This is a genomic window from Rufibacter roseus (genome assembly GCF_001647285.1).
In the GTDB taxonomy this organism is placed as follows: domain Bacteria; phylum Bacteroidota; class Bacteroidia; order Cytophagales; family Hymenobacteraceae; genus Nibribacter; species Nibribacter roseus.
Map to the genome: position 1 here is coordinate 1 of NZ_LRML01000013.1, position 115,343 is coordinate 115,343.

The 115,343-nt window shown below is 48.0% G+C and carries 93 protein-coding genes (1 of these 93 running past the window's edge); 56 read left to right on the plus strand and 37 right to left on the minus strand.

The genetic code is table 11. The features are described from left to right. Positions 1–80 precede the first annotated feature (80 nt). The 3 genes from A8O23_RS16670 to A8O23_RS16680 all read right to left on the minus strand — a co-directional run bounded on the left by A8O23_RS16670 (position 81) and on the right by A8O23_RS16680 (position 3,121). Positions 81–422 (minus strand): hypothetical protein, encoded by a 342-nt coding sequence (locus A8O23_RS16670; protein ID WP_066623642.1) that lies wholly within the window; start codon positions 420–422, stop codon positions 81–83. A gap of 110 nt (positions 423–532) precedes the next feature. Beyond that, positions 533–1,759 carry a Glu/Leu/Phe/Val dehydrogenase dimerization domain-containing protein gene (locus A8O23_RS16675; protein WP_066623643.1) on the minus strand — a complete coding sequence of 409 codons (1,227 nt, stop codon included), beginning with the start codon at positions 1,757–1,759 and terminating at the stop codon, positions 533–535. Between the two features lie 288 nt (positions 1,760–2,047). Continuing rightward, on the minus strand, positions 2,048–3,121 hold the full coding sequence (locus A8O23_RS16680; RefSeq protein ID WP_066623646.1) for an anhydro-N-acetylmuramic acid kinase: 1,074 nt from the start codon (positions 3,119–3,121) through the stop codon (positions 2,048–2,050). A gap of 106 nt (positions 3,122–3,227) precedes the next feature. Between A8O23_RS16680 and A8O23_RS16685 the strand changes: the two genes are divergently transcribed. Next, positions 3,228–3,536 carry an ArsR/SmtB family transcription factor gene (locus A8O23_RS16685; RefSeq protein WP_048921996.1) on the plus strand — a complete coding sequence of 103 codons (309 nt, stop codon included), beginning with the start codon at positions 3,228–3,230 and terminating at the stop codon, positions 3,534–3,536. A gap of 99 nt (positions 3,537–3,635) precedes the next feature. Here the strand turns inward: A8O23_RS16685 and A8O23_RS16690 are convergent, their stop codons facing one another. The 3 genes from A8O23_RS16690 to hemA form a co-directional block, all read right to left on the minus strand. After that, the gene (locus A8O23_RS16690; protein ID WP_066623649.1) at positions 3,636–4,589 is read right to left on the minus strand and encodes a phosphodiester glycosidase family protein; all 954 of its coding nucleotides are present in this window, start codon (positions 4,587–4,589) and stop codon (positions 3,636–3,638) included. A gap of 69 nt (positions 4,590–4,658) precedes the next feature. Beyond that, positions 4,659–4,976, minus strand: a complete 318-nt coding sequence (locus A8O23_RS16695; RefSeq protein WP_066623653.1) for a hypothetical protein — start codon at positions 4,974–4,976, stop codon at positions 4,659–4,661. Positions 4,977–5,338: 362 nt separating this feature from the next. Next, positions 5,339–6,613 (minus strand): glutamyl-tRNA reductase, encoded by a 1,275-nt coding sequence (hemA, locus tag A8O23_RS16700; protein WP_066623654.1) that lies wholly within the window; start codon positions 6,611–6,613, stop codon positions 5,339–5,341. A gap of 185 nt (positions 6,614–6,798) precedes the next feature. On the opposite strand from hemA, the gene A8O23_RS16705 reads away from it, so the two are divergent. After that, positions 6,799–7,986: a sensor histidine kinase gene (locus A8O23_RS16705; RefSeq protein WP_066623655.1), complete on the plus strand. Its 1,188-nt coding sequence runs from the start codon at positions 6,799–6,801 to the stop codon at positions 7,984–7,986. Positions 7,987–8,754: 768 nt separating this feature from the next. On the opposite strand, the gene A8O23_RS16710 is transcribed toward A8O23_RS16705, so the two are convergent. Both A8O23_RS16710 and A8O23_RS16715 read right to left on the minus strand, forming a co-directional pair. Then, on the minus strand, positions 8,755–9,498 hold the full coding sequence (locus tag A8O23_RS16710) for a carboxypeptidase-like regulatory domain-containing protein (protein ID WP_066623658.1): 744 nt from the start codon (positions 9,496–9,498) through the stop codon (positions 8,755–8,757). Positions 9,499–9,516: 18 nt separating this feature from the next. Next, positions 9,517–10,290: a carboxypeptidase-like regulatory domain-containing protein gene (locus tag A8O23_RS16715; RefSeq protein WP_066623659.1), complete on the minus strand. Its 774-nt coding sequence runs from the start codon at positions 10,288–10,290 to the stop codon at positions 9,517–9,519. A gap of 93 nt (positions 10,291–10,383) precedes the next feature. Between A8O23_RS16715 and A8O23_RS16720 the strand changes: the two genes are divergently transcribed. Next, positions 10,384–12,123, plus strand: coding sequence for an amino acid permease (locus tag A8O23_RS16720; RefSeq protein ID WP_066623660.1), 1,740 nt, complete (start codon positions 10,384–10,386; stop codon positions 12,121–12,123). 145 nt (positions 12,124–12,268) lie between these two features. Then, positions 12,269–12,706, plus strand: a complete 438-nt coding sequence (locus A8O23_RS16725) for a hypothetical protein (protein WP_066623674.1) — start codon at positions 12,269–12,271, stop codon at positions 12,704–12,706. Positions 12,707–12,717: 11 nt separating this feature from the next. Here A8O23_RS16725 and A8O23_RS16730 read toward each other — a convergent pair whose 3' ends face one another. Together A8O23_RS16730 and dusB are read right to left on the minus strand one after the other, a co-directional pair. After that, positions 12,718–13,635 carry a DMT family transporter gene (locus tag A8O23_RS16730; RefSeq protein WP_239693429.1) on the minus strand — a complete coding sequence of 306 codons (918 nt, stop codon included), beginning with the start codon at positions 13,633–13,635 and terminating at the stop codon, positions 12,718–12,720. A gap of 136 nt (positions 13,636–13,771) precedes the next feature. Continuing rightward, on the minus strand, positions 13,772–14,770 hold the full coding sequence (gene dusB / locus A8O23_RS16735; protein ID WP_066623677.1) for a tRNA dihydrouridine synthase DusB: 999 nt from the start codon (positions 14,768–14,770) through the stop codon (positions 13,772–13,774). Between the two features lie 56 nt (positions 14,771–14,826). On the opposite strand from dusB, the gene A8O23_RS16740 reads away from it, so the two are divergent. The 4 genes from A8O23_RS16740 to A8O23_RS16755 all read left to right on the plus strand — a co-directional run bounded on the left by A8O23_RS16740 (position 14,827) and on the right by A8O23_RS16755 (position 18,904). Then, positions 14,827–15,798, plus strand: a complete 972-nt coding sequence (locus A8O23_RS16740) for a CPBP family intramembrane glutamic endopeptidase (protein WP_066623679.1) — start codon at positions 14,827–14,829, stop codon at positions 15,796–15,798. Between the two features lie 101 nt (positions 15,799–15,899). Next, positions 15,900–16,733, plus strand: a complete 834-nt coding sequence (locus A8O23_RS16745) for a phosphatidate cytidylyltransferase (RefSeq protein WP_066623681.1) — start codon at positions 15,900–15,902, stop codon at positions 16,731–16,733. 114 nt (positions 16,734–16,847) lie between these two features. Continuing rightward, a complete protein-coding gene (locus tag A8O23_RS16750; protein ID WP_066623843.1) occupies positions 16,848–18,122 on the plus strand; it encodes a Glu/Leu/Phe/Val family dehydrogenase in 1,275 nt (424 codons plus the stop codon). 95 nt (positions 18,123–18,217) lie between these two features. Continuing rightward, on the plus strand, positions 18,218–18,904 hold the full coding sequence (locus A8O23_RS16755; protein WP_066623683.1) for a phosphatidylserine decarboxylase family protein: 687 nt from the start codon (positions 18,218–18,220) through the stop codon (positions 18,902–18,904). Positions 18,905–19,081: 177 nt separating this feature from the next. On the opposite strand, the gene A8O23_RS16760 is transcribed toward A8O23_RS16755, so the two are convergent. Both A8O23_RS16760 and ribD read right to left on the minus strand, forming a co-directional pair. Continuing rightward, positions 19,082–19,564, minus strand: coding sequence for a GAF domain-containing protein (locus tag A8O23_RS16760; RefSeq protein ID WP_066623846.1), 483 nt, complete (start codon positions 19,562–19,564; stop codon positions 19,082–19,084). Positions 19,565–19,803: 239 nt separating this feature from the next. After that, complete coding sequence (ribD, locus tag A8O23_RS16765; protein ID WP_066623685.1) at positions 19,804–20,838, minus strand: bifunctional diaminohydroxyphosphoribosylaminopyrimidine deaminase/5-amino-6-(5-phosphoribosylamino)uracil reductase RibD; 1,035 nt, start codon at positions 20,836–20,838, stop codon at positions 19,804–19,806. 74 nt (positions 20,839–20,912) lie between these two features. Between ribD and prmC the strand changes: the two genes are divergently transcribed. The 7 genes from prmC to rfbA all read left to right on the plus strand — a co-directional run bounded on the left by prmC (position 20,913) and on the right by rfbA (position 27,854). Further along, positions 20,913–21,773 (plus strand): peptide chain release factor N(5)-glutamine methyltransferase, encoded by an 861-nt coding sequence (gene prmC / locus A8O23_RS16770; RefSeq protein ID WP_066623849.1) that lies wholly within the window; start codon positions 20,913–20,915, stop codon positions 21,771–21,773. Positions 21,774–21,911: 138 nt separating this feature from the next. Further along, the gene (locus A8O23_RS16775; protein ID WP_066623687.1) at positions 21,912–22,502 is read left to right on the plus strand and encodes an acyltransferase; all 591 of its coding nucleotides are present in this window, start codon (positions 21,912–21,914) and stop codon (positions 22,500–22,502) included. A gap of 12 nt (positions 22,503–22,514) precedes the next feature. Beyond that, positions 22,515–23,804 (plus strand): nucleotide sugar dehydrogenase, encoded by a 1,290-nt coding sequence (locus A8O23_RS16780; RefSeq protein WP_066623690.1) that lies wholly within the window; start codon positions 22,515–22,517, stop codon positions 23,802–23,804. Positions 23,805–23,818: 14 nt separating this feature from the next. Continuing rightward, positions 23,819–24,841: a UDP-glucose 4-epimerase GalE gene (galE, locus tag A8O23_RS16785; protein ID WP_066623693.1), complete on the plus strand. Its 1,023-nt coding sequence runs from the start codon at positions 23,819–23,821 to the stop codon at positions 24,839–24,841. 6 nt (positions 24,842–24,847) lie between these two features. Beyond that, a complete protein-coding gene (rfbB, locus tag A8O23_RS16790) occupies positions 24,848–25,894 on the plus strand; it encodes a dTDP-glucose 4,6-dehydratase (RefSeq protein WP_066623696.1) in 1,047 nt (348 codons plus the stop codon). Positions 25,895–25,979: 85 nt separating this feature from the next. Next, a complete protein-coding gene (locus A8O23_RS16795; protein ID WP_066623698.1) occupies positions 25,980–26,987 on the plus strand; it encodes an SDR family oxidoreductase in 1,008 nt (335 codons plus the stop codon). 6 nt (positions 26,988–26,993) lie between these two features. Next, complete coding sequence (gene rfbA / locus A8O23_RS16800; protein ID WP_066623699.1) at positions 26,994–27,854, plus strand: glucose-1-phosphate thymidylyltransferase RfbA; 861 nt, start codon at positions 26,994–26,996, stop codon at positions 27,852–27,854. Positions 27,855–27,942: 88 nt separating this feature from the next. On the opposite strand, the gene chrA is transcribed toward rfbA, so the two are convergent. Further along, complete coding sequence (chrA, locus tag A8O23_RS16805) at positions 27,943–29,118, minus strand: chromate efflux transporter (RefSeq protein ID WP_066623701.1); 1,176 nt, start codon at positions 29,116–29,118, stop codon at positions 27,943–27,945. A 262-nt stretch (positions 29,119–29,380) separates the two neighbouring features. After that, positions 29,381–30,352 (minus strand): isopenicillin N synthase family dioxygenase, encoded by a 972-nt coding sequence (locus A8O23_RS16810; RefSeq protein WP_066623703.1) that lies wholly within the window; start codon positions 30,350–30,352, stop codon positions 29,381–29,383. A 103-nt stretch (positions 30,353–30,455) separates the two neighbouring features. Between A8O23_RS16810 and A8O23_RS16815 the strand changes: the two genes are divergently transcribed. The 9 genes from A8O23_RS16815 (at position 30,456) to A8O23_RS16855 (ending at position 39,808) form a co-directional block, all read left to right on the plus strand. Further along, on the plus strand, positions 30,456–31,322 hold the full coding sequence (locus tag A8O23_RS16815) for a hypothetical protein (RefSeq protein ID WP_066623705.1): 867 nt from the start codon (positions 30,456–30,458) through the stop codon (positions 31,320–31,322). Positions 31,323–31,597: 275 nt separating this feature from the next. Next, entirely contained in the window at positions 31,598–32,083 is a 486-nt protein-coding gene (locus tag A8O23_RS16820; RefSeq protein WP_066623707.1) for a hypothetical protein, read from the plus strand. A 138-nt stretch (positions 32,084–32,221) separates the two neighbouring features. Further along, complete coding sequence (locus A8O23_RS16825; protein WP_066623709.1) at positions 32,222–32,941, plus strand: ABC transporter ATP-binding protein; 720 nt, start codon at positions 32,222–32,224, stop codon at positions 32,939–32,941. A gap of 12 nt (positions 32,942–32,953) precedes the next feature. Further along, a complete protein-coding gene (locus tag A8O23_RS16830; RefSeq protein ID WP_066623711.1) occupies positions 32,954–34,198 on the plus strand; it encodes an ABC transporter permease in 1,245 nt (414 codons plus the stop codon). Positions 34,199–34,581: 383 nt separating this feature from the next. Further along, positions 34,582–35,832, plus strand: coding sequence for an ABC transporter permease (locus A8O23_RS16835; RefSeq protein ID WP_066623713.1), 1,251 nt, complete (start codon positions 34,582–34,584; stop codon positions 35,830–35,832). A gap of 33 nt (positions 35,833–35,865) precedes the next feature. Continuing rightward, on the plus strand, positions 35,866–36,972 hold the full coding sequence (locus A8O23_RS16840) for an efflux RND transporter periplasmic adaptor subunit (protein WP_066623714.1): 1,107 nt from the start codon (positions 35,866–35,868) through the stop codon (positions 36,970–36,972). A 130-nt stretch (positions 36,973–37,102) separates the two neighbouring features. Next, the gene (locus A8O23_RS16845) at positions 37,103–38,218 is read left to right on the plus strand and encodes a DUF3616 domain-containing protein (protein WP_066623851.1); all 1,116 of its coding nucleotides are present in this window, start codon (positions 37,103–37,105) and stop codon (positions 38,216–38,218) included. 95 nt (positions 38,219–38,313) lie between these two features. Further along, positions 38,314–38,832: a L,D-transpeptidase family protein gene (locus A8O23_RS16850; protein WP_066623716.1), complete on the plus strand. Its 519-nt coding sequence runs from the start codon at positions 38,314–38,316 to the stop codon at positions 38,830–38,832. 82 nt (positions 38,833–38,914) lie between these two features. Continuing rightward, entirely contained in the window at positions 38,915–39,808 is an 894-nt protein-coding gene (locus tag A8O23_RS16855) for a carboxypeptidase-like regulatory domain-containing protein (protein ID WP_066623719.1), read from the plus strand. Between the two features lie 276 nt (positions 39,809–40,084). Here A8O23_RS16855 and A8O23_RS16860 read toward each other — a convergent pair whose 3' ends face one another. Continuing rightward, the gene (locus A8O23_RS16860; RefSeq protein WP_066623721.1) at positions 40,085–43,144 is read right to left on the minus strand and encodes a glycoside hydrolase family 3 N-terminal domain-containing protein; all 3,060 of its coding nucleotides are present in this window, start codon (positions 43,142–43,144) and stop codon (positions 40,085–40,087) included. 155 nt (positions 43,145–43,299) lie between these two features. Next, positions 43,300–44,352, minus strand: coding sequence for a S66 peptidase family protein (locus A8O23_RS16865; RefSeq protein ID WP_066623723.1), 1,053 nt, complete (start codon positions 44,350–44,352; stop codon positions 43,300–43,302). A 210-nt stretch (positions 44,353–44,562) separates the two neighbouring features. On the opposite strand from A8O23_RS16865, the gene A8O23_RS16870 reads away from it, so the two are divergent. Further along, a complete protein-coding gene (locus A8O23_RS16870) occupies positions 44,563–45,930 on the plus strand; it encodes a D-alanyl-D-alanine carboxypeptidase (protein ID WP_074988421.1) in 1,368 nt (455 codons plus the stop codon). Positions 45,931–46,304: 374 nt separating this feature from the next. On the opposite strand, the gene A8O23_RS16875 is transcribed toward A8O23_RS16870, so the two are convergent. Beyond that, positions 46,305–47,798, minus strand: a complete 1,494-nt coding sequence (locus A8O23_RS16875) for a glycosyl hydrolase family 18 protein (RefSeq protein ID WP_066623725.1) — start codon at positions 47,796–47,798, stop codon at positions 46,305–46,307. A gap of 81 nt (positions 47,799–47,879) precedes the next feature. Next, positions 47,880–49,070: a C40 family peptidase gene (locus A8O23_RS16880; RefSeq protein ID WP_066623727.1), complete on the minus strand. Its 1,191-nt coding sequence runs from the start codon at positions 49,068–49,070 to the stop codon at positions 47,880–47,882. 95 nt (positions 49,071–49,165) lie between these two features. Between A8O23_RS16880 and A8O23_RS16885 the strand changes: the two genes are divergently transcribed. The 3 genes from A8O23_RS16885 to A8O23_RS16895 all read left to right on the plus strand — a co-directional run bounded on the left by A8O23_RS16885 (position 49,166) and on the right by A8O23_RS16895 (position 53,007). Further along, a complete protein-coding gene (locus A8O23_RS16885; RefSeq protein ID WP_066623729.1) occupies positions 49,166–50,017 on the plus strand; it encodes a hypothetical protein in 852 nt (283 codons plus the stop codon). Positions 50,018–50,104: 87 nt separating this feature from the next. Then, positions 50,105–50,587 (plus strand): GNAT family N-acetyltransferase, encoded by a 483-nt coding sequence (locus tag A8O23_RS16890; protein ID WP_066623731.1) that lies wholly within the window; start codon positions 50,105–50,107, stop codon positions 50,585–50,587. Continuing rightward, positions 50,587–53,007: a TonB-dependent receptor gene (locus A8O23_RS16895; protein WP_082883126.1), complete on the plus strand. Its 2,421-nt coding sequence runs from the start codon at positions 50,587–50,589 to the stop codon at positions 53,005–53,007. The genes A8O23_RS16890 and A8O23_RS16895 overlap by 1 nt, the downstream gene beginning before the upstream one ends. Before the next feature lie 99 nt (positions 53,008–53,106). Here the strand turns inward: A8O23_RS16895 and A8O23_RS16900 are convergent, their stop codons facing one another. Beyond that, a complete protein-coding gene (locus A8O23_RS16900; protein ID WP_066623734.1) occupies positions 53,107–54,654 on the minus strand; it encodes a tetratricopeptide repeat protein in 1,548 nt (515 codons plus the stop codon). A 259-nt stretch (positions 54,655–54,913) separates the two neighbouring features. After that, complete coding sequence (locus A8O23_RS16905; protein ID WP_066623859.1) at positions 54,914–56,206, minus strand: M20/M25/M40 family metallo-hydrolase; 1,293 nt, start codon at positions 56,204–56,206, stop codon at positions 54,914–54,916. 464 nt (positions 56,207–56,670) lie between these two features. Between A8O23_RS16905 and A8O23_RS16910 the strand changes: the two genes are divergently transcribed. Next, positions 56,671–57,033, plus strand: coding sequence for a hypothetical protein (locus A8O23_RS16910; protein ID WP_066623736.1), 363 nt, complete (start codon positions 56,671–56,673; stop codon positions 57,031–57,033). Between the two features lie 74 nt (positions 57,034–57,107). Here A8O23_RS16910 and A8O23_RS16915 read toward each other — a convergent pair whose 3' ends face one another. Beyond that, positions 57,108–58,448, minus strand: coding sequence for a DEAD/DEAH box helicase (locus A8O23_RS16915; RefSeq protein ID WP_066623738.1), 1,341 nt, complete (start codon positions 58,446–58,448; stop codon positions 57,108–57,110). 256 nt (positions 58,449–58,704) lie between these two features. On the opposite strand from A8O23_RS16915, the gene A8O23_RS16920 reads away from it, so the two are divergent. Together A8O23_RS16920 and A8O23_RS16925 are read left to right on the plus strand one after the other, a co-directional pair. Beyond that, positions 58,705–59,214, plus strand: coding sequence for a hypothetical protein (locus A8O23_RS16920; protein WP_066623740.1), 510 nt, complete (start codon positions 58,705–58,707; stop codon positions 59,212–59,214). 2 nt (positions 59,215–59,216) lie between these two features. Continuing rightward, positions 59,217–59,417, plus strand: coding sequence for a hypothetical protein (locus A8O23_RS16925; RefSeq protein WP_066623742.1), 201 nt, complete (start codon positions 59,217–59,219; stop codon positions 59,415–59,417). 85 nt (positions 59,418–59,502) lie between these two features. Here the strand turns inward: A8O23_RS16925 and A8O23_RS16930 are convergent, their stop codons facing one another. Further along, the gene (locus A8O23_RS16930; RefSeq protein WP_153042258.1) at positions 59,503–59,721 is read right to left on the minus strand and encodes a hypothetical protein; all 219 of its coding nucleotides are present in this window, start codon (positions 59,719–59,721) and stop codon (positions 59,503–59,505) included. Positions 59,722–59,891: 170 nt separating this feature from the next. On the opposite strand from A8O23_RS16930, the gene A8O23_RS16935 reads away from it, so the two are divergent. The 3 genes from A8O23_RS16935 to A8O23_RS16940 all read left to right on the plus strand — a co-directional run bounded on the left by A8O23_RS16935 (position 59,892) and on the right by A8O23_RS16940 (position 61,866). After that, complete coding sequence (locus A8O23_RS16935; protein WP_066623745.1) at positions 59,892–60,293, plus strand: thiol-disulfide oxidoreductase DCC family protein; 402 nt, start codon at positions 59,892–59,894, stop codon at positions 60,291–60,293. Between the two features lie 197 nt (positions 60,294–60,490). Further along, positions 60,491–60,964, plus strand: a complete 474-nt coding sequence (locus tag A8O23_RS22070; RefSeq protein ID WP_317039553.1) for an alanine:cation symporter family protein — start codon at positions 60,491–60,493, stop codon at positions 60,962–60,964. Then, positions 60,925–61,866, plus strand: a complete 942-nt coding sequence (locus tag A8O23_RS16940) for an alanine/glycine:cation symporter family protein (RefSeq protein ID WP_317039554.1) — start codon at positions 60,925–60,927, stop codon at positions 61,864–61,866. Before A8O23_RS22070 ends, A8O23_RS16940 begins: the two co-directional genes overlap by 40 nt. Positions 61,867–62,093: 227 nt before the next feature. Here the strand turns inward: A8O23_RS16940 and carB are convergent, their stop codons facing one another. After that, entirely contained in the window at positions 62,094–64,907 is a 2,814-nt protein-coding gene (gene carB / locus A8O23_RS16945) for a carbamoyl-phosphate synthase large subunit (protein ID WP_066623748.1), read from the minus strand. A 372-nt stretch (positions 64,908–65,279) separates the two neighbouring features. On the opposite strand from carB, the gene A8O23_RS16950 reads away from it, so the two are divergent. Further along, positions 65,280–67,229: a PAS domain-containing sensor histidine kinase gene (locus A8O23_RS16950; RefSeq protein WP_074988423.1), complete on the plus strand. Its 1,950-nt coding sequence runs from the start codon at positions 65,280–65,282 to the stop codon at positions 67,227–67,229. Between the two features lie 127 nt (positions 67,230–67,356). Here the strand turns inward: A8O23_RS16950 and A8O23_RS16955 are convergent, their stop codons facing one another. From A8O23_RS16955 to A8O23_RS16965, 3 genes are all read right to left on the minus strand, one after another. Continuing rightward, the gene (locus A8O23_RS16955) at positions 67,357–68,475 is read right to left on the minus strand and encodes an alkene reductase (protein WP_066623870.1); all 1,119 of its coding nucleotides are present in this window, start codon (positions 68,473–68,475) and stop codon (positions 67,357–67,359) included. A 52-nt stretch (positions 68,476–68,527) separates the two neighbouring features. Then, the gene (locus A8O23_RS16960; RefSeq protein WP_066623751.1) at positions 68,528–68,986 is read right to left on the minus strand and encodes a MarR family winged helix-turn-helix transcriptional regulator; all 459 of its coding nucleotides are present in this window, start codon (positions 68,984–68,986) and stop codon (positions 68,528–68,530) included. 307 nt (positions 68,987–69,293) lie between these two features. Next, positions 69,294–71,246, minus strand: a complete 1,953-nt coding sequence (locus A8O23_RS16965) for an LTA synthase family protein (RefSeq protein ID WP_066623755.1) — start codon at positions 71,244–71,246, stop codon at positions 69,294–69,296. Positions 71,247–71,479: 233 nt separating this feature from the next. Between A8O23_RS16965 and A8O23_RS16970 the strand changes: the two genes are divergently transcribed. Next, positions 71,480–72,412 carry a hypothetical protein gene (locus tag A8O23_RS16970; protein WP_066623763.1) on the plus strand — a complete coding sequence of 311 codons (933 nt, stop codon included), beginning with the start codon at positions 71,480–71,482 and terminating at the stop codon, positions 72,410–72,412. 88 nt (positions 72,413–72,500) lie between these two features. Here A8O23_RS16970 and A8O23_RS16975 read toward each other — a convergent pair whose 3' ends face one another. The 5 genes from A8O23_RS16975 to A8O23_RS16995 all read right to left on the minus strand — a co-directional run bounded on the left by A8O23_RS16975 (position 72,501) and on the right by A8O23_RS16995 (position 77,501). Continuing rightward, positions 72,501–73,262, minus strand: coding sequence for a hypothetical protein (locus tag A8O23_RS16975; protein WP_066623765.1), 762 nt, complete (start codon positions 73,260–73,262; stop codon positions 72,501–72,503). 109 nt (positions 73,263–73,371) lie between these two features. Continuing rightward, on the minus strand, positions 73,372–74,604 hold the full coding sequence (locus A8O23_RS16980; RefSeq protein ID WP_239693430.1) for a serine hydrolase domain-containing protein: 1,233 nt from the start codon (positions 74,602–74,604) through the stop codon (positions 73,372–73,374). Between the two features lie 76 nt (positions 74,605–74,680). Beyond that, positions 74,681–76,261 carry an alpha/beta hydrolase family protein gene (locus tag A8O23_RS16985; RefSeq protein WP_153042259.1) on the minus strand — a complete coding sequence of 527 codons (1,581 nt, stop codon included), beginning with the start codon at positions 76,259–76,261 and terminating at the stop codon, positions 74,681–74,683. Then, positions 76,254–77,180: a restriction endonuclease gene (locus A8O23_RS16990; protein WP_066623769.1), complete on the minus strand. Its 927-nt coding sequence runs from the start codon at positions 77,178–77,180 to the stop codon at positions 76,254–76,256. The genes A8O23_RS16985 and A8O23_RS16990 overlap by 8 nt, the downstream gene beginning before the upstream one ends. Positions 77,181–77,195: 15 nt before the next feature. Next, the gene (locus tag A8O23_RS16995; protein WP_066623771.1) at positions 77,196–77,501 is read right to left on the minus strand and encodes a hypothetical protein; all 306 of its coding nucleotides are present in this window, start codon (positions 77,499–77,501) and stop codon (positions 77,196–77,198) included. A 186-nt stretch (positions 77,502–77,687) separates the two neighbouring features. Between A8O23_RS16995 and A8O23_RS17000 the strand changes: the two genes are divergently transcribed. From A8O23_RS17000 to A8O23_RS17020, 5 genes are all read left to right on the plus strand, one after another. Continuing rightward, positions 77,688–78,440, plus strand: coding sequence for an FkbM family methyltransferase (locus A8O23_RS17000; protein ID WP_066623780.1), 753 nt, complete (start codon positions 77,688–77,690; stop codon positions 78,438–78,440). Continuing rightward, positions 78,440–78,733, plus strand: coding sequence for a DUF4834 family protein (locus A8O23_RS17005; protein WP_066623783.1), 294 nt, complete (start codon positions 78,440–78,442; stop codon positions 78,731–78,733). Before A8O23_RS17000 ends, A8O23_RS17005 begins: the two co-directional genes overlap by 1 nt. A 61-nt stretch (positions 78,734–78,794) precedes the next feature. Next, a complete protein-coding gene (locus A8O23_RS17010; protein WP_066623786.1) occupies positions 78,795–81,218 on the plus strand; it encodes a YfhO family protein in 2,424 nt (807 codons plus the stop codon). Positions 81,219–81,303: 85 nt separating this feature from the next. Then, positions 81,304–82,212 (plus strand): 1-aminocyclopropane-1-carboxylate deaminase/D-cysteine desulfhydrase, encoded by a 909-nt coding sequence (locus A8O23_RS17015; RefSeq protein WP_066623789.1) that lies wholly within the window; start codon positions 81,304–81,306, stop codon positions 82,210–82,212. A gap of 106 nt (positions 82,213–82,318) precedes the next feature. After that, positions 82,319–82,957 (plus strand): DUF4230 domain-containing protein, encoded by a 639-nt coding sequence (locus A8O23_RS17020; protein ID WP_066623791.1) that lies wholly within the window; start codon positions 82,319–82,321, stop codon positions 82,955–82,957. Between the two features lie 324 nt (positions 82,958–83,281). On the opposite strand, the gene A8O23_RS17025 is transcribed toward A8O23_RS17020, so the two are convergent. Next, positions 83,282–83,788 carry a regulatory protein RecX gene (locus tag A8O23_RS17025; protein WP_239693431.1) on the minus strand — a complete coding sequence of 169 codons (507 nt, stop codon included), beginning with the start codon at positions 83,786–83,788 and terminating at the stop codon, positions 83,282–83,284. A gap of 245 nt (positions 83,789–84,033) precedes the next feature. Here A8O23_RS17025 and A8O23_RS17030 point away from each other — a divergent pair, with 245 nt between their 5' ends. The 3 genes from A8O23_RS17030 to gloA2 all read left to right on the plus strand — a co-directional run bounded on the left by A8O23_RS17030 (position 84,034) and on the right by gloA2 (position 88,176). Further along, entirely contained in the window at positions 84,034–84,927 is an 894-nt protein-coding gene (locus A8O23_RS17030; protein WP_262506463.1) for a DMT family transporter, read from the plus strand. A 206-nt stretch (positions 84,928–85,133) separates the two neighbouring features. Continuing rightward, the gene (locus A8O23_RS17035) at positions 85,134–87,728 is read left to right on the plus strand and encodes a DUF5686 and carboxypeptidase regulatory-like domain-containing protein (protein WP_161486760.1); all 2,595 of its coding nucleotides are present in this window, start codon (positions 85,134–85,136) and stop codon (positions 87,726–87,728) included. 58 nt (positions 87,729–87,786) lie between these two features. After that, positions 87,787–88,176 (plus strand): SMU1112c/YaeR family gloxylase I-like metalloprotein, encoded by a 390-nt coding sequence (gene gloA2, locus A8O23_RS17040; RefSeq protein ID WP_066623793.1) that lies wholly within the window; start codon positions 87,787–87,789, stop codon positions 88,174–88,176. 364 nt (positions 88,177–88,540) lie between these two features. On the opposite strand, the gene A8O23_RS17045 is transcribed toward gloA2, so the two are convergent. Both A8O23_RS17045 and A8O23_RS17050 read right to left on the minus strand, forming a co-directional pair. Beyond that, the gene (locus tag A8O23_RS17045; protein ID WP_066623795.1) at positions 88,541–89,002 is read right to left on the minus strand and encodes a hypothetical protein; all 462 of its coding nucleotides are present in this window, start codon (positions 89,000–89,002) and stop codon (positions 88,541–88,543) included. 95 nt (positions 89,003–89,097) lie between these two features. After that, on the minus strand, positions 89,098–90,000 hold the full coding sequence (locus A8O23_RS17050) for an EamA family transporter (protein WP_066623796.1): 903 nt from the start codon (positions 89,998–90,000) through the stop codon (positions 89,098–89,100). Positions 90,001–90,122: 122 nt separating this feature from the next. On the opposite strand from A8O23_RS17050, the gene A8O23_RS17055 reads away from it, so the two are divergent. Beyond that, a complete protein-coding gene (locus A8O23_RS17055) occupies positions 90,123–92,591 on the plus strand; it encodes a bifunctional UDP-N-acetylmuramoyl-tripeptide:D-alanyl-D-alanine ligase/alanine racemase (RefSeq protein ID WP_066623798.1) in 2,469 nt (822 codons plus the stop codon). A 97-nt stretch (positions 92,592–92,688) separates the two neighbouring features. Here the strand turns inward: A8O23_RS17055 and A8O23_RS17060 are convergent, their stop codons facing one another. Then, positions 92,689–93,438 (minus strand): Bax inhibitor-1/YccA family protein, encoded by a 750-nt coding sequence (locus tag A8O23_RS17060; protein WP_066623800.1) that lies wholly within the window; start codon positions 93,436–93,438, stop codon positions 92,689–92,691. An 810-nt stretch (positions 93,439–94,248) separates the two neighbouring features. Here A8O23_RS17060 and A8O23_RS17065 point away from each other — a divergent pair. From A8O23_RS17065 to A8O23_RS17085, 5 genes are all read left to right on the plus strand, one after another. After that, positions 94,249–97,308, plus strand: coding sequence for a SusC/RagA family TonB-linked outer membrane protein (locus A8O23_RS17065; protein ID WP_204377712.1), 3,060 nt, complete (start codon positions 94,249–94,251; stop codon positions 97,306–97,308). An 8-nt stretch (positions 97,309–97,316) separates the two neighbouring features. After that, a complete protein-coding gene (locus A8O23_RS17070) occupies positions 97,317–98,969 on the plus strand; it encodes a RagB/SusD family nutrient uptake outer membrane protein (RefSeq protein ID WP_066623806.1) in 1,653 nt (550 codons plus the stop codon). 117 nt (positions 98,970–99,086) lie between these two features. Beyond that, a complete protein-coding gene (locus tag A8O23_RS17075; RefSeq protein ID WP_066623809.1) occupies positions 99,087–99,929 on the plus strand; it encodes an endonuclease/exonuclease/phosphatase family protein in 843 nt (280 codons plus the stop codon). A gap of 49 nt (positions 99,930–99,978) precedes the next feature. Then, positions 99,979–101,460 (plus strand): outer membrane protein assembly factor BamB family protein, encoded by a 1,482-nt coding sequence (locus A8O23_RS17080; protein WP_161486761.1) that lies wholly within the window; start codon positions 99,979–99,981, stop codon positions 101,458–101,460. A gap of 54 nt (positions 101,461–101,514) precedes the next feature. Further along, complete coding sequence (locus A8O23_RS17085; RefSeq protein ID WP_066623815.1) at positions 101,515–102,369, plus strand: endonuclease/exonuclease/phosphatase family protein; 855 nt, start codon at positions 101,515–101,517, stop codon at positions 102,367–102,369. 251 nt (positions 102,370–102,620) lie between these two features. Here the strand turns inward: A8O23_RS17085 and A8O23_RS17090 are convergent, their stop codons facing one another. After that, positions 102,621–103,979, minus strand: a complete 1,359-nt coding sequence (locus A8O23_RS17090; RefSeq protein ID WP_204377713.1) for a GntP family permease — start codon at positions 103,977–103,979, stop codon at positions 102,621–102,623. 14 nt (positions 103,980–103,993) lie between these two features. Beyond that, a complete protein-coding gene (locus tag A8O23_RS17095; RefSeq protein ID WP_066623818.1) occupies positions 103,994–105,130 on the minus strand; it encodes a glycerate kinase in 1,137 nt (378 codons plus the stop codon). Positions 105,131–105,474: 344 nt separating this feature from the next. Here A8O23_RS17095 and A8O23_RS17100 point away from each other — a divergent pair, with 344 nt between their 5' ends. From A8O23_RS17100 to A8O23_RS17125, 6 genes are all read left to right on the plus strand, one after another. Further along, the gene (locus tag A8O23_RS17100; protein ID WP_066623821.1) at positions 105,475–106,302 is read left to right on the plus strand and encodes an endonuclease/exonuclease/phosphatase family protein; all 828 of its coding nucleotides are present in this window, start codon (positions 105,475–105,477) and stop codon (positions 106,300–106,302) included. Between the two features lie 5 nt (positions 106,303–106,307). Then, positions 106,308–108,182, plus strand: a complete 1,875-nt coding sequence (locus A8O23_RS17105; RefSeq protein WP_066623823.1) for an outer membrane protein assembly factor BamB family protein — start codon at positions 106,308–106,310, stop codon at positions 108,180–108,182. A 155-nt stretch (positions 108,183–108,337) separates the two neighbouring features. Further along, positions 108,338–109,612, plus strand: coding sequence for an ROK family transcriptional regulator (locus A8O23_RS17110; RefSeq protein ID WP_066623826.1), 1,275 nt, complete (start codon positions 108,338–108,340; stop codon positions 109,610–109,612). Between the two features lie 169 nt (positions 109,613–109,781). Next, positions 109,782–111,968, plus strand: a complete 2,187-nt coding sequence (locus tag A8O23_RS17115) for an alpha-N-acetylglucosaminidase (RefSeq protein ID WP_066623828.1) — start codon at positions 109,782–109,784, stop codon at positions 111,966–111,968. Positions 111,969–112,268: 300 nt separating this feature from the next. After that, a complete protein-coding gene (locus tag A8O23_RS17120) occupies positions 112,269–114,548 on the plus strand; it encodes an alpha-N-acetylglucosaminidase (protein ID WP_082883131.1) in 2,280 nt (759 codons plus the stop codon). Positions 114,549–114,608: 60 nt separating this feature from the next. Then, a protein-coding gene (locus A8O23_RS17125) for a Gfo/Idh/MocA family protein (protein ID WP_082883132.1) crosses the window boundary here: on the plus strand, positions 114,609–115,343 show its 5' portion. Its footprint extends 669 nt past the window's final position; the window shows 735 of its 1,404 coding nt (coding positions 1–735); it begins with the start codon at positions 114,609–114,611; its stop codon lies off the right edge, out of view.

Below are 115,343 nucleotides of genomic sequence, written 5' to 3' on the forward strand. Positions count from 1 at the left end.
CGGTTTTAAAACCGCCGCCCTATCTGTATAGCTGAAAAGTATCCAACACCTACAAACCTACCTTTTATTATAGCCTTGTATTAGTTACTGTTTCTTTCTGTATATAACCATCCAGCAAACCCAATCACATACATCCAAGCTGTAATAAGAACAACTATGAAAGTCTTTTCGCCAAATATTTGTGTAGAATCTGCAGTCAAAAGCAAGGGATAAATTAGAAAAGCGACTAACACCAATGTTTTCTGAATTTTATGTCTCGATTGATAGCTAATTATAAATACACTGCTTAAAGCAAGTAAGTGTATCAAGCTAAAAAATGATTTTAGAATTTCTAGTGGGTTTATATCATATAAACTTGAGAGTAGTAATGGGGTGATAATCCAAGCTATTATGCCTGTTAACAAAGTTGCCTTTTTACCCATATTGTAGCTAACAAAAATATAATAGTTTATTCTCAGCTCTTAATCTAAAAGACTTGTTTTGGGCTTGTTTTCGTAAAACAGCCCCAGAACAAGATTTTTAGTTACTGCCTCTACAACAACTGGCTCAGCGCAATTTCAAAGGAAGTCTTGGCAATCTCTGTTTTCTGCGGATTGCGCTCATAAGCTTTCTCCAAGGCTTGGCGGATGGTGCGGGAAATGTCAGAGAAAATGGCTTCGTCGGTTATTTCCACGTCTTGCTCCATAAGGTAGGCAAACACGCGGGCCATGCCACAGTTGGCCACAAAGTCCGGAATCACAGACACGTGCCGGTCAGCAAATTCACCGGTAGGGCCGAAGAATATCTCAGGGTCTTTAAAGGGTACGTTGGCCCCGCAGGAAATAACTTCCAGGCCGCTGGCTTTCATGCGCTCTACCTGTTCTGTAGTTACTAATCTGGAAGCGGCGGCCGGTATAAAAATCTCAGCCTCTATACCCCAAATCTGGGTGTTCACTTCCTCAAACGAAAGCAAATTTTCAGCGGTGAGGGTGTTGCCGTGGCGGTTCAGGAACAGGTCTGTGATTTGGTCAAATGAGAACCCGTTGGTGTGGATAAGGCCACCGGCACGGTCAATGATGCCTACAATTTTCACTTCCTCGGCTGCCAGATAATAGGCTGCCGCCGCCCCCACATTTCCCCAGCCTTGAATAATGGCGCGCTTGCCTTTGAGCTGACCGCCCCAAATATCATAGTAGTGGCATACCGCTTTGGCCACGCCGTAACCGGTAATCATGTCGGCTACGGTGTATTTGCGGGCCAAGGAAGGCGAGTAGTTAATATCTTCCAGCACTTTGCTCACACCTTGGCGAAGCTGCCCCAGCTTGTTGATTTTCTGCGGCTCGGTGGCGTTGTAGTGGCCGTTCACAATGCCTTCCTGCGGGTGCCAGAGGCCGTATTCCTCGGTGATAGGAATTACTTCGTGAATCTCGTCTACGTTGAGGTCGCCGCCGGTACCGTAATAGTTTTTGAGCAGCGGGTACACCACGCGGTACCAACGTTCCAGCACGCCCTGTTTTCTGGGGTCAGAAGGGTCAAAGTTGATGCCTGACTTGGCTCCGCCGATGACTGGGCCAGAGACGGTAAACTTCACCTCCATGGTTTTGGCCAGAGATTCCACCTCGTTCTTGTCTAACCCAGCGCGCATGCGGGTTCCGCCGCCGGCTGCCCCGCCCCGCAATGAATTAATTACTACCCAACCTTCAGCCTCGGTTTCAGAATCTTTCCACTCAAAAACAATTTCTGGTCGCTTGTTCTCAAACTTGGTGAGTAGGTCTTTCATAGAGTTGGTCACGTTTTATTGGCTTATACGGCAAAGGTATAAAGAACTAGCGTTTGTTGAGGGTGTTCTCTTTTTCCGTAGAGACTAGGCACTGCCTTGTCTCCCACGCATTTTGGAAGAGAAGCAGAGGCAACTGTTTTTGGCGCCGACACTAGCAGGTCTGGGAGACAATGCTAAGTCTTTTGAGCAAGCATTTTACGGGGAAGCTAAGTGAAACTTCCTCTTCTGAAAGGTAGCAATTCTATTTTCGGCCTCCTTTTTGAAAAACGGGTCGAAAACAGCCATAGTTTACATCCAGTAAATGGCGCCGCCGCAATTATCATGCTTGGCACCGGTAACGCTTTTGAGACAGTTAGGTTCTTGCCGCCAGCGCAGCACACCCAGAAATGCGAAGATGAGGGCTTCTTTGAAATTTACCAGCTCCGGCTCAGGTACTACTACCTCATATTCGGGGCCTAAGTAGTGTCTTATTTGCTCCACCAAAAAAGAATTAAACGCCCCACCACCCGTGAGCAAAAGCTTCCCGTTTTTTATGTTGGAGTGCTGCCGTACTGACTGCGCAATTTGGTAACCGATGTGGTGGCAGGAGGTGTGCAGTTTGTCTTGTACTGAGGCGGAAAATTCTTGGAGCGTGGTTAAACTGTAGGCATCTGCCCACTCTTTTCCAATAGATTTTGGAAACGGAGCCGAGAAATAAGAAGGCTTGTTGAGCCGGTCGAACAGGTTTTGGTCAAATTTGCCTGACCGCGCCGCCTCGCCGTTTTTGTCATAGGGCATACCTAATTCTTCGGCCAGCGGGTTCAGCAGCATGTTGCAGCAGCTAATGTCAAAAGCGATTCTGGTATTGGGCCCTTCTTGCGAAATGTTGGAAATGCCGCCCAAGTTCAGGCAGAAATCGTATTCAGCGAACAGCAGCCGGTCGCCAATTGGGACCAACGGAGCGCCTTGACCGCCCAGGGCAATGTCAAGGGTGCGAAAGTCTGAGACAGTGGGTACGCCGGCCGCGGCCGCCAAATAAGCCCCGCTGCCTACCTGAAACGTAATGTGCAGCTGGGGCTGGTGAAAGATGGTATGCCCGTGAGAAGCCACAAAATCAACCTGCAGTTGGTGACGGTCAATGAAATTTTTTGTGAGTTCCCCTAAAAAGTGGCCATAGGCCCTGTCAGTGGCAATAATTTCAACAGCGCTTACTTCTGTCAGGCCCTGTAGGCGCTGCATCCATACATCTGAATATGGAACTGTTTCTGTATTAAGTATTTTATATATCCAATTGTGATTAATATACGTAAATCTGCAATAAGCCAAGTCAACTCCGTCTAACGAAGTGCCGGACATGATACCGATAACATGGTAAGTCGCCATGCGTTAAAGTAACATAATGTTCAGGTAGTAAGCAAAACGGATTGCCGGGCGGGTTTGAAGGGCGCGGTTGGCGCGTCTTATTGTAGTATGATTTTAGTGTGTCCTTATGAAAAGTTTATTATCCAGAGTGGAATCAAAGAAGATAGATAAGGCTGCGTCTATGCTGAAGGTGTTGGCGCACCCAAAAAGGTTGGCCATCGTGGATCTCCTGGGTAAGGAAGATAAAATGACTGTGACGGAGATCTATAACTACTTAGATCTGCCCCAGGCCATTGCCTCACAGCATTTGATCACGCTGAAAGACAAGGGCGTTCTCTCGTCTTTCAAGGTGGGCACCAAAATCTATTATTCCCTATCTATCCCTAAGCTGATTGATGTGATCGACTGTCTGGAGGAATGTTGCGGAGATCTGTAACTATCCTGCTTGCCTGTTCCCCCATCAAGTAAGTATCCCCCGGAACCGTTTCCAGCCTGTTTTCTGAAAAGTAGGCCAGAAACGGTTTTATTTTTTGTTCTATTCTTTGTACTTGAATACCAACACCGCCGGTACAGGCCGCTGACCATTTTTGTCTGAGGGCTTGATGGTGTCTTTGCCCTTGATATAAAGCGCACTGGAGCCGCCGCCGTCTAAATTCAATGCTTCGTGGCAGCCTAATTGCACCATGAGCTGTGCCAGTTGGTCAAGGGTTGCTCCTTCTGCCACGCCTTTGTTGCGACCTTCCACCATCAAAATTATAAGTTTCTGGTCTTGTGTATACCCCATGGCAGTTCGTGGGTGCGGACCTCTGAAGTAGGAGCCGCCGCGCTGTTCTTCTTCGGCGGTAATGTGTACCTGTCCCTTTTGTACCAGTACCGGACCTCCGCCTACAGCCACCTGAGGCTTCCAGCGTTTCATGCCTTTAACCGTTCGTTTAGAGGGTTCAGGTGCTGCTTGATTGTTCTCTATGGCCGCATAAGGAGAGGCCAGTTCCATGGTTTTCTGTCTCTTACCTAAATTATAGGCCCAAGCCACATCAGCGGTGCGGTTACGGAAGAAGCCAATAGCTCCAGTAGTAGGGTAGAGGGTGAGGGTGTCGGGGCCGTTTGGGTTCTTTTGCCTTACCGATGCCTGCGTAGCCAGCACCTTGCCGTTGTTCATGACCAAGTTGAGGTTGCTGTTGTCGGCAAAAGAAAAGAAAGTGGTGTTGACAACGGCTATCACGTTTCCCGCTTCCTGTTCATAATATTCTTTGGGGGTATACCGCTTTCCGTTGCCCACACGGGCAGCTATCTCTAGTTTGGGGTCTTTAAGGTCTGCTATCAGGTAATAGGCTTTGAACGGCTTTCCATCTAGGGAGTCAGTGGTGACGTAGACTTGTACCGATGGGGGTAGCCCCTGTTGGTGCTCAGTAGCAAGCGACCATTTTACTTGGCCCAACCCAGAGAATGATACAAAAAGGCAAAGAAGGGGGGGAAGCAGTTTTTTCATGCAGCCAATATAAACAGCCACCCTTAGTTATTGGCAGAAATATTGGTAAATGTTGTTCAGGGGCAAGGTTTACCACATGCCTTTGTCTGGATTGTCGCCGTCTGGTCTGGAGGAGCGGTAAAAGCCGTCTTTGTTGCTCAAGGGGGTTCCTTTGCCTTCCAGGTGGTTCTGCAGATCTTGGTTCATTTTCAGTTGGTCCAGCTCCAGAAACTCTTTCCAGCGAAGCTGGTGATTGAGGGTGAGGCACTCTACAATTTCCTCTAAATTTAAGCTGTTGCCTTCAGCAACTCTATTTTTTAGCTGCGGGTGCGACTCCAGCAGTTCCTTTATTTTCTGTTTGAAGTAAAGGTTCAGCTCCTGGTATTTTCCGGCATCAAATTCTTGCATGGTACAGGTGTTGGTGAAGTTTTTATACGTGTTTTAGAGATTCTCGGCTAAGGTAGGATTGGAACAAATAGGGTCGTCCAAGGTTTTTAAATCAACCGGTGCCCCTGAACAGAGCATTCTGTAGGGGCGTATGGCATACGCCCAAATGCCGCCGCCAACGCATTAAAGTATCGGGTAGGCAATGGCGTATTCAATGAATTAATCATGAGCATGGGTCGCCGTTTAGGGCGTATTCCATACGCCCTAAACTACGGATCTGCAATCCGTTTTCGGCTCCTTTTCCTGAAAACAAGCTGAAAACGGAAAAGCGGAATATTCTGTAAGGAATATTCCGCTTTTTATATGTCAGAATCAAAAAAAATCTAGTGTTGTGCCTCGGCAGACTGCTTCTCTAAATCGAATAAATCAGTGAGTACGTCTATCAATGTTTCGGCCTCACCGCGTTTGCAGGCGGCTTTCAATTGCAATACTGGCAGTTTTATGATTTTCTGCATCATAGACTTGGTTACCTCATCCATGTGCTTGGCTTCCTCGGCGCTCAGTTTTTTCATGTACCGGGCCATCTCCTCCTGACGGATGGTTTCCAGCGCATTTTTCAGTTTCTGGATGGTAGGTGACACGTTCATCTCCTTCGTCCAGTCCTCAAAACCGGCAATTGACTCGCTGATGATCTGCTTTACCTGTGGTACGGCCGCCAAGCGGCGCTCCAAGGCTTCAGAGGCTTTGTTCTGTATGGTGTCAATGTTGTACACCAGCACGCCCGGAATTTGCTCCACCTCCGGCTCTACGCTACGCGGTACGCTCAAGTCTATGAAAAACTTGTAGGTTAACACGTTCAGGCGGCTCACCATGTCGTGGGTGAAGAAAGGCTCATCGCGGGCTACGGAAGAAATGATCACATCGGCTTCCTTCATGCCTTCCACCAAATCCTCGAACGGTAAAACCTGCAGTCCGCATTCATCGGCTAAAAGCTGCGCTTTTGCTTTGGTGCGGTTAGAGATTTTTACGTTGGTATAGTCAGAATCCTGCAGGTGACGGCACACATCGGCACCAATTTCACCTAAGCCTACTACTAAAATCTTAGGGTTGGCAATATCGGCTACCAAGCTTTCTACCAGTTCAAGAGCAGCGTAAGAGGTAGAGGCGGCTCCGTCTCTAAAAGAAGTCTCTTGTACAACGCGCTTGTTCGTGAAGAAAATGGTGTGCAGCAAACGGTGCAGGAACGGGCCAGCGGCCTCAGAATCAACACTCCACTGATAGGCTTGCTTTACCTGGTTTGAGATTTGCATGTCGCCCACCACCTGTGCCTCTAAGCCCATGGCCACGTTGAACAGGTGTTGCACGGCGTCAGCGTGCTCATTAATAATGGTAAAGTAGTCAAGGTACTGGGAGATATTCTCCATCCCCTTACTAATACCCAACAGCTTTACTATCTCCTGGCTGAAGTCAGAGTCAGAGGTATAATAAACTTCCGTGCGGTTGCACGTAGAGAGTACAAGAATGTCAGTTGCCTGAATGAAATTTTTGAGCGTTTGCAGAAACTGTCGGCACGACCCCTCATCCAAGGCAATAAGCTCTCTTATGTCTAAGGGAGCTTTTCTATGTGAAAGACTGACGGCTCTAAAATTGTTAAGCATACGGCAGTGTAGAAATAGCTTGCAAAATTACTTTACTATCTGGTAAAAAGGAATAATATTTAGATGTTTATCTTATTTATACTCATTCCAAATTAAGGGGAATAGGAATGCCTATCCGTATATTGGCTCTTAAAAGCATCTTGCCCAGTATATAGTCCGTAGGTGGTTTTGCGTTGTTTACATCCATGATTCCAACTTCCATTTATTCTAAAAAGTCGCGGCTCAAGTTGCTCATCATGATCATTGCATTGGTGATTGGGGCTGCAACCGTTATTTATACCAACTTGCTGGTGGCCAAGTTATCTGAGCGTGAGCAGCAACTCATAGATCTGTATGCCAAGGGTTTGCGCTACATGGGCAACGCTGAGATTGACTCTGATAACCTGGTGTTTGTGCAAGAGGAAATCATTGATGCAAACCAAAGCGTGCCAGTAATTTTAACAGATGAACACGAAAACGCCCTCGCCTATAAAAACCTTGAAATCCCCGAAAAGATTTCAGAAAAGCGGAAAAAAGCCATGTTGCAGCGCGAAATAGCTAAGATGAAGGCGCAGCACCCACCCATTGAGGTTTCTTACCAAGATGATTTTAAGAACTATATATTCTACAAAGATTCTGAGCTGCTGACTCAGCTACGCTATTACCCCTATGTGCAACTTACAGTCATTGCCTGCCTGTTTGTGATTGCCTACTACGCCTTTAGTTACTCCCGCAAAGCCGAGCAGAACCGCGTGTGGGTAGGTTTAGCCAAAGAAACCGCTCACCAGTTGGGTACACCGCTTTCTTCTTTGATGGCATGGTTTGAGTACCTGAAAGCCAGCCCCAAGTTTGAAAACGAGCCCATTGTAGAAGAATTGGGCAAAGATGTGCGGCGGCTGGAGATCATCACCGAGCGTTTCTCCAACATCGGGTCTGTGCCAGTGCTCAAAGACGAGCCTATGCTGCGGGTGGTGGAAAATGCCATTGGCTATCTGCGTAATCGCGTATCGGCCAAAGTGGCCTTTACCATTGAAACTGACTTTGACCCCGATGCCACCGCCAAAGTAAATATTCCGCTGTTTGAGTGGGTGGTGGAGAATATCTGCAAAAATGCCGTAGACGCCATGGAAGGCAAGGGCAGTATTACCATACGTTTGTCTAAAGGCACGGCCAAAGACACCATGGCCATAGATATACAAGACACCGGTAAAGGCATACCCAAAGCTAAGCAGGAAGAGGTGTTTATGCCCGGCTACACCACTAAAAAGCGCGGTTGGGGTTTGGGTTTAGCCTTGGCCCGCAGAATTATTGAGAATTACCATGCAGGAAGGCTGTATGTGCGGTGGTCTGAGGTTGGGAAGGGTACTACGTTTAGAGTGGTGTTGAATAGATAGCCGAGTCCCCGGCCCCTCTCTAACTGAGGGGAGAGTTGTGGGTTTGTGTTTTGAATCTGTTTTTCGAAAAACAGGGCAGAAATGCTTGGTTTTGAAATAAAGCAGTTGCTCTTTGCAGATTCCCCCTTTGAAGGTGGCAAGGGGGATGTTTACACGAGTAGATCCACTCTTTCCTGATTCCTCTCATTTCCGGTCATCCTGAGCATTCTTGAGGCGAGAGCCGAAAAGAGCTAGCGTAGCTACCGAAGGATCTAACGAAGACTTTTGCCTCTACTTCCGCTTTACCCCCCGCTGTTATTGCGTGTTCTCATCAACAACCTGAATTGCTTTTGCTCCCACCACTGCTTATTACTTATTCCAGCCTGCCTCACTTTCTGCTGGGGTTTGTCACTTTTCTCCTTGATGAGAAAAGTAACCAAAAGAATCAAGAAGCCCTTAAACTCGCTGCCGCTCAAACAGTAAGGGCTTCATTAAATTTACCACCTGGCCACCGTGCGCTGTTCCATAGCTTCTGTGGCTACTACTAAATTGAACCTGCGTCTCGTGCTCCCGCTAAGCGCCTGCGTGCCCTTGGCACTGCGTTGCCCGCTCCCGCAGGATAGGCTAAGGAAGTGTGAAATTGTGAGGAATGAGGTGATAAGTAATTCTTGGTAAGGGAGACTCAAGCTCTGCGCATCACCTTTGGTTTTGAGCTAAGGTGCCGCTTTCTCTTCTATGCATGTCAATTTGCATTTTTGGCCTGTTTTTCAAAAACTAGCCTTGAAACGACTAACAGAAGAGATTCCTAAATTTAAAGAACATCCCGCGGGGAGTGTACCATTTGTATTGAACGACCATGCCGCCGATGGTACCCTGAAGAAAGGGAAATGGATCAGTTTCTTTAGTCAAAGTGAGGTGCAGGGGTTGATGTAATTGTAAGTCCGCCAACCGGTGCCGTTGAGTGACAAAGCCGGGGCTGGAAATAACTAGCCACTGAAGCTTAAGGGGTGCATTTTGGGAGATCGGTAGGCTGAAGTTTCCGAATAAATCAGGTTTTACTTCCAAGGTGTCATTGAGCCGGATGATAACCCGAGAAAGGTCTCCAGTCGGAGCGGTAATAGTTCCGCTGATGGTGCTGCTGTCTGGTGCAGGAGTGAGTGGTAGAACTTTGGCAGTTCTGGAAGGCAACAACTCTATATCTGAGCGGGTGGGTGTGGAAGCCTCTTGTGCCTCCGCTGATTTCAATCCAAGCCAGGCGGCAAACCCCAGCATTACTGTCCGGAGTGCTAATTTCTTCTTAGAACTAGTTGCGTGTTGCAGTTCCCTGTTCAGCTGGTCAGACCTGAAGTGGCCGCAGCCTTTGTGTTTGTTCTTCGCCAGCCACGTTAATACCTCTGCGTCGGTCATCGTTCTAAAATCCATCACCGTTTTCTGGCAGCTCTGGCAGAATTTTCCTTTGTCCGCTGGGGTCATGGCGTTCCAGTCTGCATGGCAGGGAGTAGGAACTGTAACGGTGAGGCGGCGGCTGAACATAAGGTTTGTGTGCTAAACTTAGTTTCCTGAAAAGAGGCCAGGCACGGTAAACCGGAAAAAATTTAATGTTTTATAGTAGAGGCCTACCGGAGAATACCATCTATAGTGGATAGCACCCATCAATACAGTCTCACCAAGAAGGGCAGTGGAATCTGATGCAAGAGAAATTTCCAAGCTTTGGTCTGAAGTTAGTTGGCTTAATTTTATCTCCTGGGTTTTATAGGCAATATAGGCTATAACAATAGTCTGTTCCTGTGCTTGTAGAGAGGCGGGGACTTCTAAAGAGAAGTTTCCTAATTCGTCAGTTGATGTCCCCAAAGCGGTTCCTTTTATAACTACTGACGCTCCAATAAGAGGAGAGTGATCTGTAGAATCTACTACCGTGCCCTTGATGATAAAAGGAGTGCCCGATGAAGGATTTTCTTCTGAAATAGTATTTGTCGTCTTTACAGCTTCAGCAGTACTTTCTTTAGACTTTGTTGATTGTGCTTCTGCTGCTGTGGTGCTTAACCATGTGGCAAAAGCCAAAGCAGCTGCCCGCCACGTCCAGTTACTTTGAGCGGGAGAAACAGCTTTTAATTCTTTCTCCAACTGGTCTCTCCTGAATCTTCCGCAGGTGCTGCCTTTTTGAACAGACATCCACTGCACTACTTCGGCATCTGTCATTCTGGTGAAATCCACCACTGTTTTAGCGCAGCTCTGGCAATGCCGTCCCTGCGCTTGGGGCGTCATCTCCTGCCATTTCTCCTGGCAGGGCTGGGGTATAGAAACGGTGATGCGGCGGCGGAACATAAGGTGGCGGTTTGTCTAAATATACGCAGTTCTCACGGGGTTCAGAATATTTTCCTTAACTTTTACCCTGAATTTTTATACCAAAGCTAACAAGTGAGTTCAAAAAGTCTTTTCCGCCGCAAGAGTTTAAGCAATGTAGTTCATACGCCACCCGCCGATGTGGCCACCCACGTGGGTACCATTGACGAGGGGCTGGAGCGCAACTTGACGGTCCGTGATTTAACCTCTCTGGGTATTGCCGCCATTATTGGGGCGGGTATTTTCAGTACCATCGGTAACGCCAGTTTTGAGGGCGGTCCGGCGGTGTCTATGCTGTTTGTTTTTACGGCTATTGCCTGTGCGTTTTCTGCCTTGTGCTATGCCCAATTTGCGGCTACTATTCCGGTTAGTGGTTCAGCTTACACATATGCTTATGCCTCATTTGGGGAATTAGCCGCCTGGATTATTGGCTGGGCACTCATTATGGAATACACAGTGGGTAACATTGTGGTGGCCATCTCTTGGAGTGACTATTTTACAGGACTAATGAGTGGCTTGGGATGGAACATTCCGGCGTGGCTTACCATGGGTACGCAGAGCGCTTATATTGGCTACAATGAAGTACTAGAGCTGCTGCAGGCTGGGCAACCGCTATCTGCGGCTAACCCGGCACAGTTGGAAGCATACAATACCTGGCTGGGAGCCCCTGATTTTATGGGAGGGAAGCTGGTGGTAGACCTGCCGGCATTCATGATTAACCTGGTTATTACGGCCTTGGTGTACGTGGGCATTAAAGAATCCAAAAATGCCTCTAACCTATTGGTGCTCCTGAAAATGTCAGTAGTGCTGGTGGTGATTGCCGTGGGTATTTTTTATGTGGACCCAGGCAACTGGAGCCCGTTTGCGCCCAATGGAGTGGGTGGGGTATTGAAAGGAGTTTCGGCGGTGTTCTTTGCGTATATAGGCTTTGATGCCATTAGCACCACTGCCGAAGAATGTAAAGACCCGCAGCGCGATTTGCCCCGCGCCATGATCTACGCCCTTATCATATGTACTATTCTGTATGTGATTATCACGCTGGTGCTCACAGGTATGGTGCCTTACACAGAGCTGGCCGTGGGTGACCCTCTGGCTTACGTGTTCACTAAAGTTGGCGTAGATTGGTTAGCCGGTGCCGTGGCCGTAAGTGCCATTTTCGCTATGGCATCGGTGCTGCTGGTGTTCCAAATTGGCCAGCCCCGTATCTGGATGGTAATGTCCCGCGACGGCCTGTTGCCGCCGGTTTTTTCTAAGGTGCATCCTCGCTTTAGAACGCCTTCTTTCTCCACTTTAGTTACAGGTTTTTTTGTGGGTGTACCCGCGTTGCTGCTGAACATGGACCTGGTGATTGACCTGACCAGTATTGGAACATTATTCGCGTTTGCGCTAGTGTGTGGTGGTATATTGATTATTGATCCACATGGCACATCAACTGCCAAGTTTAAAGTACCTTACCTGAACGGCCGGTACTGGGTGCCTGTGCTGTTGGCCTTGGGAGGTGTGTTGGTGCTTATGTACAACAGAGAGTCTGTAGATGAATTCTGGAGCGCTGTGGGCGGCAATGGTGGTTTTGAGGCTTTCCGCCATGAAATCCCTATGCTAGTTTTCCTGATTTCCTGCGTGGTTCTGGCGGTTGTTTCTTTTGTGAAAAGATTATCATTGTTACCGGTGCTGGGACTGCTGACAAATTTGTACCTAATGACGCAACTGGGAGTGAGTAATTGGCTGCTGTTTACCGTATGGCTGTTGATAGGTTTGGCTATTTACTTTGGCTACAGCTACAAAAACAGTAAGCTGGCAAAAACCGAAGATTGATTAGGTGTGAATTTATATTATTGAAAGAAAATAGAGCGCCAAAAAATAGTTTCAAATGGAAATGGCAGAAGTAGGTTTCTATACTGCTTTGTTATATCTTAGTATCACTATATAATAATGCTCCACAAGCTAACCGTCTGTTCAGGTGATCGAAAAAGCAGTTAAAGATGTAAACCTCCAGCTGACCTATCGGAAAGATATGCAGATTCTGTTTCTGCGGTGGACAGCTGGGGTAAAGGGTGATCAGCTGCGGAGAGGTTATCTGGAAGCGCTTGATTTTGCCAAAGAGCTAAATTCCAGCTTCTGGATGTTTGATCTTAGGGGCAGAGGCGGTGCATCTGCAGAAGATGAGCAGTGGATTTTGGAAGACTTCTTCCCGAAAGCTGATTTAGAGCTGGGTGGCCAAAACTCTTTTGCCTACCTGCTGTCGCCAAGTCATTACCTGTACATCAAAGACACCGTAGGCGAAGACCGCTTGGATATTTTTAGCGGTCCGTCAAAAATCAAAATATTCATGGCTGAAGCAGAGGCTGTGAAATGGCTTCTGGAGCAGAAAGAATTGATTTTGCTGCCTAAGAAATAGTCATCCTGATATTACTTAGCGCGGTTCACCAGCAACACCCCCGCCAGAATAACAGCCATGCCTACATAGTGCATCAGGTGAATCGTTTCGCCATCGGCCACGCCCCACATTAAAGCCACAATTGGCATTAAATACGTAGAGGTGCTGGCAAACAGCGTGTTGGTCATGTGGATGAGCTTATTGTAGAAAACCAGTCCAATGGCTGTGCTAAACACCGAAAGCAGAGAAATATACCCTAGCGCTTCCCACGCCTGAGGATTTGTGGCCAGCTTGTCAAAAGCTGGTGTAGTGCAGAGATAAACAAACGCAACGGGCCCTACTGTCAGCAAAGCCAGGCTTGCCATGGTCAGTGGTTTAATGCCAGAGAGGCAATGCTTGATAATGTTCAGGCTTCCGCCGTACAGCACCGTAGCCAACACCACATATAATCCATAGAAGGAGTTAGAAGAATTTTCTTGCGCACTTCCTGAGAAGATAAGAACCGCCGTTCCGCCAATTCCAATCAAAATACCGAGCACCCTTAGGGCCGTAATGCGCTGCTGAAAAAATACGGCTCCTATTATTAATGTAAAAAGCGCCGTGAGAGAGTTCAGTACTCCGGCCAGTCCACTTGCCAATTTTGTCTCAGCGTAAGCAAACAGGAACGCAGGAATTAAATTACCAATCAGTCCGCTCAACAGCAGAAACTTCCATTGGCCGGGCTTTGGGGCTTTCAATCCTTTCAAAGCAAACGGCAACAGAGCCAGCGTGGCAATGGTAATGCGCAGAGCACCCAGTTCATCAGAAGAAAAGACGGTTAATCCTTTTTTGATCAGAATAAAGGAGGTGCCCCAGATCAGCGAAAGTCCGCCTAAAATAAACCACGCCAGAGGTGGAGTAGAAGCAGGAGTAGAGGGAGCCGCTACAGCAGGAGAAATATTTGTTGACACAAAAAAGTTGTGAATAGGTGCTTTTGAATAGTGAATGTAATAGTGTGAAGTCTGTTTTCGGCCTGTTTTAAGAAAAACAAACCGAAAACAGACTATGTCAATAGTTGAAAACTAAATCCAAACCAGAGAAACTTACTTACAGCTCCGCGTACTCCATAGTGTTGGCAATTTCATCTAGAATGGCATAGATTTCAGCAGGGTCTTCGGTGGTGACCAATCGGGTGCGGTAGCTTTTTACGTTAGGCAGGCCGCGGAAGTAGTTGGCGTAGTGGCGGCGCATCTCAAAAATGCCCAAGCGCAGTCCTTTCCACTCCAAACTCTTGTCGAAGTGCATTTTGCACATGTCTATCCGTTCCTGAATGGTAGGCGGAGCCAGCAGTTCGCCAGTTTGCATGTAATGCTTAATCTCCCTGAAAATCCAAGGGTAGCCAATAGAGGCACGACCAACCATGATGCCGTCTACACCATACTTTTCTTTATAAGCCACTGCTTTCTCCGGAGTGTCAATATCACCGTTTCCGAAAATAGGGATCTGAATGCGCGGGTTTTCTTTGATCTTTCGGATGAGCGTCCAGTCTGCCTCTCCTTTGTACATCTGCACGCGGGTACGGCCGTGTACCGTCAAAGCTTTGATGCCAATATCCTGCAGTCGCTCGGCTACTTCCTCTACGTTTTTAGTAGAATCGTCCCAGCCCAAACGGGTTTTCACGGTCACCGGCAAGCCAAACGGCTCTACCGCTTTTACTATGGCCGAAGTCATGGCTACCATTTTGGGCACATCTCTCAAAAGAGCGGCACCAGCGCCTTTACAGGCCACATTTTTTACTGGGCAGCCGTAGTTGATGTCAATCAAATCAGGGCCCACTTGTGCTGAGATTACCGCTGATTCGCGCATGGCCTCTATCTCAGAGCCAAATATCTGAATGCCGATGGGGCGTTCATAGTCAAAGATATCCAACTTCTGGCGGCTCTTGGCGGCATCGCGGATGAGTCCTTCAGAAGAAATGAATTCTGTATACATTAAGTCGGCGCCGTTGGCCTTGCACACCGCTCTAAACGGAGGGTCGCTGACGTCTTCCATTGGGGCTAGCAGCAGCGGAAAGGCCGGAAGCTCCAGATTGCCGATTTTTACCACGTGTTTGTGTTTAAATATTTCGCGTAAATTTACCTCATTAAAACCACATCGCCTATATGAAAGGTTTCATGCCACAGCGTCTGCACCCACTTATGTCTATTTTACTGTTGATTGCTTTTGTGGCGATGGGGATGCTGATAGGCATGTTTGCGGCTACCGTTGCATTGAAATTGGGTTTTGGCTATAGCTTAGATCAGGTGGCGCAAATCATGCAAACGCCCACGGATTTTCCGGAGGGGCGCAACGCGTTGCTGATATACCAAGGTATTACCCACTTGTTTGGCTTTACCTTAAGCGCTTTGGTGTTAACCAAAATTACTTCAAGATTCCCTGAAAATTTTCTTTCGCCCAGGCCGTCGGTGCCACTGGGTTTACTGCTGCTGAGTGGTCTGCTGATTGTTTTGATCATGCCTGCCAACTCCTGGCTTATTGAATGGAACGCCAACTTTAAATTCCCTGATTTTTTAGAATGGTTTGAGAAGGGGGCTAAAGAAACGGAAGAGCGCCTGAAAGTGCTCACGCAATATCTTACTCAATTTGACAGCGTGGGCGCCATGCTGTTTGGGATTCTGATTATAGCGGTTCTGCCTGCCATTGGCGAAGAGCTGGTTTTTAGAGGGGTGCTGCAGCAAGAGTTAATCCGGTGGAGCAAGAACCACCATGTAGGTATATGGGTAGCCGGATTTTTGTTTGGTGCCATTCACATGCAATTCTACGGTTTCTTCCCGCGTATGGCATTGGGTGTGGTTTTAGGCTATCTCTATTTTTGGTCAGGTAACATTTGGGTACCCATTCTGGGGCACTTTATGAACAATGGATTTACAGTGCTTATGCTCTATTTGCAGCAACAAGGTGCCATTGAGATAGACGTGGAATCAACCGATGCTACCACCTGGCCTATCTCGCTGGCCTCGCTGTTGATTAGTGCGGCGGTTCTATATTTTTTAAGGAACACTTACCGGAGGCTTCCCTCCGTGCCAGAAGCAGGAAATCCTGTTTCTGATCCGTTTTTCCGAAATGAGCCCTAAAACACTTTTTTAAAGATGTTAGTAACTGGATGTTAGACATTAGGCATTTTGTTTTCCTTCCAGAATCTAATGTCTAACTAGTAACATCTAATATCCTTTTCATGGAGCAGACAAAGAAGCCGCTTAACAATTTTCAGCAACGCGTGCTGGCCGGAGTCATTGGGGGAGCCGTTTTCATTGGGGCTATTTATTTCAGCGTCTGGTCTTTCTTTCTGCTTTTTCTAGTGTTAACCATTCTGGGGCAGTTAGAGTTTTATCGCTTGCTTTCAGAAAAAGGTTATCATCCGCAGCGGTCGGTTGGGTTGCTTTTAGGAGTAGGGGCATATTTGGTGGGGTTTGCAGCGGAGTATGGCACCTTGGCGACTGAGTGGCTGTTTCTGATGCCGCCCATTGTACTGCTGGCCCTCATTGCCGAGCTCTACCGAAAGAAGGAGCTTCCTTTTGTGAATGTGGCGTTTACGTTGCTGGGCGTTTTTTATGTGGCTGCCCCTTTTGCGCTCCTGCACGTTTTGGCTTTTCAAACTGATCAATATAGCTGGCAGATTGTGCTGGGCGTCATGTTCCTGATCTGGTCTTCTGATTCAGGGGCCTACGCGGCGGGGAAAAGTTTTGGCAAGCATAAGCTGTTTCCGCGCATTTCACCGGGTAAAACCTGGGAGGGTTGGGCCGGTGGCTTGGTGCTGGCGGTGGTGGTGGCATGGGGGCTTTCCTTCTTCTTCCAAGACCTTTCTCTAGAACTTTGGCTGGGTATGGCCGTACTCATTGGAATATTTGGTGTATTGGGCGATTTAGTTGAATCTATGCTCAAACGCAGTTTGGGTGTGAAAGATTCGGGCACCTTAATTCCTGGCCATGGCGGTATATTGGACCGTTTTGATAGCTTAATTATGGTCATTCCTTTCCTGGTTGCTTTTCTGGAGTTAGTCCGTCTATAAATTATATTCAGAGCACAAACAATTGTTCGCTTTGTGTTGTGAAAATGATAATTTTGCGCCCTGTTTACACTCTGTAATTATTAATTTGTCAACATGGCAGCATATCAGAACAAAATGGCCTACAAAGAACCGGCACCTATCAAAGACAAAGAGAATCCCTTTGAGTCAATGATGTCCCGCTTTAATATTGCAGCGGAAGTACTGGGGTTAGATGAAGAGACGTATGAAGTGCTGAAATCTCCTACCCGTCAGGTTATTGTGCACTTGCCCGTGACCATGGACAATGGCAGCATTAGAGTGTTTGAAGGTTTCAGAGTAGTTCACTCCAATATACTGGGGCCGTCAAAAGGTGGAATTAGGTATGATAAAAACGTTTTTCTTGACGAGGTAAAAGCCTTGGCTGCCTGGATGACCTGGAAATGCGCCGTGGTAGATATACCCTACGGCGGTGCCAAAGGCGGTATTATCTGCGACCCGGCCAGCATGTCAGCCGGTGAGTTAGAGCGTTTAACCAGAGCCTACACCGTTTCTCTGATTGATACCTTCGGCCCTGACCAAGATATTCCGGCACCAGATATGGGTACTGGCCCTAGAGAAATGGCCTGGCTCATGGATGAATACTCTAAAACCAAGGGTATGACTGTAAACTCGGTTGTGACTGGTAAACCGCTGGTACTAGGAGGTTCTCTGGGTAGGGTAGAAGCCACTGGTCGCGGTGTAATGGTTTCGGCTATGGCCGCCATGGAAGTGCTGCACATGGACCCAACTAAATCAACGGCTGCCATTCAAGGCTTCGGGAATGTGGGCTCCTGGGCGGCCAAACTACTAGCCGAGCGGGGTGTGAAAATACTGGGCGTAAGCGATGTGAGCGGCGCCTACTGGAGTGACAACGGTATTGATATTGAGGCTGCCATTGAATATAAAAATGCGCATCAAGGTCGCTTAGAAGGTTTTGCCGGGGTAGAGCCCATCAGTAATGATGATCTGCTCACCGCCAAAGTAGATGTATTGGTGCCCGCTGCTGTAGAAGATGTGATCACGGCCCGTAACGCAGATAAAATTCAAGCTAAACTGATTGTGGAGGGAGCTAACGGGCCTACCTCTGCCAACGCTGATAAAATTATTAACGAAAAGGGTATTATGGTGGTGCCGGATATTTTGGCCAACTCCGGCGGGGTAACTGTTTCTTACTTTGAATGGGTGCAGAACAGGCTAGGCTACAAGTGGAGCCTTGACATGGTGACTGAGCGCTCTGACCGGATTATGACCGAAGCCTTTGTGAAAGTATATGCCACTTCTGTAAAATATGACGTGCCCATGCGTATTGCCGCTTACATAGTGGCCATTGATAAAGTAGCCCAAACCTACAAGTTCCGCGGCGGCTTTTAACGACCTGACTTACTTAAAATATCCGCCTTCCTTCTTTTTTTTAGAGGGAAGGCGGTTTTTTTTATATTTTTGCTTTATAAGCCGTAATAGCATAGATGAAAATTCATAAAGAAGGACGTAAGATTCTGTTTTTTACCCTGCTGGGGTTGCTGGTTGTGAACATGTTGCTGTACTACTTCAACAGTGAGCATGTCACCTTAAATCGTATTTTCTCTGCTGTATCGCTTATTGTTTTCTTGCTGATTCTGCAGTTCTTCCGGAGCCCTTACCGCAATTTGTTGCTGCACGAAGACTTGGTAGTAGCCCCCGCCGATGGAAAAGTAGTAGTGATAGAAGACGTGGAAGAGCCTGAGTACTTCAATGATACCCGCAAACAGATTTCCATCTTCATGTCACCCATTAACGTGCACATTACGCGTAACCCGGTGTCTGGCATTGTGAAGTATTTCAAATACCACCCTGGTAATTATCTGGTAGCATGGCACCCCAAAGCTAGCACCAAAAACGAGCGTACTACGGTAGTGGTAGAATCATTGGCCGGTCCGCAAGTGTTGTTTAGGCAGATTGCCGGTGCCATGGCCCGCCGTATTGTGTGGTACGTAACCGAGGGTGACGAAGTAAACCAGGGCGAGGAGTTCGGTTTCATCAAATTTGGCTCGCGTGTTGATATCTTTGTGCCCGTAGATACTGAGGTGAAAGTGCAGCTAGGCCAGAAAACCAAAGGCGGCCAAACGGTCATTGCCCAGCTGAAGACGGAGAACTCCGGTTCTTTCTTTGGGTAAACGCTGCGTGTTGTATCAAGTAGCAGGTATAAAGTAGCAATACTTTACTGAGTTGATATAAAAGAAGCTTCATCCGGTTTGGGTGAGGCTTCTTCTGTTTTAGACCTGTTTTCAGGAAAACAGGCTCAAAACGTATTCTAAAGTCATGCTACTTGATACGCACTACTTGATGCTAACTTAGAACCAGTTCTCCGCCAATTTCATCAGCTGCTCCAGGTACTTCTGGTCAACCTCGTCAAAATCATTGAGGCGGTCGCTGTCTACGTCCAGCACCATTTTCACCTCGCCATTTTTGAGAACCGGCACCACAATCTCAGACTTAGATTCGCTGCTACAGGCAATGTGGCCCGGAAAAGCCTCTACGTCCGGAACAATGATAGTTTCTTTACGGGTGTAGCAGGCACCGCAAACCCCTTTATGAAACGGAATGCGGGTACAGGCTACCGGACCCTGAAACGGCCCCAGCACTAGTTGGTCTTCTTTCACCAGATATGCCCCCACCCAAAAAAAGCCGAAGCTTTGTTTTAGAGCTGCCATCATGTTAGAAAGGTTTGCTACCAAATCGGTTTCTGGGGCTACCAATGCTTCTATTTGGGGGAGGAGGGCTCTGTATTTCTCTTCTTTGGAGAGAGTATTGTCAACAAATAAATTCTCGGCCATTTTATAAAGTGCTAATTTTTCAATGTGCTGATGTGCTAAATTGGTATGGAGTTTCAGCAAAAAAACTTTTAAGAACTACAAAGGTAAGGCTGAGAATTGGAGGGAACAATTTTAAGAAATAAGCCAAATAACTGTTCTAGTTGATTCAGGGCATACCGCTTTTAGGCATGTTTTTCTGAAAAGAGGCTCAAAACACATCTTCTTTAACTCTTTCTAAGTTAAGAGGGGTTGAGTGAGGCTCACACATTCCGGTAGAAAATGATCTCGTCATTACCTAGTGTGCCTCTGGAAATAACAGGCCTGCCGGAAAGCGTGGGAGCTTGCACACCTTCATGGAGGATAGTGGTTTTACTTTTCAGCACCCTGATCTCATCCCAAATGTTTTTCTGCAAAAAAGCCTCCAGTAACTTAGTTCCACCCTCCACCAGCACTGATTGCACATTCCGCTGGTACAAATCTTGAAGTAACTGCTCCAAAAAATCTTCCACTTGAGCTAATTTGACAAATTCAGTTTGAGCTAAGGAAGGCTTTTCCGCTAGCGTATAAATGAGCGTGGGGAGCGAGTCATCCAAAAGGTGGTGACTATCAGGGATTTGCAGCTTTTTGTCGATAGCAATTCTAAGTGGCGCTTGTCCTGGCCATTGGCGCACATTCAGTTTGGGGTTGTCAGACAGAGCGGTACGCGTGCCTATCATGATTGCTTGTTCTTCAGTGCGCCACTTATGTACCAGCTTATGGGCAGAGGGGCCGGAAATTTGGCAGGGCTGACAGTTAGGCAACGCAATAAATCCATCAGATGATTCGGCCCATTTTAAAACTAGATAAGGACGCTTCTTCTGCTGAAACGTGAAGAACCGACGGTTTAACTTTAGCCCCTCTTGTTCCAATACGCCAATATGTACTTTACATCCAGCATCGACCAGTTTTTGAATTCCTCTCCCCGCCACTAAGGGATTGGGGTCTGTATTGCAAATCACCACATCCCGCACACCCTTCTCAATGAGGAAATCAGCACAGGGAGGTGTTTTCCCGTAGTGAGAGCAAGGTTCTAGCGTAACATAAACTTTGCTGTGAGGCAGCAAATTTTGGTTCTGCACACTTGCAATGGCGTTTACTTCGGCATGGGGCTCTCCGTACCGTTTGTGCCAGCCTTCACCTATAATTTTGTTTTGGTGCACCACCACACAGCCCACCACTGGATTGGGTCGGGCAGTGCCTAGTCCTTGGCTCGCTAGATCCAGTGCCCGCCGCATAAATTTCTCATCTGTGCTCATGCCGGTTATTTACGCGCCTACAAAATTCCATGCCCGAATATCGTCTGTTTTTTCAGAAATTGCGCAAAACTGATATGAAGTACACCATTGGTAATTTATTAGAAAGTGTCTCTCTCCGGCTGGAGGCACTGTACGAGCAGCCAGAAGCCCGTACCATGGCGGAGTGGCTGCTGCAGCATGAGCTAGGAAAAGGGCGGATGGGGCTGTTTGAAGTACGTTCAAACATTGCCTCTGAAGGGCTGGTAACCAAAGTGGACACTTTTGTGGAGCGGTTACTTCAGCATGAACCATTGCAATATGTTATAGGTGAGGCCTCTTTCTACGGGCGGGACTTTATTGTTTCTCCGGCTGTGCTAATTCCCCGCCCTGAGACAGAGGAGTTAGTGCAGTTAATTATAAAGACGTATCAGAGTCAACCGGGAGTTGCTATTTTAGACATAGGAACTGGCAGTGGCTGTATACCTGTCACCTTGGCAGCTGAACTACCCCTGAGTACAGTTATAGGGCTAGATGTGTCTGCCGATGCTTTAACCATTGCCCGCCAAAATGCTAATAAATCAGGGCAAAAAGTAGAATGGCTGTGTCAGGATATATTAAAAGAGATCCCGGCTGTGGCTCCCAGTTCTTTAGACGTCATAGTGAGTAATCCACCCTATGTGCTGGAGCAGGAAAAGGAACTGATGCGGCAAAACGTATTAAATTTTGAACCGCACCTGGCTCTGTTCGTGCCTGATACTGACCCTTTGCTTTTCTACAGAAGAATAGCTGAAATAGCTCCTCAACTTTTAAAGAACGGGGGCAGACTTTTTTTTGAAATAAATGAAAGATATGCTGCCTCAACTGCTGATATTCTTCTTAGTAGGGGCTTTTGTCAAGTAGAGGTGATAAAAGATTTATACGGTAAAGAACGTATTCTGCAAGCAGTTTGGCAGTAAAACCAGCAACTAGATAAGAAGTTACAAAAGCTTTACCCTGAATTGTTATAAAATCATACCTTTGTGGTTCAATAATTTTTGTATCCTTTTTAGGAAATTGACCGTAAAGGCTCTGATTGTTTAGAAGCTGTTTTCTCAATGTCTGAATCCTCTGCCCAGTATTTTGCCCATGAATCCGCTGTAATCGACGACGGATGTAAAATAGGGGAGGGTACCAAAATCTGGCACTTCTCCCACATCATGCCTAATTGCGAGATCGGGAAGCGCTGCAATATCGGCCAAAACGTGGTTATTTCGCCTGGTGTGGTTCTAGGTGAGAATGTCAAAATTCAGAACAACGTATCTGTTTATAGCGGAGTCATTTGCGAAGATGATGTGTTTCTGGGTCCTTCCATGGTGTTTACCAATGTACTAAACCCGCGCAGCGCCATTAATCGCCGTGGCGAATATCAAAAGACTCTGGTGCAGAAAGGGGCAAGCATTGGCGCTAATGCCACTATTGTCTGTGGTCACACCATTGGGGCCTATGCCTTAATTGGTGCGGGTGCCGTGGTGACAAAAGACGTGCCTCCATACGCTTTGGTGTACGGAAACCCCTCCAAGCAGCACGGTTGGGTGAGCGAGGCAGGTCATAAATTAATTTTTGACGAAAATAATATGGCTGCCTGCCCCGAAACGGGTGAGAGGTATCGCCTGAGCAATAACTCTGTAACTAAAGCCTCCATTTAAAATAATAAAAACGTGTATCAGCAACTCTTGAACAAAGAAGCCAAACTGGCTGTGATAGGATTAGGATATGTAGGGCTCCCCATCGCATTGGAGTTCGCCAAGAAACTCAGCGTAATCGGCTTCGACATCAACGCAAAGCGGGTGGAGCAGATGAGAAACCACATTGACCCCAGCGGGGAGCTGGAGTCATCTGATTTCGAGGGTTGCGATATAACCTTCACCAATGATCTGGATGTGCTGCGGGAAGCTCGCTTTTTCGTGGTGGCGGTGCCTACCCCTATTGATAACTACGCCCTGCCGGACCTGAAGCCGCTCCTTTCCGCCTCCACTACCGTTGGCAAAGTGCTAAAGGAAGGTGACTACGTGGTGTATGAGTCAACCGTGTACCCGGGCTGTACCGAGGAGGACTGTATTCCAGTGCTGGAGCGTGAGTCAGGGCTGAAATTCCCGACTGATTTCAAAGTAGGTTACTCCCCTGAGCGCATCAATCCAGGAGATAAAGAGCACACTCTGACCAAAATCGTGAAAGTGGTGTCTGGCTGCGACGAAGAGTCCCTTGACGTAATTGCCAAAGTGTATGAAATGATCATCACTGCGGGCGTTCACAGGGCTTCCTCCATAAAGGTAGCCGAGGCCGCGAAAATTATTGAGAACACCCAGCGCGACGTGAACATTGCCCTGATGAACGAATTGTCCATCATATTTGACCGTATGAACATCAACACCTATGAGGTGCTGGAGGCATCGGGCACGAAGTGGAACTTCCTGAAGTTCTTCCCCGGTCTGGTGGGCGGCCACTGCATAGGCGTGGACCCATATTACCTCACCTACAAGGCGAAGGCTCTTGGCTACGACTCTAAAGTGATTCTGAGTGGCCGCACCATTAACGACGGTATGGGAGCTTACGTGGCCAGCAAGGCAATCAAGATGATGATCAAGGAAGGTGTGGCTATTTCCAAAGCAAAAGTGTTGGTGATGGGCGCCACCTTCAAGGAGAACGTGGAGGACATCAGAAACTCTAAAGTGGCCGATGTGATAAACGAGCTGAAGAGTTTCGGGGTGCAGGTGGACGTGGTGGACCCCTATGCCTCGTCTGAGGAGCTGGAGCACGAGTACGGCTTTGCCCTGACCGAGAACCCTACCAACGATTACGACGCTGTTGTAGTGGCAGTGAACCACAAAGACTACCTTGGCTTCAATGAGGAATACTTCAAAGGTATTTCCACCGACAGCCCAATTGTAATTGATTTGAAAGGCATTTACAGAGGCAAAATCAAATCCCTACCCTACTGGAGCCTGTAATTTGATAAATTGAAATGAGTAAAATTCTTGTAACTGGTGGCGCCGGATATATTGGCTCACATACTGTAATAGAGCTGGTGGAAGCTGGCTACACTCCTGTAATTGTAGATAACTTTTCTAACACTGATGAAAAGGTACTGCAGGGTATTTCCAGCATTCTGGGTAAAGAAGTAGCCTGCTATAGGGTTGATTGTACAGATGCTGCGGCGTTACAAGAAGTTTTTGCCAAAGAGGGAGGAATAGCTGGCGTTATTCACTTTGCCGCTTTCAAAGCCGTGGGTGAATCTGTGGCAGAGCCGTTGAAATATTATCACAATAACGTGGCCGGTCTGGTAACGCTATTGCAGGTGATGGAGAACAACAAAGTCAGCAATCTGGTTTTCTCTTCTTCCTGCACCGTATATGGTATTCCAGAGAATTTGCCAGTAACCGAGGAAACACCTACGCAGAAAGCGAACTCTCCGTACGGCAACACCAAGAAAATTGACGAGGAAATACTTAGAGACGTAGCAGATAGTGGCAACTATGGCATTAAAACCATTGCCCTACGGTACTTTAACCCAATTGGAGCACACGAATCGGCACTGATAGGCGAGCTACCTTTGGGCGTGCCAGCCAACTTAGTGCCTTTTATTACGCAAACCGCAGCTGGGATAAGAGAAAGCCTTACAGTGTATGGCACTGATTATGACACACCAGACGGCAGCTGCATCAGGGATTACGTGCATGTGGTGGATTTAGCGAAAGCGCATGTGGCGGCTATCAAACGCTTAGAGCAAGAGGAGGCAGCTGCCTATGAGGTATTCAATATTGGCACAGGTCAGGGGAGTACTGTTTTGGAGGTGATTAATGCTTTTGAATCTGCCACCGGACAAAAGTTAAATTATAAAATTGGCCCCCGCAGGGCAGGAGATGTTCCAAAGATTTATGCCGATGTCACTAAAGCTACGGAGGTACTAGGTTTTAAAACATCTTTATCTTTGGAAGAAAGTTTGGCTAGTTCTTGGGCTTGGCAAAAACAGTTAGAGACGAAATAAATAGAAATGAAAATTCTTATAACAGGAGGTGCCGGATTCATAGGCTCCCACGTGGTTCGGCTGTTTGTAACTAAATATCCAAACTATCAAATATTTAACTTGGATAAATTGACATATGCGGGCAATCTGCAGAACCTGACAGATATAGAAAATGCACCTAACTATACCTTCGTAAAAGGAGATATTACTGACCAAGCATTTATCAGCAACCTGTTTCAGGAGCAGAAGTTTGATGCGGTGATTCATTTGGCGGCGGAGTCGCATGTGGACAGATCAATCACTGACCCAATGGCATTTGTGTTTACTAACGTTATTGGAACTTGCTACCTGCTGCACGCGGCTAAAGAACTCTGGAAGTCTGACTTCAGCAATAAACTTTTTTATCACGTTTCCACCGATGAGGTATATGGTTCTTTAGGCGAGGAAGGCATGTTTACCGAGGAAACTAAGTATGACCCTCGCTCTCCATATTCTGCCTCAAAGGCCAGCTCTGACCATTTCGTGCGAGCTTACAATCACACCTACGGCATGCCGGTGAAGGTGTCTAACTGCTCGAACAACTACGGACCTAACCATTTCCCGGAGAAGCTGATTCCACTTGCGCTCAATAACATCAAGAATGAAAAGCCAGTGCCAGTGTATGGCAAAGGCGAGAATGTGCGTGACTGGCTGTACGTGATTGACCATGCGCGCGCCATTGATGACGTGTTCCACAAAGGCCAAGTGGGCGAGACCTATAATATTGGCGGCGTGAACGAGTGGCGGAATATTGACCTCATCCACCTGCTATGCGACATCATGGACCGAAAGTTAGGTCGTGAGGAAGGTGCCTCGCGCAAGCTAATCACTTTTGTGACAGACCGCGCCGGACATGATTTGCGCTACGCTATCGACTCCTCAAAAATCATGAACGAGTTGGGCTGGGAGCCGTCTGTTACCTTTGAGGAAGGATTGGAGAAAACAGTAGACTGGTACCTGCAAAACGAAGACTGGCTGCAGAACGTAACTTCTGGTAACTATCAAGAATACTACCAGAAACAATACTCTCAGTAATAACAAGAGTTAGCTGTGAATTTGGCCTGTTTTCTTAAAAACAGCAAATTCACAGCTAATAATTCCTAATTATTAATTAATCGTCGTGTATAATTCCCCTTTTCATAACAAACCGCTAGACAACACTGCATTTCTGATTACTGGCGGAGCGGGCTTCATTGGTTCCAACCTTGTGGAGTATTTGCTGAAGTACAACGCCAAGAAAGTGCGGGTGCTGGACAATTATTCCAACGGCTTTCATAAAAATTTGAAAGCTTTTCAAGATAATCCGGCTTTGGAAGTTATGGAGGGAGATATCAGAGACTTAGAAACTTGCAAGAAGGCCTGCGAGGGAATGGATATTGTGCTACACCAGGCTGCTCTCGGCTCTGTACCACGCAGCGTGAAGGACCCAGTGACTTCTAATGAGGTGAACGTAAGCGGTTTCGTGAATATGCTGATGGCAGCGAAAGAGCAGAGTGTGAAGCGCTTCGTTTACGCCGCCTCTTCCTCTACATACGGAGACAGCAAATCTTTGCCCAAGGTAGAAGATAAGATTGGCCGTCCGTTGTCACCGTACGCAGTGACTAAATATGTAAATGAGTTATATGCCGATGTATTTGGGAAGACTTACGGAATGGAAATCATTGGCTTGCGATATTTCAACATTTTCGGGCCGAGACAAGACCCAAACGGCGCGTATGCGGCGGTTATTCCTTTGTTTATTGATGCCGTGCTGAACAACCGAGGGCCTAGAATGAACGGTGACGGTGAGCATACTCGTGACTTCACCTTCGTAGAGAATTGCGTGGAGGCGAATATTCGGGCAGCATTGGTTGAAAATCCTGAGGCTATAAATCAAGTGTATAACATAGCGGTGGGAGACAGAACCTCCTTAAATGACCTGTTCAATATTCTGAAGGATGAAGCGGGTGTTGATGTGCAGGCCGAGTATGGGCCGGAGCGTCTTGGAGACATTCGGGATAGTTTGGCAGATATTTCTAAAGCTAGAAAACTATTAGGCTATAACCCGCAAATTAAAATACAGGAAGGGTTGCGTATCACCTTAGACTGGTTCCGGAACAACCAAGACTTCATCTATAACCAAAAGTAGAAGAACATGAAAGGAATTATCTTGGCAGGTGGCTCGGGCACCAGATTGCACCCCTTAACGCTGGCGGTTAGCAAACAGCTAATGCCGGTGTATGATAAACCTATGATTTATTACCCGCTTAGCACGCTTATGCTGGCTGGTATCAAAGATATTCTCATCATCTCCACGCCGCATGACCTTCCAATGTTTGAGCGACTGCTGGGCGATGGTAGCCAGATAGGCTGTTGCTTCAGCTATCAGGTGCAGGAGGTGCCGAATGGGCTGGCGCAGGCCTTCGTCTTAGGGGCGGATTTCGTGGGCAAGGACAAAGCCGCTTTGATTTTAGGCGACAACATCTTCTATGGCTCTGGCATGGGTGAACTGCTCCAAGCAAATAAAGATCCTGATGGAGGGGTGGTGTATGCATACCACGTGCAGGACCCGGAGCGCTACGGCGTGGTAGAGTTCGACGGGGACAACAAAGTTATATCCATTGAGGAGAAGCCGAAACAGCCCAAATCTAATTACGCGGTACCTGGGCTCTACTTCTACGACAATGACGTGGTTGACATCGCCAAGAATCTGAAGCCCAGCCCCAGAGGAGAGTATGAAATTACCGATGTGAATAAAGAGTATTTGAGAAGAGGCAAATTGAAAGTGGGTATTTTGAACCGCGGAACCGCTTGGTTGGACACTGGCACCATTCAGTCACTGATGCAGGCAGCCACGTTTGTGCAGGTGATTGAGGAGCGGCAGGGTCTCAAAATTGGAGCTATTGAAGAAGTAGCCTACCGAATGGGCTTCATCAATGCCGAGCAGTTGCAGAGGGTGGCTGAGCCATTGCGCAAGAGCGGGTATGGAGATTACTTGTTAAGCATCTTAAAGTAATATACTTAGCTTCTATACAAAAATAGCCTGAAAGCAGAACCAGCTTCTATTTTCGGACTATTTTTGTAAAATGAAGTCAAAAACAAGTTTACCCCGGAAACAGCAAACCTACTACTAGCCCTGTCAGAATAAGTAATGGAGCAGGAACTTTCGTCCAAAGCAATAGGGCAAAAGTAACTACCACCAAACCGAAATTGTAAGGCGTGTTTTCGATGGGGTGATACAGCATAATGGCCGCCGCGCAGACCAAACCCGAGCCCACAGCATTAATGCCTTCCAGAGAAGCTTGGATTACACGGAATTTGCGAAGTTCTCCCCAGAACCGAATCACAAAGAAAATTAAGAACGTACCCGGCAGAAAAATGGCAATGGTAGAGACAATGCCGCCAAGAATCTGACCGCCCCATCCATACTCCCGCATAGAAAGCGTTCCAATATAAGAACAGAAGGAGAACACCGGCCCCGGCAGCGCCTGCACCATGGCAAAGCCCGATAGAAATTCCTTTGAGCTGAGGTAACTTTTAAATACTACGAACTCAGTATACATGAGCGGAATCAGCACCTGACCGCCTCCAAAAATAAGGCTGCCGTTCCGGTAGAAGTTCTCAAACAACAAAACAGCTCTTAACTGTGTGTAGCGTCCCAGTAACGCCGCCGCCACCAACACTCCGGCAAAAAGAAGAAAGTTTGCCCACTCCACCCGCATTGGTTTCTTCTCTAGAATAGGTTGGCGTTTGAACCGAAAGGCAGTAAGGCTACCCCCAGCCAACAGCAGCGCCGGAAAAACCCAAGGCGACCGGAAGAAGTAGGAGAGAATGGCAGAAACCATTAAAATAAGAATTCCCAACTTAGTAGTGACCACCTTGGAGCTGATGCGGTACGCGGCAAAGGCCACAAAACCCACCGCCATAGGCTGAATAAAACGGGTAAAACCCAAAGGGGCGCCTTTATCTCCCAGAAAAGAAATCAAAAGGCCGGCGGCAATCATTATGAGGGCGGCGGGGGCAATCCAGACCAAAAGTGTGAGGTACGCCAGGTTTGGCCCACCTACTTTAAACCCGATGGCAGTAATGGTTTGGGTGGAGGTGGGGCCGGGCAGGATGTTGCAAAGGGCGTTGAGCTCCATAAGCTCCTTTTCGTTGATGAACCGCCTTTTCTCTACCAGCAGCCGCAACATCATGGCAATATGCGCCTGAGGCCCTCCAAACGCAGTAAGCGAAAGAGTGGCCACGTCTTTTAAGAAGATAATGTTCCGTGGGCGCAAGGGCTAAAAGTAAGAGGACGTTTTAGGCTAATTTTTAAAAATAAGCATAAAAACGAAAGGAGCCTCAAGAGCTTATTTAAATTTTAGGTTTGTAAGCGAAAGTAGTTAGAGTAAGGTTCTGACGAAGTGGTTTTTGAGCCTCGTAGCAGCGCTACGAAGGTGATAAAAGCACAAAGGCAGGTTCTTGCTATAACTACTTGCAGCGAAAAGCTAAAGTTTAAACAAGCTCTTAAAGAGCTCCTTTCTAAATTTCTGGAAAAACTTATTTTTTTAATCCAAGTTCCACTAGGCGCTCGTTCAAGAACTCGCCGGCGGTAATATCTGGGAACTGTTTCGGGTTTTGCTCATCAATACAACCTTCCAGGCAAGTCAAGTCCATCTCGGAGCGAGGGTGCATGAAGAACGGAATGGAGAAGCGGGAGGTATTCATCAGCTCACGCGGCGGGTTCACTACGCGGTGAATGGTAGACTTCAATTTGTTGTTGGTGTGGCGAGACAGCATGTCACCCACGTTTACAATCACCTGCTCGGGCAGGGCGGTAATCGGAATCCATTTACCGTCGCGGCGGAGAACTTGCAGGCCATCGGCAGAGGCGCCCATTAATAATGTAATTAGGTTGATATCACCGTGCTCGGCGGCACGTACGGCATCGGCGGGTACGGCATCTGGGTTTTCTATCGGGAAGTAATGGATAGGGCGAAGAATGCTGTTTCCGTTGTGCACTTTGGCATCGAAATAATCTTCAGACAAGCCTAGGTATATAGCCAAAGCTTTCAGCACCTGCTTGCCAGCAGCTTCCAGACGCTGATACGCCTCCAAGGCCACCTCTTTGAACTCAGGCACTTCTTCCGGCCAAACGTTGTCTGGGTACTCTTCTTTAATTGGGTCATTGTCGGTCACTTCCTGGCCTACGTGGTAGAACTCCTTCAGGTCGCCGGTGTTACGGCCCTTGGCGTGCTCTTTTCCTTTGCCTACGTAGCCGCGCTGGCCTGCTAAGCCCGGAATCTCATACTTCTGCTTCACCTCATCTGGCAGGGCGAAGAATTTTTTTATGGCGGCGTATAATCGCTCCGTTAGGTCATCGCTCAGGCCATGGTTTTTTATCGCCACAAACCCAATATTTTGGTGCGCATCGCCCATTGCCTTCACAAAGGCCGCTTTGCGCTCCGAGTCGCCAGACGTAAAATCAGCTAAGTCCAGCGAAGGGATTTCCTCCAATAATTTATCGTTCATAAACCTAAGTTGACGTGTTGTTTAATGCGTGTTGTAGTGGGCTGCAAGTTACGAATTTTCTATCTTTGAAACATTCTGTGCGTTCATACGAAAAACTAATACTATGAAAAACAAACACATCTCTTTACTTGCCGCTGTGGCGCTGCTGTTCTCAGCCGCCGCTTGTGACAGCAACCGTACCACCACTACCGAAGGAGAAGGAACCGACACCGCCGACCACGCGGCCATGGGCCACGATTCGGCTGGGGTGCAATACCAAGGCACCATGGGCACACCTATGGAAAAAGGTGGCCTGAAAGTTTATTCTTACAGCAACTCGGTTGATTTCCCTGATGCTAAGCTGGAGCAAACGGCTCCAGAGGAAAATGCCACGGTAGCCGCCGGTGAAGTGCCGTTTAAGTACACAGTTCAGAACTATGAACTGAGCAAGCAGACGCCAGACGCCGGCACGCATGAGCATGCCAATTCGGCCGAAGGCCAGCACATCCACAACATTGTGGACAACGAGCCTTACACCGCGCACTACACCCCAGAGTTCACCAAGAAAATGGAAAACGGCGAGCACGTGGTCCTGTCTTTCTTGTCACGGTCTTACCACGAGAGCATTAAACATCCAACTGCTTATACTTTGCGTGAAGTGAAAGTGGGCAACGGAGGCAAGACCATGGATTTCAAGAAAGACGATCAGCACTTGTTCTACAGCCGTCCTAAAGGCGAGTACAAAGGCGCCGATACCAAAAAAGTGATGTTGGATTTCTACCTAGTGAACACCACCCTCAGCCCCGACGGAAACAAAGTGCGCGCCACCATCAACGGCAATGAGTTCATTCTGGACCAGTGGCTACCGTACCTGATTGAGGGCTTGCCAATGGGTGAAAACACGTTCAAACTGGAGCTCATCAACAGCCAAGGCCAAGTAATTCCAGGGCCCTTCAATACCGTAACCCGTACCGTTACTTTGAAAGAATAGTTTATAAATTGCTGCACATAAGCAAAGAGCCGCTCTATCAGGAGCGGCTCTTTTTGTTTTTCAAATTTTATGTTTTGGAATCGTTTTCAAGAAAAGAGACCGAAAACACAAAACTACACAGGCCAATATAGGGGCAAGAGCTTTATAAATTGTCTTGGAATAAATGTAATTAATGTCAGAGGTGTGCGACTAATATTGAACATTCCTTCCTCCCTGGCACACCAGCAATTGTAGCGAAGAGTATAGCAAATATTCCTTTCAAAGAACGCCCACACATGCAGTTTGAGAAAATATTCAGAACTAAAACTGGCTATTGCCATGTGCTGCCGCAGAAAATAGCTTTCACCCGCGATGGCATTTTAGGCAACCTGACGGAGAAATCAACGGGTGCAAGGGTGGCCAACTTATTCGCCGTTTATGGCCTGATTGCCTTGTTTTTGCTGTACCAGGCCATTACCAGCTACCAAACGAACCATACGTTTCAGGCTACCTTCTTTGGGTTGCTGAGCGGGTATTTGTTTGTGGGCATCTTAAGGAGCCGGAATAATACGGCGGTGCAGAGCATTGCTCGAGAAAATATTCAGAAAGTAAAGTTCAAGAAAGCCACCAGCCTGTCGCGCGCTTATTTTGAAGTCTTTTATAAAGACGAAGAAAACCGTACCAAAAAACGACTGATTTTGCTGCCGGGCTCTGCGTCTGATGGTACCGAAGAAATAGATAGGGCCACAAAAATTTTCAAAGAGGAAAACCTGATAAAGTAGAGCCACTCTGAGGCAGAGATTTTTATTCAGAAGAATAAAAATCTCTGCCAAAGCAACCAAACCTAATTCTTCTGCATCTATCTCGGAAAGAAAGCTTTCCGAGGCACACAAATACTTTACCCGCTATCGCTCAAAACTATGATTCACCTGCAGGGCATCCACAAGTATTACACCATGGCGCAGAACAAGCTCCATGTGCTAAAAGGCATAGATTTGCACGTGCGCGAAGGTGAATTAGTGTCCATCATGGGTTCCTCGGGCTCGGGCAAATCTACGCTGCTCAACATACTGGGTATTCTGGATGATTACGACCAAGGCCAGTACACGCTGGCGGGGACTTCCATCAAAAACCTGTCGCAGACCAGGGCGGCACAGTACCGCAACCAGTTTCTGGGCTTCGTGTTTCAGAGCTTTAATTTGCTCACCTTCAAAAACGCCATGGAAAACGTGGCGCTGCCGCTGTACTACCAGAAAGTGGGCCGCAAAGAGCGCAACAAACTGGCGCTGGGGTACCTGGACCGCGTGGGGCTGAAAGATTGGGCCGAACACTCACCCAACGAAATGTCAGGTGGGCAACGGCAGCGTGTGGCCATTGCCCGGGCTCTTATCAGTCAACCGAAATTGATATTAGCCGATGAGCCCACTGGTGCCTTAGACACTAAGACTACTGAAGAGGTGATGGAGATATTCAAAGACGTGAACCGCCAGGGCATGACCGTGGTGATTGTGACGCACGAAAACGACATAGCCGCCCAAACCGACCGTGTTATCCGGCTCAAAGATGGTCTGATTCTGGACGATGGCTTGGGCAATAAATCTGAGGAATTTCTGACCAAAGTTGCTTATTCCCAAGCATAACTCCCGCAGCGTATGTTCGATATTGACAAATGGCAGGAGATTCTGGGCACCGTCCGGAAAAACAAACTAAGGACGTTTTTGACGGCTTTTGGGGTTTTCTGGGGCATTTTTATGCTGGTGCTTCTGCTGGGTGCGGGGCAAGGCCTGCAGAACGGCGTGTTCAACCGTTTCGGTGACGGAGCCAAGAACAGCATCTTCTTCTCAGGCGCTAAAACTTCCTTGGCCCACAAAGGGTTGAGCCCTGGCCGCCAAATTCAGCTATCTAATGAAGATTTGGCCACCATAGTACGCGAGGTGCCAGAAGTAAACATTGTTTCACCGCGTAACCGCTTGTGGGGCGAATACACCATCAACTACAAAACCGAAAACGGCTCTTACCAGGTTTTTGGCTCTATTCCAGAGTTTCTGGAGATGAACGGGGAACGTGTGAAATCTGGCCGGCTGCTAAACCAAAAGGATTTGGATGAGAAGCGCAAAGTAGTGGTGATTGGGGATAAAGTGCGCGAAGTGCTGTTCAAAGACAAGCCAGCCGTGGGGGAATACGTGAACATCAAGGGGATTCACTTTAAGGTAGTGGGCACCTTTACCGTGCGTGGCAACAACGGCGGCCGCCGCGAAGAACGTGCCTACATTCCGTTTAGCACGTTGCAAACTGCCTATAACCAGCCTAACCAGGTGCAGCTGATTGGTATGGTAGCCAAACCGGGAATAAAAGCCACCGTCATTGAAGAGAAAGTAAAGCATCTGCTGGCCCAGCGGCATAAATTTTCCCCCGAAGATGCCCAAGCTCTTCAAATCAACAATGGCGAGAAAGAGTACGAGCAGATGATGGGTCTTTTCAACGGCATTAACATCTTTGTGTGGATTGTGGGCATAGGTACGCTCATTGCTGGTATTGTGGGAGTGAGCAACATCATGCTCATCATCGTGAAAGAGCGCACCCGTGAAATTGGCGTACGCAAGGCTTTAGGCGCCACTCCGTTCTCAGTAGTAAGCCTGATTCTGCAGGAGTCCATTATTATTACGGCTTTATCTGGTTATTTAGGCCTGCTGGCGGGTGTTGGTCTGCTTGATTTGGTTCGCTACGCCATCGACTCATCTGGGGCGGAACTGCCTTTCTTCGCTAATCCGGGGGTACATCTGGGAGTAGCCGTCTCAGCCACAGTCTTGCTGGTGCTTGCCGGAGCTCTGGCTGGTCTAGTGCCCGCCCTGAAAGCAGCTAGAATTAAACCGATTGAAGCGTTGAGAGCAGACTGATTTTTAATTTGGAATTGAGAATTGTTTAGGAATATATATATAGTTACGCATTCCGTCCCCCTTTGAAGGGGGTAGGGGGATGACAAGATGGATAGAACAAGTAGAAGCTGTAGTTTAAAAACAGAGAGAATTGATTCTCGGGAGGATGTGCATCAGCAGAATAAAAAAATCAGCAATGTGTGGACCTGCTAGTGCAAACATCCCCCTTGGCCTCCTTCAAAGGGGGGGTATCAGAAAGGCACGGAAGTAACTTCCGCGCCATAGAATGTGATGTATAAGGAAAGAATGACTGTTTTTGACCTGATTTTCTGAAAACTGGACAAAAACAGATTAAATAAAATTCTTGACTCAGGACTCGCGACTCAAGACTCAGAACTCAAAAAATGATTGACATAGACAAATGGTCTGAGATTTACGCCACAGTGAAGAAACATAAGCTTCGGACGGCGCTGACGGCCTTTGGCGTATTCTGGGGTGTATTCATGCTGGTGCTGCTGTTGGGGGCCGGAAAGGGGCTGGAAAACGGTGTTACAAATGAATTCAACGTAGCCAAGAACGCCGTGTTCGTCTGGACGCAACGCACTAGCGTGCCGTACATGGGCCTGAAGCCGGGGCGTTTTGTAAACTTAGTGAATGAAGACGTAGAGGCCATTAAAAGCCAGCTTCCGGAGGTGGGGGTGGTGTCGCCGAGCAGCCAGCTGTGGGGCACTTTCACCGTGAGCCGTAACGATAAAAACTCATCGTTTACCGTGAATGGCGAATTTCCGGAGCTACTGTACGTAGAGCCGCTTTCCATCAGTAAAGGCAGGTTTTTGAACAAGCTTGACATTGACGAGAAACGCAAAGTCGCTATTATAGGGCCGCGGGTGCAAGTAGTTTTGTTTAAGCCCGAGGAAGACCCAATAGGCAAGTACATCAACATTAAAGGCAGCTATTTTCAGGTAGTGGGCGTGCACCAGCCGGTAGGTAAAAGCGAAGACATTGTGCAGGGGGCGCAGACCATTTTCATTCCGCACTCTACGCTGCAGCAGACTTTTAACCAGCAGAACCGCATTGGGCACCTGAAACTGATTCCGGTCCCCGGTGTGGCGGCGGTGGTAGTGGAAGACAAGGTAAAAGCCCTGTTGGCTCAGCGGCACAAAGTAGCCCCCTCAGACGTCAAGGCCTTTGGCTCAGCTAACATAGAGAAAGAGTTTCAGGAGATACAGGGATTGTTTACGGGCATTTCCAGCTTCAGCTGGTTTGTGAGTGTCATGACGCTTATTGCGGGCATCATTGGCGTGGGCAACATCATGCTCATTGTGGTGAAAGAACGCACGAAGGAAATTGGCATCCGGAAAGCAATGGGTGCCACGCCGCTTTCAGTCATTAGCCTGATTCTGCAGGAAAGCGTGGTCATTACAGCGCTGGCCGGTTACCTGGGCCTGATGGCCGGAACCGGTTTAATTGCCCTGATTGATTACCTGATGGTAAAAATGGGAGCCACAGGCGGCATGTTCGCCAATCCCGAGGTGGACCCGCAGGTAGGATTCATGGCCATCGCGCTGCTGGTGATTATGGGAGCTCTGGCCGGGCTGATTCCGGCTACCAAAGCCGCACGTGTGAATCCGGTGGAAGCACTTAAAGACGAATAAAACAGCACAGTAACATACCGTACATAAAACAAAATGAAAAAAGTATTCTTAGGTCTGTTCATCATTATCTTCTTAGCCGGAAGCGTCTGGATTGGACAGTACTTCTACAAAAAATCGACGACTGACCCGGTGGTATACAAAACCGAAAAGCCGTTTTACACCAACATTGTCAAGAAAACGGTGGCCACGGGTTCTATTGTGCCGCGCAAAGAAATCCAGATAAAGCCGCAGGTGTCAGGTATTGTGGAGGAGCTGTACGTAGAGGCGGGTCAGACGGTGAAGGCTGGGCAAATGATTGCCAAAATCAGGATTGTACCCAACATGGTGAGCGTGAACAATGCTGAGACCAGTGTGCAAACGGCTAAAATCGCTTTCAGCCAAGCCAAACAAGAGCTGGACCGCCAGAAGCAGTTATTTGAGCAAAAGGTCATAGCCGAACAGGAATACAACAAATTTCTGCTGGAATACAACCTCAAGAAAGAAGATTTAACCTCTGCCGAGAATAATTTACAGCTGGTGAAATCGGGAACCTCCAAGCGTACCGGCGGCTCTAACGTCATCTACTCCACCGTGGAGGGAATGGTGCTGGACGTGCCGGTAAAAGTGGGGGCCTCGGTGATTGAGCGCAACAACTTCAACGAAGGCACCACCATTGCCGCCGTAGCCGATATGAAAAGCCTCATTTTTGAAGGCAAGATTGATGAATCAGAGGTCGGCAAACTCCGCGAGGGCATGGATTTGAACCTGACCATTGGCGCCATCGAGAACAAAGTGTATAAGGCCCGTCTGGAGCACATCGCCCCAAAAGGCATATTGGAGGAAGGTGCCGTGAAGTTTCAGGTGAAAGCCCAAATTTTACTGGAGCCGGGTGATTTTCTGCGTGCCGGCTACAGCGCCAACGCCGACATTGTGTTGGACCAGAAAGAGAACGTGCTGGCTATAAAAGAAGGCCTGTTGCAGTTCGGGAAGAAAAGCAAAGACAGTGTGTTTGTGGAGGTGGAGACAGGGCCACAGCAGTTCCAGAAAAAGCTGGTGAAAACCGGATTATCTGACGGTATCAACATTCAGATTGTGGAAGGCCTGAAAGCCGAAGACAAAGTAAAAGTGACCGAAGCCGCCACGCCAGACAAGCAGTCATAAAGTAGGCATGAATGTAAAACAGCGTGGGCAGCCATTTTTGGCTGCCCACGCTGTTTTTTAGGCTGTTTTTCAGAAAACAGGCCAAAAACGCTTAACTTTCTGCTCTTGCACCGTATCTCTTTGCATGACTATGAAACACCTGGCAACCCTGTTAGAACTTCGCTTTAACCCTGAATTCAGTTTTGGCCCCGAGGGCAAACACGTGCGCGACGGCCTTTCCACCGTGCTGCGCACCGGTGATTATTTGTGGGTAAGCTGCGATGAACGTACCAAAGTGGAACGGCTCAAGAAGACCGGAGAGTACACCTATGCCGAGCACACCACCTTCGACCTGACCGAGTACCTGGAACTGCCCGACGGCAACAACTCAGAAATAGACATTGAAGGCATGGGCCGCGCCGGCGGCTATCTCTGGATTGTGGGCTCACACAGCCTGAAGCGCAGAAAGCCTAAAAGCAAAGATTCTATTGAAAAGCAGATCAACCGGCTGACCAAAGTAAAAAACGACCCTAACCGTTATCTGCTGGCCCGCATTCCGCTGGTAGAAAACCCAAAAACCGGAGAATTTACTCTTCAGAAATCCTGCCCTGACCCTGAAAACGGCGGCAAGACTTTGCGGGCTGCCCAGTTAGTAGGCACTTCCACCACAAACCAATTAATGGAAGCCGTGGCCAACGACCCGCACCTCAAAGATTTCCTGCCTATTCCGGGGAAAGACAACGGCTTTGACATTGAAGGACTGGCGCTGCACGAAAACCGAATATTTTTAGGCTTGCGCGGTCCGGTGCTGCGGGGCTGGGCCATGCTGTTGGAGTTGCAGGTAGAGGATGCGGAGCAGGAGGGGTATCTGCAGCTGGTGCCGGTAGAGGAAGATAAGCGGCTGTACAAAAAGCACTTCCTGCACATGAGCGGCAAAGGCGTACGCGAACTGCGCATCAAAGGCGATGATCTGTATTTCCTGGCCGGCCCCACTATGGATTTGGACGGAACTATTGCCGTATACCGCTGGCCCAACGCCATACCAAGAACTGCCAAGGGTGAGCAAGTGGTGCATAGAAAGGAGCTGGAGCATCTGTTTGACGTTCCGCACGGCAGCGGTATGACGAGCGGCCAAAACAAAGCCGAGGGTTTGGCTATTTATGATGATAACCACCTGCTCGTAGTCTTCGACAGCCCCTCTGCCTTGCGCAAACCTGAAGATGATGTGGTGTTGGCAGACTTGTACCGGATTAGCGGCGGAAAATAAGTCTCTGTTTTAGGCCTGTTTTTATAAAAATAAGCCGAAAATAGGCAGGAGTTGGAAAAGTAAATCAACGCATAGGGAATTATATTTCAAGCAAAATGAAAAAGGTGATTATGGCGCTTCTCCTGCTGATAATGGCAGTTGCTGCCACGTATGCGCTTTACCCAATATCTGCTAAACTGCCGAAGAACACTACCTTTGATCAGCTTGAGGTACTGAAGTCAGAGCGGAAACTTTTGGCATATTCCAAGGGCAAAGTCATCAGAAGCTACAACATTTCATTGGGCGCAAACCCAGAGGGGCACAAGCAGTACGAGGGCGACAACAAAACTCCCGAAGGCACCTACACCATCCACGACAAGAACCCGAACAGCGGCTACCATAAAAACCTGGGTGTTTCCTACCCCAACGTTCAGGACAAAGCGGCGGCCAAGAAGTTAGGTAAGTCGCCGGGTGGCGATATTAAAATTCATGGCCTTCGGAATGGTGTCGGCTTTATTGGAAGGCTGCACCGGTTCATGGATTGGACGCACGGCTGCCTAGCCGTCACCGATGCTGAGATAGACGAACTTTACGCCCATACACCAGTTGGCACGCCCATAGAAATTAAGCCGTAGACTAAGAACAACAGTAGGTGCGTTTTAAAGCTAGTTTCTGAAAAACAGCTCTAAAACAGCACCAGCACTCAAAGCCAATCCAATGAAAAAAGCAGCGTTTCTATTACTTCTGATGTGCTTGCTAATAGCTGAAGGCTTTGGACAAGTCAAAGGCACCGTTACCGACCAATCTACCGGCAAGCCGGTTTCCTTCGCCAATATTTGGGTGGAAGACCAAAGTATTGGCACCACTTCAAATGAGAAAGGGCAGTTTGAACTGAAAGCATCTTCGCTGGAAGGAAAAACGTTGATAGTATCTTGTTTGGGCTATGAACGGAAGTTGGTGCCTGTTACTGCCGCTCCACTTAAAATAGCCTTGAAACCCTCGGCCGTGTCATTGCGGGAGGTAACGGTAAAGCGGAACACCGCCCGCCGGAAAGCCGTCGTGAATCAGCTGGACAATGACACGCAACTGTGCTTCGGAAGCAACGGCACCCCCTGGATTATTGCGCAATACGTTCCTTACAAACCCACCTACAGTAACACTCCTTTTGTAGACGAGGTTGCCATGGTGACGTTGAGCAACCTCAGGAAAGCTCAGTTTAAAATAAGGTTATTGGAGGTGAAGGAGAACGGTGAGCCAGGCAATGATTTGCTGACCACACCTTTGCTGGTAACCGCACCCAAGGGTATTAAAACTCTGCGCGTCAACCTAAGCCAATATGATTTGCTCATGCCATCCAAAGGCTTCTTTATTGCCTTTGAATGGTTAATTATTCCAGATAACAAATATGAGCCGCGAGATGAAGAAACAGGAGAGAAGTTAAGCGAAACGTTCGTGTCTTATGAACCCAGCATCCGGACCTACAAAAAGTCGAGCCAAGTCCGCCACGGCTGGATTTACCACCAGGGCAAATGGCAAAGCACCGATAAAGTAGAAGAAGGAGATGCCATTGCCTCCGCCACTCCACATTTTCAGTTGACATTGAGTGATTGAGACTGATGCTTTTCTAATTTAATAGAATTTTCATGGCGCAAGCATCCGCTTGTGTCCGTTCGCATTGCAACGTTAGCCACCGCTGTTTCTCCAGGTACACCTGCGACCACAAGCGGACGCTTGCGCCAGTGGTTATTGCATCTTATTTAAAATTTCTCTCTGTTTTCGGCCTCCTTTTCTGAAAAGAAGCCAAAAACAGAAAGGGGCGCTCTGGAAATTTCCAGAGCCGCCCCTTTCCAATATAAAGTCTAGCGTCTAAAATCTAACGTCAAACTACTAACGTCCACTACCAATAGCAGGAGCCGCCTGAGCTTTTTCAGCTTTGGCTTTCTCCATGGCATCATACACCACTTGCATCACGTTGGTGCGGGTGTTCATGCGGCTGAGGGTGGGGTTCTCGCGGGTGGGGTTCACACGGTTAGACAAGAAGAGGTAGACAATGTCATTTACCGGGTCAACCCAAGAGTAAATGCCTGTGAAACCAGTGTGCCCGAAGCTTTCTGCCGGAGCGCTTGGCGCAGCATTGCCGTTCTGGCTGCCCGGCTTAGACGGACGGTCAAAGCCCAGGGCGCGGTAATTTTCAGGGCAGAACTGACACTTGCTGAACGTTTCCACCACGCCATCGGCAATGATGCGGCGGCCAGCGTACTCACCATCTTGCAGGTACATTTGCATGACTTTGGCCAAATCATTGGCGTTGCCGAACAAGCCTGCGTGTCCGCTCACACCACCCAGCATAGAAGCACCTTCGTCATGCACGGTGCCATGCAGCAGTTCTTTACGGAACAAAGAGTCATACTCCGTAGGGACAATGCGCGACAATGGATAGTGTTGGTAGGCGTTGAATGTGAGCGTATGGGCGCCTAGTGGTTTGTAAATGTTTTCCTTCAGGTACGTCTCAAATTCCTGGCCAGTGATATTCTCTACCACTTTAGGTGCCAGTATGAAAGACAAATCAGAATACACATAACCAGGCTTTTCGTTCAACGGTGACTTGAAGATGGCATCATACACGCAGTTTTTCAGGTCTTTGTGCATGTACAGATTCTGCGACACTTTGTAGGGGAACTTAGCCGAGGAATCTGGTGAGAACGTGTTGCGCTTAAACTTGCCATTTTTTTCGTTTACCATGTCTCTCCAGAACGGAATCCAGCTTTTCAGGCGGGCCTGGTGCGTGAGAATGTCTCTGAACTTAAGGTTCTCTTTGTTCGTGCCCTTGGCCCATGGCAGGTACTCGCCCAGCGTGCGGTCTACATCAAAACGTCCTTCGCCGTTCAACTTCATGTAAGCAGCCAGTGAGGTGGTGATTTTGGTTACGGAAGCTAAATCGTAGAGGTCTGTGTTCTGAACCGGGGTTTCATTCTCATAGGTGTGGTACCCGAACGATTTCTGGTAAATCACTTTACCATCTTTGGCTACCAACACCTGCGCGCCTGGGGTGGCTCTGGCTGCAATGGCGGCGTGAACCAGTGAATCAATGCCGGCTAAGTCTTTTGAGTTCAGACCAACAGATTCAGGTACAGAATAAGCCAAGCGTAAACCTCCTTCGGTTTTCAAACCATCGCCCATCCGGAAAGCGCTGGACACATTTACCGGAAGTTTGCCTTTGGCACCCACACCGCCAAAGATAATTTGAGCAGCTACATCCTGCGTCAACTCATTCTCTTGGTAAGTGGCCAACACACCGTGGGCTTTCTCAATATCTTCAAAGCGGGTGAGGCTGTACACGTTACCAAACACACTCACCACTGTTGGCTTAGAACGGATAAGGTCTTTCAGAAACAGGTTCATTTCAGCGGTAATACCAAACGTGCCGTTACCCGATGCCTTCAGTTGCAGTCTGTGCACGCCCACCAGCACCACGTTATAATCTTTCAGCTGGTCTTTGAGCTGCTGCAAATCAGCTATAGACGCGGTAGGAGGCAGAAAGAAGGTGTCTACCTTGGCGTACCTTGACAAGCTGCGCTGAAACTCGGTTTCGCGGCTGGTGCCTAAACTCAGAGCGGCAATCTTTAGCGTGTCAAGCGCCTTGAGGGGCAGCAAATTTCCTTTGTTGCGGAGCAGCGTGATGGAAGCCTCGGTGAGCTGACGATTAATGTAATCGGCGCGGGGGCTGTTCAGGTCTTCAATTAGGTGTTCGGTTTCGATTGGCTCCCATTTGTCAAGGCCTACCCACTGCTTAGCGGCCAATACCCGGCGTACGCGCTCGTCAATTTCGGCTTGGGTAATTTCTTTGTTGGCGATGGCTTTTTTTACTTCCTCAATGGTTGTTTTCACATCCATGGTGTTCAAAAGCACATCGTTGCCGGCTAAAAGGGCCTTCACGTCAACAATACCGGGCTTGTAGAATTTGGCTACGCCTTGCATGTTCAAGGCATCGGTAAAGACCAAACCTTTGAACTTCATCTCATCCTTCAGTAAATCATTCACAATGCTTTTGGAAAGGGTAGAGGCAAGGTTGGGTGTGTTGTCCAGCACCGGAATGTTCATGTGCGCCACCATCAAACTACCCAAACCATTTTTCATGAGTTGACGGAAAGGGTACAGCTCTGTAGAATCAAGTCTAAGTTTAGAGAAGTGTAGCACGGGCAGGCCGTAGTGCGAGTCAACGTTGGTGTCGCCGTGGCCGGGGAAGTGTTTGGCGTTGGCCAGAATGCGGTTGTCCTGCATGCCTTTCATGTAGGCGATGGACTTGCTGGTAACATTGTATTTGTCTTCCCCAAAGGAGCGGAACCCGATAACTGGGTTGTTGGCGTTGTTGTTGATGTCAATCACCGGCGCGAAGTTCACGTGAATGCCCAGGCGCTTGGCCTGTCGGGCAATCTCGGCACCCATGTCATAAATGAGGCTTTCGTCTTCAATGCCACCCAAAGCCATCTGGTACGGGAACTTTGTAGTGCTATCTAAACGCATGGCCAGACCCCACTCGGCATCAATGGTAATCATGAGCGGTACCTTGCTTTCGCGCTGGTAGCGGTTGGTCATGTGCGCCTGCCGCACCGGTCCGCCCTGAAAGAAAATCAGGCCACCCACCTTGTAGTTAGTAATGAGCCGACTGATGGAGTCAATGTGCACCTGATTCTTGTTGGAGTATACCGGAATCATAATCAACTGCGCAATCCGCTCTTCTGGCGTTAGCGAATTGAACACAGAGTCCACCCATTTAGAGGCCACTGGAGCCAAGAATGGCGGGTCGGTCTTCGGGTTGAAGGCAGCTACCGCGGCTTTCTTGGCCGGAGCTGCTTTTTTCTTGTTTCTTTTCTGCGCCTGCACCTGAAACGAGCCTATCAACAGGAGCAAAATTAAGAGGAGGGAGAGGTTACGGTATTTTTTCAAAGCAATCAGTATATATGGAAAGGGTGGTACTACTTGTTTAGGTGTTTCAGGGGTGCTTTTTGAAAAACAGCCTGAAAACGGGTGTTATTTATGTTCACGTTTCGTCCCCTTCAAAGGGGGACTTATCGGGAATGTTTGCTTTAATTCTTTTCAGCTTACACCACCGCACTGTTCAACAAACGAATAGTTCCGGCTGTGGCGTCTATTTCGGCTTCTACCCCTACTGGTGTTGTGAACTTATGAGATATGTGGCCTATCATGGCGCCGGAGTACACCGGTACTTTCAAGGGCTGCAAATGTTGTTCCAGAACCTCCTCTAGAGTAAGCGAACCGTAACCGCCACCGGGGCCGCAATCGGTGCACTTTCCAAACACCACGCCTTTCACCTGGTCTAGCACGCCTGCCAGTTTCAGTTGGGTGAGCATGCGGTCAACGCGGTACACTTTCTCGTTGGTGTCTTCCAGAAACAAGATGCTGTCTTTCCAGGTGGGCAGGTAGTCAGAACCGATTATGGCAGTAAGTACCGTTAAATTGCCACCTACCAATGTGCCACGGGCGGTGCCGGGGGTAATGGTGGTAATGCGGTCTTTGGTGATGGTTAGGTTATCGCCAATTTCCTTTGGGTTTTCAAAAGTGGCTGCTGCGGCATCAAACAACACCTGCTTAAAAGAATCTACTGAGAATTTATTCCAGGTGGCTGAACCTACTGGGCCATGAAACGTCACTAAACCCGTTTTGGCATAGATAGCATTTAAAAGCGCAGTAATGTCAGAGTAGCCAATGAGGGGTTTTGGGTTTTTCTGGATGGTTTTATAATCTAAAAGCGGCAGCAATCGGGCGCAGCCCCAACCGCCGTGTATGGCCAAAATGCCCTGCACACTTTTATCGGCGAACATAGCGTTCACGTCTGCTGCGCGGGCTTGGTCGGTACCGGCCAGAGACCCCATACGGTCAAATACATGCTTGCCCAGCTTCACTTTCAGCCCCAAAGCTTCCATGCTTTCTTTGGTGATTTGCACAGTTTCTTTGCTAAACGCCGCTCCGGCCGGGCAAATCAGACCCACTGTGTCGCCAGGTTTCAGGCGCGGAGGCAGAATTGTCTTTGGGCTCTTATTGGCGGTAGCCACAGGAGAAAAGCCCAGAAGGGGAACGGCAGCGGCTGCCAAAGAAAGCGAAGCCAGTACATCGCGACGGGAGCGAGAAATCATGTTTGCCTGTTTGTGGTAATGAGTGAGCGAAACAAAGCCTTAAATTACAGACTTTGTTTTTCAGTAACGGAAATTTTGTCAGATTTTTATTACAAAGCCGCAGGTTGTTCTTAAAAAAAATTAAATTTCAGGTATCTGGAGAATTGTGTCTGAAATCTTCAGGAATAAAAGATAAATCTTTTACTTACGCTTCCCAAACACTGCCAAACTATGCGAACCCTTATTCATCTGCGCCAGTGGTGCTTTTTACCTTTGCTGAGCCTGCTGCTGCTTACCGGTTGTACTACTTCTAAAAACACGCCTGCAGCCTCAGTTGCTACGCCTCCGCCATATGGCCCTGATGTGATAAAGCAGCGCCTGCTACAGTCAGACAGCATCAATAACCGTTTCATTGGCTTTGCGCTGTATGACCCTGAGCTAGGTAAAATGGTGGTAGAGCATAATGTTGATAAATATTTTGTGCCGGCGTCTAACACCAAACTATTCACGTTTTATGCGTGCTTGAAAATGCTGGGAGATTCTATTCCGGCGCTTAAGTACGTGGTGCGCGGCGACTCACTCATTTTCTGGGGCACCGGCGACCCTACCTTCACGCACATGGATTTGAAAAATCAGGTGGCGTATGATTTCCTGAAAAACCGCAAGGAGAAGCTGTTTTACATAGAAACGCCCATGGCTAGTACACCCTTCGCCAACAACTGGGGCTGGGACGATTACAACTATTATTACCAGCCCGAGCGGAGCCCGTTCCCGGTGCACGGCAACATTGTGAAATTTATGCGCAGAGGCGGAGCAGAACAGCCCATTTCCGTCACACCATCAATGTTCAAGAAAAATGTGGCGGTAGATTCCTCCAGCTCTCCTTTCAGAGATGGCTTTCGCCGGGCCTGGCGCACGAATGACTTCACCTACTTCCCGAAGCACGCTTCCGCTACTTTCTCAACAGAGGTGCCTTTTATCTCTTCGCCGGACCTGACCGTGCGTTTACTAGCTGATACTCTGAAAAAGAAGGTGACGCTTCTCAAACGGCCATTGCCCCAGAACGGCACTACCTTTTATGGCTTACCAAGTGACAGCGTGTACAAGCGCATGCTGCAAGTGAGTGATAACTTGTTTGCCGAGCAACTGATGGTTCTTTGTTCCGGCACCTTGTCTGACACTCTTTCGGTAGAAAAAGCTATTCGGCACGTAGTCAAAAATTATCTTTCTGATTTGCCCGATGCCCCTGTTTGGGTAGATGGCTCCGGTTTGTCTAGCATGAACATGTTTACGCCGCGCAGTATCATTGCCCTACTCCAGAAGCTGCAGCAAGAGCGGCCCAATGAGCAGCAGTTACTGCCCATGCTAGCCACTGGCGGCCGCCCCGGCACTTTCCGGAGCATCTACAAAGCCGAACCGCCTTTTGTGTTCGGGAAATCTGGAACGCTGGCGCACGTGCACAACCAAAGCGGCTTTATCCGGACTAAAAGCGGAAAGCTGCTGCTGTATAGCTTCATGAACAATAATTTCAAAGGCAGTTCTTCTGATGTAAGAAATGAAATGGTCCGCATTATGACTGAGGTGCACGAGAAATATTAGAATTTATTTTGAGCCTGTTTTTCAGAAATCAGGCCCAAAACAGAAATAACAGAGGCCGATGTTTTTGCAATGCGCAGCAAGAACATAGGCCTTTTAAATTTGGCTTAAGTAGAGGGGCAGAATAACATAAAACCTATTTGTCATCCTGAAAGGATCTTGTGGCCAGCTGTAGTTGAATTGACAAAGCAACCTTCTATTTAGTTTATAGGGCAAGCAGACGTTTGGCTACTATAAACTATGGCAGACCAGAAGTTTTAGATTGAACCTGCGGATTTCGTTGATTAGGCTTTCCCTAAAAAAAGATGTTCCTGTTTTCGGGTTGCTTTTTCAAAAACAGCCCGAAAGCAGGAACATGAGAACGGTAACTTGAAAGCTTAGTCTACCACTACTACCCGGTGGGTGTTACTTCCTTTGGAGGTGGTAACTGTTAAGAAGTATACGCCGGCAGCCAAACCATCAGTGCTGATAGTTCCGGAGGAGCTAAGAACTGGAGTGGGGAATTGGCGGCCCAGTGCATCACGTAGCGCTAAGGCCATAGGTACGCCGCTCATTTTGTTGCTGAAGGAAAGCTGCTGCCCCCGTTTCACTGGGTTAGGATAAGCTACGCTTTGGCCTTCTTCCAATTCATCTGAGGCAGATAACGGAGCTGGCGGGAATTTTTCGCGGAGCAGGTTGTTCAACTCAGGGTTCTCCGGTGTGTTATCGTAACCAAGAGCCCAGATGCCTATGCCGGCTAGATTTTTCTCATTGACCAGGTCATATTTCAGCCCTAAGCTTTCCGCATCATCATAAAACACCTGAAACCATTGGCCGCTGCTGTTTTGGTAGGTGTAATACGGCACTCCGCCTTCGTTGCTCCATTTACGGCCGTACTGAGCAGCTTCTTCTTTGGCTACATTATACAATCTGGAAGTGGAGGCGGATATGCTGTTTTGAGTAGCAGAGGGAACTGTCCCTTTTTCAGTGGCCCAGCGGCGGCCGTAGTAAGGCACGGCTAGGAAGAGCTGGTCAGGAGATACACCTTTGTTCAAATACCAGTTCACAGAGTAAGTGACATTCAATGTAGAACCCCAGTAAGTCCATGAGCTGGCTTTCAATGGGGCGACTGGTCCGGCCTTCTCTGATCCTGCATAATGATAGTCATAGCCCATAATCAGGAAATCATCTACGCTGGTCATTTGGTTTACCATAAACACTTCCGTCCACTGAATGGCAGGTAGGGCAATAGATACTCTTGAACCCGGTATCTCGGCATGAAAACGGTCACCCAACTCGTTCATGAACTTAGTGAGGCTGTCGCGCTGGGCTACGCCTACAGATTCAAAGTCAATGTTCACGCCATCGGCGTTGCGGGCTTTCACTAAAGTAATAAGCTGGTTGATCAGGTTTTTCTTGCTGCTTGGGCTGTTAAGCAGTTTGGCGTTATTGGAGTTTCCGAAGTTGGTAACCGTAAGCACTACCTTTGTGCCTGCCGCATGAGCAATGTCTACCAAATCAGTAGAAAGCCAGCTATGAATTGTGCTGTATCCGCCTGTGTTTGGGTTTACTTCATATGAGAAGTAGGCAATAGTGCTAATGTTGTTGTAGTCGTAGGTACGGTAAGCGGTTCCTAACCAATATGGGTGCCAACCAAACACTTTTTTTAAGAGAGGTTGCCCCGTTCTACGGTAAGTGCTGAAAGTAGCAGATGCTTTTTTGGTAGCTTCTGTGTCACGGCCTAATGCATGGTCATATTCTGCATCAGTCTTAAAATCTAGATGCCTGTATTGGGCTGCCTGTTCCTGGTGAACAGACTGGGCCTGCACAGAAGCGGCGGCTCCGCTTAGTAGCAGGCAAAGCAAAAATGATAAACGTAAAATTCTTTTCATGATAGTTAGGTTAGAGGCGGAGAGGTAATTATTGACAAATTATTAAAAAAAAATTACCAACTCCGCCATTAACCTTAAATTTTATTGATAAAGAGCAGCAGTGCGTAAGTCAAGTAAAGTAGCTTGCGAAGATATGCGCTTGGCTCTCAGAAAACGCTTAAGCTCAGGCTCATCAAAATTTGGAGCGGATGGATCCATGCTGCTGATACGTACCCGGCCAGCGGAATGAATGAACTCGTTGTTGCCAATCCACATACCCACGTGCACTACCCGCTCACCACGACCATCTTTGGCCGGTGAACCGAAGAACAGCAAATCGCCGGGGCGCATGTTCTGGAAACCATCTTTGGTATCAATCAGCTCACCCACGTGCACTTGCTGAGAGGCATCGCGGGGCAAGACCAGACCGTTCATGAAATAAACTGTTTTGGTAAAGCCGCTGCAGTCTACGCCTTTGAAAGAAGTACCGCCCCACAAGTAAGGCAAGCCCAGTAATTTCTTAGATGTTTCAACCAAATTCTGCTCAGTCGGCTGGCGGGTAGCAGCCCATTTTGCATATTTTTCCGCTTCTTTCTCTGAGACAAAAGCGGTACGGCCATCGGGAAACTCCACTTCAAAGAAGCCTTTCCCCTGATTTTTCACCACCATCACATCCCCATAAACTAAATCTGAAACTGTGGCGCTTTGTGTGGTAGGGGTAGCGTAAGCAAAACCGTATGGTTGGGTGTATAGCAATTTCTCACCAGCCTGCCATTTGGCAAAAGCCGCTTGATCCATAAGTTTAATGCCGCTGCCGTCTACCCAAGAAAGATAATGGTCAGGAGTCTGTACCAAGTACCAGCCGCTCTGTGCTTTCCAAACTTTCAAGGGAGTGCCCATGGTGGCTTGAGTGGCCAGTTCAGCGGGATGCTTAGGCTCTGAGCGTAAATTCGCCACCGACAATGTTACCACTGCCTGATGCTTGCCCTCCAGCTCTGCTTCCGGTAGCACCGCTATGCTGTCTTGGTAAGAAATGCCAGCGGTACGTAATCTCTCAAGCAATGCAGCCTTGGCTTGGGGCATATTGGTTTCACCGGTGAGCACGGCACCCTTGGCAGACACATTGAAAAGCGCTACTCTTTTATCGGGGGCAAACTGCTGGCGAACAGCCTCTACATGAGAGGTGGCGGCAGAAGAAGGGGCAGAAACGGCAGAAGTTGCCTCTGGGGTAGGCTTGCGTCCGGCGCAGGCCATCAGAAAGCTTAACAGTAGGAGGTAGGAGTTTTTTTTCATGGATAGTACAGGTCAGTGGGCCGAAATATATGGCTTTTGCGCTTTATTCTGAACAGGAGAATAGCAGAACTCGTTCCGCATGCTTATTTTAGGGAATGAATGAATTCAGAAAAGAAGCTGTTTTTGGCTCGTTTTTCAAAAATCAGCTTCTAAATAGTTTATTGTCTCTTGGGGTTTGCCTGGCGTTGTGGCAATGCGCTAAACCACCGCTTGCGCAGGAAAGCAAGCTGACAGGGCCGCAGGTAATAGAGGCTGTAGCACCGCTTGCGCCAGCAGACCGAGACGCTTTTGTACTGGAGCAATTGTTGAAAGAAGGGAATGGTCCAGATTTTCTGCGCCACACCAAACGCGTTCCTCTCGTTGCCCTTGGTCCGGAAGGTGACACATTGCGAGGCTACTGTTACGCTATTTTAGATTATTTGGCGGTTGGGGGTGATAATAATTTTGTGCGGATGCCTCTGCAGCCGCAATCTGCTCAGGCTGTTGCTCAGGCCTGGAGCTGTACATTGCCTACCCGTAAGGTGGTAGATGCCATTTATGCCGCCGCTGATCTAAAGCTGGAACCACGGCCACTGACCGAAAACCGTGACAGCGCCCTTACATTTCTGCAACACAACCAAATTATTCAGCAACAGCTAAAAGGAAAACATAAGGGAAAACTTATTGCAGGGCATAAAAAGGATGTTGTGCTCAGCCCGCGGTTACTAAATCCTGAAAACACTGATCGGGTGGCAATTTACGGTTGGCATAAAAAAGACGGTAAGCCTATTCAGCCGCTTTACTTGTGTCATCTGGCTTCGTACACAGACTACAGTCACGGTATAAGGCTGGTTTTAGACCGCTTTGAGGTGAATGGGCAAGTTTACACCATGCAGCAGCTTTTAGCAGACCCTATGTATAGCCGGTTAGTGTGCGACGAAGAAATTTGCGAGCCCGTGCGGTACTAATCTTCCTGTTTTTGGTCTGTTTTCAGGAAAACGGGCCGGAAATAGAAAGGCGGGTTCTTTATCTTTGTGGTTTACTTTTTCTGCTTTATGACCACTACTGCATCTGCTCCGGCTGTATCTATTATAGATTATACCCCCGCCCACGCCACCCACTTCCGTAGCCTGAACCAAGCCTGGATTGAGCGTTACTTTGAAATGGAAGAGCTGGATCACAAATCTTTGGGCGACCCAGACGGGTACATCATTAGCAAAGGAGGCCATATTTTCATGGCCGAATACAACAGTGAAGTTGTTGGCACCTGCGCTCTCATCAAAGTAAACGACATTACGTTTGAACTGGCTAAAATGGCCGTGACTGATAAAGTGCAGGGACTGAAAATAGGTAAACGTCTGGGCGAGGCGGCAATTCAAAAAGCGAAAGAGTTAGGGGCAGAGACTTTATTCCTGGTTTCTAACCGGCGGCTAGAAACAGCCCTGCATTTGTACCACAGGCTCGGGTTTGTGGAGGTGCCGGAAGACCTTCAGGAGTACAAACGCGCCGATATAAAAATGGAAATGTTTCTCAAGTAATGGCAAACTGTTCTCTGAAAGGTTGGGTGGCCGTGTTGCTGTTGGTTTTGCCATTGGGTGTATTTGGTCAGCGGATACAGATACTGGATAAAACCAATTTGCAGCCTTTAGCTGGTGTGCGGGTGGTAACCCTACCGGCGGGTGAGGGATTCTTGACCGATGCCAAGGGATTTGTTTCGGTAACAGGTTTAAATATGAACGATAGCCTCAGGTTTGATCGTTTCGATTACCAATCCAGAACGGTGGCCGTTTCACAGTTGAATACGTTGCAGAGCCGAATATTCTTAACAGAGCGCAGCTTTTCATTAGAAGAAGTGGTGGTGTCTGCGAGTAAGTTTGAGGAGAAGCGGGCCGATGTGCCGCAGCAAATTCAGGTGATCAAGGCGAAAGAACTGGCGTTCCAGAACAACCAAACCACCGCCGATGTGCTGCAGCAAACCGGACAGGTGCTGGTGCAGAAAAGCCAGGCTGGCGGCGGAAGCCCCATCATCAGGGGCTTTGAAGCAAATAAAGTGCTGATGGTAGTAGACGGCGTGCGGTTAAACAATGCCATTTACCGTGGCGGGCATTTGCAAAACGTAATCACCATTGATAATGCGGCGCTGGAGAAAGTGGAGGTGGTGTTCGGGCCTGGTTCTGTCGTGTATGGCTCCGATGCCCTTGGCGGCGTAGTGCATTTCTACACAAAGAACCCGGTACTCACTGACACCGCCGGCACGTTGGTAACCGGAAACGCCTTTACCCGCTACGCCACTGCCAACCATGAGAAAACAGGGCATGTGAATGTTTCGGTAGGCGGCCGCCGGTGGGGGAGTTTTACCAGCCTCACGTATTCTGATTTCAGTGACCTGCGGCAAGGAGCCAACCGTAATCCGTTTTACGGTGATTGGGGACTGCGGCCATTTTACGCCGAGCGGCAGAACGGGCAGGATATCATGGTGCCTAACGAGAATATCAATGTGCAGAAGCAAAGCGGCTACCGGCAGTATGATGTACTGCAGAAGGTGTTGTTCAAACCCTCGGCCACAACGTCTCACCTGCTCAACCTGCAATACTCCACCTCTTCCAATATTCCACGCTACGACCGCCTTTCTGAAATAAACGATCTAGGCCATCTCAACCATGCGCAGTGGTATTACGGGCCGCAGGAGCGCCTTTTGGCCGCCTATACATTTAATACGCAGGGCAGGGGCTGGTTAGAGAACCTGAGACTTACCGCCGCTTACCAGCACATTGAAGAATGTCGCCACAACCGTCGTTTCGGGAGAAGCTTGCTGCAGAACCGGTTTGAACAGGTAGACGTGTACACCTTCAACGTCGATGCCAGCCGCCTGCTAGGGGAGCACGAATTACGCTATGGCCTGGAAGGAACCTATAATGATGTCCGCTCCGCTGCCCACGGCACCGATCTAACTACCGGAGAGCAAGACCCCCTTGACACCCGCTATCCTGGGGGTGGCTCCTCTATGTACTCGGCGGCTGCCTATTTCACCCATACCTGGGAAATCTCTCCCCGCTGGATTTTTTCTGACGGCATCCGGTTAAGCCGCGTAGGCTTGCAGGCTGATTTCTCCAGTGACAAAACGTTCTTCCCATTTCCGTTTAGTGAGGTTGAGCAAAACAACACCGCCCTGAACGGCAACGTGGGTCTGGTCTTTCAGCCGGGGCAGGAGTGGCGCTTTACTGGCGTGCTTTCCTCGGGATTTAGAGCACCTAACATTGATGACCTCGGCAAAGTGTTTGAATCGGTGGCGGGTCAGTTGATTGTGCCTAACCCAGACCTGAAGCCGGAATACACTTACAATGCGGAACTATCGGTTGGGAAAACCATTGCGCAGCAGGTGCGGGTAGAAGGCACGGGCTTTTACACTTGGTACCGCAATGCCATCACCACACAACCTTTCGTGTTTCAGGGGCAGTCAGAAATTGAGTATAACGGCCAGCTAAGCAGAGTAACTGCCAATGTGAATGCAGGCAAAGCTTATGTCTACGGTTTCAGCGGCTCCCTCTCCGCTGATGTCACTCCCGCTTTCCGCCTCTCTTCCACGCTTACTTACACCTATGGCCGTATTCAGAGAGAGCCTGCCAATATTCCGCTAGACCATATACCACCTGTGTACGGCAAAACCAGCTTCTTCTTGACGTTACCCAAGTTTCGCTCTGAATTCTTTGTACAGTACAACGGCTGGAAGCGCCTGGAAGATTACAACCCTGTAGGCGAAGACAATCTGCAATACGCTACACCTGAAGGAGTACCGGCATGGTATACCCTCAATTTACGCACCGCCTACCAAGTGCATCCGCGGGTGCAGGTACAGGCTGCGCTGGAAAACATTTTAGACCAGTTTTACCGCGTGTACGCCTCGGGCATCAGTGCGCCCGGCCGTAATTTCATGCTTACCGTGCGAGGGAATTTTTAAAGAAGAAGAGCAGCATTTTCGGCCTGATTTTGAAAAAGTAGGTCTAAAATAGAAATTCAGCTACTACAGAGCCCTGAAGGCTAAGTAGGGAGATGTCATTTAATTGGCTGCCGTCTTTGAGGGGGCTGAAGGTACTTCAAAGCCTAGCTTCCACAGCATATTTCGGGCATCAGAGTTACCTTGCAAAGCAGCTTTTCGCCAGAGTGTAATTGCGGACATACTGCTTACCGGAATCCCTTTGCCGTAGTAGTACATATTGGCTAAATGATTTTGAGCGAAGGCGTTGTTTTGGTCGGCCGCTTTCTTGAACCACTGGGCAGCCTGCTGAAAGTCTTTTTCCACTCCTTTTCCCTCTAAGTAAAAGTAACCGAGCTGTGCTTGGGCTATGTGTTCTCCCTGGGCAGCGGCTTTCCTGAACCACTTTATGGCTGTCGGCATATCTTGCGGTACTTCAAAATCATTGTAGTAGATAAAACCTAATTGGGTTAGAGCTTTGCCTACGCCTTTGTTGCCGGCTACTTCAAACCATTTCAGGGCTTTCTTTAGGTCTTGCACATCAGGTAGGTTTGGGTCAGGGTAGAGGTAAGCGTTGTAGTGAAGATAAGCTAACCTCATGATGGCATCTGTGTTCCCTTTCTTAGCCAACTTCTGGTACCAAATGCTTGCCCATTCCTTGTCTTTTTCTACTCCTTTGCCCAGCTCAAACGCAAGCGCTAAGCTGTACTGAGATTTTTCAAGCTCGCGTTCAGCGCCCAGCATGTACATGTTAAACGCTTCTGCCTCGTTCTTTTTCACTCCCAAGCCATTTGCATACATATAGCCTAGGTTATGGATGGCTTTGGCGAAACCATCTTTGGCCGCTCTTTGAAACCAAGTGAAGGCGGCTTTCTCATCTTTTTTCACGCCCTGTCCTTTTTGGTAAGCCACGCCTACGTTGTATTCGGCGCTGGCATAGTCTTGCTGTGCGCCAATGCTGCTATAGTGAAAGGCTTTTTCATGATTTACTGGCAGGTTCATTAGTCCCTCACTATAAGCGGTGCCTAGGCGAGTGGCCCAGAAATATTGGTTGCTGTCGGCTCTGGCCTGTATGGCAGGTAGGGCTACTTGCTCCAGCGCATAGGCCTTTTTGACGTTCTTTTTAACGCCCAATCCTCCTCGGTATAATTGACCTAGCCCGTAGTTGGCTTTCACATCGCCGGCGGCCACGCCTTTGGTGTAGTTTTTAAAGGCGAGGTCATATTGTTTGGATACGTGCTCGCCATTCTGGTGCATTCTGCCTAAAAAGTAGAAGGCTTCTGGGTGGTTTTCAAGAGCAGCTTGGGTGAATTTTTCAAAGGCAATGGCAAATTGGCTGAGCCGATAAGCTTCTAAACCTTCTTCAAACGCAGTGGATTTTTTGGTTGCTGTTGCACTGGCTGCCGTAGAATCAGAGGAGAGTGTTTGTGCCTGTTGATCTGAATCAGTTTGAAAGCTTTTTAAATAGGTCTGCAGCTGTCCGGCTGTCACTGAGGAGAGCTTGCCGCTATAGAGTAAATAGCTGGCTGTGCCGGTTGCAACAAGAAGGAGACACAGGAGCAACAGCCACTTTGTGCGGCTCTTTTTCTTCTGCGTCTGAGAGGGTGGGTCTGTGTTTAGAGATGGGGCCACAGCTACTATTTTAGTTTTCCTTCTGGAGTAAGAATAAAACTACATCAACAGACTAATAACGGTAGGGCGATTGAAGGTAATATTAAATGAAGATACTATTTTAGGACGAGATACCTGAAGATTAAGTTTTTGTTTCTCTGTGTCTGACAGAAGCAGAGAAAACTGCATTGGAACAGTACTTACGAAAAATCCTGTTCTAACGCAGCTTTCCATTTATTCTACAGCAAAAGCAGCCAGAAAATGTGCAACGGATAAACTCTTATTGCACCTGTGTTTTATCTACCCTTGAAGGAGTTCTTTTGCCATCAACAAAATCTTTGGCGCCCATGGCAATGGCTTTGATCATGTTGGTCATATGGGCCAAATCAAGGCTTTCTACCTCATCGTCAACGGAGTGGTAGAGTTTGTCTTGGTCTATTTGCACCGAAGAAATGGTGTGAGCCGGTACGCCCAAGCGGGCTAAAGTGGCGTTATCTGAACGGTAGAACAGGTTTTGGCTGGGGTACGGGTCTGGGTGAAAACTGTAGGGTGTGCCTTTTACCGCCCCTTGCAGCAGCGGGCCAAAGTCTGACTTATCAAAGCCGGTGATGTAGGCGGTGTTAGGCCCGAACTTAGAGCCTTTGCCAATCATCTCAATGTTGAACATGGCTACAATTTCATCGGGGTTTAGTTGCTTAGAGAAATACTGCGATCCGTAGCCTCCAATTTCCTCGGCGGTGAAGGTTACAAAAATAAGCGTGCGCTCCGGTTTACGTTGTTTCTTGAAATGTTTAGCCAGCGTAATAACGGCAGTGGTACCAGAGGCATCGTCATCGGCACCGTTGGCAATAGAATCACCTTCCACCGGTTTTTGAATACCTATGTGATCATGATGGCCAGAGAAGACAACATATTCATTTTTGCGCTTGCCTGGTATCATGCCCGCCACGTTAGCCAAAGACATTTCTTCTACCTCGTTTTCAATCTCCACTTCAAAAGAGCGTACCTCCGTAAGCGGAGAGAGCACAAATACCATAGTAGGGCCTTTGCCTACCTCGGTTACAGGGCTTGCTTGCCTGAAGTAGTTGGCGTACCGGTTAAACATGCTTTGGTGCTTGGGGTGCACCATCACCAGAACGTCTTTCTGTTGCTGACGAGCTTTGTTGATGCCTTGTCTGAAATCATCGTTTTCGCCAATGAAGACAGGCTCTGGCGCATTTTCTTCCCACTCCACCTCACGGCTTGACGTGCTGTAGAAAAAGTTTTCCGGTGCTATTTCTTTTCCGTTGATCTCTACTTCGGCTTCCTGTGGTTTGAGCCGGAACATTTTGAACTCCTGCTTGAAATCAGAGTCACCGGGTAAGGGTTTCAGGCCTATTTTCTTGAATTCAGCAGAAATAAAATCTGCGGCTTTTTCTATGCCGGGAGTAAAGGTCTGGCGGCCCATCATGTCATCGGCGGCCAGTGTGCGGATAATACGCTCCACCTCTTTTTGCTGAATATGCTTTTGGGCAAAGCTGGGGGTAAATGGCAATACTGCCAAGCCAAGGAAAAGGGCTTTTTTCAAGATCATGGGTTTGTGTTTTAGGCTAGATGACTTGCGCGTGGCCTTTAGCTTTGCAGCAAAAGGGTTAACGTCTACTATTAGTCTCTTCAAAGTTAAAAATCTTACCATAAGTCTACGGGCTGTTTCGGTAAATTTCATGAAGGAGGGGTGGTAATGTATTTGAAAGAAAGAGTTTGCATCTGTTTTATGCCTGATTTCTGAAAAACAGGCTTAAAACAGAAGCAACATTAGTTTTCCCCTAAACATAATAAAGGCTTCTTATAGTGGTATCACCAATAATTGGAGTGGGTTTTAAGGGTTGGTATGGAGGTAGCTAAAAAATTGTAAAAAAAAATAGAAGTCTACGCAACCATTCAGGCTAATTCCCGATAGAATAGATTCCCCCTCTCTTGAGTAGTGGGCAGGATGGCGGGTTTTCAAAAGCCCGTGCCTGAAGAAACGATAATTATTAATTTTTAACTATTACAACTATGGAAAACAGAACCAATCAATCAGCTCAGGCTACTTCATACGATCAAGATTCAGCTAAAGACCAAATGACCCCTAATTCTAACGGACAAGGCGGCATGATGGACTCTATCACCGGAAAGCTGAGCAACATTCAGGTGCCAGATGCAGTGAAAAACATGCAGTTGCCGCAAGGAGTGAAAGATTTAGGAACTACAGTTTCTAGAAGCATTGGTAGCTTGACTACTACCCAAAAAGTAATTGGAGGTGCCGCTCTGGCGCTAGGTGCTACCTACTGGGCAGCAACCTCAAAAGGCTGGATGGGCATGGGAAAAGCTGCTAAAGCCAGAACTACCACAACTGGTACTAAAATCAAACGCGCATAAGCAGTTAAATTAACTGCCCTTAAAACAAAAAGAGCCAGACACAACAGTGTCGGCTCTTTTGTTTTAAGGGGGAATTATCTTCGGCCGCTTCGGTTACCGCCTGAAGACCGTCGGTCTCTGTTGCCGCCTCCGCCTTGGCTAGAGCCTTGAGCTTGGGCAGGCTGTCTGTTGCCTTGGCCGCCGCCGGTGCGGGGGCCACGTCTCTGGCTACCGCCGCTGTTGCCTCCGCCGGAGCGGACTTTGTCAGTGGCGCGGCCTCCGGCTATCGGTAATTTTTCCAGTTTGGCTTGAAACGGATGGTCCTTCTCCACCGGAATGGTTTGCTTGGTCAGGCGTTCAATATCGCGTAGGTAAGGCAGTTCGGTGTCATCACAGAAAGAAAGAGCTAATCCTTCGGCTCCGGCGCGGCCGGTACGGCCAATGCGGTGCACGTACGTTTCAGGCTCGTTGGGCAGGTCTACATTTATTACGTGGGTAAGGTCATCTACGTCAATGCCACGGGCGGCAATGTCGGTAGCCACCAACGCCTGCAGCTCATTGTTCTTGAATTGAGTAAGCGCCTTTACGCGGGTGCTCTGAGCCTTGTCGCCGTGAATAGATTGAGCCGAAATGCCTGCTCTAGATAAATCTTTGGCTATGCGGTCGGCGCCGTGTTTAGTACGGGAGAAAACTAACGCTCTTGAAATGCCTCCCTCTTTCAACAAGTGTTTTAGCAAAGCGCGTTTCTCCATTTTGTCAACGAAGTACACTTTCTGCTCAATTTTTTCAGCGGTACTTGAAACTGGCGTTACCTCTACATACACTGGGTCACGAAGTATGCTGCTAGACAGTTTCTGTATTTCCTGAGGCATGGTAGCTGAAAACAACAGGGTCTGGCGGTCTGTCGGTATCTTATCAATCACTTTGCGCACATCATGAATAAAGCCCATGTCCAGCATGCGGTCGGCCTCGTCCAAGATAAAGGTCTGAATGAATTTGAGCGAGAGCAGGCCTTGGTTCATTAAGTCCAACAAGCGTCCGGGCGTGGCTACCAAAATATCTACCCCTCGTTGTATCTTCTCTACCTGCGGCACCTGGCCCACACCTCCAAAAATGACGGTGTGCTTTAATTTGGTATGGCGGCCATAGGCTTCAATGCTTTCGCCAATTTGCAGGGCCAGTTCACGGGTTGGGGTTAAAATAAGAGCTCTGATGGCTTTGGCCGGCTGAGCCGGTCCAGCCTGGTGCAGCCGTTGAATTAGAGGCAAGCTGAAAGCGGCTGTTTTGCCGGTTCCGGTTTGGGCGCAGCCCAGCAAATCTTCGCCGTTCAATACGGGCGGAATAGCTTGTTCCTGAATAGGGGTTGGGTTGGTGTAACCTTCTTCTTGCAGTGCCTGCAGAATAGGTTCTATTAAATTAAGTTCTAAAAATGTCATTTTGATTTGTAACGGCCGACGTGTTTTTGGCCAGAAATGAAATGAGGACAATGGCGCCCTTGTCTATAAGACGCAAAGATAGGTAAAAAGATTCAGTCTGCGTTTTTAGCCTGTTTTGTTGAAACTAGCTAATAATCAGAATATAAGTACAAGCTGATCTGCTGAAAAGTAAACTTTCATCTCTAATTCCGTTTAATGAAAAGGAGCCGCTATTTAAGTAGCTGCTGTATAACTATGACAATAAGCAACCGAAACTATGGGCAAAGACAAAAAAGATAAAAAGAAAAAGAAGACCAAGAAAGTCTCAAAAAAGCGTTTGAGCAGGTGGTTGAGAGCCAGTCTTAGCGGTTTAGCTGGCGCTGTGGCGGTTACGGCCGTGCATGAAGCTGTGCGCAGGTTTTACCCCAAAGCACCCCGCATGGATATATTGGGCATGAGGGCCATCTCCAAAGGATTGCACTTGGCAGGCCAAACGCCACCTGAAAATGATAAACTACATACCTGGTCTTTAGTGGGTGATATCATCTCAAACAGCGTGTACTACAGCTTGGTGGGATCAGATAAAAAAGCCCTTTGGCGGGGCTCCTTGCTAGGTGCGGCTGCCGGCATAGGTGGTGTTTTACTGCCCGGCCCAATGGGCTTAGGCACCGCCCCCAGTAACCGCACCCGCGAAACACAGGCTTTGACCATTGGCTACTACTTTATGGCAGGCTTAGCAGCTGGAGTAGCAGCTAAGTGGCTACGTAAAGTGAAAGTGAAGAAGTAAAATTGCTCAATAATTTAAAAGCCTGTTTTAAGGTTGGTTTTAGAAAATCAGCCTTAAAACAGGCTTTTGCTTATGTTGGTGAGTTGTCAACTCTTTTTGCCAGAGCCGCTCTTGTTGCCACCACCATCTTGTTTGTTTACGGTAGCCCAAGCTCTTTTCTCGGCCTCTTCATGGCTTACGCCGCGCTTTTCAAAAAGATTTAATTAAGGTATTAGAAATAGAATGGTGCAAAAAAGGAAGAACACTTATAGCGTCCCTCCTTTTTTATAAATTAGGTGGTGTTATATTTTAGCGAGTAGAGTCAGGCGGCAAAGTTGTGTTGGTAGTATCAGTGGTAGTGCCGGTGGTGTTATCCATTGTGCCAGTTGTACCAGTAGTACCATTTTCAGTGCTCATGTCAGTGGTAGTGGTGTCAGTGGTTGACTCAGTGGATCCAGAGCATGAGGTTAAGGCTGATGCAGCAATAAAAGCAGCAGCAGCAAAAACATTGAACATTGTCTTTTTCATAGTTTTAACAGTTTTAGAAACTTTAATAAGTTTTCTTTTTAAGTTCATCTTTTACGACTAAGTTTTGAAAAGGTGCGCTACCGTTCAATAATTTCTTAAGGAATAAATACTGATTTTTAACTTGCACTTTTTCTTCTGCGTACAGCTCAAGAATTAGTTTAATACTTACTATGGCTACTGGGTCTGCCACTATACTTTTTGACGGGGTCTGTAATCTATGCAATGGCTTTGTGCAATTTGTCATAGAGCATGACCCGCATGGGTATTTTAAGTTTGCCGCGCTGCAGTCTGAGATAGGGCAGCAGACACTGCAGCAGCATAAAATGCCAACTCAGCAGTTCTCTTCCTTCCTGCTGCTGGAAAATGGCAAACTGTACACCAGATCCTCAGCGGCACTACGGGTTTTTAGACGCCTTAGCGGTGCTTGGCCATTGCTGTATGGCTTTATGATACTGCCTGCTTTTTTACGTGATGCTGTGTATGATCTGGTGGCAAGGAACCGCTACCGCTGGTTTGGTCAGCAGGAAAGCTGTATGCTGCCCACGCCTGAACTGAAAGCTCGTTTTTTGTAAAGCTTTCTTCAAGGGTACATCCTTTTCATAGGCTGGTGTGAATTAGCTTTATTCTCTACTTGCCCTATAGATATTTATAAGTACAAAATGCGCACTCTGCTGTTTTAGGGCTTGTTTTAAGAAACTGAGCCTAAAACAGGGGTTCCTTTTGCCGAAATACAGCCGTAAGTTTGTAAGTTTAACACAAACGATACTCTGTGAAGACAATAGAAAATATATTGGCTGAGGCCAGCGGCCTGGCTTGGGGAATGCCTTTGTTGATTTTGCTGATGGGGGGTGGCCTGTTCCTGATGCTGTACTGCCGGTTTGCTCCCTTCCGGCATTTAGGCCATTCCATTGAAATATTAAGTGGGAAATACCATGACCCCACTGCTCCTGGGCAAATCAGTCCGTTTCAAGCCATGGCGGGGGCGTTGGCGTCTACCATAGGCATGGGCAACATTAGCGGCGTGGCCGTGGGTATTGCCATGGGCGGACCTGGCGTGCTGTTCTGGATGTGGGTGAGCGCTCTGGTGGGTATGGCTACCAAGTTTTTCACCTGTACCCTCTCCGTCATGTACCGTGGCCGCAATGAGCGCGGCGAGGTAGAAGGTGGGCCCATGTACATGGTAACAGAAGGGCTCGGTCAGAAATGGAAACCGCTGTCTATTCTGTTGCCGCCGCCGGATTAATAGGTACTTTGCCGCTCTTCCAGTCTAACCAGCTGACCCAGATTGTGCGCGATGTTATTTTGAGACCCAGTGGCATGGTGGGCGAAGATGCCTTTGTGGCTAACTTGATCATGGGACTAGGCTTAGCATTGCCGGTGGCGGTGATCATGTTTGGTGGTCTTAAACGAATTGCCAAGGTGGCTACCAAACTGGTGCCGCTAATGGTGGTACTATACACTGGTTCAGTGCTGTACATCATCTTTTCCAATATAGGAGAGGTGCCGCACATGTTTGCTATGATCTTTGAAGATGCCTTTAGCGGAAATGCCGTGCTGGGCGGAGCCGTAATGCAGATCATCATATTAGGTGCCCGCCGGGCCTCTTTCTCTAATGAAGCCGGAATTGGTACCGCCGCCATGATGCATGGTGAATCACAGACGAATGAGCCGGTGCGCGAGGGGCTGGTAGCCATGCTGGAGCCATTTATTGACACCATAGTAGTCTGCACCATGACCGGCTTGGCCATTCTTATAACAGGCGTGTGGCAATCTGGAGATACCAATGGGGTAAGCATGACCGCCGCCGCCTTTGGTGAAGCTATGCCAGCCGTTGGTAAATACCTGCTGGTGTTGTGCGTATTTATTTTCGCGTTTACCTCATTGTTCTCTTATTGCTACTATGGCTCAAAGTGCTTTACCTACCTCTTCGGGTTCAAGTACAGCCGCGTGTATGACTATTTCTATATTTCCACCGTGGTTATTGGCGCGGTTATCACTCTGACGGCTATCATTAACCTAATAGATACCGCCTTTGCCTTAATGGCCGTGCCCACCATGGCTTGTGCTCTGTTGCTTTCACCTAAAGTTATGGCCGCCGCTCGAGATTATTTTGGCAGAATGAAAGCGGTGAACAGTAAACAGTGATCAGTAAACAGTAAACAATGATCAGTAAACAGTAAACAATGATCAGTAAACAGTAAATAGTGATCAGTAGCTAGAAAAACTACCAGTTAAACGAGTGTTTTGGATCTGATTTCTTGAAAATAGCCTTAAAACGTAAAAGGGCTGCTCCACCGGAGCAGCCCTTTATTATAACAGCACCATGCCGTCAACTAATCACTTATCACTGTTTACTAATTACTGTAAACTGACTACATGCTCAGGTACAGGTTGCGCTCGCCGTAAATCTTGGTGAAGTACTCATCCTGTAAATCATCAATGAAATAGATAGCCTCACCGGTAGACTTCATTTCTGGCCCCAGTTCTTTATTTACTTCCGGGAATTTGTTGTGTGAGAACACAGGTACTTTGATAGCGTAGCCTTCTAATTGTGGGTTAAAAGTGAAGTCAGTCACCTTTTTCTCGCCCAGCATTACCTTGGCCGCGTAGTTCACATAAGGTTCTTTGTAGGCCTTGGCAATGAACGGCACCGTGCGGCTGGCGCGTGGGTTAGCTTCAATGATGTACACAATCTCATTTTTGATAGCAAACTGAATGTTGATCAAGCCAACGGTATTCAGGGCCAGCGCAATTTTCTTCGTGTACTCCTCAATCTGCTTCATCACGTTCTCGCTCAGGTCAAACGGAGGCAATACAGCGTATGAGTCACCGGAGTGGATTCCGGCTGGTTCAATATGCTCCATAATGCCTAGAATGCGCACGTTCTCACCATCGCAAATAGCATCGGCTTCAGCCTCAATGGCGCGGTCCAGGAAATGGTCAAGAAGTACGTGGTTACCAGGGCTATCTTTCAAAATGTCCAGTACCTGCGCTTCCAATTCCTTCTCATTGATCACAATCTTCATGTTCTGGCCACCCAATACGTAGCTAGGGCGCACCAACAGCGGGAACTTCAGGTCTTTGCAAACTTCCAGCGCTTCCTCGGCAGACGTTACGCTTGCGAACGGTGGGTATGGAATGTCGTTTTCTTTCAGCAGGGTAGAGAAGGCTCCGCGGTCTTCGGCCAAATCAAGGCTCTCATAGGTAGTACCCATAATCTTGATGCCGTAGCGGGTCAGTTTTTCAGCCAGTTTCAGAGCGGTCTGTCCACCCAACTGCACAATCACGCCTTCTGGTTTCTCGTGCAGAATGATGTCATAGATGTGCTCCCAGAACACCGGCTCAAAATACAGCTTGTCAGAGATGTCAGAGTCTGTAGAAACGGTCTCAGGGTTGCAGTTGATCATGATGGTCTCGTAGCCGCACTCGCTGGCGGCCAGCACACCGTGTACACAAGAATAGTCAAACTCAATGCCCTGACCAATGCGGTTAGGGCCAGAGCCTAATACCACAACTTTTTTGCGGTCTGAGACAACGCTCTCGTTCTCGCCGTCAAAGGTGCTGTAGTAATAAGGCGTCACGGCCTCAAATTCAGCGGCGCAGGTGTCTACCATCTTAAACACACGCTTAATGCCCATGCTGGTGCGCTTTTCGTGCACTTCACTTTCTTTGCAACGCAGCAGGTAGGCAATCTGGCGGTCAGCAAAGCCTTTTACTTTGGCACTGCGCATCAGATCAGCCGGAATGCTGTCTATGGTGTGTTTCAGAATTTCGCGCTCGGTCAGTTCCAGCTCCTCAATCTGCTGCAGAAACCAAGGGTCAATTTTAGTTACTTTCTGAATAGTGCTGGTGGCAACGCCAAATTTCATGGCGTCTTTGATGGTGAACAGGCGGTCCCAGCTTGGGTTTGCCAGGCTGTACATGAGCTGGTCATAGTTGGTTTTCTCCTTGCCATCGGCGCCTAAGCCATTCCGCTTAATTTCTAAGCTTTGGCAAGCCTTCTGCAAGGCCTCCTGGAACGTACGTCCAATGCCCATCACTTCGCCCACAGATTTCATTTGCAAGCCCAGGCGCTTATTGGCTCCTTTGAACTTGTCAAAGTTCCAGCGTGGTATTTTCACAATCACGTAGTCCAGCGCGGGCTCAAAGAACGCCGAGGTGGTTTTGGTGATAGAGTTTTTCAGTTCATCTAAGTTATAGCCAATAGCCAATTTGGCGGCTACCTTGGCAATTGGGTAACCAGTCGCTTTAGAAGCCAACGCCGAAGAGCGGCTCACGCGCGGGTTAATCTCAATGGCAATGATGGTGTCATCTTCAGGGCTCACCGAGAACTGCACGTTACAGCCGCCGGCAAACTGGCCAATGCCGTTCATCATTTTAATTGCCAGGTCACGCATTTGCTGGTAAATGGTGTCTGGAAGCGTCATGGCCGGGGCAACGGTAATAGAGTCGCCGGTGTGAATACCCATTGGGTCAAAGTTCTCAATGGAGCAGATGATGATCACGTTTCCAAGATTATCACGCAGCAGCTCCAGTTCGTACTCTTTCCAGCCTAATATGCTTTGCTCTACTAATACTTCGTGCACCGGGCTGGCATGCAAACCACGGGTAAGGGCTTGGTCAAACTCTTCAGGCGTGTTCACAAAACCACCGCCGCTACCGCCCAGCGTGTATGACGGACGAATCACGAGCGGGAACCCGATTTCCTGCGCAATTTCCTTGCCTTCCAAGAATGAAGTGGCCGTGTTGCCTTTGCAGACGTTCACGCCCAGTTCAATCATTAACAGGCGGAATTTTTCACGATCTTCGGTAGTCTCAATGGCGTTGATGTCTACCCCAATGATTCTCACGCCGTATTTTTGCCAGATACCGGCTTTCTCGCAGTCAATAGCCAGGTTCAATGCAGTCTGACCGCCCATGGTAGGCAATACCGCATCAATCTGGTGCTTCTCCAAAATCTCTATGATCGACTTCTTCTCCAGCGGCTTCAGATAGACATTGTCCGCGGTGATAGAATCGGTCATGATAGTGGCGGGATTCGAGTTGATGAGGGTGACCTCAATCCCCTCCTCGCGCAAGGAGCGGGCGGCTTGAGAGCCGGAGTAGTCAAATTCACAGGCCTGCCCGATGACAATAGGACCGGAACCGATAATTAAGACTGACTTAATGGATTGATCTTTGGGCATTGCTAAAGAGGTATGTATAAATTGCCCAAAGTTAAGGCGGAAAGTTTAGAAATGTGGAAAAAAATTAAGGAAACCCTCAAATCCTTGAAAATATATTAGTTGACAACCGTTTCTTGCTAAAGTAGTTGAAGCCTTCAGGAGTAGCTTAAAAAAATGTTTAATGGCAGGAAGTGTAAAATAATTTGAACCTAACGTAGCCGTAGCCGTAGAACAAGGGTTTTAGTGTCCCCCAACGTGTAGAAGCCAATAAAACCTTGGGTGGATTCCGTTTTACAGTAATTCTTAGCTGTTACGGTTGACTAGGTTATTTGCGTAGTGTTAATGCCTGTTTCTCGTGAAAGTTACAAAAGGAGTTTCAGCTTGGGCAATCATATGAATTCAGAACTAGAAGTTGTTCACAAACAGCATACGGCATCTGGCGAGGTAGAAGACCAGTATCGATTACTTGTTGAGAGCGTATCTGACTACGCTATATTTATGCTTGACCCTACAGGCCACGTAACCACCTGGAACACCGGAGCCAAACGCATAAAGCAGTACCAGGCGGAAGAAATTATTGGCAAACACTTCTCTACATTTTATACCCCTGAGGCTAAAGCCACTGACTACCCATCTTATGAACTAAGAGAAGCACAAAGGCTGGGCAGGTTTGAAGACGAAGGCTGGCGGGTGAAGAAAGACGGTTCTGTCTTTTGGGCCAATGTGGTCATAACTCCTATTTATACAGAAGAAGGTGCTTTGTATGGCTTTTCAAAGGTGACCCGTGATCTTTCTGAGCGTAAAAAGGCCGAAGATGACTTGTTCAAAGCATATGAGAGCGTAAGGGAAAGCGAAGAGAAGTACCGGCTTTTAGTGGAAGGGGTAACCGATTACGCCATTTTTATGCTAAACCCTGCGGGGCATATAGCTACTTGGAATGCAGGTGCCAAGAAAATTAAAGGTTACAGCGCCGACGAAATCATTGGCAAGCATTTTTCTAAATTTTATAGCCGGGAATCTGTTTTGGAAGGTTTTCCGGACTATGAGCTGCGTGAGGCAAAAAGAGTAGGTAAGTTTGAAGACGAAGGCTGGCGGTACCGCAAAGACGGTTCCGCCTTCTGGGCCAACGTAGTAATCACAGCCATCTTCAATGAAAAGAAGGAACTGCTAGGGTTTACTAAAATTACCCGCGACCTTACCGATAAAAAGAAGCTGGAAGAACAGCTGTTCCGAACTAATCAGGACCTGAAAGAAAGCGAGGAAAGAAGCCGGATGCTGATTGATAGCGTGAAAGATTACGCCATCATTATGCTTAACCCCGAGGGTTTGGTAACCAGCTGGAACACAGGCGCCGAACGCATAAAAGGGTACAAAGCTTCAGACATTTTAGGCAAACACTTCTCTACGTTCTATGCCCGCGAAGCTATTGAAAGTGGCTTCCCGCAGTTTGAATTGGCAAAAGCCATAGAGAAAGGTCGCTTTGAAGACGAAGGCTGGCGCTTACGCAAAGACGGTACTGCTTTCTGGGCCAATGTAGTGCTGACGCCGGTCTACAATTCAGAAAACCGCCTGCTGGGCTTTGCCAAAATAACCCGTGACCTGACCGAGCGCCGCCGGAACGAAGAGCTTACCCAGAAAAATCAGGAACTAGTCCGGATAAACAACGACCTTGATACCTTTGTGTATACGGCGTCGCATGACTTGAAATTGCCCATCGTTAATCTGGAAGGATTGCTTTCAGCCCTTAAAGAAGACCTTGGAGAGGAGGCCGTGAAGCACCAGGAAATTCTGTCTATGATGGAAGGCTCTGCCAGTAACCTGAAAAGGGTGATTACTGATTTGGCCGATATTACCAAGCTCAAGCAAGATAGAGAGCGGGCAGAAGTAGTAGATCTGCCAGAAATGGTGGAGGAAGTAAAGAGCAGTCTCAGAGAGCTTATTTATTTAAGTAATGCCAAGGTAGAGATGGGCGACTTTTCCTTTGATAAGATGAAGTACTCCCGTAAAAACCTACGGAGTATTTTATATAATTTAATCTCAAATGCCATTAAATACGCTCACCCAGAAAGAGCGCCGCAGGTGCAGATCAGCACTTACAAAACAAAACTGGAAGAGTGCGTTTTATCTGTGGCAGACAACGGGCTGGGTATTCCTGACAACCAACGACACAAGATTTTCGGCATGTATAAAAGAGCCCACAACCACGTAGAGGGCTCGGGTATTGGTTTGTACCTGGTAAAAAGAATTCTGGAAAACTCCGGTGACAGAATATCTGTGGAGAGCGAGTTAGGAAGAGGATCTGTATTCAACGTGTATTTTACTCAGGATAGTCCGGGCGAATAGGTAAAAGAAGAGAAAGTTTCCTCAGCTGTTTTTGGCTTACTTTTAGAAAAACTGCTCCAAAACAAAAAAGGCCGCACTTACAGCGCGGCCCTTTTCTATATATAGAGTTGTGTGTTGTTCTGATTGCTTACGCGGCTGAAGTTTCAGCCAAGGTAGGGTAATCAGTATAACCCTTCTCTCCGGTGTTACTGTAGAAAGTGCTAGGGTCTGGCTGATTCAACTCGGCTCCTTTTGCATAACGTTCTACCAAGTCTGGGTTGGCAATAAACGGAACCCCGTATGCCACCAAATCAGCGTTTCCTTCTTCAATTATTTTGTTGCCACTTTCGCGGGTAAAGCCACCATTAATGATGAGCGTACCCTTGTATAAGGGGCGGAAATGCTTGGCTACTTCTTTTACCGCGAAAGGTAAATCAGCTACTTTGCTTGTGGCCTCAGTCAGGTGAAGGTAGGCCAGGTTGTAATCGTTTAGGCGCTGCACAATGAATTCAAACGTTGGCTTGGTTTCTTCGTCAACCACAATGCCGAACTGCTGGTGCATAGACGGATTCATGCGTACACCTACGCGGTTCAGGTCAATTTCCTCTTTCACGGCATCAAACACTTCAAACAGAATGCGGGCACGGTTTTCAGCTGAACCACCGTATTCATCGGTGCGCTGGTTAGAGCAAAGGCTGAAGAACTGGTGGAACAAATACCCGTTAGAGGCATGAATTTCAACTCCGTCAAAACCGGCGGCCACGGCGTTAGCGGCGGCTTTTCTGAAATCCTGTACAATGCCTTTTATTTCCTCTACTTCCAGGGCACGGGGTGTTACGGTGTCTTTGAAACCCTCTGGCGTGAAAGCTTTATCGTTGGGGTTGATGGCAGACGGCGCCACCGGCAGCTCTCCGTTATGGAAATCTGGGTGCGACATACGTCCCACGTGCCACAGCTGAGCAAAGATTTTTCCGCCTTTGGCGTGCACGGCATCGGCTACCTGCTTCCAGCCTTTTACCTGTGCGTCTGAATAAATGGCTGGTACATTGATATAGCCAATGCCCTGCGGATTTACTGGTGTTCCTTCTGAAATAATAAGGCCAGCGCTGGCGCGTTGAGCGTAATACTCTGCCACCAAAGGTGTGGCGGCATGCTCTTCGTTGGCAGCGCGGCTACGGGTCATTGGGGCCATCACCAGGCGGTTCTTCAGGTTTAACTCACCTTTCTGATATGGCTGCAACAGCGGTTGGTTTTCTATTTGGCTCATAGTTTTGTGTCTAAACATCAGTTGTATGTACAACTATATAAATAAAAAAATACTAAGCTTCTCGTTCTCTTAATTTGTCCATCAGCTCTCCAATGAGAGTAGCTTCTTCTGGGGCAATCTGCTTAAATCTGTCTTCCAGACCTTGAATGATCTTATCTGTTTCTTTCAGCAGTTCCAAGCCTTTCTCTGTGATGACAATATCTACCTGCCTGCGGTTATGCGAGCACTGGCACCGGGTAACCAAGCCTTTTTCAAGCAACTTGTCTACCAAACGGGTTGCATTGGAGTCGCGGTCCATCATGCGTTCCTGAATTAGGCCCAGTGTGGCAGGGTTGGGATATTGCCCCCTCAGAATACCTAGCACATTGTTCTGCTGCGAAGACAGCCCCAGTGGCTTCAGCTGACAGCTCAGTTCTTTCATCAACCAATTACCCGTAAACATCACGTTCACCATCATGCGGTGATAAGGGTTTTTGAAAGATTTTTGCTTTAACTCGTCTTCTAGTTTCATGGGCTATTAGCCGTTAGTGATGCAAATGTATGACTAACTATTGTATATACAAATGTTGTAGAGGTATAGTTTCACTTGCTGGTGGTTTCAGCCAAGAAACCACCAGCAAGTGAAACTATACCTCTACAACAAGTTCTGAGTCGCGAGTCCTGAGTCTTGAGTTGGAGCATGGGATTCGTTTTCTTCCGTTTTCCGCCTAATTTCTGAAAACCAGCCCTAAAACGCTCACATCATGCAGTTCTGCCGCAACAATAAAAGAACAACCCTCCCATTTCCCAGTCACTAATCACCGTTAACTAATTACTGTTTACTGCTTATTGGTAACTGTCAACTGATTCTCCAGCATACGGTTGTTGTACTGCTGAATGAAGGCTTTGAGCTTGTTCTCCATTGCAGTGCGTACGTCAGGTAGTTTGTCCTTCAGGTTTTCTTTAAGCAGTTTGTCTTCTTTGTAGTTGTAGAGTCCTAGGGTGTTGGTGCCGTCGAACTGCAAAAAGTAATCGCCCTCTATCCATTGATAGCCACCCTGAAAGCTGACCGCAAAATTGCCAGCCTGCGGGTTCAGCATGTTTTTCCCGAAGGAGAAATAAGGTTGGTCATAGCCCAGATAGCCCAGTACGGTAGGCATGATATCCAGCTGCTGCACCACGCGCTCCTGCTCAATGCCCCGGAAAGAAGAGTCGCCGGGGGCGAAGAAAAGAATAGGCACCTCAAAGTTTCCTAAGGCTGTTTGGTACTCAGGATAGTGGGCGTAGGTGGCGGAGTGGTCAGCGGTTATAACAAAAAGGGTGTTGTTGTACCAAGGTGCTTTGCTGGCCTGTTCAAAAAATTTGCGCAGCGCCATGTCTGTGTAGCCAATGGTCTCAAAAATTTGCAGAGGGCCCTTCTTGAATTTGCCTTGGTAGCGCTCGGGCAACTTGAATGGGTGGTGGGAAGAAGTGGTGAATACGGAACTCATGAACGGCTGCGGAAAAGTATTTAGCTTCTGAGCCATGAACTGTAGGAACTCCTCGTCCCAAATGCCCCACATGCCATCAAAATCTTCGGTATTGCCGTATTCGGTCATGCCGTAGTAATGCTCAATACCAATCAGGTTCATGTACGCATCAAAACCCATGGAGCCGTTGGGCGCACCATGGAAAAAAGAGGTATGGTAGCCATTCTGGTCAAGGTAGCGTGGCAGGCTGGGCAAGTTGTTGCTGACATATTGCGTAAGCACAAACGGCTCCTGTATACTAGGTATACTGGTCAGCACCGAGGGCAAGGCGTCAATAGACTTCCGGCCGTTGGCGAAAGACTTCCAGTACACCTTGCTGTGCAGCATGAGGGAGTCTATAAACGGAGCATAGCCGGTGTAGGTGCCATTGTCTAAGTGCTTGTTGTAATTTCCAATAGCCTCCTTTCCAAAGCTTTCCAGAATAATAACCACCACATTTTTAGGGGTGAAGTTGGCCGTATCTGGGGGTGTGTGGATAGGGCTATACAGCTGCGCCAACTGCTCTTCAGAAAAGTAATTTACCTTTTGGTAGCTGGTCTTGTTGAGCGTTCGAATAATGGAGAAAGGCGTGTTGAGCACTATGTACATTTCCTGGGGCCGCTCTACGTACTCTCCGGCGTTGCTAAGGGTGATAGGGCGGGTACTGTGCCGGAAACCGCCCCGCATGCCACCAATGCTAAGCCCGACAACAAGTGCCGCCAACGCCATGTTCCAGGGGTAATACAGCCAGGGGCTATAACTCGGAGCTTTCTCTAACGCTATGCGCTTGTAAGCCCATGCCATAAGTGCCACCAACCCAATCCAGATCAGAAGCACATACCAGAAATCTACCAGAAAGCTAGAAGCAAAACCGCCCCAATCCTCATTCGCGAACTCACGCACAACGCTGCCCGTGGTGCGGCGCAGGGTGAAGCGGTAATACACCAAATCTGCGCAGTTAAAGGCCAGGCCAATGGCATTGAATACCAAGAAAACCCATTTTACTACGTTCAGGTACACCGGGTGGTGCCGAAACCGGAAGGGCAACAACAGCAACGCCATGAACAGAAGGTTGGTGTACAGCACTGCCGCCAGGTCAAACCGGAGGCCGCCCCACATCATGTACAGCAGGTCTGAGAAGGAGGTCTCCGCAAAGAAGCTTTGGTTAAATAGATAGAAGAGTACCCGGCAGACGGTGTACATCAGCATGGCCAGGGCCAGACCCTTGAGCATAAACACGTGTACGCTTTGCCGTAGCCGCCGCAGTAAAAGAGCTATATTCATGAACTAAAGTAAAATTATGCAAAACTACTGAACCTGAAGGAGAAATCAGAAAATGCGTTTTAGGGCTAGTTTTCAGAAAGTAGGCCAAAAACAGGATTGGGAGTAGGGGTAAAGCAGAATATCTTTGTCAGAAAATAGCGTGAGCAAAAGCGGCCTAAATAAAGTTAGTCGGCTACTGCAAGAGGGTTCCGACTTTTGCTCCAGATACAAATTCTTCATTTAAAAGCTTAAGTATGCTTGGAGTTGTACACTTCTTTCGCCGCGGGCGATTTTTGGTTTTAATGTGTTTGGTAGGGTTGGCAAGCTGTACAGCGCCTCGTTCAGTCATCCACTCGGGTAGAGTAACACCACACGGGCAGTTTAAGGTAGGGGCAAACTTTGGCGGAAACGTGGCCACCGAGCCTATTAGCCAGCTGAAAGATATTACAGAGTCAGCCGTAGAAGCGCTGGCCAACCGAGACTCAGTGTATTACAATGAGCAGGTAAAGGTGGCCACCAAAGCAGCCATTGCTTATTCTCTGGACCCCGTTGGGCCTACGCTTGATTTTTACGTGCGCTATGGTCTATTGCCTCGGGTAGACGTGGGGTATAAATATGCTTCTGGGGTACATGTGTTAGATGCCATGTACCAGTTCATGGGTCCCACGGCCGGAGAAAGCAACAGCCCAAGCGGCAGTTGGTACGGCAGCGTGGGAGTGCAATACGCTGGTCAGAATTCTGATATACTGGATAAACTTTTCCTGACCAAACTAACCCCGGTGCTGGAGTTTACCGCCAAACGGAAAGATGTGCTGGTGCCCCTTGTGTTCAGCAAATCTTTTGGGGCCGATGAAGAAATAGGCAATATATCCTTCGGTGTAGCCTATAACCGTACCTTTTTGGAATATGGTCTTGAGCCGGGCAAACTGTACCGAAAAGTAGGCGGCGGCGATGCCATCAAGTTGGAAGGACTTACCCGCAAAAACAGCTTCGGCTCTTACGGGGTGTTCATCAATGCTAAAATTGGAACCCGCCGTATTTACCTGCTGCCGGCGCTGTCTATGTACTACCAGAATTACGGTACCTATGATTTACTGGAGAATGAGCAATACAGTTTCTCAGGCGTTACCTTGGTGCCATCGCTTGGAGTACAGATTGGGCTGGGCAAAGGAAAAGTAAACAGATAGATTGTGTTGTTTTAGGCCTCTTTTTCTGAAAACAGGCCTAAAACAGGAACTTTAGTAATAAGAGCCAGATGAGCGAGTGCTTGTCTGGCTATTCTTTTATGCTCAACCGCAGATAAGAAAACTCTTCCTCTTTCGGCTGACCTTCTAAGCCGTCAAACTGCGTCCTAGGCATTGTCTTCACAATGAGAGATTGTGCCGATTCCCAGGCTAGTTCAAAAGGCACCCAGTCTTTCGGCTCTAGCTGCAAGTGTTTTTCTACTGTAATTGATTTTCCCTTCGGAACCACTCGCCAAACCTGCACTCCGTTAGGAGCGGGCTCCATGTGCGTTGGAACAGATATATTCGCAAGAAACTTCAAATCAGGCGAGGGTATCGGTTCGGTCCAGGTTTCAGCCAGTATTTGGCCAGTCGCTTTGTGTATCAGGAAAGTTTTGTAATCTTCAAAGTAGAGGCCGGCTACCAAATACAGGTTCATGGCAGGGTGATGGCCCAAGTACTGAAATTCCTGCTGCTCTGGGTTATCGGTATTTAATAACGTGTCTTTGAAGGCTGGCATAGACTGCCACTTTCCGTTTATTTTTAACTGCAGCACGCCATTCGCTTTGCGCGCATCAGCGGGTTGTCTGCTAAACCCAGCGGTTTGCTTGGCCGCAGCTTTCTCAAAGTCAGCTTTAGTGGCTTGGGTTATTTGATGATGGCTGGAATAATTCTTACGATCTGCTGCATCTTGTTGGACGGCTGCTGCTGCCTGAGTGGCAGAGACGTCAGAAGTCTCAGTGTCTGAGGGAGTAGTATTTCCGCCGCAACTGATGGTGAGCAGAAGAATAGGAAGAAAGTAGGGCAGTTTCATGAGTGCGCACCCGTTTCTTTTCTCAACGTGGTTTTGTAGAGCTTAAGTATAGCGTAGGAGTTATATAGTTGAGATCTTATTTTTCATTGATTGCTCTATAGTTCAACTGCTACCGCTTGCCTTTCATGGCTAACGTCTGCTTTACACTGTCTGGGGCTGGATATAGAAACTGTCTGATCTCTTCTAGGTAACTCAAGCTGCCATTGGGTAGGTTGCTGAGCATAATAATGGCGCTGTGGTCTTTGGGGTTGCGCAGGAGATAGGTAGAGAAGCCGTGCCACAGACCGCCGTGGTATACCGCGGTGTCTCCGTTGGGCAGGGGCTTGATACGCCAGCCAAACCCGTAGTCTTCCTCCTGCTTCTTGAAAGGGCGCGAGCCAGTAAAGGCTTCCTGCAGAGTTTCCCGTTTCACCAGTTTTTGGGTGTACAGCGCCTGGTCCCACTTGTAAAGATCCTCCACGGTAGAGAAAATGCCTTTGTCGCCCAAAACGGTATCAAGGTAATCGGTGGTGCGTTTCTGGCGGTTGCGGGTGTGGCCGGTGGCAATTTTACCGGTGAGCGTGGCCATGTCTACGCTGTAGGTGAAGGTGTGGGTCATCTCTAGCGGCTCAAAAATGCGCTCCTGTAAAAACTTGGCAAAGGACATGCCCGAAACCTCTTCCACAATAGAAGCCAATAAACTGTACCCAGTGTTGCTGTAGTCAAACCTGACGTTGGGCTTGAAATAAGGCTTAGGCTGATGCGCGACCATCAGTTGCACGACGTCTTTGTTGGTGAGGGGCTTTTTGCGGTCGGGCCAGAGCTGGTCAGCGAAATAAGTATAGTTAGACAGGCCTGACTGGTGGGTAAGCAACGCCCGAATGGTAATGCCTTTGTAGGGAAAATTCTTCAGGTACTGCTGTACACTGTCGTCGTAGTTGAGCTCGCCCTCTTCCTGCAGCAGCATGATGGCCATGGCCGTGAACTGCTTAGAAACCGACGCCAGTTGGAAAGCCGTTTGCACGGTAACGGAGTCTTTACGGTAAAAATCAGCAAACCCGAAGGCGCCTTTGTAGATGACCTGATCATATTTGGTCACCAGCACCGTGCCGTTAAAGCCCCGCTTTTTCTTGAACTGTTTGAACAAAGAATCTAGCCGCAGCCCCAGCTTTTGGGCGCTGTCTGCCGTAAACCACGCAGGTACCGCTATCTCTTCTTTGCTGTCATCTTTCCACAGAGAGAACCGGTTCTTTTTACCAGTTTCCTGACAACCTACCAAAGACAGGCAGAGAACAGCCGCCGCAAAGCACCGGAACAAAAGGCAATAATTTTTAGGAAAGGCCATGCCGCTAATCAACTTCACAAATACAGGCTATAAAGATAAGCAGCCCTGCGGACATCTTAGCTGCACCAGAACTGAATTTACCTCTTCTGAGCCCTTATTTTTGTTTTGCGCCCGAGTCAGATTTTTGCTTCATCATTTTTTCGGCCCACTGAATAAAGTATTTAATGTTGGGGGCGCTGGTGTGGCCGCCGTCGTGCTGCCGCCAAGCCAATTCTCCGTCCAGCAGGCTTACATTTACCGCAGGCATTTTGGCTGTTTTGTAATCATGGCCTACGCCTAAATCTCTAGCGCCTAATAATTCAAAAGCGGGTCCGGCGGCAACGGTGGCCATGTAACTGCCCTGCTGGTCCAGCCACAAAGCATCACCTTGTTCCGGAATGCCGTAGCTGATGAAGGTGAGGCGTGGTGCGGCCAAGGCAATAAGCTGGTGGGCGTCTACCGGAATATCATTCGCGGTTTTTTCACCGAAGGTAGCCTCAGAAGCCCCGTATTTCAGGAAGTTGCCGGCCATCCAATGGTATTCATAGCTGCTGGTGAGGCTTTCCACGGCTTCGCCGAAGTTGCGGCGGTGCAGTTTGGCGCCACCCTCGCCCGAGGAGGCAATCAAGCCCATGTAAAAGCGCTGGTCAAAGGCCATGGTCACCAGCGCCGCTTTCCCGAAGCGCGATACACCTTCAATGCCCACGCGCTTGGCATCTACCGCCGGATCGGTCTCTAGATAATCTAAACCACGCGAGGCACCCCAAGCCCACGCGCGCAAGGCGCCCCAGTCTTCTGGTTGGCGGGGCTGCCCTTTGTTCACCAAACCAATAATGCCTTTGGTTAATCCTGCGCCATTGTCGGCTTGAATGCTGCCTGGCTCTATCAGCGCATAGCCCCAACCGGCAGACAACAGCTGAACGGGCGTAGGAGGGTCACCGGCAGCGGTAGGCCCTAAAGAAGGCGGAGCCTGTGCCGGAATGGGCATATAGGCGGGATATTGGTCAAACACTGCTTTCAGCGAAGGGTCTTGCTTTACCAGTAACTCTTTCATGGCGGCGTTAATCTTCTCCAGGCTTTCTTTGGGAGGTTGCGCCGGAGCGGGCAACGCACTCCGCCCGAACATCATGAGCACCGGTACCGGCCCTTTGGCGTTGGCAGGTGTTACCACCGTCATGTTGATGTTCACTTCCAGCAGCGGATAGCTTGAATTATCTACCTGCCCCACTAGTTGTTTGGCGTTCACGGGTATCCAGCCTACCATTTCGCGCTCGGAGACAACCGTTTTCCAAGTTACTTTAGGTACATTCTTAGGCACCCGACCAAACACCTCCCGCTCAAAATCTTCCACTATCTCGGGGCGTCGCTTGTTCCACCATAAGTCGGGCGTGGTTACCTTTTTGCCGTTTTTCAGGGTGAGCAGCTCGGGCAGGTTGGGGTAGGGATTTGCCTTGGCTTCATCATAATTGGCTGCGTTAGGTGCTTTCTCGTCTCCGCTGGGCCCCGGCCGAAGCGCTTTGATGCCCAACTGCTTCATCATGTGCTGGTGATCCTGCTCCGCGGTAAAGTTGACGGGGGCGGGGTGTTTAGCGGTGGAGGAATTTGCCTGTTGTGCGGAGGCAGAAGGAATGATAAAGATGACAACTAAGCAAAAATACCAATGGTAAAATCTATTAAGAGTAGAAAATCTATTCATTGCTTCCAAGAAAAAAGATTGGATGTAGTGGTAGCATGTTTTTGTCTTCGTCTGATAACTTATTGTAGAACTCTTGCCAGAGAGCAATAAAGTTGTCAATGTCTAATAGCCTTATATGGCGATGGCTTTCTCGTGCCGAGCGGTTGGCCTCAGAAGTGAAATAGCCAGAGGTAACGAAAAGGCCAATATCCCCATCTTTATTTAATAACCCCGTTAGGCTTCTGATATCATCAACTGGAATACTTGCATCAGGTCTGTGTTTAACTTGGACTTTTAATCTAGGAGTTGTAGCGCCAAGTGGATCATTGTAAGCAACAATGTCTAAGCCCCCATCTTTTCCTTTTGGTGAAATAAATGGGGTGTGATAGTTCATTGCCCTTAGCAATGCTGCAACCATGTCTTGAAATTCGTAAGGGTTTTTGCTCCGTATGAAATCTTTTATTCCAGAAAGAGCTTGATCTTCTAATAAATTGATGTTAGCCTTTTGAGTCTGAGTCTTATTTTCTTCAAGTTCAGTCGCTTCTTCAACTTCCTTGCCCTTCTTAGCTCTTGGATCTTTATTGTCAGCAAGCCAGTGCCGATAAAGTTGAGATGCAGTTTCCAGTAACTTTACAGGACCTAGTTTTATGGCTTTTTCTCCTTCTTCAGTTAGGTACCAGACTCCTTTATTTTTTCTCAGGAAGCCAGCCTTTATACAATCAATTGTATAGAAGTGTAGGAGAGATTCCCATCTTACATATCCTGTTTTTTCATAAACTTGCTTTTCCCATTCGGTAAAGTCTACGGTTTCTCTAATTCTTTCTATTACCAGTTTCCCAGGTAATTGTCCGCCTGCTTCTTTTAAGATGTTAAAAGTCGCAAAAATAGTAATAGCAGCTGAGCGTTTTGAAGGGGCTAAATTTTCTAATTCTTGATTCATTGCGTTTTGCGGCAGCTAAAGTTTAGCTTCTCTGGCTTTTTCAAGTTTGGTTTTGAATTTTTGAAGCTTTGATATTCCATCTGTTCGTCCAGTTTTTGCTATTTTAGTAAAGATAACAACTGCTGATTCTAAAACTCTTATTTCATCTTCAAGCCTGCCTTCCCTTTTATATATGATAGCTAATCTTTCATAAGGATGCGTTCCATCAAATTCTTCTTTAATATTTTCTTCATAAAGAAGCGCAGCTTTTTCTGATTGTTTACTTTTCTCAAATTCTTTCCCTTGGATATTGCGTAATGTTTGTTTGTCATGTCTATTCATGAATTCTTAAGATTTGATATAGATGGATTGGTCATTTAGCTATTGTAAGCTATCGAATATCCTGTACTTTGGCAACTGCAATATGTAAGAGAAGGTAATTCTAATGCATTCCCCGCCTCCTTTCCCAAAAACAGCCCCAAAACGCACCACTTTGTTTTATCCCCCCATATTCCTGAACTTTACCGCGTGAAACTTCTCCGCAAACTGTTGGTAAAGGCGCTCGGGTTCGAGGGCTATCTGCGTCTGGTCAGCCGCATGTACCTGATCATGGTGGGCGCTGGCCGTGGCGCTGACAAATACCCCGAGCTTTTCTTCCTGCGCAAGATCATCCGTCCGGGCTATACCTGTCTGGACATTGGCGCCAACTTAGGCTACTACTCCACCTTCCTGTCAAAACTGGCGGGGCCAACCGGTAAGGTGCTGGCCGTGGAGCCGGTACCGCTGTTCGGGCGTATCTGGGCCGAGAACGTGCGCGCCAGCGGAATAAATAACCTCACGCTGCTGCCTTATGCGCTGGGTGGCGAGAACACCACCATTGAAATGGGAACTCCGCTGCGCAACGGACTGGTGCACCACGGCATGACCAAAATAGCCTCGTCGGCCAACGAGGAATACGCCCAAACCTATCAGGTAGAAATGCGCGTGCCCGATGAGCTGTTCGCTGGTTTAGACCGTCTGGACTTTATCAAATGCGACGTGGAGGGTTATGAGCACCAGGTGTTCCAGCACCTGCAGGAAACTATAAAGAAGTTTAAGCCGTTGATTCAAACAGAGCTGAACGGTGCCGAGAACCGCCAGAAGGTAGTAGCTATTCTAACCAGTTTAGGCTACGGCGTGTACACGTTAACCGCCGGCCAAACGTTATCAGCCTGTGCGCCCCATGAAATTGACACCTATGAAGGGGGCGATTTTTATTTCAGACCAAACCCAACCGCCTAGTGAAGACTATATTAATCATTCTGGCCATTATGTTTCTGTTACGGTACCTCATGCCGTACATAATTCGGTTCTTGCTCAAAACTTTTGTGCAGAAACAGATGCGCAAAGCCCAGGAATACACCTACCAAGCCCAGCAACAGCAGCAATACCGGCAGCAAGGGCAACCCTTTCAGCAGCATGCAAAGCAGTCGCCACCCAACGGTAAAGTGCGGGTAGATTTTGTGCCCGGAGAGAAGCAGCAACCCAAAGACTTCCCCGGCGGCGAGTACGTTGATTATGAAGAAGTGAAATAAACTAAGTATCTTTCAAGCCCGATGCCCGCAGCGTCGGGCTTTTTGTTGCAATAAGTCAATCATGGCCACCTCTAAAATCGATTTCAACCGCCACGTGTTGCCGCACCTGCTGGTGCTTCTGTTTTTTGTGCTGCTGGTAGTAGCCTATTTCTCGCCTATTTTCTTTGATGGCAAAACCCTCATTCAGCATGATGTGGTGCAGTTTCAGGGGGGCGCCAAAGAAATAGCGGACTATCGGGCCAAAACCGGCGAAGAAGCCCTCTGGACGAACTCCATGTTCAGCGGTATGCCTGCCTACCTCATCAGTGTACAGTTCTCCGGTGATTTGTTCCGGTTTGTGCATGATATTTTCACGGCTGGTCTTCCACTGGTTGCGTCTAACATCTTTATTACGCTGCTGTGTGCCTACGTTATGTTTGTGGTCATGGGCCTCCGGCCGATGCTGGCGGTAGTGGGCGCCATTGCCTATACGTTTGTGTCTTACAACTTCGCCATTTTAGAGGCGGGGCATAATACCAAGTCATTAGCTATTGCTTACCTGCCGCTGGCGCTGGGGGGGCTGTGGTATACGTACCGCAAGAACATTTGGCTGGGCGCGGCGCTGTTCGCCTTTGGGTTAACCATGCACATCCGCATGAACCACCTCCAGATCACGTATTACCTGCTCTTTATCGTGCTCATTTTCGGGCTGGTGGAGCTGATCATGTGGGCCAAAGAAGGCAGAATAGCCGATTTCTTCAAGCGTACCCTCATTCTGGCCATAGGCGCGGCACTGGCGGCCGGTGTCAGCTTCGGGCGCATTTACACTACCGCCGAATATGGCAAGTACTCTATACGAGGTGCCTCAGAGTTAACCGAAGCTAACGGAACTACAAAGACCGATGTAGGCACTGGGCTTGACCGGGAGTATGCGTTCCAGTGGAGCTACGGCATCAGTGAAACCATGACCCTGCTGGTGCCTAACTTTTACGGCGGGGCAAGCCAAGGCCCTCTAGAGAAAGATTCAGAAACCTATAAAACGCTGGTAAGAAGCGGGGTGCCTGAAGGGCAACTTCAGAACGCCAGTATGCCGTTCTACTGGGGCGACCAATCGTTTGTAGGCGGTCCGGTATACATGGGCGCCATCATCTGCTTCTTGTTTGTGCTTGGGCTAATGGTTACCCCGCGCCGTCTCTGGATATGGTTGCTGAGCGCCACTATTCTGTCTTTCGTGCTGAGCTGGGGTAAGAATTTTGAGGCCTTCAATTACTTCATGTTTGACTATTTCCCGGGCTACAACAAGTTCAGGGCGGTGAGCATGGCGTTGGTGATTGCCCAAGTAACCATGGTGCTGTTGGCCGTGCTGGCGTTGTGCCGTGTCATACAGGACGAACTCATTGAAAACCTGCAGAAGAAAATACTCATAGCCTTAGGCGTAACCGGGGGGATCTGCTTGTTGCTAGTGCTCTTCAGCGGCATGTTTGATTACGTAGCCCCCGTAGACGAACAACTTGCCCAATACCAATATCCCGTAGACGCCATTCGGGCCGACCGTGAATCTATGCTCCGCGGAGATGCGCTGCGTTCCTTGATCTTCATTCTGTTGGCGGCCGGTGCATTGTACCTGTACACTAAACAAAAGCTTTCTTCTTTTGTGACTACAGCCGTAGTGGGTGCGCTTATCCTGATTGACCTCTGGACGGTAGACAAGCGTTACCTGAACAACAATGACTTTGAGAAGAACTATCAGGCTGGTTATTTCCAGCCTACTCCCGCTGATTTAGCCATTCTGCAAGACACCACCAATTACCGGGTGTACAACGTGGCGAATCCCTTCAACGATGCCCGTACCTCGTACTTTCACAAGTCCATTGGCGGGTATCACGGGGCCAAACTGCGCCGCTACCAAGATGTCATTGAGCATCATATTTCTCAGGGCAACATGGACGTGCTGAACATGCTCAACGCCAAATATGCCATCACCGGAAAGCAAGAGCAACCCGTGCAAATGATACCTGGTAACCTAGGCAATGCCTGGTTTATTCAAACTGTTCGTCCCGTTGACTCTCCAGATGAAGAACTGTCGGCGCTTAGTACTTTTGACCCTGCCACCGAGGCCATTGTTGATATTGAGAAGTTCCCGAACGTGAAGCCGCAAACCTATCCGGCCGAGGGTTCAAGCATTCAGCTCGTGAAGTATGAGCCGAACTACCTGAAGTACACCGCCAATGCCGCTCAAGCTGGCGTGGTGGTATTCTCTGAGATTTACTACAAAGACGGCTGGCAGGCTTATTTAAATGGTCAGCCGGTAGATCATTTTAGAGCGAACTACATCTTGCGCGCCATGGAAGTGCCCGCCGGACAGCACACCATTGAGTTTAGGTTTGAGCCGAAGGAGTACAGCTTGGGTAATACCGTCGCTTGGATTTCTTCTATTCTGCTGCTGATTGGCTTGGCCGGAGCCGTAGTATATGGTTTCCGCCATAAGCGCGAAGCAGTAAAGTAAATTGATTAGCCCTGTTTTAGGCTTGTTTTCTGAAAAAGAAGCCTAAAACAGGGCTTTTTTGTGTCCGTACCAGTCCATTTTATCAATGTCTAGCCCGCTCCAGTACATTACAGACCCACTACTTTCTGAAAAGGAGGTAGAGCTGGCGGTGCTGCGCGAGGATTTTATTCATCCCACCATTCCGGGGAACAAGTGGCGAAAGCTCAAGTACAACCTGCAGGCGGCGCAAGAGCAGCAGTGTGAGACATTGGTCACGTTTGGGGGAGCTTTCTCTAACCATATCGCCGCTGTAGCCGCCGCCGGACAGGAGTATGGCTTTGCCACCATGGGGTACATTAGAGGCGAGGAAACATTACCGCTCAACCCCACGCTACAGTACGCCGTCAGTTGCGGAATGCAGCTGCGCTACCTTTCCCGCTCAGATTACCGCCTGCGGCATGTGTCTAGTTTTCAGGCTGAAATTCTAAAAACAGCTCCAAAACCCTACCTGCTTCCCGAAGGCGGCACCAATCTGCTGGCGGTTAAAGGCTGCGCTGAAATTGTAACGGAATTGAATCAACCTTGGGATGTACTCTGCGTTGCTGCTGGCACGGGCGGCACGCTAGCCGGTGTAATAGCAGGGGCGGCAGGAAGAGGAAAAGTCTTGGGTTTTCCGGCATTAAAAGGCGGAGATTTTTTGAAAGCCGAAGTAGAACAACTGCTGCAGGCATACACCGGCCAGACTTTTACTAACTGGGAACTGCAGACGGATTACCACTTCGGAGGATACGCTAAGCATACGCCAGAGCTGCTCCATTTCATTCAAAATTTTCATGCTCGGCATGGCATTCTGTTGGACCCAGTGTACACAGGCAAGATGTTGTACGGTAATTTTGACTTGATCAGGAAAGGCTATTTCCCGCGGGGCACCAGAATCATTGCCGTTCATACCGGCGGCCAGCAAGGCTGGAGAGGCTATAAAGAACGCTATGGACTAGAGTGGCCAGAGGTATAACAGAGCTTTTCTGTTTTGGGGCTACTTTTCAGAAAACAAGCCAAAAACGGTGCATGAAACATTCGGCGCGGTTTTCGCTTATATAGAAGAAACCTGATTCTCTCTAATGCGATTACTCTTCGTTCTCCGAAAATTGATTCCGTGGCTATTGCTGTTTGTGGTGGTTTTCTTTGGCTGGCGCGCTTGCCAAGGCCCCATCAAAGATTTGCTGTTCCCAAAGCAAGAGCCTGTTGTTGAAGTGACCCACAATACCATTCTGGCTTCCATTGAGGAAATGGGCAAGCTGGAGCTGGTGCGCTTTAACTTTAAAGACGTGGTGGAATACAAAAAAGAAGTCTCCCGCTTTTTACCCGATTCCAAAGTTGCCTTGATTGTTGGCGGCGAGGCCGTGGGCTGTATTGACCTGCAGAAGCTTCAGCCCAGCGATTTGCAGTTTATCGGAGATTCTGTGCTGCATGTAAGTTTGCCCGCGCCTGAGATTTGCTACTACCGCATTGACCACACACAATCCAGAGTCTTCAGCAAAGAGAATACCTATTTCCAAGATGCCGATTTGGTAGATGAAGGCTATAAATACGCTGAAACCAACGTGCGCGAAGCTGCCCTGAACAGCGGGATCTTAAAACAAACCTCTATCAACGCCGAGAAAATTCTGAAGCCCATGCTGGAGAACATGACTGGCCGCAGGGTCTACCTCATGCCAAGGGAAACCATGGCCGCGCCGCCTGTACCGCAGAAACGGTAGAATTTTCGTTATTCATTGCTCGTTATTTGTTATTCGAGAAAAGGTCAGATCGCTTGCTCCAAAGAACCTCGCAGTGTCTCCAAGACCTGCGAGTGTCTGTGCCAGCAGCCGTCTTTATGATCAACAATGCGTGGACCGGCTTGTGTAAACATCCCCCTTCGCCCCCTTCAAAGGGGGAATTTGCAAGAGTATGAGGCAGTGCGTGTTTAATTAATCGTGTTTTGGGGCTACTATTCAGAAAACTAGTCAAAAACAGAACGTGGCTCATCTCCCAATTTTCCACATTAAGAAATTAGTACATCAGCACATTAAAGAATTAGCACATTAACCCATCCCCAACTCCCGCATCGCATCCTGAACCAAATCCATTTCATAGCCTTTGCTCTGTAAAAAGTATTGGATTTTCTGACGGCGGGCCAATGGGTTGCTTTCCTTCTCTGTGGCGTTTTTCTTTTCCAATAGGTGAAGCAGGTTCTCCCAGTATTGGTCGGGGTCAATTTCCTGCAGGCCTTTTCTGATACAGTAATCCGAGATGCCTTTGGCTTTGAGGCCTAGCTGAATTTTCCGGCGGCCCCAGCGCTTGAGTCCGTATTTGCCCCGCACGAAGGACTGGGCGTATCGTTCCTCGTCCAGCAGTTTTTCCTGCGTGAGCCGAATTATTACCTCGTCGGCCTCCTCCAAATCTAAACCATAGTCTAGCAGTTTGGCGCGCACCTCGTTCTGCGTACGCTCCTGATAAGCGCAATAAGAAGCAATTTTGGGTAAGGCTTCTTTAATGGTGTAGACTTTTTTCTTCTTCGGGCTGAACACAGGCAAATTTCTTTTAGACACAAGTCACAGGACGTAAGACGCAAGATTCTCTATTGAATAAAGAGACTGCACATACATTTGAAAGACAACTTCTGTGAAATTATTTCCTCCTGCTTCAGATTTGGAGATGAAAGTCTTGTGTCTTACGTCTTACATCTTGTGTCTATCCCATAACCAAAAGTAGCTAAAAACAGTTTGCCGTACAGTCTACAATAAGCAGGAAATATTGGCTTTTCTAATGCTTGCTGCTGATAAAACCCCGACCTTTGCACCCTCATTTTACCCAGAGTACCGCCATGACCAAAGGAGTGCAGTTCATGTTGCTTTCTACGCTTTTTTTCGCGCTCATGAACGTGTTTGTGAAGTTCCTGTCGCATTTGCCGCCTATGGAAGTGGTGCTGTTCCGGTCCATTATTTCGCTGGTGTTGAGTTACGGCATGATTCGCAAGGCGGGTATAAAGCCGTGGGGCAACCGGAAGTTGATTTTGGTAGGCCGTGGCTTGGCGGGCGGATTCTCGTTGCTCATGTACTACACCACCCTGCAGAACATACCGCTGGCGGGGGCGGTGACTATTCAGTATCTGGCGCCTATTTTTACGGCGTTGCTGGGTGTGTTCATTGCCAAAGAGAAGGTGGCGCCCTGGCAGTGGGTGTTTTTTCTGGTGTCGTTTGCCGGTGTGTTGGTGATTGAAGGCGTAGACACCCGTATTTCGCTGAAGTACTTGCTCATTGGCATAGGGAGTGCTTTTTTATCAGGGGTGGCGTATAATTCCGTTCGAAAACTAAGCGAGACGGAGCACCCCATGGTAATTGTTTTCTACTTTCCGCTGGTCTCGCTGCCGCTGTCACTGATGTTCTGCCTGGTCGATTGGGTGCCGCCGCGGCAGGAAGACTGGGTGTGGCTAATCTTGATTGGTTTGCTCACGCAGCTAGGGCAGTATTTCATGACGCGTTCTTACCAGGTAGAGAAGCTGGCGCGGGTGGCCAGCCTTAATTACGTGGGCATTCTGTACGCGCTGGGGCTGGGGTTCGTGTTCTTCAATGAATCGTTTCACGTCTATTCTTACCTGGGCATTGCGCTGGTGCTGCTGGGGGTGCTGCTGAACATGGAGTACAGCCGCCGCCTCCGGAAAAAGGAAGCCAGCGAAAGAACGAGCTAGGCGTTTTCGGCATCTTTTCAGAAAAATAGGCTAAAAACAGGTTGGGCTGCACAAAATAGTTTCTACTGAAAAAAAGTAAGGCTTTGATCAAACACCCACTGTTTCCTGTTCAGTAGTTATATTTATGCTGAAACCGGCGTGTTTGTCGTTATGCCATAAATCTTTACCCTTCGCGCTCTATGCCGTTTTGTACTTCCGCCTTCTCTTTGAAAAAATGCCTATTGCTCCTGTATTTCGGATTGTGGGCAACGGTTGCAAGCGCGGCGGTCTTAAAAGGAAAAGTAGCTGATGAGAAAGGCGAAGGGCTGGCGTTCGCTACGGTCTACCTGAAAGGTTCCACCGTGGGTTCTACTACCAATGAGCAGGGAAACTACCAGTTCAACGTAGAGCCGGGGGAGCATACGGTGGTATTTCAGTTTGTGGGGTACAAAACGCAGAGCAAAGAAATAAAGGTCACCGAAGATACTCAGGAGCTGGTGGTGAACATGATACTGGAGTCCGAGGTGTACGACCTGAACGAGGTGCGGGTGAGCCTCAGCGGCAAAGACCCCGCTTACGGCATCATGCAACAGGCCATTGCCAAGCGTAATTACCACCTGAAGGAAGTAGAGGCCTACACGGCGCAGGTGTACGTAAAGGGGCTGCAGCGGCTAATAAACGTGCCAAAGCGGGTGCTGGGCATCATGAAGGTGCCTGCGGGGCTGAAACCTGGTATTTTGTACCTCTCAGAGTCAGTGTCGGAGTTGAGTTTTATGCAGCCCAACAAATACCGCGAGCGGATGATTTCATCAAAAGTAAGTGGCAACAGCCGAACCTTCAGTTTCAACCAAGCCTCAGATTTCAGCCTTAACTTTTACCAGAACCTCATCAAAGCAAACGGCATCAACGAGCGCGGGTTTATTTCGCCGCTGGCCGCCAACGCCATGCTGTTTTACCGGTACGAGCTGGTGGGCAGCAGCCAGAATAACGGAAATCTGGTGCACCGCATCAAGGTGACGCCCATCCGCAAGCACGACCCAGTGTTCACCGGCTATATTTACATTGTAGAAGGCTCTTGGCGGCTGCACAGCCTGAACCTGTACGTCACCAAAAATCAGCAGATTGAGTTTGTAGACACCATACGGGTAACGCAGCAGTTCACGCCGGCACCGGGTAACGTGTGGGTGCTGCAGTCACAGAAATTTACTTTTGATTTAGAGGGCTACGGCTTTAAGGGTACTGGCTATTACATGGCCGTGTACAGCAAATACCGCATCAGGCCCGCTTCGTTTGTGCCGCAGTCCCCTGCACCAGCTACTCCGGCAGCTCCAGCTGAGGCAGAGAATCCTGTGGCCGTAGCCAAACCCGCCGCTCCTAAAAAACAGACCCGAAAAGAACGGAAAACCGAAAAACAGCAGTCTATTGCCCCAGACGGCGTACCCGAGCCGGAGTACTTCAAGAAGAAGGAAATCTTGCTCATAGAACCCAGTTCCAATTACCGTGACAGCGCCTATTGGGCCGAAATAAGACCAGTTCCTTTGACGGTGGAAGAGGTAGAAGACTATCGTGAAAAGGACAGTCTGCAGGTGATCAAAGAGTCTAAGCCTTACCGCGATTCATTAGACAAACTAAACAACAAACCCTCTTTCACCAATTTGTTCATAGGTGGCTATTCATACCGAGACTCTTATGAGCGTACCAGCTTCAACATAGAGCCCATTACCCGCATCTGGCAGTACAATACAGTGGAAGGGCTGGTGGCTAACTTGGGGTTGGGGTACAGAAAACGCTTTGAAGACCGCCGGAGCTACTCCATCACACCTACCATAAGGTACGGCTTCAAGAACAAGGAACTTCAGGCCAAAGTGGCGGCCAGTTATAATTTTGATTTGATTAAGCGCCGTTCTGTGGGGTTTGAAGGTGGCCGTTTTGTGAGTCAGTTTAACGCTGCAGAGCCTATTACGCCTTTCATCAACACCGTGTACACGCTGCTGATGGAGGAAAATTACCTGAAGCTTTACCAGAAAGAATACCTGCGCTTTACCCATAACCGGGAACTGGTAAACGGATTGTCGGCAAGTTTTATGGTAGATTATGCCCAGCGCCACATGATGCACAACCACACCAGCTACACCTGGCGAGACCGTGAGAACAAAGAATTTACACCAAACCAGCCTGTCAATGCTGAAGTAGAGAGTACCGCCTTCCCGCGCCACCAGGCGCTAACAACGGCGGTGTTGCTTTCCTATAGACCCGGTGCCGAATATATTTCGCACCCCGACCGGAAAATCAACTTAGGTTCCAAATGGCCAGTGCTGTCGCTCTATTACCGCAAGGGAATCTCAGGGCTGGGCTCTGATGTAGACTATGACTTTATGAGTTTTAGTGTGCGAGACGATTTACAGCTAGGATTGCTGGGCACCAGTAGTTACAATGTGAGCGTAGGAACGTTCTGGCGGAAAGAGCAGCTGTATTTCATGGATTTCCGGCATTTTGAGGGCAACCGCACTATCTTGGCTGGAAACTTCAGCGGTTTTCAGCTGCTCGATTATTACCGGTACAGCACCAAAGACACTTACGTAGAGGCGCATTATAACCACCATTTCAACGGCTTCATTCTGAACAAAATCCCGCTGCTGCGCAAGCTCAAGTGGCAGGAAGTGGGCAGCGTCAATTACCTGCATACCCATGCTGCCGGACATTATTTAGAATTGGGCGTAGGCATTGAGCACCTGTTCAAAGTAATTCGGGTAGATTTCTTTACCGGCTTTCAGGAGCGCCAGAAAATCAGCTCCGGCTTCAGAATTGGCTACGGGTTTTAGGCCTGTTTTTCGAAAAGTAGCCCCAAAACAGCTAACCAAATTTTGTTAAGGTTTCCTTATGCTGCAACTAAAAAAGATTCACCACATCGCTATCATCTGCTCAGATTACCCTGTGTCCAAAGCTTTTTATACCGAGGTGCTGGGCCTGACGCTGCAGCAGGAAGTATACCGCGAAGAGCGGCAGTCATACAAAGCAGACCTGGCCTTACACGGAAACTATGTGATAGAGCTCTTCTCGTTCCCCAATGTACCTGCTCGCCTGTCTTTCCCTGAGGCGGCTGGTTTGCGGCATCTGGCGTTTGCAGTAGAAAGCGTAGCCGCCGCCCATGAAGAACTTATGAAAGCTGGAGTAGAAGTGCAGGAAATCAGAACCGATGAGCATACCGGCAAGCGCTTCTTCTTTTTCTCAGACCCAGACGGACTGCCGCTGGAGATTTATGAAGAGTAGTTGTTGTCGTTGATCGTTATTCGTTATTCGATCAAAATAGAGGTGCAGCGGTAAAGCTTTCTACAGCTCGTACTTCACAGCAACTGCTCTTTTACCGCCCTTGGCCTCTCTTATTATTAGAGAAGATTTGAGTGGGCGTTATTAGCCTGTTTTTATGAAAACAAGCCAAAAACGCCCACTCAAAAGACCTAGCAGTGTCTCCCAGACCTGCTAGCGTCTGCGCCAACAGCTCTTGCCTCTCTCTGTACTCTCCCAAATAATCAACAACGAATAACTAATAACGAAAACCCAAAGGGGCTATAAAAGTGAAACCCGCAGCCAAAGACCGCGGGTTCACCCTTTCAAACAACCCTCTATAAAAAAATTACAAGGACAGAACAGACACCGTTACCTTTTTCTCCGGGGGAATGGAATCGGAAGTATTGGGGTAGGGCTGCACATCGCTAAGAATCAAGAAGTAATGCCTGTTGCCAAGCGCTACCTCCACAGTGTCCGCGGTACGGGAGCCGCGGTTGTCAGGAGCGGGTAAAGCGTCGCCCAGGTACAGGCGCTTAGCAGCACTGTTGCCCTGAGAGTCTTCTATCTGGAAATCGGCCACGGCCGAACCATATCTGATGCACATGGCGTTCATGGGGCAGCGGCTGTCATCAATTTTCTGCAGGCGCACGCGCAGACTTCCCACTTGCGTAGGTTGCTGCAGGGCAAGCGTGGCTTGTGTGGGAGAGGACAAAGCCATGGCTTCCTGTTCTTCAGAGGAAACCAGCTCTGGCCGGGAACACCCCAGTGAAAAGCCTAAGAAAAGTATTGAAAAGATGCTTCTGCTCATTTACTTAAAAAGCGGCTAATAGGTAGCGGCCTTTTAAGGAAGAGCACTAAAGCTGTGCAAAGGTTGCACGCCCTGAAAAAAATATTCAAAAAAGCTTATATAACAGCTGGGCGTGCCTTTTTGCCGATTGGCAGGTTGTACAGAATGACAGAAAGGAAAATAATCCCGTACGCCACTACCTTCTGCTGGCTGGCTACTTCACCAAAATAAAGAAAGGCCATGGTGAAGTTAATGATCGGGTTCAGGTACATGATGATGCCCACCGTGGCCGATTTCAACTCTTTCAGCGCATACAGGTTCAGAAACAAAGGGATTATTGTGAATAGCCAGCTCAAGATGAAAATATGCCCGAAGAAGTATCCAGTGACAGCCGGCGCCTCTGACCCCACAAACCAAGGGTAGCTGGGGCCAATGATGGAAAAAGCCAGGAGCAGCTGCAGCGTGAGCAGTACAATTTTATCATATTCTTTGAGTAACCGCTGCGTGATGAGGTAAAAAGCGTAGGATGTTGCAATAAGTAAACTGAAGAGCAGGTTATAAATTGAATCGGTGCCTAGAAGTAAACAGCTCATCAAGCTCAGTCCTACTGATAACCATTGGTTTAGCCGCAGTTGCTCGCGCAGCAAAACATAACCCAGTGCCGCCGTTAAAATAGGGCAGAGCAGGTAAGAGAAAGAACCAGTCTGAATGTCCACGTGGTTCACCACGTAAATAAACACCAGCCAATTAATGGTCAGCAAGCACCCTCCCAATAATGTAAACAGCACAAACCTTCTTTTCGCCAGCGGGGCTTGGCCTTTAAAAAGTTGCAGCGTTTCTTTCCATTGCTTCCGGCGGGTACTGAAAGAAAGTACCAGCAAGGTGAGTACCGATACTAATATGCGGAAATAGAGAATCTGGCTGCTGGGGTAGTCGGTAAGGGCTTTCAGCGGAAAGGGAATAAATCCCCAGATTAAAAAAGCACTGATGGCAGCGCCGTGGAAGCGGTTGAATTTCACCTGAATGCGTGTTAAAGCTGCAAAGGTAGGGTTTGTGTAGCTGTTGGCCTAACCCTTAAAGTATACCTATGCTAGGGTTGTTCCTCTGGAGTTGTATATTTGGTTATCGCTAGAAGTACATCATGCTTAACTTTAAAGAAATCGCCCAGATCACCAGAGGCACATTGGTTCAATGGAAAGACCATTATCCGCTGCAGCACCTGGTCACCGATAGCCGGAAGGTAGTCAACGCCAATTCCTCTTTATTTTTTGCCATAAAAGGAGAGTTCCACGACGGGCACCAGTACCTGCCGGAGCTATATGCTCAGGGTGTACGACAATTTATTGTAGAAGACGCCGACCATATTATGGATCTGTCGGCTTATCCAGAAGCTAATATTCTTCTGGTAAGCAACAGTATTGACGCGCTTCAATGTGTGGCCGGCCACCACCGCCGGCAGTTTACCTTGCCTGTGATAGGCATTACAGGTAGCAACGGCAAAACCATTGTGAAAGAGTGGCTGGCGCAACTGCTGAGCGTGACAGAGCGGGTGGTGAAAAGCCCCCGTAGTTATAATTCCCAGATTGGGGTGCCGCTTTCAGTGTGGCAAATAAACGAGAGCCATACCATAGGCGTGTTTGAGGCCGGTATTTCCCAACCCGATGAAATGCAGAAACTGGCGACGGTGGTGCAGCCTTCCATCGGTATTTTTACCAACCTTGGCTCGGCGCATGACGAAGGCTTTGAATCACAGGAACAGAAGCTGGAAGAAAAGCTGAAACTGTTTGAAGAAGTGAAGTGCCTGGTGTACTGCAAAGATCAGGTAGAAGTGCACCAAGCGGTGCAAGAGCATAAATTACCTCATTTCAATTGGAGTAAGAGTCATCAGCAGGCCGATGTGCAGATAGAGATTCTGCCCGCCCGCCAGCAGAAAACGCCAATCCAATTTCAGTACCTAAGAAAGAAATACGGATTAACCTTACCGTTTACTGACGAAGCCTCCCTCGAAAATGCGCTGCACTGCCTGACCGTGCTATTGTACCTTGGCGTGGAGCCTGATCAATTGGTCGTTCGGTTTGGTAGGTTGGTTCCGGTGGCCATGCGACTGGAACGCAAAGAGGCCATTAACGGCTGCTACGTCATTGATGATACTTATAATAATGATGTGGCGGGTCTGCGCATTGCCTTAGACGTATTAGCGCACCAATCGCGGCACGGCCGAAAAACGCTCATCTTGTCAGATCTCTTGGAGGCTGGGGTGGAAGAGGAGGCGCTGTACAGGCAAGTGGCGCAGGAGGTGTCCTCTCGAGGTGTTGACAGAGTCATTGGCATTGGCGATATTATCAGTCGGCATCAAGAACTTTTTCCGGCAGGCAGTGAGTTTTACCTGGGCACTGACTCCTTTCTGGGGCAGCTTCGACCGGAGACTTTTCGGCAAGAGACAATTCTGGTGAAAGGTGCCCGCGTGTTTGAGTTTGAGAAAATTGTGGCGGCGCTGCAGCAGCAGGTACATGGCACGGTGCTGGAAGTAAATCTAGATGCGCTGGTGCACAACCTCAACTACTACCGTTCTAAAGTGCCGGCCAGCACCAAAATTATGGTCATGGTAAAGGCTTTCGCCTACGGTGCGGGTTCTTATGAGATTGCCAACCTGCTGCAGTTCCACCGTGTAGATTATTTAGCTGTGGCGTACGCCGATGAAGGCATTGCCCTGCGCGAGCATGGAATTACGCTGCCGATCATGGTCATGAACCCCAGCCCCGACAGCTTCCTGAAAATGGAGCAGTTCAATTTGGAGCCAGAGATTTACTCACCCGATTTGCTGCACCGGTTTTTAGACTATTTTCCAGAAAACAGCGCCAAAACACCCCTCATCCACCTGAAGCTAGACACGGGCATGCACCGTCTCGGTTTTGATGTCGCTGAGTTGGAAGAAGCGTTGGAAGTTCTGGCGCAAGTGCCGCACGTGCGGGTGCAAAGCGTGTTCAGCCACTTGGCGGGCGCCGATGAGGCCTTATATAATGACTTTTCCCGAAGCCAAATGCAGCAGTTCACCCAAATGGCAGCGCGGGTAGAGGAGGTGTTGGGCTACAAAGTAATTAAGCATATTTTAAATTCAGCAGGCATTGTGCGCTTTGGGCAAGAAGCTGCTTTTGACATGGTGCGCTTGGGAATTGGCTTGTACGGAGTAGAATCATCGGGTACGGAGCAAAGCGGTCTGCTCACTGTGGGCCGTCTCAAAACCACCGTTTCCCAGGTAAAGCAAATCAAAGCGGGGGATACCGTGGGCTACAGCCGCAAAGGCATAGCAGAAACAGCCAAACAAACCGCCACCATTGCCATTGGTTACGCCGACGGCTACGACCGCCGCTTCAGCAATGGGATTGGTGAGGTGCTCATTAACGGTCACCGTGCGCCCATCATCGGCAACGTGTGCATGGACATGTGCATGGTAGATGTGACCGGTTTAGACGTAAGAGCCGGGGATGAAGTAGTGGTGTTTGGGGAAGGTCTGCCGCTGACAGAGTTGGCTACGCGTATTGGCACCATACCGTATGAATTGCTTACCAATGTCAGCACACGGGTAAAGCGGGTTTTCTACAATGAGTAGTGTTTTAGGCCTGTTTTTCTAAAAGCAGGCCTAAAATAGGAGCATAAAAAAAGCCCCGGCAAATGCTGGGGCTTTTCTGTAAAAAACATTATACTTTTTAGTTGCGGCTGTTTAACTTAGAAAGTAACCGCAGAATTTCTATGTACAGCCAGATCAAGGTAACGGTAAGGCCGAAGGCGGCATACCATTCCAGATATTTAGGAGCTCCGTAATTCACACCTTGCTCAATGGTGTCAAAATCCAGAATCAGGTTCATGGCGGCAATCACTACTACTAATAAGCTGAACAAAATACCGGCAATACCACTGCTGTGTATCAAAGCCATCTCCACGCCAAAGAATTGCAGCACCAAAGCCAGCATATAATAAGCAAAAATGCCAAAGGTAGCTGTGATGATAATAGACTTGAACCGCTCAGTGGCTCTAATGATGCGGGTGCTGTATAAAAGTAACATAACACCAAACACAGTAAAGGTCAGCAGCATTGCCTGTGAGGCAATACCAGGGAACCGAGCCTCTAGAATAGAGGAAATGCCGCCCAGGAACAAACCTTGTATAGCGCAGTAAATAGGTGCCACATAAGGAGCCAAGTGCTTCTTGAAGACAATCAGGAAAGCCAGACCAACACCCACCAGCGGAATAAAGATCAGAGACTCAAAAGGTAGGCCAAGGGCGCCAATAATGTTTCCTGACAATACCGCAAAGGTGAGCACAATAGCTAATAGTAAGGCTGACTTGCCAATGGTGCCGTTCAGGGTCATGACACGGCCATCAGACAATTCACCAGCACCCACTTGGGTGAAGGTTTCTTCTTTTAAAGTTGGGTTATTAGAAGTGAACAATGCCATGCTCTTTAAATTTTTAGTTTGAATAAAATTATATAAAAATCCCTTAGTACGCAATAGCTCTTAAAGAAGGAGGATTTTAATGGTAGTACTGGAACGAAAAGAATAGCAAAATAAAGGACAGCTTCCAATCCATTGCTCAACAAAGAACAAGAATTGCACCAACAAATTACTGGTATTACTGTTTGGCTACTGCGCATTACAAAAGTGTTATTGTTGTGCTAATTTATTGTTAATTAATTATGACTTATAAAAAAAAATAGCAAAAGTTTTTGATTTTATAAAATAAGGCGGCATCTTTAATACACTATTTGAAGCATGGGCAGCAAGGCATTTGTATTGGGGGAGGCATAAGACTGCTTAATATTTAGGTAGTGCATATGTAGTGGTGATGAGTGCTTGATCTGCCTGTGTTCATGTGTGGTAAGCTCACGCCAATAATAAGAAGGCATTGCGATAATTACTGAGAAAGAAAATCTTGCTTCTTGGCAAGAGTTGAAATAAAAAATTAGCTGCAGGTGATGAGGGGTTGGTGAGTTGCAGTAGAGCGTGTGGCTGAAGTAAGAGTTTTTACCCTACCGGCTGCTTAAGTGCAGAAAAGTCTAATGAGTTAGTTATTCAGTTGTGGTAGTTTTTACGGGCCACAGGTGAATGGAGCATTTTAATGAATTCAGGAACAGAAAAAACCACTAAAGCACACGTTGTATGAATAAAAAAATACTCTCAGGAAATAAGCAAGGCGCTCGCCAAGGTTATTCCTTATTGTTTTTAGCACTGCTTGCTGTTGCTCCGGTTGAGAGTTATGCAGTCAGTATGAAAACTGAAGCCTCGGGTTCTAAGGTTGCTACGCATTCTCTTGGAACCGTGAGGCAGAACGGACCAGTGACAGGAGTGGTAAGAGATGGGGAAGGGCAGCCGCTTATAGGGGCTACTGTTGTTATAAAGGGAACAACTACTGCCACCGTAACAGATGCGGCAGGGAATTTTGCCATAAATACTGCTGGAGTACCGCAGCCGGTGCTTTTGATCTCTTACATTGGTTTCCAGGATCAGGAGGTTGTGCTCGGAAACCGCACCAGGGTGGAAGTCTCTCTAAGGGTTGATGCCCGTGTAGTAGATGAAGTGGTGGTGGTAGGGTACGGAACCCAGAAAAAAGCCAACCTAACTGGCGCTGTGCACCAAATTGATGCAGAAGCTCTGGAAGACCGACCTATTACAAATGTTACTTCCGGTATGCAGGGGCTTATGCCTGGCGTTACCATTACCGGTGCTTCCGGTGCGCCAGGTAACAACGGCGGTACTATAAGAATACGTGGTATTGGTACTCTAGGAAATGCTACCCCTTTGGTTGTGATAGATGGAATTCCAAGTGGCACCTTGGATATTCTAAATCCAAATGATATTGAGACCATTACCGTACTCAAAGATGCAGCGTCTTCCTCAATTTACGGGGTAAGAGGTGCTAACGGGGTTATTTTGGTGACTACTAAAAAAGGTAAGTCGGGTAAGCCAACTATATCTTATAACTCCTATTTTGGAGTGCAGACGCCAACTGCTTTGCCTGAGTTCTTGGGCTCCCCCGACTATATGACCTTGCTCAATGAGGCTCAGGTGAACGCTGGCCGTAACCCAACCTATTCTCCAGAAGAAATTGAGATTGCCCGCAATGGTTCTGACCCTAACTACTATGCCAATACCAATTGGGTGAAAGAAATTTATAAAAGCTATGCACCGCAGTATAGCCAGAACTTAAGTATAAATGGGGGCGGAGACAATGTGAACTACGCTCTTTCTTACGGTTATCTGAAAGAGGGAGGTTTAGTAACCGGTGACGCTTTTGAGGCCAACCGACACAATGTGCGGGCCAAATTAAGTACCACTCTGGTCGATCGCCTTGATGTTGCTGCCAATTTGGGCTACATAGATAGAGCGTACTCTGGCGCCGCTTCTGGTACGGGCCCACTTTATTCAGCCCTTTCCATTAGGCCATTGGTTCCGGTACGCTTTACCACAGGTACTTGGGGCTACCATGGTGGGCAGAGTAACCCAATTGCCATGGCTACTGACGGAGGTTATAACAAATTCGGGTCACAGGAATTTACCGGTAACTTGAGCGCAAATTTAAAAATCATTGAAGGGCTTAATGTGAGAGGGCAGTATGGCGTCATTAGATCTAATTCTAAACGCGATATCTTCAACAAAACCATTAACTATTATAGCCCAGACCAATCAGTTACTGAACCTATCTATAGAACCGGCTACCCTAATTCTATTGACGCACGCGACTATACGAACCTGTACCAAACGTTTATTGGTACCGCTGAGTATGAAAAAAGAATTGCTGACCACAACTACGTGAAACTTTTGTTGGGGGTCTCTCAAGAAGAATCTATTGGTGATAACTTTGCCGCCACAAGAACAGACTTGGCCACCCAAGAAGTAGGGCACATCAACCTAGGTACCGATAACCAGCGCAACAGCGGCAGTGCATCCCAAAATGCCCTTCGTTCGGCTTTTGGTCGGTTAAACTACGGATTCAGAGACAAGTATCTGTTAGAATTAAACTTCCGCTACGATGGGTCTACCAGATTCGCGCGTGATGTGCGCTGGGATTTATTCTCTGCTGCTTCTATAGGTTGGGTGTTTACTGAGGAAAGCTTCTTTGAAGGACTCCAGAATGTAGTGAATTTCGGTAAAGTGCGGTTCTCTTACGGAACACAGGGGAATGATAGGGTTACTTTGCCAGGAGGTAGTGTCATTGATTTTGGATACATGGATATCCTAGGTACAGTGGCCACCATGCCCATAGGAAACCAAATAACTCTTGGTATGAGGCAAACTGGGGTGGGTAATGAAATATTGACTTGGGAGTCAGCTATTAAACGAAATGCAGGGTTTGATTTAGCATTTGCCAATAACCGCCTGAACATTACTGGTGACTACTTTATTAATGAAACAGCCGACATTCTTTTGGTTCTTCCGCAGCCAGCCCCTTTCGGGAATATATTCCCTCCACAAAACGCAGGTAGAGTAGAAAATAGAGGTTGGGAGTTGCAGGCAGGATGGAAAGACCGCAAAGGTGATTTTGACTATAGCTTTAATTTCAACATATCAGACGTAAGAAACAAGATTACCAGCCTGGGCGGTACCTTGGCTACCTACGGTGACCAGGTTCGTTTAATAGGCCACCCAATTGATGCATTTTATGGGTTAGTGGCCGATCGTCTGGCCCAGGAGTCTGATTTCTCCTACAAACCAGAATCTGGCACATTTGTAGCCGATTTCCCATACATTGCCGGTGACAGAATTGCGCCCGGTGACATTATCTACAAAGACCTGAACGGAGACGGGCAGATCACACTGGAAGGCGACCGGCAAGTAATTGGGAGTGCTATCCCGCGTTACACGTACGGTTTTAGAGGTGACGTAGCCTGGAAAGGGTTAGACTTCCGTTTCTTCCTGCAAGGGGTAGGAGATGTAGACGGTTACTTAATGGGTAATGCCCGGCACGCTTTTGCGGCCGAAAGTAACATGGCCCAAACCGTGCACTTAGACCGCTGGACACCAGACAACCCTGGAGCAAGCTACCCTAGGTTAGCATACCAATTGACGCATAACCAGCGCCTTTCTACTTATTGGCTAGAAGATGCTTCTTACCTACGCCTTAAAAATGTGCAACTAGGGTACACTTTGCCTGCCACTCTAACTGAAAGAATGCGGGTAAGCCGTCTGCGCATCTATGCCTCAGCTGACAATATATTCACCAAGACAGACTACTTCTATGGTTATGATCCAGAATCTCCTATCAGCAACGGAAACTTTTACCCGCAAGTGAAAACGTTTGTGTTGGGTGTAAACATCAATCTTAAGTAAGCAGTATCATGAAAAAGACAAAAATATATAGCCTGTTGTTAAGTGCGCTCTTGCTGGGGTCCTGTAACGATGACTTTCTGGAGCGTGCTCCTTTAGATGAAATTTCTAATGAAACCTTCTGGCAAACTGAAGATCAGTTGGTGTTGGCTGTAAATGCCCTCTATGCAAATGTGAAGGCTAAAAACACCGTTGATATGGAGAACATGGGGGATAACACCCTATGGCCTTCATCCACTGCTTACCAGCTCATTGGTAGCGGGAATTTCGGAAACGACCTAGCTACTCTAAATACTGAATATACCACCCAGTACGCGGGAGTACGCCAGGCTAATGCTTTTCTGGAAAATTACCATAGAGCCAATATAGATCCGGCGCGCAAAGAGGCGCTAGCCGCTGAGGTGCGGGTAATTAGAGCGCTAATGTACAGTTACCTCACCAATTTCTGGGGAGATGTACCTCTAGTAACCACAACCTTGACTTTAGATGAGGTTTTTGTGCCGCGTACACCTAAAGAGGAAGTAGTAGACTTTATTTTAGAAGACTTAGAAACAGCCGCTCAACATTTAAGCCCCACCATTCCAACCGGTGCTAATTTGGGGCGCATGAACAAAGGGGCTGCCTTGGCCCTGAAAGCTAGAATTGCCTTGTACAACGGCCGCTGGGAGGTTGCCGAGAAAGCTGCTAAGGATGTAATGGATATGGGTGTTTACTCATTGTTTACATCTGGTGACCCAAGCCGCAATTACTATGACTTATTTACCTATAAAGGGAAATTGTCAACAGGCAACAACAAAGAAACAATTATCGCTCGCCTGCATCTGGAGGATATTTCATACCACAACTTAAGTCGCGAGATTCAGGTACCAGACCAGGTAGTGCGCTGGAATCCTACTAAATCTTTGGTAGACAGTTATTTGATGGAGGATGGTTTGCCTATTGATAGGTCGCCGCTGTACAGCGTAAGCAAGTACGAAGATGTTTTTGAAAACCGCGATCCCCGCATGACCCAGACTATTTTGCAACCAGGAGCCGCCTGGGGCGGACGGTTGGATGGTCGTCCGGCCAATCAAAATCCTGACCCTTCTGTTTTCATGGTGCCTAAATTCACGTCAGACGGGCGTGGGGCCGTAACCGTTACAGGGTATTACTTTACTAAGTATGCGGAGCTCTCAACCGTTGGTATTGTGGGCCGGGATTACAATGATATCCACCTGTTGCGATATGCTGAAGTTTTATTGACGTATGCCGAGGCAAGGTTGGAGCAGGGCAAGCTGACCCAGGCAGACCTTGATATGACCATTAATCTGTTGCGCGACCGCGTAGGCATGAAGCACATGGATTTAAATGAGCTAGCGGCCAATGGTCTTGACGTACGCGAAGAGATCAGACGTGAACGCCGGGTAGAACTTGCCTTGGAAGGCCAACGCTATTTTGATATTAAGCGCTGGCAACAAGGTCATCTTTTGGCCGAGGACACAAAAGGAACCAATGTGAACTGGTTGTCTAACCCGGCCTCCGCCGCCAACCTTCGCAGAGACCCCCAAGGATTTATCATAGCCCTTTCCGGAAGATCCTTTGACCCGGCTAAGCACTATCTGTGGCCAATTCCGCTGTCACAGTTAGAAAGATTTCCTGGCTTAGGGCAGAACCCGAACTGGTAAAGAACATTTTCTATAATCTCTGCTTCCCGCCTAATAGAGCAGGAGGCAGATTTTGGAAAGAAAGACAGAACAACTGAAGGGTACCCTTCATGATACAAAGCTTTTGTAGGTAAGCATATGAAGACAGGAAATTGGAAAGCGACGGTATTCATTATGGTGATGGTCTTTTTTGCAGCCTGTGGAAAAGACGATGAGCCAGCACCTGTCACCCAGCCTGACACGCCTGAAGCTATTACTCCAGATGTAATGGTTATGACCTACAACATCCATTTAGGCAATCCACCGTCTGCTGGAAGTAAGCGAGACTTGCCCGCCATTGCCAGGGTAATCAATGAGGGTAAGCCGGATATGGTGGCGCTTCAGGAAGTAGACCGTTATACCGAGAGGTCTGGGAAAACTGTTCACCAAGCCAGAGAATTGGGTAAACTTACCAACATGTACAGCTTTTATGTAAAAGCCATGGATGTTTTTGGGGGCGGGGAATATGGGATCGCTATTCTCTCTAAATACCCTTTTATAGACACAGTAGGGTATGAACTGCCCGCAGACCCGCGGGTAGGTGGCGAAATGCGGAAACTGGCCGTTGCCCGGGTGGCATTGCCATCAGGCAAAGAAATAGTCTTTGCTTCCACCCATCTAGACCATAAAAGCGAGCAGAACCGCCTGTACCAGGGAGAACGAATTTTAAGGTATTTGAAAGGCGAAACCCGCCCAGTTATGCTTGCCGGAGATTTCAATGCATTACCCGGTAGTGCAACTGTTGACTTGTTTGACAACCAATATACCAGAACTTGCCGGCATACGTGCTCACCTACGTTTCCAGCTTATAATCCTAAGAGCGCCATTGATTTTATCATGTTCCGAAGCACTGATAAAATGAAAGTAGCCTCACATAAGATTATACTTGAATCTTACGCTTCAGACCACTTGCCTGTAGTGGCGGGTCTTAAACTAAATTGATACTGCAACAGAACTGTAAATCACCTTAATAAGAAACAAAATGAGAAACGTGAAAATACTTTTTATGTCTCTGTTAATGGGCCTCTCATTGTATGCCTGTAAAGACGATGACATGGTAGATATGGCGCCTCCGGGCGTAGATTTTAACTACACCCCCTCGTCGCCGGTAGAGGGCATTGAGATTCTCTTTTACTCTGATCCTACAGAAGGGTCAAGCCCTATTTCTGAATGGCATTGGGAGTTTGGAGATGCTAACAACTCTACCTCTAACAAGCGCAACCCTTACTTCACCTACACTACTGCCGGCACTTATACAGTAAAGTTAACGGTAAAGAACCAGGCAGGCGGTTCGTTTGAGGTTTCTAAAACTGTGGAGGTAGCGCCTCCGCCAAAAGAGTTGATTACTAATATTGTGTGGGAGTTCAACAACAACACAACCGTTAGCAAACTCAATGAAGGATCTAGCTCACCTGTAATTGGAGATGACGGAACCATTTATTATGTAGAAGGAAATGGAAGCCCGGTTAATACTAGTAAAGTAGTGGCAGTGACGGACAATGGGTCAACGGCAACTTTAAAATGGGCCACTGCTACAGCCAGTTATATTGCTAATGCCCCTTCTATTGGCCCAGATGGCCATATTTACGTTAATACGTGGCAAAACGCCAACATGGTCTATAAGCTCAATGGTGCTACGGGAGAAGTTATGTGGACTAAAGGTGGCAGGGGAGCCTCAAACACTACTCCTGCGGTTGATACACAAGGCAACATTTACCATGGTTCAAGGCTACAATCTTCAGATGGCGGTCTTTACTCCTGGAGCCCAACTGGTGATAAGCGTTGGCAAATTGTAAATCAAGGAGCCTTCTACACTGCACCCGTGCTCAGCAAAGATGAAACTACAGTATATGCCCTTAACACAAATGAAGGCAAGCTTTGGGCTGTAAATACCGCTGATGGAACCATGAAGTGGAGCGAATCTGTAGGTATGGGCAGCGGCACCCACGGTAGCTCCTTGTCAATGGGTGCTGATGGTACTATCTACTACACCACCAATGCTCACGTAGTGGCTATCACGGATAATGGTGCCACAGGTTCCGTTAAATGGTCTGCTGATGTTACCGGTGCCGCCCAATCTGGCGTAGTGATAGGCCCTAACGGAGACCTTTACACCGGTGCAGGTGCTGGATTAGTATCGCTTAATGCAGCTACTGGCGGGATTAATTGGACCTATCCTCTGTCTACAAATGAGAGTGTTCCGGCGGTAGATGTTGAAGGCAGAGTATACATTGGAGCTACAAACGGTAATTTAGTAGTAGTGAGCAAAGACGGTATTCTTCTGAAAGAAATTCAATTAGGAGATGGCGTTGTGAATTCACCTACTATTGCCAGTGACGGAACCGTTTATGTAGAGGCTCTTTCTGGGGCAAACATAAAGCTTTTCAAAATAGCGGTAGCGGAAAGTGGGCCAGCTAATTCTTACTGGCCAATGAAAGGAAGAAATGTGAAGAACACGGGTCAGAGCAAATAATCATTTTCCTTCAGCCTTCAATGCTTAAAAGCCTTTTATAACTAGCAGTATTTAATGAAAAATTTTCTTCATGGATTAGTAACAGGGGTCGCCATTTTGGTGGCCTCCTGTTCTCCGTCCGTTAATCAAACTTCTACAGGTGGTCAGGCTAGTACTGAGAGAGACAGCAGAACTCAGAACCCAGAAAAACTTCGGGTGCTTTGCTATAACATTCACTATGCTAATCCGCCAAGCAAGGAGAAAACATTTATTGATTTAGATGCCATTGCCAAAGTCATCAATGAGGCAAACCCAGATGTGGTGGCGTTGCAGGAAGTAGATGTAAACACAGGCCGCTCTGGCAAGATAAATGAGGCCAAGGAACTTGCTGCAAGAACAGGCATGAAAGCCTATTACTTTGGCAAAGCCATTGACCACGACGGTGGTGACTATGGGGTAGCTATTCTGTCTAAATATGACATGTTTGACACACGCACCTACCCCTTGCCCGATGACCGAAGCACTAATCCAGAGCCAAGGGTGTTGGCTACTGCCCGCATTAAAACCCCCAGTGGTTTTGAATTTATCTTTGCTTCTACTCACTTAGAAGTGCGTAGAGAAGAGAATAGGCTTATGCAAATGGAAGAAATAGGTAAAATAGTGAATGCTTCTTCTTTGCCAGTGGTCATAGCCGGTGATTTTAACGCCAGACCAGAAAGTGAAACCATCAAGAGGTTAGATGCTTTGTTTGCCCGTACCTGTAACCCTTGTGAGCCAACTATTCCGGTTATTAACCCCAATAGGACCATAGATTATATTGCCTATCGCCCGAAAGATAAATTTCAGGTAGTAGAGCATAAAGTCATTCAGGAAACATACGCTTCTGATCATTTACCTGTTTTTGCGGTACTACAGATTCAGCCAAAATAAGTAAATATAAAGCACATATTGACTTTGCTTCTCGTTTGACAAGAAGGGAAGAAGATTACATAAGAAGCCCCTGCAAAAGCAATGTTGCTTTTGCAGGGGCTTCTGCTTCAGGGTATAAGGTTTGAAGTGCGTTTTAGGCAAGATTTAGAAAAAGTAGCCTGAAAATGCAGCTGGTATAACATGTAGAGCTGGTGCAAAAAGCTCTTGCATGTAAATGTGATATTATTCAAGGCTTAGATTAAATTGGTGTCTCAGACCAAGAGAAACCATAGCAGTAGTGTGCAGCCAAAGGCTGTGATTCCTTGAAGTAGGGTAGCCATAGTATGGGCTCGGTAGGCATCTGCCACTCTTATGCCGCTGAATTGTGTTACCACCCAAAAATAACTATCATTTACATGGCTTACTGCCATTGCCCCAGCACCTATGGCCATTACTACCAAGGCCAAAGGAACTGCGCCATCAACGCCCGCCTGTGCAAGGGTAGGGGCAACAAGGGCAGAGGTAATGACGATGGCAGCTGTTGATGAGCCTTGGGCTGTTTTTAAAGCTGCGGCAATTAAGAAGGGAGCAAATAAAATAAAAGCCCCAGGTAAAGATCCGCCACTGGCCATGCCCTGTATAGTTTCTGAAATGGGTGTTGCTTTGATGACCGCTCCAAAAGCGCCGCCTGCCCCTGTTAACAATAAAATGATGGCAGAGTCTTTCAACCCTTCGCCAACCCAACCGGTAAGTGTTTCTTCATTCCACTTGGGGAATAGTGCAAAAGAAGCGAGTACACCTATCAAGAGGGCAACCACGGGCGAACCTATAAATAAAAGCACTTCTGAAAACTCATTTTGCCATTGCATATAGCTTATAACCGAGCCTAAACCTATTAAGACAATAGGCAGAAAGATAGGGGTGAACGCTTTTGCAGTGGAGGGGAGAGGGCCAAAATGTTCAGGCAGGTTAGCCTGGGGAGCATTTAAATTAGTTTCTTCTTGAGTGGAAGTGGAAGCAGCAACTTTGGTAGCCCAGAAATATCCCGCTAAGGTTGTCGGGATGGCCACAAGTAACCCTATTATAATCACTGTTCCCAAATAGTTGCTTGCCCCTAAGTTGCCTGCCGCGGCAATAGGTCCCGGAGTGGGCGGTACTAGCGTATGGGTGGCATACAAACCTGTTGCCAACGCAATAGACATAGAGGCCGAAGATACATTAGTCCGGTGGGCAAGTGATTTTCTCAGGCTGGACAAAATAACATAGGCGGAGTCACAGAAAACAGGAATACTAACTATCGCGCCAATCAAGGACATGGCCAGTTGCGGTCTCTTTTCACCTACAGTTTTGAGCACCACCTCGGCCATACGAAGCGCAGCCCCAGATTTTTCTAAAATCTTGCCAATTACGGTGCCAGCTACAATCACTATGCCTATGTAGCTCATTAGCCCACCAAAACCTTCGTTCACTGCTTTTGTCACTTCAGGCAAGGGAACTCCGGCGGTTATTCCTACTCCAAAGGCTGCCAAAAGCAAGCTTAAAAATGGATGAAGCTTGAATTTAGTGGTGGCTAACACAATAAATCCTACCCCTAAAAGAAGAATCAAATAAAGCACTGGGCCTTGAACCATAACTTAGTGAGGGTTTAGTTTTTGAATGAGGTGTGCAGAAGTAACCGAGCTACGTTGCGGGAGCAAGAAGACAAGTTTTGTTTAGCGTTTGCCATTGCTTCAGGTAAGGCAATGGGTGCCGGAACAGAGGAATGGCAGCTAGCGAAGAACTCAAGAAGCCGCTCATGGTTTTTCCCCAGACTGCCCGAAATTAAAATAGTGTTCTTGTGGTATTTCTTTGCAAGCTGAGCTATAAAGAAAGGAAGTTTTCCATACAAGGTTTGATAATCACTCTGCCCTTCTCCGGTGATAACCCAATCTGCAGATGCTATGAATTGCTCCAGCCCAGTGGCGGTGGCTATGATTTTGGCTCCAGGTTCTATTGATGCACCAATAGAGAGAAAAGCAAAACCTAAACCACCTGCGGCGCCGGCACCTGGTATCTCTTGCAGGGGCTTCTTTATGGCCCTCTCTACCAGATTGGCATAGTTCTGCATGCCTTGGTCTAAAAGCTCTACTTGCTCAGGGTTTGCGCCCTTCTGTGGCCCGTATACATAAGAAGCTCCCTCCGGGCCGCATAGCGGATTTTGCACATCACTGGCTACTTTAATGGTGCAGTCTTTTATTCTTGGGTCTAGCGTGGAAAAATCTATCTGAGTAATCAAACCTAGTGAGGCTCCAATGGGCTGAACAGAGGCTCCGCTCGCATCTTGAAAAGTGACGCCCAACGCCTGTAGCATGCCAAGGCCGCCATCGTTTGTGGCGCTTCCTCCTAAGCCTATTATAAAGTTCCGAAGCCCTCTCTCAATGGCTTCTAAAATTAACTCGCCAAGTCCGTAGGTAGTGGTAAGTAATGGGTTTCTTCTGTCATGGGGTACCATGGTGATTCCTGCTACAGCGGCGGTTTCTATAATAGCCGTTTGCTTGTCACCTAAAATTCCATAGCAGGTGGACATTGAGTTTCCTAGGGGACCGGTAGCGGTGGTGGCTATCTTTTCTCCGTTGGTGGCAAATAATAAAGTTTCAAGAGTGCCCTCGCCGCCATCGGCCATAGGAATTACCTTTATGTTGGCATCAGGTAGTTCTAATTGAAAAGCTTCTTGAATGGTAAGCCCCACCTCTTTTGCTGATAGGCTTCCTTTGAATGAATCAGGCGCTATTACTATTTGCATGAGTTACTGTTTGAGTTCCTGTTTATTTCCTTGTAATAAAGGCTTTATTAAGTCATAGTGAGTATATAACTAGTAAAATAAAATTTAACAATATGATAATATTTACTAAAAGAACCTTTAGTTAACAAAAAAAATAATAAAAGTTTTTGTGTTTTATCAGAAAATCCTCTAAATTTTGAATAAATAAGTTTCCAGCGCTTGGTTTAAGTCTTCGCTGCCCCTTAAAGCATAACATCATTAGTTTACAGGGAGCAGCCATTGAGTGAGGTGAACTATGCAGTTGTGGGTAATGTAAAGCTTATATGTTTAAAATTAGCTGGTTCAACTGGCGACAATGTTCTAGTATGTCAAGATTACTTTTAAGCTTATTTCTATTTGCCTCTATTCTGGCTGTTTCTTGTGATAAATCAGATACCACAGACCCTGTGCCGGAAGAAAAAAAAGATATTACTTCGTTGAAAGTAATGTCTTATAACATTCATTACGGCAATCCTCCCACTAGGCCAGGTGTAACAGATATAGAGGCAATTGTTAATGTTGTCAATGGAGATAAGCCTGATTTGCTGGCACTGCAGGAGGTAGATGTAAATACGACTCGTTCAGGTAGAATAAATATGGCGCAAGCAATTGCAAGTAGACTGCACATGCGGTACTATTTTGCAAAAGCCATAGATTATCAGGGTGGGGAATACGGGGTAGCCCTATTGTCTAAATACCCGCTCTCTGAAGCAAAGGTGCATAGGCTGCCAACCAAATCAGGGACCGGTGGGGAACCAAGAATTCTGGCAACAGCCAAAATCTCCTTGCCAGATGGCACTTTTATACGTTTCGGAAATACCCACCTAGATGCTCAGTCTGACCATACTAACAGGCTGCTGCAGATAGAGGAAATAGCAAGAGTTACTACTTCTGAAACTTTGCCCTTTATCATTGCCGGAGATTTTAATGCAGTGCCGGGAACAGAAGTGATCAATAAGCTTGATGCTCATTTCCAGCGAACTTGCCAAAACTGCGCCCCAACTATTCCTGCCTCTGCGCCTACCAGAGCTATAGACTTTATTGCGTATCGCCATCCTGCCAACAAGTTCAGTGTAGAGAGCCACAAAGTAATATACGAAACCTATGCCTCTGACCATAGACCCGTTGTGGCGGTTTTAAACATAGGTAAATAGCAACTATGAAATTTTGGGTTAAAAGTTCACTAATGGTACTGCTGTGGTCGGCGGTGGGGATGCTGGGTGCGTTTAGTATGCAGCGCCAAGATACACTCACGTTTGCAGTAGTGACAGATACGCACATTGGCAAATCAGGAAATAATTCTGGTTTAGCCACTATTGTGAAAGATATCAACCAAAGATCAGAGGTGAAGTTTGTGCTTCATGCCGGCGATGTCAGCGACTTTGGATACGACGACCAACTAAAGGAGGCAAAGCGGTTAATGGATGGCCTGAGCATGCCTTATTATATTGTGCCCGGAAACCATGATACAGGCTGGTCAGCAAGTGGCGGACTTATCTATGATCAACTCTGGAAAGAGCAAAAGTTTGTAGCAGATGTCAATGGCGTTCGTTTTATCGGGTTCAGTACAGGGCCATACGGGCGGATGTCAAGAGGGTACGTGCCATTGGACCAAATGCGCTGGTTAGACAGTTTAGTGAAGATAACTCCAAAACAGCAACCCGTTGTTTTTTTAAGTCACTATCCTTTAGATGCCGGCTTAAGTAACTACAATGAACTGATTGATAAGCTGCATCAGGTAAATACATTAGCCGTTTTTTGTGGACATGGCCATGTGAACAAGCTGTTTAACTATGACGGTATTCCGGGTATCATGACCAGAACCGCACAGGTGAGGTCAAGTACGCTGGCTTACAACGTGGTTCACTTAACAGCAGACTCAATCTTTGTAAAAATGGTAGAAGTAGGCAAGCCGGATGGTCAGTTCTGGGCCTCTTTGCCTAGGTCTGTAAAGAAAACAAGAACTAATGCGACGGCTAATATTTCTGACAGAACCCCAATTGCACCGGAGCAGAAGCAGGTGCAGGTGGTTTGGGAGCATCAAGATAAAGGTAACATAGTATCTACCCCTGCAGTTTGGAAAGGACAGATTCTTTTCGGAAACCTCTTAGGTGAGTTTAAGTCTATCAATCCTAAAAAAAACGAGCGTAACTGGTCTTTCAAAACAGGCCAGTCTATTTATGCTTCTCCGGAAGTAGTAGGCAACAGAGTGTTATTTGCCTCTGCAGACAGTGCCATTTACTGCCTGAATGCGAAAAACGGAAAATTGCTTTGGCGTGTGACAACCGGGGCGCCCATATTAGCTTCTCCAGTGGTAGAAAGCGGGCGTGTCTTCATAGGCGGCAGTGATGGTATTTTTAGAGCTATTGATCTGAAAACAGGAGAGCAATTATGGGCTTTTACAGAAATGGAAGGGTTTCCGGCAAGCAGAGCTACCGTAGCGGAAGGAAAAGTAGTATTTGGTACTTGGGGCAAGACCCTTTATGCCATAAATGCCAACAACGGATCTCTTGCTTGGAAGTGGCGCAACAATGAGTACAGCCATTATTATTCTCCGGCTATGTGTGTACCCGTTATTCAGAACGGCCACGTGTACATGGTAGCACCTGATGAAAAGCTGCGGGAGTTTGACTTGATGACTGGTGAGCATACCTTCGTGACCGACAGGTACCGGGTAAGGGAATCGCTTGGTGGTAACAATGCAGAAGACTTGCTTGTGGCAAAAACCATGCAAGATTCAGTAGTGGCCTGGAGTACAAAAGGTGCTAAGCCAGAAGTCCTGTTCAACATTGCTGCTGGTTTCGGAAATGATTTTTCAGCCTCTATGCCAGTATTTGATGGTACCACTGCCTTCTTCGGAACCACATTTGGGCGTGTGTACGCAGTAGATTTGGTTCAAAAGAAAATAAAATGGGCCTATCAGTTAAGCTATGACATGGTGAATACTATACGCCCCTTGGGTAAAGGTAGAGTTTTGGCCACTAGTGTAGACGGGAAGTCGGCTATTTTAAGAAGCGCCTCCAGTGAAGAGTAAGAATCTGTTTGCCTATAGCAGGAACTAGTAGTTGAGAGAATGGCAGGAAAGGCTAAAATTTCTCAATACAAATTGTACTTTTGTAAAAAAATAACATAAGTATTTGCAATTAAAGTAAAAAAGAATTTATTTTATAAAAGTTAAGGTATAGCTATATGAGCACATTACACCTAACAGATGCCGGCTTAGACAAGCTAAACTATATTGAAAAAAAGAAATATAGTCAGAAAATAAAGATTGTAAAGGAGCTGTATGTCAGAGGGCCCAGAACCAACGCCGAAATCTGTGCTGATTTCCGGATTAGTTCTCCTACCTCTATGGGTTTGATCAAAGAATTGATTGAAGAGGGGCTTGTTGAAAAGCGTGGGCAGGGGAAGTCAGAAGGAGGGAGGAGGCCAGATCTATACGGGCTGCGGGACCATTCGCTCTTTGTAGTTGGTATTTCAATTGGCCGGTTCAAGACCAGAATGGCCATTTTTGATAACAACAACAATAACATAACGGGCATACATACCTTCCCTGTAAAAGTAACAGATGGCTTGGCAGACATAGACCGCATTCATGAGTATGCCGAGGATTTGATTACGGGCTCTGGTTTAAACCGGGAGAAAATAATGGGTGTGGGTGTTACAATGCCAGGCCTTGTAGATGCCGCCGAAGGGAATAACTACTCCTACCTAAAATCAGCACCTGGTGCAGAATCTCTGCAAGACTTGCTGGCCGGTAAATTCGGGAAGCCAGTTTACATTCAGAATGATGTGAAAAGCATGGCCTTAGCCGAATACAGGTTTGGCCAGGCGCATGGCAAAAAAGATGTGCTAGTGCTGTCGCTGGATTGGGGTATTGGGCTGGGGATTATAATGGATGGCAAATTGATCAGCGGGAGTGCTGGCTTTGCCGGAGAAATTGGACACATACCGCTTAAACACGATGGGGCGCTTTGCTATTGTGGCAAAAGAGGCTGCTTAGAAACAGTGGCTTCTGGTATTGCCCTTGCCCGCATGGCAAAAGAAGGAATTAAATCTGGCCAAGACTCTCTGTTAAATGAGTTGTCAGACAAAGATATAGATAAGATTGAGCCGCAGTTGGTGATTGATGCCGCAAACCAGGGTGACCAGTATGCTATCAATATTCTGTCAGAAATGGGTATGAATTTAGGGAGAGGGGTTTCAATTCTGATTCAGCTCCTGAATCCTGAGTTAATTATTCTGGGCGGCCGAATAGCACAAGCAAACCAATACATTACCACCCCAATTCAGCAGTCTATAAACCAGTACTGCATGGCCCAGCTTAGAGAAAGAACAAAGATAGCTTTGTCACAGCTTGGGCTAGAGGCAGATGTATTAGGAGCGGTGGCCGTGGTGATGGAAAACATTTTTGAAGGGCTGTTAGATCAGGATAGTGACGCTACTGGTTCAAAGAGTTTATAAGGTGTCATAAAAAAAGAGAGCCAGCCTGTTTTTGACCTGTTTCTGGAAAAGGAGGCCTAAAACAGAAACAAAGTTTGCCAGCTCCAATTGTTTTACCCCCTGTGGGAGGTGCCTACTGTAAAGGTGCCGTCACATAAAACGAGAGTATTCCTACATAACGAACAGGCATATGCGTGTATCATATATCAGTTTCTTACTAGTGGTAATTTTAGGCATTTCAGCCTGTTCCAGCTCCTACCAAAACTCTGAAGATGCGACTTTAGTAGCTGAGCAGAATCAGCAGATTGAAGCAGCCCGCGGCGTGATAAAGCGCCTGATTGGGGACAAAGCGGATGATATTGCGCTAGAGCACATTCCTGCGCAGGATAGCCTAGACACATATGAAATTGAGGCTAAGAACGGCAAGCTGACTGTGCGGGGCAGTAGTTCAGTAGCTATTGCGTTTGGATTTCACCAATACCTCAAAAAAGCCACCAACAGTATGGTGAGCTGGAGCGGGAATCACCTGAACATACCCGCCCAGTGGCCAGACTACGCCAAACAACGGGCTACCTCGCCCTACAAATACCGCTACTTTTTAAACGTAGTCACCTACGGCTATACCACTCCTTATTGGGACTGGGAGCGCTGGCAGAAAGAAATTGACTGGATGGCTTTCCATGGCGTGAACATGCCGCTGGCCGTGGTAGGCAGTGAGGCCATTGCCGCCCGCGTCTGGAAGAAACTGGGCTTGACCGATACAGAAATTGGAGAGTTTTTTACTGGTCCGGCACATTTGCCCTGGCACCGCATGGGCAACATCAATAAGTGGGATGGCCCTATTCCGGAAGGTTGGCATGAAGGCCAGCTGAAGCTGCAGCATCAGATTCTGGGCAGAATGAAAGAGTTAGGTTTTGAGCCCATTGCTCCGGCGTTTGCTGGTTTTGTGCCGGAGGGCTTCAAGAAGAAACATCCGGAACTAAAGGTGAACGTGCTGAAATGGGGCGGATTTCCGGAGGAAAACAATGCTTACGTTTTGGCCCCAGATTCGCCTTTCTTCGAGAAAATTGGGAAGATGTTTGTAGAGGAGTGGGAGAAAGAGTTCGGCAAAAACAAACTCTACCTTTCTGACAGCTTCAACGAAATGGACGTGCCCGTACCCAAAGACGACCCTGAAGCCAAATATGAACTACTGGCCAGCTACGGGGAATCTATCTACAATTCCATAGCCGCCGGTAACCCTGATGCGGTGTGGGTAACCCAAGGTTGGACCTTCGGGTGGCAGTCTGAGTTCTGGGACAAGAAGACCCTGAGCGCCATGATGTCCAGAGTGCCCGATGACAAAATGATGATTCTGGACCTAGCAAACGAATACCCTAGCTTGGTATGGAATATTCCATCGGTGTGGAAAGAGCACGAAGGCTTTTACGGCAAGCAGTGGGTGTACAGCTATGTGCCCAACTTCGGGGGCAAAACGCCTTTCACTGGTGTGCTCTCCATGTATGCCTCGGGTGCCATTGAAGCTTTAAAGTCTCCATACAGTAATACCCTGGTTGGTTTTGGCTCAGCGCCAGAAGGCATAGAGAACAATGAGGTAGTATATGAGCTGCTTGCTGACATGGGCTGGGCACATGAAGAAATTAACCTGGACCAATGGTTAGAAGAATACAGCAAAGCCCGGTACGGCGGCTATCCAGAGAAAATGAAAACCGCCTGGAAACAACTGAACGAGTCGGTGTACAGCAGTTTTTCGCCTTACCCACGGTATGTGTGGCAAACTGTTGAGTATGATAACCGCCGGAAAGGCAGTGTGCACGCCAGCCCCCAATTCCTGCAAGGCATAGAAAACTTTTTGGCGGTTTCTGACCAGCTAAAAGGTAGTGTACTCTACCGCAACGATGCCATAGAAATGGCCATGCACTATTTGGGCATTAAAGCTGATGAGTACTACAAAAAAGCACTGGAGGCCAAGGCTAAGAACAATGCTGCTGCCATGAAAGAGGCCGGAGATAAAGCCATCAGCATTCTGCAAGATCTGGATCGTTTGCTGGCGTCGCATCCCACCAACCGCCTGCAGCCTTGGGTAGATTTTGCCCGCTCGCACGGAAAGAACACGGAGCAGAAAAACTATTACGAGTCCAATGCCAAACGCTTGATTACCACTTGGGGCGGAGTTAACGAAGACTATGCTGCCCGCATCTGGAGTGGCCTGATCAGAGACTACTACATCCCCCGCATTAAAATGAACCTGTACGAGCCTAAAGCAGATCTAAATGCTTGGGAGGAAGCCTGGATCAAAAAGCCCGGCGTGAGTAAAGTAACACCATTTGAGAACCCGCTGGCTAAGGCGAAAGAACTAGTGAATCAGCATAAATAGAAAAGTAGCAGTAGAAGGTTGACGTTTCTCTCTTGCTATTATTTATTGTCATCCTGTATGGATCTTGTGTGCGACCTAGAGGAGCTTTGAAGCTCACTCAATGCAGCATTCCAATAAGGTTCTTTTAGAATGACTTATGTACACTGTTTAACTGCATTAAAAGGCTGTTTTCGGCTTGTTTTTCAGAAAGTAAGCCAAAAACAGCCACCGTGTTACTTCGGCTGGAGGCGCACACTTTCCCTAATAGACATCTTCCAGCAGGAGGTGGGGAGGGGAATGATATTAGATAGAACACTTAGAATGAAGATAACTTTTCCATATCAAACATTTGGCGTAAAAGCTTTCCTGCTGGGGTTGGTCCTCTTGGTTGCAGGTTGTGCCCAGAAGAATTCTCCCGCTAGCTCGGCAACCACAACCGTGCCTGCTTCTGCCGTTGCCGCTACACCAGATACCAAGCCGGTGTATGACCTGATCAAACGGGTGGTGCCGCAGCACGCCGCCTCGTTTGTGGTGGAGTTCATTCCGCAGGAGGACGGCAAGGACGTGTACGAGGTGGAGAGCCGGGGCGGCAAGGTTGTGCTGCGCGGGAACAACGGCGTGTCGGTGGCCAGCGCCCTGAACCACTACCTCAAGCACTACACCCACAGCAGCATTACCTGGAACGGGAGCAACATCGTTATCCCGAATCCCATGCCGGCGGTGGCGCAGAAGGTGCGGAGCGTGAGCCCCTACAAGTACCGCTACTACCTCAACTACTGCACCTTCAACTACACCATGAGCTGGTGGGACTGGGAGCGCTGGCAGTGGGAGATCGACTGGATGGCAATGAACGGCATCAACATGCCGCTGGCCCTGACGGGGCAGAACGCCATCCACCGCCGGGTGTACAAGGGCATGGGCCTTACTGACCAAGATTTAGAGAGCTTCTTCAGCGGCCCGGCCTACTTCAGCTGGTTCTGGATGGGCAATCTCGACGCGTGGGGAGGCCCGCTGCCCGTGTCCTGGATGGAGAGCCACGAGGCCCTGCAGAAGCAGATCCTGGAGCGGGAGCGGGGGCTGGGCATGACGCCCATCCTGCCAGCCTTCACCGGACACGTGCCGCCGGCGTTCAAGCAGAAATTCCCCAACGCCAACCTGAAGAAAACCAGCTGGGACGAGATGTTCCCTGATGTATATTTGCTAGACCCCGACGACCCAATGTTTGTGGAGATCGGCAAAAAATTCATTGAAGAAACCATTGATACCTATGGCACTGACCATTTGTACACCTCAGATACCTTCAACGAGAACCGTCCACCGTCTAGTGACTCACTTTTCCTGAACAACATTAGCCAGAAAGTGTACCAGTCCATGGCGGCCGCTGACCCTAAGGCTACCTGGATCATGCAAGGCTGGCTGTTCCACTTTTCACGCGATTTCTGGAAAGCACCGCAAATACAGGCCATGCTCAACGCCGTGCCCGATGACAAAATGATCATTTTGGACTTGTGGAGCGAGAAAAACCCTATGTGGCTTAAAACCGAGGCCTACTACGGCAAGCCTTGGATTTGGAATATGCTGCACAACTTCGGCGGAAACGTAAATATGTACGGCCTCATGGATAGAATTGCCACCTGGCCAGCTCAAGCCCTCCACCACCCAGACCGTGGCAAACTAGTAGGCTTAGGCTTAACGCCCGAGGCCATTGAGCAGAACCCAGTGGTGTACGAACTCATGATGGAGAACGCCTGGCGCGATACCCCTATTGACTTGACCACCTGGCTCAGAGGCTACACCAGACGCCGCTACGGCAAAGAAAACGAAAACGCGAACAAAGCTTGGGAAATTCTGCGCCGCACTGTCTACGCCGACAGCGTAACCTCCGGTGGCCCAGAATCTATTGTAGCCGGTAGACCCACATTCAGCCGAAACACAGGCGGCGTGACTACTAATTTTACTTATAAACCGCTTGATCTGGTAACTGCCTGGGATCATTTGATGGCCGCTGCTGATGAATTAAAGAATACTGAGGGCTACCAGTTCGATGCCGTGGACCTTACCCGTCAGGTGCTGGCGAACCATGCCACAGTTATTCAACAGCGGTTTGCACAGGCCTACAAAGACAAAAACTTGACAGCCTTCAAAAAGCACAGTGCTGAGTTCATCACTCTGATAGAAGACATGGACAAGCTGCTGGCCACCCAGGAAGATTTTCTGCTGGGCCGTTGGCTGAATGCCTCTAAAAAATGGGGTACTACCGAAGCGGAGAAAAGGCTCTATGAGAAGAACGCCCGCAACCTCATTACCCTATGGGGCGACAAAGACAGCAAACTGCGCGAGTATTCAAACCGCCAATGGTCGGGGCTGCTGAATGGCTACTACAAAAAGCGCTGGCAACAGTACTTTGACTACGTAACGGGTCAAATGCAGAAAGGGCAAGAGATTGACCAAAAGGCCTTTGATGAAAGAATTAAAAACTGGGAATGGCAGTGGGTGAACAGCACCGAAAGTTACCCAGATGAAACAAAAGGAGACGCGGTAAGTGTTGCCAATGAAATGTACCTCAAATACAACGCCTCCATTAAGAATAGTCACAAGTAATAAATGAAATGGCCCAGCGTGCTTTAGATGGGTCTGGTTTAGCCTTAGAATATAAAGATTATGAACAGAAGAAATTTATTGAAGTCATTAGGCCTTTCTATTGGGGCTGCCGTCATCAGTACTGAAGCGTTGGCTAGCTTAGGTGACAATCGTTATTCTTATAAAATTCCGGAGAACCCTCTGTACAAGCCAATGGCCAAGCCGGTTACGGCTGTCTCAATTGGGGCGGGTAACCGAGGCTCAGTGTATGGCAACTTTGCTGCTAAATTTCCAGACCAGTTAAAAATTGTAGGCGTGGCTGAACCTATTGAGTTCCGTAACGACCGCCATGCCACAACTCATGATATTCCGGCTGAAAACCGCTTTATGACTTGGGAAGATGTATTTAAGCGCCCCAAGTTTGCGGATGCCGTTATCATTGCCACGCCAGATAATATGCACTATGAGCCTTGTATGAAAGCCTTGGCCATGGGGTATGACATTCTTCTTGAAAAACCCATAGCACCCACTGAAAAAGAGTGTCGCGACATTTTGGAATTGGCGCACAAAACAGGCCGGATTGTGGCTGTATGCCATGTGCTGCGTTATGCGCCGTATTTCGTGAAAATGAAGGAACTGATTGCCCAGGGCGCCATTGGCGAAGTAATTAGCGTGCAGCATTTTGAGCCTATTGAGCATACCCACATGGCTCACAGCTATGTGCGCGGAAACTGGCATAACTCCAAAGAAACCACGCCTATCATTCTGGCCAAGTCTTGCCATGACCTGGACATTATCAAGTGGGTGATCAATAAG

Coding starts and splice junctions, on each gene's coding strand:
- A8O23_RS16670 (WP_066623642.1), bottom strand. CDS start 422: ATGGGTAAAAAGGCAACTTTGTTAACAGGCATAATAGCTTGGATTATC.
- A8O23_RS16675 (WP_066623643.1), bottom strand. CDS start 1,759: ATGAAAGACCTACTCACCAAGTTTGAGAACAAGCGACCAGAAATTGTT.
- A8O23_RS16680 (WP_066623646.1), bottom strand. CDS start 3,121: ATGGCGACTTACCATGTTATCGGTATCATGTCCGGCACTTCGTTAGAC.
- A8O23_RS16685 (WP_048921996.1), top strand. CDS start 3,228: ATGAAAAGTTTATTATCCAGAGTGGAATCAAAGAAGATAGATAAGGCT.
- A8O23_RS16690 (WP_066623649.1), bottom strand. CDS start 4,589: ATGAAAAAACTGCTTCCCCCCCTTCTTTGCCTTTTTGTATCATTCTCT.
- A8O23_RS16695 (WP_066623653.1), bottom strand. CDS start 4,976: ATGCAAGAATTTGATGCCGGAAAATACCAGGAGCTGAACCTTTACTTC.
- hemA (WP_066623654.1), bottom strand. CDS start 6,613: ATGCTTAACAATTTTAGAGCCGTCAGTCTTTCACATAGAAAAGCTCCC.
- A8O23_RS16705 (WP_066623655.1), top strand. CDS start 6,799: ATGATTCCAACTTCCATTTATTCTAAAAAGTCGCGGCTCAAGTTGCTC.
- A8O23_RS16710 (WP_066623658.1), bottom strand. CDS start 9,498: ATGTTCAGCCGCCGCCTCACCGTTACAGTTCCTACTCCCTGCCATGCA.
- A8O23_RS16715 (WP_066623659.1), bottom strand. CDS start 10,290: ATGTTCCGCCGCCGCATCACCGTTTCTATACCCCAGCCCTGCCAGGAG.
- A8O23_RS16740 (WP_066623679.1), top strand. CDS start 14,827: ATGAAAGGTTTCATGCCACAGCGTCTGCACCCACTTATGTCTATTTTA.
- A8O23_RS16745 (WP_066623681.1), top strand. CDS start 15,900: ATGGAGCAGACAAAGAAGCCGCTTAACAATTTTCAGCAACGCGTGCTG.
- A8O23_RS16750 (WP_066623843.1), top strand. CDS start 16,848: ATGGCCTACAAAGAACCGGCACCTATCAAAGACAAAGAGAATCCCTTT.
- A8O23_RS16755 (WP_066623683.1), top strand. CDS start 18,218: ATGAAAATTCATAAAGAAGGACGTAAGATTCTGTTTTTTACCCTGCTG.
- A8O23_RS16760 (WP_066623846.1), bottom strand. CDS start 19,564: ATGGCCGAGAATTTATTTGTTGACAATACTCTCTCCAAAGAAGAGAAA.
- ribD (WP_066623685.1), bottom strand. CDS start 20,838: ATGAGCACAGATGAGAAATTTATGCGGCGGGCACTGGATCTAGCGAGC.
- prmC (WP_066623849.1), top strand. CDS start 20,913: ATGAAGTACACCATTGGTAATTTATTAGAAAGTGTCTCTCTCCGGCTG.
- A8O23_RS16775 (WP_066623687.1), top strand. CDS start 21,912: ATGTCTGAATCCTCTGCCCAGTATTTTGCCCATGAATCCGCTGTAATC.
- galE (WP_066623693.1), top strand. CDS start 23,819: ATGAGTAAAATTCTTGTAACTGGTGGCGCCGGATATATTGGCTCACAT.
- rfbB (WP_066623696.1), top strand. CDS start 24,848: ATGAAAATTCTTATAACAGGAGGTGCCGGATTCATAGGCTCCCACGTG.
- rfbA (WP_066623699.1), top strand. CDS start 26,994: ATGAAAGGAATTATCTTGGCAGGTGGCTCGGGCACCAGATTGCACCCC.
- A8O23_RS16810 (WP_066623703.1), bottom strand. CDS start 30,352: ATGAACGATAAATTATTGGAGGAAATCCCTTCGCTGGACTTAGCTGAT.
- A8O23_RS16815 (WP_066623705.1), top strand. CDS start 30,456: ATGAAAAACAAACACATCTCTTTACTTGCCGCTGTGGCGCTGCTGTTC.
- A8O23_RS16820 (WP_066623707.1), top strand. CDS start 31,598: ATGCAGTTTGAGAAAATATTCAGAACTAAAACTGGCTATTGCCATGTG.
- A8O23_RS16825 (WP_066623709.1), top strand. CDS start 32,222: ATGATTCACCTGCAGGGCATCCACAAGTATTACACCATGGCGCAGAAC.
- A8O23_RS16830 (WP_066623711.1), top strand. CDS start 32,954: ATGTTCGATATTGACAAATGGCAGGAGATTCTGGGCACCGTCCGGAAA.
- A8O23_RS16835 (WP_066623713.1), top strand. CDS start 34,582: ATGATTGACATAGACAAATGGTCTGAGATTTACGCCACAGTGAAGAAA.
- A8O23_RS16840 (WP_066623714.1), top strand. CDS start 35,866: ATGAAAAAAGTATTCTTAGGTCTGTTCATCATTATCTTCTTAGCCGGA.
- A8O23_RS16845 (WP_066623851.1), top strand. CDS start 37,103: ATGAAACACCTGGCAACCCTGTTAGAACTTCGCTTTAACCCTGAATTC.
- A8O23_RS16850 (WP_066623716.1), top strand. CDS start 38,314: ATGAAAAAGGTGATTATGGCGCTTCTCCTGCTGATAATGGCAGTTGCT.
- A8O23_RS16855 (WP_066623719.1), top strand. CDS start 38,915: ATGAAAAAAGCAGCGTTTCTATTACTTCTGATGTGCTTGCTAATAGCT.
- A8O23_RS16865 (WP_066623723.1), bottom strand. CDS start 44,352: ATGATTTCTCGCTCCCGTCGCGATGTACTGGCTTCGCTTTCTTTGGCA.
- A8O23_RS16870 (WP_074988421.1), top strand. CDS start 44,563: ATGCGAACCCTTATTCATCTGCGCCAGTGGTGCTTTTTACCTTTGCTG.
- A8O23_RS16875 (WP_066623725.1), bottom strand. CDS start 47,798: ATGAAAAGAATTTTACGTTTATCATTTTTGCTTTGCCTGCTACTAAGC.
- A8O23_RS16880 (WP_066623727.1), bottom strand. CDS start 49,070: ATGAAAAAAAACTCCTACCTCCTACTGTTAAGCTTTCTGATGGCCTGC.
- A8O23_RS16885 (WP_066623729.1), top strand. CDS start 49,166: ATGAATGAATTCAGAAAAGAAGCTGTTTTTGGCTCGTTTTTCAAAAAT.
- A8O23_RS16890 (WP_066623731.1), top strand. CDS start 50,105: ATGACCACTACTGCATCTGCTCCGGCTGTATCTATTATAGATTATACC.
- A8O23_RS16895 (WP_082883126.1), top strand. CDS start 50,587: ATGGCAAACTGTTCTCTGAAAGGTTGGGTGGCCGTGTTGCTGTTGGTT.
- A8O23_RS16905 (WP_066623859.1), bottom strand. CDS start 56,206: ATGATCTTGAAAAAAGCCCTTTTCCTTGGCTTGGCAGTATTGCCATTT.
- A8O23_RS16910 (WP_066623736.1), top strand. CDS start 56,671: ATGGAAAACAGAACCAATCAATCAGCTCAGGCTACTTCATACGATCAA.
- A8O23_RS16915 (WP_066623738.1), bottom strand. CDS start 58,448: ATGACATTTTTAGAACTTAATTTAATAGAACCTATTCTGCAGGCACTG.
- A8O23_RS16920 (WP_066623740.1), top strand. CDS start 58,705: ATGGGCAAAGACAAAAAAGATAAAAAGAAAAAGAAGACCAAGAAAGTC.
- A8O23_RS16930 (WP_153042258.1), bottom strand. CDS start 59,721: ATGAAAAAGACAATGTTCAATGTTTTTGCTGCTGCTGCTTTTATTGCT.
- A8O23_RS16935 (WP_066623745.1), top strand. CDS start 59,892: ATGGCTACTGGGTCTGCCACTATACTTTTTGACGGGGTCTGTAATCTA.
- A8O23_RS16940 (WP_317039554.1), top strand. CDS start 60,925: ATGGAAACCGCTGTCTATTCTGTTGCCGCCGCCGGATTAATAGGTACT.
- carB (WP_066623748.1), bottom strand. CDS start 64,907: ATGCCCAAAGATCAATCCATTAAGTCAGTCTTAATTATCGGTTCCGGT.
- A8O23_RS16950 (WP_074988423.1), top strand. CDS start 65,280: ATGAATTCAGAACTAGAAGTTGTTCACAAACAGCATACGGCATCTGGC.
- A8O23_RS16955 (WP_066623870.1), bottom strand. CDS start 68,475: ATGAGCCAAATAGAAAACCAACCGCTGTTGCAGCCATATCAGAAAGGT.
- A8O23_RS16960 (WP_066623751.1), bottom strand. CDS start 68,986: ATGAAACTAGAAGACGAGTTAAAGCAAAAATCTTTCAAAAACCCTTAT.
- A8O23_RS16965 (WP_066623755.1), bottom strand. CDS start 71,246: ATGAATATAGCTCTTTTACTGCGGCGGCTACGGCAAAGCGTACACGTG.
- A8O23_RS16970 (WP_066623763.1), top strand. CDS start 71,480: ATGCTTGGAGTTGTACACTTCTTTCGCCGCGGGCGATTTTTGGTTTTA.
- A8O23_RS16975 (WP_066623765.1), bottom strand. CDS start 73,262: ATGAAACTGCCCTACTTTCTTCCTATTCTTCTGCTCACCATCAGTTGC.
- A8O23_RS16985 (WP_153042259.1), bottom strand. CDS start 76,261: ATGAATAGATTTTCTACTCTTAATAGATTTTACCATTGGTATTTTTGC.
- A8O23_RS16990 (WP_066623769.1), bottom strand. CDS start 77,180: ATGAATCAAGAATTAGAAAATTTAGCCCCTTCAAAACGCTCAGCTGCT.
- A8O23_RS16995 (WP_066623771.1), bottom strand. CDS start 77,501: ATGAATAGACATGACAAACAAACATTACGCAATATCCAAGGGAAAGAA.
- A8O23_RS17010 (WP_066623786.1), top strand. CDS start 78,795: ATGGCCACCTCTAAAATCGATTTCAACCGCCACGTGTTGCCGCACCTG.
- A8O23_RS17015 (WP_066623789.1), top strand. CDS start 81,304: ATGTCTAGCCCGCTCCAGTACATTACAGACCCACTACTTTCTGAAAAG.
- A8O23_RS17020 (WP_066623791.1), top strand. CDS start 82,319: ATGCGATTACTCTTCGTTCTCCGAAAATTGATTCCGTGGCTATTGCTG.
- gloA2 (WP_066623793.1), top strand. CDS start 87,787: ATGCTGCAACTAAAAAAGATTCACCACATCGCTATCATCTGCTCAGAT.
- A8O23_RS17045 (WP_066623795.1), bottom strand. CDS start 89,002: ATGAGCAGAAGCATCTTTTCAATACTTTTCTTAGGCTTTTCACTGGGG.
- A8O23_RS17055 (WP_066623798.1), top strand. CDS start 90,123: ATGCTTAACTTTAAAGAAATCGCCCAGATCACCAGAGGCACATTGGTT.
- A8O23_RS17060 (WP_066623800.1), bottom strand. CDS start 93,438: ATGGCATTGTTCACTTCTAATAACCCAACTTTAAAAGAAGAAACCTTC.
- A8O23_RS17065 (WP_204377712.1), top strand. CDS start 94,249: ATGAAAACTGAAGCCTCGGGTTCTAAGGTTGCTACGCATTCTCTTGGA.
- A8O23_RS17070 (WP_066623806.1), top strand. CDS start 97,317: ATGAAAAAGACAAAAATATATAGCCTGTTGTTAAGTGCGCTCTTGCTG.
- A8O23_RS17075 (WP_066623809.1), top strand. CDS start 99,087: ATGAAGACAGGAAATTGGAAAGCGACGGTATTCATTATGGTGATGGTC.
- A8O23_RS17085 (WP_066623815.1), top strand. CDS start 101,515: ATGAAAAATTTTCTTCATGGATTAGTAACAGGGGTCGCCATTTTGGTG.
- A8O23_RS17090 (WP_204377713.1), bottom strand. CDS start 103,979: ATGGTTCAAGGCCCAGTGCTTTATTTGATTCTTCTTTTAGGGGTAGGA.
- A8O23_RS17095 (WP_066623818.1), bottom strand. CDS start 105,130: ATGCAAATAGTAATAGCGCCTGATTCATTCAAAGGAAGCCTATCAGCA.
- A8O23_RS17100 (WP_066623821.1), top strand. CDS start 105,475: ATGTCAAGATTACTTTTAAGCTTATTTCTATTTGCCTCTATTCTGGCT.
- A8O23_RS17105 (WP_066623823.1), top strand. CDS start 106,308: ATGAAATTTTGGGTTAAAAGTTCACTAATGGTACTGCTGTGGTCGGCG.
- A8O23_RS17110 (WP_066623826.1), top strand. CDS start 108,338: ATGAGCACATTACACCTAACAGATGCCGGCTTAGACAAGCTAAACTAT.
- A8O23_RS17115 (WP_066623828.1), top strand. CDS start 109,782: ATGCGTGTATCATATATCAGTTTCTTACTAGTGGTAATTTTAGGCATT.
- A8O23_RS17120 (WP_082883131.1), top strand. CDS start 112,269: ATGAAGATAACTTTTCCATATCAAACATTTGGCGTAAAAGCTTTCCTG.